Genomic DNA, 115343 nt, shown 5'->3' on the forward strand with positions numbered 1-115343 from the left:
CGTATCATGGGCCTTCGTTGTCCTGGTGTCGGTCAGTCCAGATCCCCCCCGCCCCTCCCCGGCGGGGCGTCCGGCCTGCTCCCGGGCGCCCCGCCCCGCGCTCACCGGACCACGAGCACGCGCGGCCAGCCGATCGACGCGGTGTAGGAGGCGTCGCCGCGGTAGACGACCGTGACGAGCGCTGTCCGGGTCGACGACGGGAGCGTGACCTGCGCGCGCCCGTCGCCGTCGAGCGTCCCGGTCGCCGCACGGCGGCCGTTGACCTGCACCTCGACCGACCCGGTCGGGGCGAGCCCGCCGCCACCGGCGACCGTGACGTGCACGACCTTGGCGTCGGCGCGCCGCACGTCCCAGTCGGTCCCGGCCGTGCTGACCGTCGGGGTCGCGCGCAGCACCCGGTAGCGCACGGCGTCGGACACCGAGCCCGCGACCGCCGCGTCCCCGAGGTAGGCCGCGGTGACCTCGTGCGTGCCGGCGGCGACGTCGGCGGGCAGCGCGACCCGGACGCGGACGTCGCGTGAGGCGGCCCCGGCGGGGAGCTCGGCGGTCGCGACGGCGACGCCGTCGACGCGCACCTCGACGGTCCCCGACGCGCGCCCCTCGGACGCCCCGACCGTCACCGTGGCGGTGCCGGGCCGGCCGTGGACCACGGTCGACGGCGCGACGCGCACCGCCGTCGTGGACGTCGCGCGCTCGGTGAGCCCGACGCCGAGGACGTCCGCGAGCAGTGCCACGGAGTCTCCCGCACGCCCCGTCATGAGCGCGTGCTCGGCGTCGGCGGTCCGTGCCGAGGCGTCGGCCGGCAGCCCGGGCCCCCCGGCGACGACGGCCGACTGCGCGAGGTCGCGCACGAGCGAGACCACGAGTCCGGCGTCCGTGAACCGGTCGCCCCCGCCGTCGAGCGCGGACGCGGCCGTCGCGAGCAGCCGGACCGCCCGCACCACGTCGGCGTCGTCGGTCGAGAGCGAGTCCCCGGCCCAGACGTCCGCGTCGAGCACCGCCTGCACCGCGGTGCGCGCCGGGCTCGAGCTCAGCCCCGCCAGCACCTGCTCGAGCCGGGCGCGCGGTGCGTCCGTCCGCACGCCCCAGCCGTACGCGTAGAGCGGTGCGTACGTCGCGTCGCCGACGTTGACGGGGACCTGGTCGGCGCTCGCCGGCCAGGTCACGGGCAGCCGGCCGGTGAACGGGCGGGCGCCGAACAGCGTGTCGGCGACACCCGCACCCTCGGTCCCCGGCAGCCACGACGCGACGAGCCCGTCGATGGCGTCCAGGCGGTCCGTGACGAGCTGCGGGCGGCCCGCGACGACCAGCACGACGCACGGCATCGCGCCGCACACCGTGTCGATCGCGGCCCGGTCCGCGGCCGGCAGCTCGAGGCTGCGGCCGTTGTTCCCGATGTCCCCGATGCCCTCGGCGTACGGCGGCTCACCGACCACGACCACCCCGACGTCGGAGCTGTCGGTGGGGGCCGACGCGTCCGTGGACCACGTGACCTCCGCCGACGGCGCGACCTCGCGGATGCCCTCGAGGATCGTCGTGCCCGTCGTGGTGTCGCCCGATCCGCCCTGCCACGAGATCGACCAGCCGCCCATCTGGTGGCCGAGGTCGTCGGCGTTCGAGCCGGCGACGTAGACGCGCGCGTCGGGCGCGAGCGGCAGGATCCCGCCGGAGTTCTTCAGCAGCACCTGCGACGCCGCCGCGGCCTCGCGGGCGACGGCCCGGTTCTCCGCCGAGCCGAGGTCGCCCGTGTGCGTGCGGTCCGCGAGCGGCTGCTCGAACAGCCCGAGCGCGACCTTCTGCGCGAGGATCCGGCGTACCGCGTCGTCCACGCGGGACTGCGCGACGGTGCCGTCCGCGACCTTCTCGGTGAGCGCCGTGATGAACGCGCCGTAGTTGTAGGGCGCCATCGCCATGTCGAGGCCGGCGTTCACCGAGCGCGCCACCTTGTCGGCGTACGTGCCGCCGGGCAGCTTGTCGATGCCCTCCCAGTCGCTGATGAGGAACCCGTCGAAGCCGAGCTCGCCCTTGAGCAGGTCGGTGTTGAGCGCGGCGTGCTCGTGCATGCGCAGCGGGCCGTCTCCGGAGTCGACCGCGGAGTACGACGGCATGATCGAGCCGACGCCCGCCTCGAGCGCCGGGACGTACGGGTCGACGTGCTGGCGCCGCAGCTCGCCCGGCGAGCCGACGTGCGTGACGCCCTGGTCGATCGGGTAGCCGCTGCCCGCGAGCGCCGGCTCGTAGCGCGTACCGCCGTCGCCGACCCAGTGCTTCGCGGTGGCGAGCACCTCGGTCGGCCCCGACATGTCCGCCGCGTCCTCGCCCTGGAGCCCGACGACGGCCGCGCGGGCCATCGCCGTCACGAGCGCCGGGTCCTCGCCGAACGACTCGTAGCTGCGGCCCCACCGCTCGTCCCGCGTGACGCACAGGCACGGCGAGAACGTCCACGGGACACCGGTCCCCCGGACCTCGAGCGCCGTGACCTCGCCGGCCCGCCGCACGAGCTCGGGGTCGCGCGCGGCGCCGAGCCCGGAGTTGTGCGGCAGGATCGTCGCGCCGACCACGTTGCTGTGCCCGTGCACGGCGTCGACGCCGTAGACGAGCGGGATCTGCAGCCGGGTCGAGAGCGCCTCGCGCTGGAAGCCGTCGACCATGTCGGCCCAGCCGGACGGCGTGTTGTCGGCCGGCACGGAGCCGCCGCCGGAGAGCAGCGACCCGAGCCCGAGGCTCGCGATCTCGCCGTCGGAGCGCAGCCCGAGCCGCTCGGCCTGGGCCATCTGGCCGACCTTCTCGGCGAGGGTCATGCGCCCCAGGAGGTCCTCGACGCGCTCGGCGGCGGGCCGCGCCGCGTCGAGGTACGGCGCGCCGGTGGCGTTCAGCACGACCCGGGGCGACGACGCGACGTCGGCTCCCTCGGCGGTGAGCGTCACCTCGACCGACCGGGAGTCGTCCTGCCCGGAGGTCGCGAGGGTGCGGACCTCGATCGTCCGCTCGGCGCCCGAGGGCGTCCCGGCCTCGAAGGTCGACGTCCCCGAGAACGGCTCGTAGTGCGTGCCGGCCTCCGCGGTGTCGGCGGAGCCGGCGTTCGCGTGCGTGACGGTCACGGGCTCGGGCAGCGGCTCGCCGTCCGTGGTCGTGAGCCGCAGCGTGACCTGCGCGACCTCGCCGCGGTCGACGAGCACGACGTCCTGCGTCGCGGCGACCGTGGCGGTCGGCACGGGCGCGGGCGAGCCGTAGAGCTCGACGTCGTCGACCGCCCAGCCGACGGGCTGCGCGGTGCCGGGCACCATGGTCACCGCGTAGCCCCACGCCGACGTCAGGTCGAGCGTGCCGTTGCGGGTCGCCTCGTCGCCCGGCTGGTACCCGCCGAGCCGCAGGTCGGTGAAGGGGATCTCGACGAGCTTCCAGCGGCTGCCGTCGGGCGACCAGGTGTCCTTGAACGTCGCGGCCCACCGCTCGGCGTGCTCGCCGTCGGGCCCGCCGTCCTTGACCTCGACCTTGATGTCCGCGCCCGCGGTGGGCGACGCCGGACGGTTGTCCTGCGAGGCGTACCAGAGGAAGCGCAGGCCGCGGAAGCCGCTCCAGTCCTGTGCGGCGGCGAGGTTGTGGCTGTAGCCGCCCCACCCGCCGGACGGGACGAGGTACTCCCCGCCGAGCACGTGGTTGCCCGCGGGGGCGCCGTCGCGGTCCCGCTCGGTCACCGCGAGGCTCACGTCGGAGCCGTCCGAGCCCCAGGTGAAGTGCCCGACGGTGCCGCCGGGCTCCGCGACCGGGACGTCGCCCTCGAAGTCCTGGATGGTCGTGACGCGCTGGTAGAGCGCGACGTCGTCGAACAGCCAGGCGCCCTCGCCGAGGTCGGTCAGCGTGACCGCGAACCCGGTGGAGGCGGCGGGGTCGAAGCGCTCGTCCGACGCCGGGTCACCCTTGACCCGCAGCTGCGCGAACGGCACGGTCACGCGCCGCCAGCCCGCGGTGTCGTCGACGACGGACCGCTCGAACATGCGCCCGCCGCTCTTGAGCTCGTAGCGCAGCGTGCCGCCGTCCCCGGTGCCGCGGAACCAGAACGCGAATCCGTCGTACGCCGACCAGTCGGCGGCGGGGCTCAGGTCGTGCGTGAAGCCGAACCAGTCGCCGGGGGCCGGCGTGGCGCCGACCGTGGCGACGAGCACGTGGTTGCCCTCGCCCGCGCCCTCGCGCTCCTGCTCGACGGTCGTGAGCACGGGTGTGACCGGCGCGCTGCTGCCCCACGTCGTGTACCCGGCGGGCACGCCGTCCTCGACGTCGTCGAGCACCTCGCTCGGGCCGACGTCCGGCAGGTCGCCGTGCGGCGCGATCGTCACGGTGGTGGTCGTCCGGGCGCCGAGCGCGAGGCCGACGGGGTCGCTCAGCGTGAGGTCGACCGTGGTGACGGGGGCGAGCGGGCCGTGGTCGACCGTGGCGACGGTGACCTGCTGCGTCGTCTCCCCCGCGGCGAACGTGAGGACCTCGTCGACGGCGGTGAAGTCCGTCCCGGCGACCGCGGTCCCACCGCCCGAGGTCACGCGCACGCGGGTCTCGCTGCCGGCGGGCGCGTTCAGCACGACGGGGACCGTCGCGGTCGCGCCGGCGGCGACCGTGGCCGACGCGCGTGCGACGACGACGGCGGGCTGCTCGGGAGTGCCGTGCACCTCGACGGCGAAGAGCGAGTAGCCGTACCAGTGCGGCCCGGCGGGGTCCCACGTGAACGGCACGCGCTCGAGCATCTGCACGCGCAGGTGCCGTGCGTCGACGGGCTCGGCGAGCACGATCTCGTCGACGCCGCCGTCGCTCGCGGGCTCCGTGTGCACCGTCGACCAGCTCGCGGGGTCCGCGGGGTCGCCCGTCGCCGCCTGGATCTCGTAGGACGCCGCGTGCGCGGCCTCCCAGCGCAGCGTCAGGCCGTCGACCGCCGCCGGTCCGCCGAGGTCGACCGCGAGCCACGCGGTGAACGGCACGTCCTCGTCTGGGCCGTTGCCGCTCGCCCAGCGGGTCGCCGGGTCGCCGTCGACCGCGTGCGCGGCCGGGAACGAGCCGTCGGTGTCGTCCTGCGACTGCGAGGCCGTCGCGGTCCCGGCGATCGCGAGGTCGTCCCCCGCGGCGTGCGCGGGCCCGGCGGTCGCGAGCAGGACCAGGGGGGCCACGAGCGCGAGAGCCGCCGCCGCGGCGGTCGTGCGGCCGGCCGACCGCCCGCCCCCGGGGCGCAGGATCGGGCCCGGACGCTGGCGTCGGGGCGGGACGAGGGCAAGGGTCGGACGCGTCACCTGTCACTCCTTCGTGAGGTCGGCCTGCTCAGGGAACCATTTGCACTTACTGCCGGGTAAGTGACGGAGGTCACGATCGGGTCACGATGCCCTGGTCATCCGTCCAGCTCGCCGGCCCGCGCGCGGCGCCCTCGACATGCCGTGCGCGGCCGTCCGACCTAGCCTCGAAGGCACCGACCAGCCCCTCCCGGAGGTCATCCCATGGACGTCACACCCCTGCCCCTCGCCGTCGTGACCGGCGGGTCGAGCGGCATCGGCCTCGAGCTCGTGCGCGAGTTCGCGGAGAACGGCTTCGAGGTGCTCAGCTGCGCCGAGGACGACACCGACCTGCAGATCGCCACCCAGACCCTCGTCGCTGACGGTCACCCGGTGCGCTCGCTCACCGCCGACCTCGCGACCCCGGAGGGCGTCGAGCGCCTCGTCGCGGAGATCGGCGGCCGGCCCGTCGACGCGCTCGCGCTCAACGCCGGCGTCGCCAACGGCGGCCCCTTCCTCGAGACCCCGCTCGAGGACGACCTGCGGGTCATCTCGCTCGACGTCGTCTCGGTGGTCCACCTGGCCAAGCGGCTGCTCCCGCGCATGGTCGACCGCGGCGCGGGCCGGGTCCTCGTCACGTCGTCGGTCGCCGCCCGCATGCCCGGGCCGTACTACGCGACGTACGCCGCGTCGAAGGCGTTCGTGCAGAGCTTCACCGAGGCGGTCCGCTACGAGCTCAAGGACACCGGCGTCACGATCACCGCGCTGCTGCCCGGGCCGACGGACACCGACTTCTTCGAGGCCTCGCACATGGAGGACACCCGCGTCGCCGAGCAGAAGAAGGACGACCCGGCGAAGGTCGCGCGCGAGGGCTTCGAGGCCCTCATGGCGGGCAAGGACCAGGTCTCGACGCGCTCGCTCAAGACCAGGATGCAGACCGCGATGGGCGCGATCCTGCCCGACACCGCCAAGGCGGCGGTGCACGCGAAGATGACCGAGCCGCACCACAGCGACCAGGAGGCGTGAGCATGACGACCGACGAGACCACCCCCACGAACGAGACCAGCGCCGACGAGACCCCCACCGGCGTGACCCCGGGCGCCGGTGCGGCCGACGACGCGCCCGGCGTGGGCAGCCCGGAGAAGGACCCGCAGGACTGGGTCACGGGTGACGAGCCGATGACCGGCCCGCAGGGCAGCTACCTGTCGACCCTCGCGCGCGAGGCCGGCGAGGAGGTGCCCGACGACCTCACGAAGGCCGGCGCCTCCGAGCTCATCGACGAGCTGCAGTCGCGCACGGGGCGCAGATCGGGCCAGGGCGCCTGACCCGCAGCACCACCACCGCCGGCCGGCCGCCCCGGAGGGTCGACCACCGGCGAGCACGGACCTCGGGCTCGTGCGTCACGCGGAGTCGCGGCGCACGAGCCCGACCACGTCGGAGCCCGGCCGCCGCGGCGCCGCCCTGCCCTCGAGCCCGTGCACGATCGTCTGAGCGATGTGCTCGGCGATCGCCCGGTGGTCGGTCGTGACCGTCGTGAGCGGCGGGTCGGCGACCGCCGCACCGGGGATGTCGTCGAACCCGATGACGGCGAGGTCGCCCGGTACCGCGAGCCCCGAGCGCCGCACGCCCGTGAGCAGTGCGAGCGCGACGTCGTCGTTGTAGGCGCACACCGCGGTCACGCCCGCGCCCCGCCAGGTCGCGACGGCGTCCTTCGCGGCGTCGATGTCGAGCGGGACCGTCAGCACGACCGGGTCGTCGAGCCCGAGGTCGGCGCACGCCGCACGCACGCCCGCGAGCCGCGGCTCCGCGAAGCCCGCGACGCGCGGGTCGGCCGGGAAGGCGTACCCGAGCCGGCGGTGACCGGCCGCGGCGAGGTGCTCGGCCTGCAGCCGCCCGGCGCGCTGCTGCGGGATCTCGAGCGCGCCGCGCCGACCTCGCGCTCCCCCGCCGCCGCCCCCGGCGAGCAGCGCGACCGTGACCTGGATGCCCTCGGCCCGCATCGCCGCGAGGTCCTCCTCGTCGGCGTCCTCGAACAGGACGACGGCGGCCGGGCTCACCGCCCGCCACGCGTCGGCGAGCGTGCGTGACGACCCCGCGCTCGGGTGCGCGAGCAGCGTGAGGCCCTGCGCGGCGAGCGCCGCGGAGAGGTGCTCGAGCGACGCGCCGACGGCGGGCCCGATGGGCCAGTTCGGCAGCAGGCAGAGCACCGTGTCGGACCGTCCGCGCTGGAGGGTGCGGGCCGCCGCGGACGGCGCGTACTCGAGCCGCGCGACCGCGTCGAGCACGCGCCGGCGGGTCTCCTCGGGGATCTTCTGGTGCGGGGTGTCGTTCAGGACGTAGCTCACGGTCGTCCGCGAGACGCCCGCCTCGCGGGCGACGTCGGCGCTCGTGACGCGACGGGTCCGGACGGTGACCATGACGCCTCCCTTGTGCTGCCCGAGGGCCCTGCCACGGTCCGCGGGTGCTCGCAGGCCGGAGAACGAGCCGCTGAACTGGCCTGTTGCCAAAACGACATTCCGCACCCTACCGTACTGACACGCGCAAGTGACACGTGTCAGTGCCACGAATCAGCCCGTTTTTCCGCACCCGCCCGCCGGAGACGAACATGAGCAGCGGAACGCCAGTCCAGCCCTACAGCCCCCCGACACCGACACCCGGCGGCACCCAGCCGTCCACCGGCACGGAGGTGTCCGCGTCGATCGTCACGTCCGGGATCCCCGGCCACGAGAGACCCGTCCCCACCTCCGAGCACGCGCCGCCGACCGAGCCCGTCCGCGCGCCGTTCGTCCTCGGCTTCGCCTTCGCCCAGCTCGCGCTGTTCATCGCGCTGCTCGGCCCCGTCATGGTGAGCATGGCCATCAAGGTCATCCGCGTCGTCGGGCCCGAGAACGCCACCACCGCGCAGGGCCTCATCCTCGGCGTCGGCGCGTTCGCCGCGCTGCTCGCCAACCCGATCTTCGGGAGGCTGTCCGACCGCACCATGTCGCGCTTCGGCCGGCGTCGACCCTGGATGGTCGGCGGCAGCCTCGCGCTCGCCGCGTGCCTCCTGCTCATCTCGCTCGCCGACAACGTGCCCACGCTCGTCGTCGGCTGGTTCCTCGCGCAGCTCGCCGCCAACGCGTGCTTCGCGGCCTACCTCGCGACCATCGCCGACCAGGTCCCGACGTCGCAGACCGCGCGCATCAGCGCGCTCGCCGGCGTCATGCAGAACGTCGGCATCCTCGCGTCGATCTACGTCGCCGGCCTGTTCACGAACGCGATGGTCCCGCTGTTCATGGTCCCCGCCGCGATCGGCGTCCTCGGCATGGCGGTGTTCTCCCTCGTCCTGAAGGACAAGCCGCTGACGCGGCGCCCGCCTGCGATGAACCTCAAGGCCTGGGCGCACACGTTCTGGATCGACCCCCGCAAGCACCCCGACTTCGCGTGGGCCTGGTGGTCGCGTTTCCTGCTGACCCTCGGCAGCTTCCTGTTCTCGACGTTCCGGTTCTTCTGGATGAAGGACAACCTGGGACTCACCGACAAGCAGGCGACCGACACCATCTTCACCGGCGTGCTCATCTACACCGTCGTGCTCGTCGTCGTCGGGCAGCTCGCCGGGATCGTGTCCGACCGGATCGCCCGGCGCAAGGTCTTCGTGTTCGCCTCGACCGCGCTGTTCGCCGTGGGTCTGGGCATGCTCACGCAGGTCACGACCGTCGGCGGGTTCTACCTCGTCGAGGTGCTCCTCGGTGCCGCGTTCGGCATCTACATGGGCGTCGACCTCGCCCTCGTCATCGAGGTGCTCCCGAACCCGGACGACGCCGCGAAGGACCTCGGCGTCTTCAACATCGCCAACGCCGGCCCCCAGTCGGTCGCCCCGTTCCTCGGCGCCCTGCTCATCGGTGGGGCCGCACTCGACTACGACCGGCTCTACATCGTCGCCGCGTTGCTCGTCTTCGTCGGCGCGCTCGCCATCATCCCCGTCAAGAAGGTGAAGTGAGGACCATGTCCCCCGTCTCCACGCAGACCGACGTGCGCACGCTCGTCCAGTCCCTCGACCTGCCCACCAAGGTGCGCCTCCTCACGGGCGCCACGGCGTTCACGCTCGCTCCCGAGGAGTCGATCGGGCTCGGTGAGCTGCGCCTGTCCGACGGACCGACCGGCGTGCGCGGCCTGAAGTTCACCGGCGGCCGCAAGGTCGCCCTGTTCCCCAACGCGACGCTGCTCGCCTCCGCCTGGGACCCCGAGACGACCCGCGAGGTCGGCCGGATGCTCGCCGAGGAGGCCCTCGCTCAGGAGATCCATGTCGTGCTCGGCCCGACGATCAACCTGCACCGCTCGGTCCTCAACGGGCGCGTCTTCGAGGCATACTCCGAGGACCCCCTGCTGACCGGCCGCCTCGCGGCCTCCTACGTCGACGGCCTGCAGTCGCTGCACGTCGGGGCGTGCCTCAAGCACCTCGTGGCCAACGAGTCCGAGACGCAGCGCAACACGATGAACAGCGTGGTCGACGAGGCCACGCTGCGTGAGCTCTACCTGCTGCCGTTCGAGATCGCGACGCAGGAGGCGGACCCCTGGTCGATGATGGCCGCCTACAACGACGTCAACGGCGTCGCGGCGACCGAGCAGGACCACGTCATCAACGAGGTCGTCAAGGGCGAGTGGGGCTACACCGGGCTCGTGATGTCCGACTGGTTCGCCACGAAGACCGCCGGACCGGCGGCCAACGGCGGTCTCGACCTCGTGATGCCCGGCCCGGACGGACCCTGGGGCGACGCGCTCGTCGCCGCGGTCCGCTCGGGCGAGGTCGACGAGGCCGTGGTCGACGACCACCTCGCGCGGCTCCTCGTGCTCGCGGACCGCGTCGGGGCGCTCGGCGCGCTCCGCTCGTACCCGGACGACCTGCCCGCGCCCGACAGCGCCGTGCGCCGCGAGCAGCTCACGCGCCTCGCCGCGCAGGGCATGACGGTGCTGACGAACCGGGGCTCCGCCCTGCCGCTCGGACGCGGCACGTCCGTCGCGCTGATCGGGCGCCACGCGCTCGAGACGATCGACATGGGTGGCGGCTCGGCGCAGGTCAACCCGCCGTACCAGGTCAGCGTCGCCGAGGGCCTGACCGCCCTGCTCGGTGACGCGGTCACGGTCGTCGACGGCGTCGAGGTCCGCGAGCGCTCGGTCGGCGCGCGGCCGGAGTTCGTGACCGACCCCGTCACCGGCGAGCCGGGCGTGCACGTGACGCTCCTCGCGCAGGACGGCACCGTGCTCGACGAGCGCCACTCGGACACGGCGACGACGATGGTCGGCTTCGACGACGACCTGCCGCAGGCCGTGCACACCGTGCGGTTCCGGGCGCGGCTCTCCCAGGCCGGGGCGGCCGAGGTGGGGGTCATGGGTGTCGGCGACTGGGTGCTCACGGTCGGCGACCGGACCCTGCGGCACACGCTGCGCGCCGGCGGCGGGTTCGCCGAGGAGATGCTCGCGCCGCCCGCCGCGACCGAGGTGCTCGACGTGGACACCGGTGCGGTGATCGACGGGGAGGTCATGCTGCGCCCGCCCGCCGCGACGGACGTGCTCGACGTCGCCGCGGGCACGACGGTCGAGGCGGACGCGTCGCCGATGGCGGGGGTCGGTCTGTTCGGGCTCGTCGCACGTCCGGCTCCGCGCCCGTCGGCCGACGTGATCGCCGACGCCGTGGCCGCCGCCCGGGTCGCCCACGTCGCGGTCGTCGTCGTGGGCCTGACCGAGGAGCGCGAGACCGAGTCGGTCGACAAGTCGACGCTCGCGCTGCCCGGCGACCAGGACGCGCTCGTGAGCGCGGTCGCCGCCGCCGCCCGCCGCACGGTGGTCGTCGTCAACGCCGCGACGCCGGTGCTCATGCCGTGGCTCGACGAGGTCGACGCGGTGCTGTGGGCGGGGCTGCCCGGTCAGGAGGGCGGCCACGCGGTCGCCGCGGCGCTGCTCGGTGACATCGAGCCCGCGGGCCGGCTCGTGACGACGTTCCCGGCCGCGGACGGCGCCGCCCCGGCATGGTCGGTGACTCCGGCGGACGGCGACCTCGAGTACACCGAGGGCACGTTCGTCGGGTACCGCGGCCACCACGCGGGCCACGCGCCGGAGCCGGCGTTCTGGCTCGGGCACGGCCTCGGGTACGCGACGTGGGACTACACGGACGTGACGGTCGACGAGTCCGGGCCCGCGCCGCGCGTGCACGCGACCGCGACCAACACGGGGACGCGGCCGAGCCGCGAGGTCGTGCAGGTCTACCTCGACCCGCAGGTCGCCGACCAGCCCGTGCGGCTCGTCGGCTGGGCTGCCGCGAGCGCCGCGCCGGGCGAGTCGGTGCGCGTCGAGGTCGCGACCGACGCGCGGCTGTGGCGCCGCTGGGACGCGGCCACGGGCTCCTGGGGCCGGCTCCCCGAGGGCGGGCGGCTGCTCGTCGCGCGCGGCCTCGGCGACGTCCGCGCGGAGGTGGCTCTGACCGGGCGCTGAGCCCACCGCCGTTGCTCGTGCAGAAGGGCCACCACGCACCCCCGCGTGGTGGCCCTTCCGGCTCGGGTCTCCCGCGTCCGGGGTGGACGGCCCGCCGGGCCGCCGTCGTCAGCCGGCGACGCGGACGCGGCCGTCGGGGTCCACCGCGACGTCGAACGTCCGCAGGTCCTGCGGCTCCTTGCCCGCGGCGTCGAGGCACGCGCCCGTGCGCAGGTCCCACACCTGCTTGTACATGGGCGAGGTCAGCGTCGCCGCGTCGCCGGCAGAGCCGACGATCCCGCGCGAGAGCACGTTGGCGGCGGAGAACGGGTCGCGCTGCTGCACCGCGACGACCTCGTCGCCCTGGAGCCGGAACACCGCGACCTGCTGCTCGCCGACGAGCGCCGCGGCGCCGCGCTCGGGGAGCAGGTCCTCGACGCGGCAGACGGTGGTCCAGCCGCTCATGAGCGCACCTCCAGCGTGCGGGCGACGACGGGGTTGCGGTCGGCGACGCCGTCGCCGGGGCGTGCTGGGCGCACCTGCCCGCGCACCGGGGAGTACGCGAGGTCGGGGTCCGGGGTGTCCGGCGCGTTGACGAAGGACACGAACCGGCGGAGCTTCTCCGGGTCGTCGAGCGTCGCTCGCCACTCGTCGGTGTACTGCGCGACGTGCTCGGCCATGACGGCGTCGAGCTCGGCGCCGAGGCCGCGCGCGTCGTCGACGACGACGCGGCGCAGCTCGGCGAGCCCGCCCGGGTACTCGGCGACCCACGGGGCGGTGCGCTGCACGCGGTCCGCGGACCGGATGTAGTGCGCGAGGAACCGGTCGATGACCTGGATCAGCCGGTCGTCGTCGAGGTCCTCCGCGAGGAGCTCGGCGTGCCGCGGCGTGAAGCCGCCGTTGCCGCCGACGTACACGTTCCAGCCCTTCTCGGTCGCGATGACGCCGACGTCCTTGCCGCGTGCCTCGGCGCACTCGCGTGCGCACCCCGAGACGCCCACCTTGAACTTGTGCGGCGAGCGCAGCCCGCGGTACCGCAGCTCGAGGCGCACGGCCATGCTCGCGGAGTCCTGCACCCCGAACCGGCACCACGCCTGCCCGACGCACGACTTCACCGCGCGCAGCGACTTGCCGTACGCCTGGCCGGACTCGAAGCCGGCGTCGACGAGCCGGCGCCAGATCGCGGGCAGCTGGTCGATGCGCGCGCCGAACATGGCGATCCGCTGCGCGCCCGTGATGCGCGTCGCGAGCCCGAACTCGGCGGCGACCTGCCCGAGCACCACGAGCTTCTCCGGGGTGATCTCCCCGCCGGGCACGCGCGGCACGACCGAGTAGGTGCCGTCCTTCTGCATGTTCGCGAGCACGTGGTCGTTGGTGTCCTGCAGCGCCGCGTGCTCGCGCTCGAGCACGTGGCCGGCGTTCGTCGAGGACAGCATCGAGGCGACCGCGGGCTTGCACACCGCGCAGCCGCGGCCGGTGCCGTGCGCCTCGACGACCTGCGTGAACGTGCGCAGGCCGTCGCGGCGGACGAGCGCGAACAGCTCGGCGCGCGGCATCGCGAAGTGCTCGCACATCGCGTCCGACACGGTGACGCCTTCGCTCGCGAGCGTGGCGTTCACGAGCTTGGTCAGGAGCGGGACGCACGAGCCGCAGACCGTCCCGGCGCGCGTGCACGTCTTGACCTCGCCCACGCTCGTGCAGCCGTGCTCGGTGACCGCGGCCCGCACGGTGCCCGCCGAGACGTTGGAGCACGAGCAGACCACGACGTCGTCGGGCAGGTCCGTGCCCGGGGCCGGCGCGCCGCCCTCGGGCGCGAGGAACGCCGACGGGTCGGCGCCGAGCGGGCGGCCGAGCATCGGGCGCAGCGAGGAGTACAGCGACGTGTCGCCGACGAAGACCCCACCGAGCAGGGTGCGGGCGTCGTCCGACACGACGAGCTTGCGGTACGTCCGCGCGACCGGGTCGGCGAACATGACCTCCAGCGCGCCGGGGGTCAGCGCGAACACGTCCCCGAAGCTCGCCGCGTCGACCCCGACGCCCTTGAGCTTCGTGCCGTCCGCCGCGGGCCGGTAGGTCGCGGACCCGCCGAGCAGCCCGTCGACGACGACGTCGGCCATCGCGTTGCCGGGAGCCACGAGTCCGGTGCACTCGCCCTCGAACGACGCGCACTCCCCCACGGCCCAGATCGACGGGTCGGAGGTCCGGCAGGTCGGGCCGACGACGACGCCGCCGCGCTCGCCGATCGCGAGCCCGGACTCCCGGGCCAGCCGGTCGCGCGGGCGCACACCCGTCGAGAACACCACGACGTCGGCAGCGACCGACGAGCCGTCGGACAGGTCCATCGTCGCGACTGCGCCGTCGCCCGCGGCACCGAGCCGCGTCGCTCCGGTCGACGTGCGCACGTCCATGCCGAGCCCGGTGACCAGGACGCGCAGGGCCTCCCCGCCACCGTCGTCGAGCTGGACGTTCATCAGCCGGTCGGCGAACTCGACGACCGTCGCGCTCGTGCCGAGCGTCTGCAGCGCCGCCGCGGCCTCGAGCCCGAGCACCCCGCCGCCGACGACCGCACCGGCGAGCGGCCGGCCGAGCTCCCCGGTGCGCCGGGCGACCCAGTCGCGCAGCGCCTCGACGTCCGCGAGCGTGCGGTACGTGAACACCCCCGGCAGGTCGGTGCCCTCGGTGCGCGGGGTCCACGCCCACGAGCCGGTCGCGAGCACGAGCTGGTCGTACGCCTCGACGCGTCCCGAGCGGGTCGTCACGGTGCGCGCGTCCCGGTCGATGCTGCGCACCGGGTCGCCGGTGCGCAGCTGCACCCGCGGGTCCAGCCACGGCGACCCGGGCAGGGTCAGCGCGCCGGCGTCCCGGCCGGTAAAAAACTCCGAGAGGTGCACACGGTCGTACGGTGCGACGTCCTCCTCGCCGAGCACCGTCAGCTGCCACGCGCCCTCGGACGAGCGGGCGACGAGCTGCTCGGCGAGGTGGTGGGCGACCATGCCGGCGCCGACGACGAGGACGTGGCCAGGGGATGTCAGGCTCATGATGGGTCTTCCGCTCGGGTGGCGGGTGTGGTGGACCCGCACCGCCCATGCTCCCGGCCGGTCCCGGGGCGGGTCCGGGTCCTTCGGCCCAGGCCGCCTCACAGTGCACGGCGCTGACCTGTGAGAACGCGGTGCACGGCTCCGGCCGGCTCAGGCGGCCAGGAAGCGCCGCAGCGTCTCGGCGTTGCGGACGGCGTGCGCGTGGCCGTCGTTGTTGAAGTACGCGAACACCTCGGTGCCCGCCGACTCCCACTCCCGGATCCGGTCGGCCCACCAGCGCAGGTCGTCGTCGGAGTAGGAGCCCCCGTACAGGTGCTCGTGGTCGGGGCCGTGCAGGCGCACGTACGCGAACGGCGCGGTCACCCGCAGCCGGCACGGCAGGCCCGCGCCGCTCATGACGCAGTAGGCCGCGCCGTGCCGCTCGAGGATGCGCAGCACGTCGTCGTGGTCCCACGACGGGTGCCGGAGCTCGACGCAGACGCGAACCCAGTCCGGGAGCCGGGCCAGGAACCAGTCGAGCCGGGCGTCGTCGCGCGCGTGCAGCGGCGAGGTCTGCACGAGCAGCACCGCCCGCTTGTCCGCGAGCTCGTGCCACCCCGCCGCGATGCGCTCGATCCACACCTCGGGGGCGTAGAGCTTCTTCGCGTGCGTCAGCCCGCGCGGGGCCTTGGCCGTCATGAGGAAGCCGGGCGGCAGCCGCTCGCGCCACCCGGCGAACGTGGCGTCCCGCGGCCAGCGGTAGAAGCTCGCGTTGAGCTCGACGGTCGAGAACCGCCGCACGTAGTACCCGAGCCGGTCGCGGCTCGCGGTCCCCGGCGGGTAGACCTCGCCCTCCCAGTGGCCGTAGCTCCACCCCGAGGTGCCGACGTGCACGGTCATGCGGGCGTGCTCACGGCTCCCCCGGCACGCCGCGACCCGTCACGAACCGCGTCACGAGCCTTCGCGGGCCCGGCGGGACGCGCGGTCGTTGGCCTTCTGGATCGCGTCCACGAGCTCGGCCTTCGTCATCGACGAGCGCCCGGGCACGTCGAGCCGCTTCGCGAGGTCGTACAGGTGCTGCTTGCTCGCGTTCGCGTCGACGCCTCCCGCGGTCGGGCGGTCGGTGCCGGCGCCGCCCTCGGCCTGCGGGTCCGACGGCCCGTTCTCGTCCTTGGGCTCCCAGTGGTCGCCGACCTTCTCGTGCGTGTGCTTGAGCGCCGCGTACGCGGTGCGGTGCGCGCGCTCCTCGTCGCCGTCGTACTCCTCGGCCGCCGAGTCGTAGGTCTTCGTGAACGTGCGCTGCGCCTTCGCGTCGGAGCGCTTGAGCGTCTCGGGGAGCTCGCTCTGCTTCGGCTTGCCCGCGCGGGTCGTCTTCGGCATCGCGGTCTCCTCTCCTCGGGTCCCGGTGCGGGGCCACGTCGCGTGCGTCCGTCTGGTCCCAGCGTGCCGCGAGCGCCGCCGATCCGCGCGGCGGACCGGGCCGGCGCGCTCCCGGGGCCGGCGCGCTCCCGCGAGGCGCCGGGCCGCGTGGGTGGCGGGTGTGACGATGGGTCGATGACCGACGACGTGGGACCGGGCGGGCGGCACGGCGCGTCCGACGGCTCCGCGGACGCGGCCGCCGAGCCGTTCGACCCGCGCACGGTGCTCACCGCCCTGCGCGCCGAGCTCGCCGGCCGGCTCCGCGAGCTCACGGGCTCGTTCGACGAGCTCGTCGCTGCGTCGGCTGACTCGAACGCGGACGACGAGCACGACCCCGAGGGAGCGACCATCGCGTTCGAGCGGTCGCAGCTCGACACGATCGTCCGGCACGTGCGCCACCAGCTCGCCGAGACCGACGCGGCACTCGGACGCGTGGAGGCCGGGACGTACGGGGTGTGCGAGGTCTGCGGGCGGCCCGTCCCGGGGGCCCGGCTCGAGGCGCGACCGGTCGCCCGGACGTGCGTGGGGTGCGCGGCCTGACCGCCGTCAGCTGTCGTGCGGGCGCCGCGGCGGGAGCGGGACGCGGTCGAGGTCGTCGGCTGCCGTGACCTGCGACCCGGGAGCCGCCGCCCGGGCCTGCTCGAGCAGCGGCGCGACGTCGGCGTACCGCGACGAGAAGTGCGTGAGCACCGTGGTCCGGGCGCCGGACCGGGCCGCGAGACCGCCCGCCTGGGCGGCCGTCAGGTGCAGGTACGTCTCGGCGAGCGCCGCCGCCTCCGCCCCGAACGTGCTCTCGACGAGCAGCAGGTCGGCGCCGTCGGCGAGCCGCTCGGCGCCGTCGCACTCCGCGGTGTCCATGACCACGGCGACGCTCTGCCCGCGCCGCGGCACGCTCACGTCCGCGAGCCGCACGCCCCGCAGCTCACCCTCCCGCTGCAGCCGGCCGACGTCCGGCCCGGTGATCCCCGCGGCGGCGAGCCGCTCCGGGACGAGCGAGCGCCCGTCGGGCTCGACGAGCCGGTACCCGAAGGTCTCGATCCGGTGCCGGAGCGCGACCACCTCGAGCCCCTCGGCGACCTCGCCGGGCCCACCGTGCGGGCGCAGCCGCAGGTCGAGACCGGGCGTCGCGAGGCTCACGAGGGCGCGCACCACGTCCTCGCCCGACGCCGGGTAGTGCAGCTCGACGGGACGCTGCACCCCGTCGAGCACCATGCGCGAGAGCACGCCCGGCAGGCCGTAGCAGTGGTCACCGTGCACGTGCGTCAGGCAGATGCGGGTGATCGCCGTGGCCGGGACGCCCGCGTGCGTGAGCTGGCGCTGGGTCCCCTCGCCCGGGTCGAACAGGATGCCGTCCTGGTGCGGGGCGCCGTCCCAGCGCAGCAGGTAACCGTTGTGGTTGCGGGTCCGGGTCGGCACGTTCGAGGACGTGCCGAGGACGACGAGCTCGCGCACGCGTTCCTCCTGCGGTGGGTGTGGTGGGTGCGGCGGGACCGGCGCACGGGTGGGTCGAGGGGTCGGACGGGCGGCGGTCGGGTGCCCGGGCCGCCCGTCGGCGGACGAGGGACCCGGCGCACCTGCGCGCGCCGGGCCCCTCATGATGCTGCGCCGACTCAGCCCTTGACGCAGACGATCGTGCGCAGCCGCGCCACGACCTCGACGAGGTCCGTCTGCGCCGCGATGACGGACTCGAGGTCCTTGTAGGCCCCCGGGATCTCGTCGACCACCCCGGCGTCCTTGCGGCACTCGACGCCCGCGGTCTGGGCCGCGAGGTCCTCGACCGTGAACCGCTTCTTCGCCGCGGTCCGCGACATCCGCCGCCCGGCCCCGTGCGAGGCCGACTCGAACGACGCCGGGTTGCCGAGGCCGCGCACCACGTACGAGCCCGTCCCCATGGACCCGGGGATGAGCCCCATCTCGCCCGAGCCGGCGCGGATCGCGCCCTTGCGGGTCACGATCAGCTCGGCACCGTCGATCTGCTCGGTCTTGACGTAGTTGTGGTGGCAGTTCACACCCTCGTCGAACGTGATGTCCCGCTCCGGGAACGAGTCCCGCACGGCCTGCACGACGAGGGCCATCATCACCGCACGCGAGCGCGCGGCGTACTCCTGCGCCCACCACAGGTCGTTCAGGTACGCGTCCATCTCCGGGGTGCCGGCGAGGAACACCGCGAGCTCACGGTCGACGATCCCCTGGTTGTGCTCGAGCGTCTTGGCGATCGCGACGTGCCGCTCCGCGAGCTCCTTGCCGATGTTGCGCGAGCCGCTGTGCAGCTGGAGCCACACCTGGTCCGACTCGTCGAGGCAGAGCTCGATGAAGTGGTTGCCGCCGCCGAGCGTCCCGAGCTGCTTGCGCGCCCGGGCCTCGAGCTGCTGGACCCTGCGGTGCAGGCCACCGAAGCGGTCCCAGAACGCGTCGGCGCCCCGGAGCCGCTCGCGCCCCGCCGGACCGTTCACCGGGCGGAGCCGGCGCAGGTCGACGGGCTCGTCGTGCGCGTGGAAGCCCACCGGGACGGCCCGCTCGATGCGCGTGCGGATCGCGCGCAGGTCGTCGGGGAGGTCCGCCGCCGTGAGGCTCGTGCGGACGCCGATCATCCCGCAGCCGATGTCGACGCCGACAGCGTTGGGGCTCACGGCGTCGCGCATCGCGATGACGCTGCCGACCGTGGCCCCCTTGCCGAGGTGCACGTCGGGCATCACGCGCAGGCCCTCGACCCACGGCAGCGACGCGATGTTGCGCAGCTGCTGGAGAGCCTGCGGCTCGACCTCGTGCTCGTGGGCCCACATCAGGGTGGGTGCGGCGGTTCCGGCCAGGGCGACCGGGAACGGGCTGGACATCATGACCTCCTGGTGAGAGGCCGACAGTAGGGGCGGGCGCCCGCGGGGTCGACGTCAATATCGTCCGCCGGGGCCGTGCCCCTCGCGCGTCACCCGACCGGCCCCTGCGGAGCCGGGTCCACGGTCTGCCCGTCGTGCATCAGGCCGACGCCCGCCACACCACCTCGGTGTCGAGCAGCGCCCCGCCGGGCTCGACCTCGGCGCCCTCGATCTGCCCGAGCACGATCTCCGCGGCCCGGCGCCCCATGAGCCGCGCCGGCTGGCGCACCGTCGACAGCGCCGGCACGCAGCGCACCGCCCACGCGGAGTCGTCGAACCCGACGACGCCGACGTCGTCCGGGACCGAGCGCCCGGCCTGGCGCAGCGCCTCGAGCACCCCGGCGGCGACCGCGTCCGACGCTGCGAAGATGCCGTCGATCGCGGGCTCGCGGCGCAGCAGCTCGTGCGCCCCCTCGAGCCCGCTCGCGTAGGAGTACAGGGGGTGGTCGACGACGAGCCGGGGGTCGAAGCGCTCGCCCAGCGCGTCGCGGAAGCCGGCGAGCCGGTCGGAGCCCGAGTCGCGGTCGAGCGCGCTCGCGACCATCGCGACCCGCTGCCGCCCGGTCCGCAGCAGCTCCTCGGTGACCGAGCGCGCCGCCGAGCGGTTGTCGATGCCGACGTACGGGATCGCGGGGTGGCCCGGCGGGTGGCCGATGAACACCGCGGGGAGCCCGAGCCGTTCGACGGCACCCGCGATCGTGTCGTGCTGGCGGGCCGAGACGAGCACCGCACCGTCGACGAAGCCGCCCTGCAGGTAGTCCGCGACCCGCTGGCTGTCGCGCTCCGAGTCGAGGACGAGCACGACGAGCTGGAAGTCCGCCTCGGAGACGACCTCGTTGGCGCCGAGCAGGATCGCGCCGATGTTCGGGTCGTCGAGGAACAGCTCGTGCGGCTCGTGCACCACGAAGCCGACGGCCCGCGAGCGCCGCGTCACGAGGTTGCGCGCCGCGGTGTTCTGTACGTACCCGACCTTGGCGATGGCCTTCTCGATGGCCTCGCGTGCGTCCGACGAGACGTACGAGGTGCCGTTGAGCAGGCGCGAGACCGTGCCGCGCGAGACGCCCGCCTCGGCCGCGACGTCGTGGATCGTGGCGCGGCGCCGGCCCGGAGGAGGAGTCATGCGCCGAATGTAACGTCGCGGACCGCCCCGCCCGGCCCGTCCGACGCGTGCGCCGCGACGGCCTCGACCGCGAGCAGCACGGCGTTCTCGGGGGCGAGCAGCGGCGCCGCGACCCCGACCTCGACGAGCAGCCGACCGGGCAGCGTGACCTCGCCCCGCGCGAACCACGGCGGCGGCGCGGCCTGGACCTGGAGCGGCGCCGGGCCGACCGTGCGCACGCGGTACGTGCGGTCCGGGTCGAGGCCCACGAGCCGCACCGGGGCGGGCAGCGCGGCCTCGGCCGAGGCGAGCGCGACGACCGCGTACAGCGCCTCGCCGCCGTCGTGCGCGACGACGCCGTGCACGAGCACGCCCGGGTCCGCGGAGTCGGCGCGCACCACGCGCCCGGAGTGCAGCAGCCCGCGCCGGGCCACGTGCTCGGCGACCCACGCGCGCACGGTCTCGAGCTCCTCGGGGGTCGCCGCCGTGAGGTCCCACTCGATGCCGGCGCTGCCGAACATCGCGGTCGCGGACCGGAAGCCGGTGCTCGCGGTGCGCCCGGTGGTGTGGGCGCGCGGCGCCCCGAGGTGCCCGCCGAGGTACTCGGGCGGCAGGAGCACGCCGGTCCAGCGCTGGATGTGCTGACGCTCGAGCGGGTCGTTGGTGTCGGACGTCCACACCCGGTCGACGCGCTCGAGGATCCCGAGGTCGATGCGGGCCCCGCCCGAGGCGCACGACTCGATCTCGACGCCGGGGAAGCGGGCGCGCAGCTCGTCGAGGAGCCGGTACAGCGCGGTCGTCTGGCGGTGCGCCGAGGCGTGCAGCAGGTCGCGGTTGTGGTCCCACTTGAGGTAGGCGATCGGGTACTCGTCGAGCAGCGCCGCGAGCGCGTCCCGCACGTGCGCGTACGCGCCCGGGTCGCCGAGGTCCAGGGTGCGCTGGTCGCGCCAGGTCGGCAGCGCGTCCCCGCCGACGACCCACTCGGGGTGCGCGCGCGCGAGGTCGGAGTCGGGACTGACCATCTCGGGCTCGACCCAGAGCCCGAGCTCCATGCCACGCGCGTGCACGCGGGTGGCGAGCGGGTGCAGGCCGTCGGGCCACGCGACGGGGTCGACCGTCCAGTCGCCGAGCGCGCGGGTGGCGTCGGTGCGCCCCCGGAACCAGCCGTCGTCGAGCACGAACCGTTCGACGCCGACGTCGGCGGCGAGGTCGACGAGCCGGTCCAGCGTCGCCCGGTCGTGGTCGAAGTAGACGGCCTCCCAGGTGTTGAGCACGACGGGCCTCGCACGCCGGATCGTCGACCAGGACCGGATCCACGGGTGGAACCGGTCGGACAGCCCGTCGAGCCCGGCGTCCGACCAGGCAGCGACGAGCCACGGCGCGGTGTACCGCTCCCCCGGCGCGAGGCGCACCTCGCCGGGCGCGAGCAGCTCGCCGCCGCCGAGCACCGCCGCGCCGAGCGGCTGGCGCTCGGCCCACTGCCGCGTGTCGCCGCTCCACGCGACGTGCGTGGCCCAGACCTCGCCGGACCGGAACCCGAAGCCGGGCGTCCCCGCGACGACGAGGAAGGGGTCGTCGTGGCCGGGTCGGCCGTGCCGTGTCTCGCGCGTCCAGGCGCCGTGGCCGAGCGTCGTGCGCTGCGGGCGCCGCTCGTGCGCCCACAGGCCGGTGAAGTCGAGGACCTCGCGCGCGCGGTCCGGCACGGGCAGTGTCGCGTCGAGCGACCCGACGACGAACGTGCCCGCCCCGCGGTTCTCGAGCGTGTGGCGGACGCGGAGCACGCCGTGCTCGGACAGCTCGACGTCCGTCACGACCGCGAGCCGCCCGCCGGAGCCCGTGAGGTGCACCCGCACCGCACGGTCGCCCACGCGCTCGATCTCGGTCAGCCCGAGCCTCACGGCCGGCTCGCCCGAGCCCGTCCAGAAGCCCTCGACCCCGGGCCGCCCGGTCCAGCCCTGCTCGCGGGTCGGCAGCACCGACACCCGCAGCGGGACGTCGATCGCGCTCGGCGGGACGGCCGGTACGAGCGCTGCGGCCAGCCCCGCGAGCGCCTCGTCGTCGAGCGGCCCGAGGTCACGCCCCCAGTGCAGGACGGCGGGCAGTCCGCCGCCCTGCACCGGGGTGTCGAGCAGCAGGCTGGTGCCCGCCGCACGCAGGTGCACGATCACCCCGTCACTCGGCGACCGGGATCGACTGCGACTCGAGGGTCGAGATCGTCGACTCCTGCGCGGACTCGAGCGCCCCGAGGAGCGTCCCCGAGCCCGAGACGGCGCCCTTGAAGCCGTCCGAGACGTCGGCGTAGACCTGCGTCATCGTCGGGCCCCACGTGAAGCCCGCGGGGACCTGGGTCGAGGCCTCGGCGAAGACGTCGTAGATGGCCTGGCCGCCGTAGAACTCGACGCCCTCCGCGAGCGCGGGGAGCTCGGCGCCGGCCTTGGTCGCCGGGTAGAGGTTCGCGCCCTCGTTGAGCAGCGTGAGCGCCTCGTCGGACGTGTTGAGCCAGAGGGCGAACTTCGTGGCCTCGTAGACGTGCTCCGAGCCCCGGAAGACCGCGGTCGACGACCCGCCCCAGTTGCCGGCGACCTCGTCGCCCGCCTCCCACTGCGGCATCGGCGCGACGGCCCACTTCCCGGCGGTGTCGGGTGCGCCGCTCGCGATCGAGTTGGCGCCCCACACCGCGGAGACCCAGGTCCACGCGGCGCCGGTGTTGTAGGCGTTGTCCCACTCGCTCGTCCACGGCGGGACGCTCGAGACGAGGTCGCGGTCGATGAGGTCCTGCCAGTAGTCGGCGACCTCCGCCGACTCCTCGCCCGCGAGGTCGACCCCCCACGCATCCCCGTCGTTCGTGAACCAGGTCCCCCCGGCCTGCCACACGAGGCCCGCGAACTGATTGACGTCGGACTGCGAGAAGTTGGTGATGTACCCGCCGGCCGCCTTGACCTTCTCGGCTGCGGCGGCGTACTCGGCCCAGGTCGTGGGCACCGCGATGCCGTTCGCCTCGAACAGGTCCTTGCGGTAGAACAGCGCCATCGGTCCGGCGTCCTGCGGGATCGCGTAGGCGTGGCCGTCCTCGCCGAAGCTGACCTGGTCCCACGTCCAGTCGACGAAGTCGCCCTGCGCGGCCATCACGTCGGCGCACGCGCCGAGGTCCGTCAGGCCGTCCTGGACGCGGAAGTTCGGCAGCGCGTCGTACTCGATCTGCCCGAGGTCGGGCGCGTTGCCGGCCTTGAGCTGGTTGAAGAAGTTCTGGTACGTGCCGCCGTTGCCGTTGGGGCCGGTCTGCACGGTCACCTGGATGTCGGGGTTCGCCGCGTTCCAGACGTCGACGACCTCCTCGATCCCGGGGATCCACGTCGTGAACGTGAGCTCGACCGCGCCGTCGGACGGCTCGCACGCGCCGGCGGCGTCGCCACCGGCGGGGGCGTCGTCGGCCGACGACGAGCAGCCGGCGACGAGGAGGGCGACCGCCGTGAGGGTGCCGACGCTGGCAGCCTTCGAGGTGAGACGCATGGTTGTCCTTTTCTGTGGGGGGATGGCTCGGCAGAGGGCTGCCGAACGGGTGGGGGTCGGTCGACGCGTGCTCGTGCCGGGGGTCACTTGACCGAGCCGGCACCCAGCCCGCCGCGCCAGAAGCGCTGCAGCAGCAGGAAGACGAGGATCAGCGGGACGATCGACAGGAGGGCCCCGACGAGCACGTAGCCGCGCAGCTCGGGGATCTGGTTCACCTGGGTGTTCCAGGAGTAGAGGCCGAGCGTCACGGGGAAGACGGCCTCGTCGCGGAGCATGATGAGCGGGAGGAAGAAGTTGTTCCAGATCGCGACGAACTGGAACAAGAACACCGTCACGAGCGCCGGGAACATGAGCCGGACGGAGACCGTGAAGAACGTGCGGACCTCGCTCGACCCGTCGAGGCGCGCGGCCTCGAGCAGCTCGTCGGGCACCGACGCCGTGGCGTAGATCCGGGTCAGGTACACCCCGAACGGGCTCACGAGGCTCGGCAGGAAGACCGCCCAGAACGTGTTGGTGAGGTTGACCTGGCTGAAGATGAGGAACAGCGGGAGCGCGAGCGCGGTCGCGGGGACGAGGACGCCGCCGAGGACGACGTTGAAGAGCGCGTCGCGGCCGCGGAACCGGTACTTGCCGAGCGCGTACCCGCACATCGCCGCGAGCACGGTGCCGAGGAACGCGCCGCCCGCGGTGTAGGCGAGCGAGTTGCCGACCCACCGCACGAAGATCCCGCCGTCGTAGCTCAGCAGCGCGCTGACGTTCTCGACGAGGTTCATGTCGGCGAACCACAGCGGGTTCGTGCTCGTGAACTGCCCGCGGTCCTTGGTCGCCGAGACGAGCAACCACCAGATCGGGACGAGGAAGTAGAGCGTGAAGACGCCCATGACGAGCATCGCGCCGACGCGCGAGAGCACGTTCTCCTGGACGCCCCGCGGGGCAACGGACGCGGGGGTGGTGCGGACGGCGGCGCTCACTGGAGGCCCTTCTTCTGGGTCAGCTTGAGGAAGGCGAACGACAGCACGAACGTCGCGAGCGCCAGCACGACCGAGAACGCAGCGGCGAGGTTGAAGTTCGGGATGGACGACGTCGAGAGCACGGTGAGGTTCGGGGTGTAGGTGCTCGTGACCGCGGAGCTGAACGAGCGGAACACCTGGGGCTCCGCGAGCAGCTGGAGCGTGCCGATGATCGAGAACACCGTCGTGAGCACGATCGCGGGGATCACGAGCGGGATCTTGATCGACCACGCGATCCGCAGCTGGCCGGCGCCGTCGAGCCGCGCCGCCTCGTACACCTCGCTCGGGATCGCCAGGAGCGAGGAGTAGATGATGAGCATGTTGTAGCCGACGTAGACCCACGTGATGACGTTGGCCATGGCCCACAGCACGAGGTCGGCGGAGAGCAGGTCGACGCTGTCCGTCAGGGCGGTGAACGGCGACAGGTTCGGCGAGTACAGGAAGCCCCACATGATCGCCGCGACGACCCCGGGCACCGCGTAGGGCACGAAGAACGCCAGCCGGAAGAACCGCTTGCCGCGCAGCAGCGGGGAGTCGAGGAGCAGCGCGAAGACGAGCGCGAGCACGAGCATCACGGGCACCTGGACGATCCCGAGGACGAGGACCCGGGCGACCGAGGACCAGAACGGCTCGCTCTGGAAGACCTGGACGTACTGCGTGAGCCCGCCGAAGACCTCGCGCGCGGGCCCGAACGTGCCCTCGCGCTCCACCACGAGCAGCGACTGCCACACCGCGTAGCCGATCGGCAGCGCGTAGAACAGCGCGAAGAGCACACCGAACGGCAGCACGAAGAAGGCGATGGCCCGCTTGTGCGGGACGGGGAGCCTGCGCCGGGACGCCGCGCGCTGCTGCGGCGCCGGGGCGATCACCTGGGTGCTCGTCATGGTGTGTCCTCCCGGACGACCCGCACGCTTCCGGCGGGGACGTGGACGTGCCCGGCGACCGGCCGGTCGGTGACGAGCTCGTGCCCGGAGACGGGGTGCTCGACGTCGCGGTGCGAGTGGTTGATCACGAAGAGGTAGCTGCGGCCGTCGCCCGCGCGGCGCACGACCTCGACGGACCCGTCGCTCTCAGGACCCGACGGTGCGACCCCGGCGCCGTGCGCCGCGGCGCGGAGCACGTCACGCAGGTCGGGGGCGTCGAGCGCGGTCGCGACGTACCAGGCGGTGCCCGCCCCGCGCTCGGCGCGCGTGACGGCCGGCACGCCGGCGAGCGGCCCGTCGGCGTAGGAGGCGACGACCGTCGCGTCGGTGGCCCGGAGCCGCTCGGTCCACAACGAGGCGTGCGCGCCGCTGTCGAGCGTGACCCGGTGCCCCGGCAGCAGGGGCGCGATCTCCTCGGCCACGACGCCCAGCAGGTCCCGGAACGCACCCGGGTAGCCGCCGAGCCGGACGCGGTCGTCCTCGTCGACGATGCCCGAGTTGAACGTGACGACCGCGTGGCCGCCCGCCTCGACGCGGGCCGTGAGGCGCGCCGCCTGCGCGTCCGAGACCATGTGCAGCGCGGGGACGACGACGAGGCGGTAGCCGCTCAGGTCGCTGTCGGGGCCGACGACGTCGACCGTGACGCCGAGCTGGTGCAGCGCGCGGTACGCGGCGTGCACCTGGTCGAGGTAGCGCACGGCGTGCGACGGGCGTGCGTCGCCGTCGGCGGCCCACCACGACTCCCAGCTGAAGACGAGCGCGGCGTCGGCGACGACGCGCGTGCCCGCGACCTCGTCGAGCCGGTCGAGCGTCGCGCCGAGCTCGACGACCTCGCGCCACACGGCCGTGTCCGTGCCGGCGTGCGGGACGAGCGCCGAGTGGAACTTCTCCGCGCCCTGCACCGACGCGCGCCACTGGAAGAAGCACACGCCGTCGGCGCCGCGGGCGACGTGCGTCAGGGAGTTGCGGGTCATCTGCCCCGGCTCCTTGGCGACGTTGACCGGCTGCCAGTTCACGGCGCTCGTCGACTGCTCCATGAGCAGCCAGGGCGCTCCCCCGGCGAGCCCGCGCGTGAGGTCGGCTGCGAAGGCCAGCTCGGAGCGCGGGTCCTCGAGCCGGTGGTCGAGGTAGTGGTCGTTCGCGACGACGTCCATCTCCGGCGCCCACGACCAGTAGTCGAGGTTCCGGATGTGCGCGGTGACCATGAAGTTCGTGGTGACGGGGGCGCCCGAGTGCCGGCGCAGCACGTCGGCCTCGGCGCGGTAGTGGTCCAGGAGCGCGTCGGAGCTGAACCGGTGGAAGTCGACGGCCTGCGCGGGGTTGCCCAGCGAGATCGTGGCGCGGGGCGGGAGGATCTCGGCCCAGTCGGTGTAGCGCTGGCTCCAGAAGCTCGTGCCCCAGGCGGTGTTGAGGGCGTCGACCGTGGCGTACCGGCGCTCGAGCCACCCGCGGAAGGCGGCCGCGGACTCGTCGCAGTAGCACAGCGCGTTGTGGCAGCCGAGCTCGTTGGAGACGTGCCACAGCGCGACCGCCGGGTGCTCGCCGTAGCGCTGGGCGACCTGCTCGACGAGCGCGAGCGCCCGGCGGCGGAACTCGGCCGAGCTCGGGCACCAGGCCTGGCGCCCGCCCGGGAACCGGGTCGTGCCGTCCGCCGTCACGGGCAGGATCTCGGGGTGCAGGGTCGTGAGCCACGGGGGCGGCGACGACGTGCCGGTCCCGAGGTTGACCCGGATGCCGTTCTCGTGGAGCAGGTCGACGACCTCGTCGAGACCGGTCCAGTCGTGCTCCCCGGGCCGCGGCTCGACGTGCGACCAGCCGAAGATGTTGACGGCGACGAGGTCGATCCCGGCCTCGCGCATGAGGGCGACGTCCTCGCGCCAGACGTCGCGGTCCCACTGCTCGGGGTTGTAGTCGCAGCCGTACGCGATCGTGCGCGTCGTCGCGTCCCCGGTGCGGAGACCTGCTCCCGGCGAGTCCATGTGCTCCCTGCCCGTCGTGCGGCGGGAGCCGGCCCGACTGGTGTGTGCACGTGCACATACGTCGCCGTGGGGTCTCGCCGTCGAGATTGTGTGAACGTGCACACATTAAGCAGCGCGCGGAACGCCTGTCAACAGAACCGGACATGCGCAGGCCCGGGCAGAGCCTCCGCTCCGCTGCTCTCAGCGAGCGCGACCGGCGCTGACCAGGGCGGGTGCCCGAACGGGCGGTACGGGCACGGGCGTGCGCCCGGGGGCGTCGTCGTCGCGCCCGCGCCGCGTCAGCACGCGCTCGACCGCCCGGCGCAGCGGCTTCTGCAGCGGGCGCTCGACCCAGCGGTGCAGCACCCAGGCGAGGGCCAGGCACACGCTCACCACGACGACGAGCGTCGTGACGCGCCCGAGCGCGGGGTGCAGCGCCTGGATCAGCGCCCAGCCGTAGTACTCGTGCGTGAGGTAGAGCGGGTACGTGAGCGCGCCGGCCGTCGTCAGCACGGGCAGGTCGAGGTCGCGCACCACGGGAACGAACGCGACGACCGCGACGGCGCCCACCGCACCGACGACCGCGAGCGCGAGCAGCGGCGGCCACACGGGCGCACCGGTCGTCAGCGCGTCGATCGCCGGCGCCTTCTGGTCCACCGCGACGACGACGCCCTGGAGCGTGTTGAGCCCGACGAGCGCCCACGTCCCCCGCGTGTGGCCCTCGCGGTAGATCACGAACAGCACCATCCCGGCACCGAACATCGAGGCCCACGGCAGCCCGGTCAGCACACCGCGCGCCTCGGGCACCGTGAGCGTGAGCGCCGTGCAGACGAGCGGCCCGGCGCCCGCGAGCAGCAGCACCCGGCGCCGGGTGATCCCCACGAGGAGCAGCCCGAGCACCGCGGCGTAGAACTGGATCTCGACCCAGAGCGTCCAGTAGACCCCGTCGACCGCGGGCACCCCGAACGGCTCGGACAGCATCGTGAGGTTCGCGAGCACCTGGCCGGGGGTGCGGGTCTCGAACGTCGGCCACGCCCAGCGCAGCACCGCCGTGAGCACCACCGCCGCCCAGAACGCCGGGTACAGCCGGCTCACGCGCGACGCGACGAACTGGGGCACCGACCGACCCCACGCGGACATCAGGATGACGAACCCGCTGATCACGAAGAACAGGTGCACGCCCGTGTACCCGTACGGCGTGACCTCCGACAGGCGCGGGAACGCCTCGTCGGGCGTCATCCCCCAGCGGTGCTGCTCGCGCGCGGTGAAGTGGAAGAGGACGACCGACAGCGCCGCGAGCAGCCGCAGGGCATCCATCGCGCGCAGGCGCGACGAGGGCTGCCGAGCGGTGTCCGCAGAGCCCGGCACGGGCCGTGCCGCACCACGCGGACCGGGCTCCGGCGCGCCGGAGAGGGGTGTCGCGGGTGCAGGGGTCATCGTTCGACCATAAGCAAGCACCGCCGCCTCCGCGCGCGGAGCCGACCCGGCGATAGCCTGGCGTGGCCCGCGACGAGGCGGGTCGCGAGGAGGTCACGTGCGCACGACGCAGCAGCCCGCACCGCAGGTACCGGCCCACCCCCGCCGGGCTCACCCGCGTCCGGCGCGCCCGGCCAGCGGGAGCCCGGGAGCCCGACGCCGGCCGCGACGACGCGCGACGGCCACCGTGGGAACCCCGCGCCGGTCGTGGCGACGCGCCCGAGCCACCGTTCGCACGGCACCAGGAGCGCCCGCATGAGCGTGCGCCACGAGGTGCGTCCCCAGCCGAGCGACACGCCCCTCCCCCGCGAGCGCCAGCTCGCGTGGGCCCTCGCCGAGCTCGCGTGCGACCCCGTGCCGGTCGATGCGGACGTCACGGACATGGTCGTCAACCGGGTCCTCGACGACGCCGCCGTCGCCGCCGCGTCCCTCGTCCGGGCGCCCGTCGTCGCGGCGCGGGCGCAGGCGCTCGCGCACGCCCCCTCGTCGGGAGGCCGGGGATCGCTGGTGACGGGGGTCGAGGCGTCGCGCCGCACGAGCCCCGAGTGGGCCGCGTGGGCGAACGGGGTCGCGGTCCGCGAGCTCGACTTCCACGACACCTACCTCGCCGCCGACTACTCCCACCCCGGCGACACGATCCCGCCGCTGCTCGCGGTCGCGCAGCACGTCGGATCGAGCGGCGCGGACCTCGTCCGGGCGGTCGTCACCGCGTACGAGGTGCAGGTCTCGCTCGTGCGGGCGATCAGCCTCCACCGGCACAAGATCGACCACGTCGCGCACCTCGGCCCGGCCGTCGCCGCGGGCCTCGGCACGCTGCTGCACCTCGACGCCGACGTCGTGTTCCACGCGATCGGCCAGGCGCTGCACACCACCACCGCGACGCGGCAGTCGCGCAAGGGCGAGATCTCGACGTGGAAGGCGTACGCGCCGGCGTTCGCGGTGAAGGTCGCGATCGAGGCGGTCGACCGGGCGATGCGCGGTCAGACGTCGCCCACGCCGATCTACGAGGGTGCCGACGGCGTGATCGCCTGGCTGCTCGACGGGCCCGACGCGCGGTACGAGGTCGACCTCCCCGGCGCGGGCGAGCCACGGCGGGCGATCCTCGAGACGTACACCAAGGAGCACTCGGCGGAGTACCAGTCGCAGGCGCTCATCGACCTCGCGCGGCGGCTGCACCACGAGCACCCCGAGCTCGCGGACCCCGAGCGCGTGCGCCGGGTCGTCCTGCACACGTCGCACCACACGCACCACGTCATCGGCTCGGGCGCCGACGACCCGCAGAAGTACGACCCGCACGCGACGCGCGAGACGCTCGACCACTCGATCCCGTACATCCTCGCGGTCGCCCTCCAGGACGGGACGTGGCACCACGAGCGCTCCTACGCCCCCGAGCGGGCGGCGCGGCCGGACACCGTCGCGCTGTGGCAGCGGATCACCACGCAGGAGGACCCGGCGTGGACCCGCCGCTACCACGCGGACGACCCGGCCGAGAAGGCGTTCGGCGGGCGGCTCGAGGTCGAGCTCGCCGACGGCTCCCGCGTCGTCGAGGAGATCGCCGTCGCCGACGCGCACCCCCTCGGCGCCCGGCCGTTCTCGCGCACCCAGTACGTCGAGAAGCTCCGCACGCTCGCGACCGGCGCCGTCGGGGAGGCCGAGCTCGAGCGCTTCCTCGCGGCGGTCACCGCGCTCCCGGAGCTCGACGCGGGCGGCGCGCTCGACGCCGTGCACCTCACCGCGCTCCCCGGCCTGCTCGACACCGCCACCGCACCCGGAGGACTGTTCTGATGCTGTACTCGACGAGGTCGGTGCACGACAAGCGCGTCGCCCTGCGCGAGCGGCTCGCGAGCGGTGAGATCCTGCGCGTGCCCGGCGCGTTCAACCCGCTCTCCGCCCGGCTCATCGAGGCCAAGGGCTTCGACGCCGTCTACGTCTCGGGAGCCGTCGTCGCCGCCGACCTCGGGCTGCCGGACATCGGGCTGACGACCGCGACCGAGGTCGCGCAGCGCGCCGGCCAGATCGCGCGCGTGACCGACCTGCCGACGCTCGTCGACGCCGACACGGGCTTCGGCGAGCCCATGAACGTCGCCCGGACCGTCCAGGCCCTCGAGGACGCCGGCGTGTCCGGCTGCCACGTCGAGGACCAGGTCAACCCCAAGCGCTGCGGGCACCTCGACGGCAAGCAGGTGGTCGACGAGGCGACCGCGGTGCAGCGCATCCGTGCGGCCGTCGAGGCCCGGCGCGACCCCGACTTCCTGGTCATGGCTCGCACCGACGTGCGCGCCGTGCACGGGCTCGACGCCGCGATCGAGCGCGGGCGGGCGCTCGTCGAGGCCGGCGCGGACGCGCTGTTCCCCGAGGCGCTGCTGGGCGAGGACGAGCTCGCGGCGTTCCGTGCCGCGGTCGACGTGCCGCTGCTCGCCAACATGACCGAGTTCGGCAAGGGCGAGCTGCTCACCACCGCCCGGCTCGCGGAGCTCGGCTACACCATCGCGCTCTACCCGGTCACGCTGCTGCGCCTCGCGATGGGCGCCGCGGAGCGCGGGCTCGACGAGATCCTGCGGACCGGCACCCAGGCCGGCGTCGTCGACGCGATGCAGACGCGCGCCGAGCTCTACGACCTCGTCGACTACGCGGGCTACGGCCGTTTCGACGAGGGGGTGTACGACTTCACGCTGTAGGACCGCACGACGGCACGACCGCCCTGGCCACCTCGGCCGCACGGCCACCGTTCCACGCACGACCGCCACCCGCACCACCCCGGCAGGCCGGGCACCCCGGCGCCACGCACGACCCCGACCCCGTCAACGACGATGGAGGCACCCGGATGACGAGCGACCCGACCACCGACCACCAGGCACCCGACCCCTCTGCGGCCGAGCGGCCCGCAGCCGAGCACCCCGCGCCCGACCACCCGGCGCCCGACCACCCCGCCCCGCCCGAGCTGCACCGGGGCCTCGCCGGGGTGGTCGTCGACGAGACCGCGATCTCGTCGGTCGACGAGGCGAGCAGCTCGCTGCTGTACCGCGGCTACCCCGTCCAGGAGCTCGCCGCGTCGTGCTCGTTCGAGGAGGTCGCGTACCTGCTGTGGCACGGCGAGCTCCCCGACGCCGAGCAGCTCGCGGCGCTCGAGAGGCAGGAGCGTGCAGCCCGCGAGCTCCCCGGCGCCCTCGTGGACGTCGTGCGCTCGCTCCCGCTGACCGCGCACCCCATGGACGTCGTCCGGACCGCGGTGAGCGTGCTCGGCGCGCACGACCCCGAGCCCGACGACCGCTCCCCCGACGCCGACCTGCGTCGCTCCGTCCGCCTGCTCGCCCAGCTCCCGGGCGTCGTCGCGCTCGACCAGCGCCGCCGCCGCGGTCAGGAGCCGCTCGAGCCGCGCGACGACCTCGGCTGGTCCGCCGCGTTCCTCGCCCGGACGTTCGGCGACGTGCCCGAGGACGTCGTCGTCGACGCGTTCGAGACGTCGATGGTCCTGTACGCCGAGCACTCGTTCAACGCCTCGACCTTCGCCGCGCGTGTGATCGCCTCGACGCTCTCCGACCTGCACTCCGCCGTGACCGGCGCGGTGGGCGCGCTCAAGGGCCCGCTGCACGGCGGCGCGAACGAGGCCGTCATGGCGACCTTCGCGGAGATCGGGACCGCGGACCGCGTCGGTCCGTGGCTCGACGAGCTGCTCGGCGCCCACCACAAGGTCATGGGCTTCGGCCACCGGGTGTACCGCCACGGCGACTCCCGGGTGCCCACGATGAAGCAGGCGCTCGACCGGCTCGTCGCGCACGCGGGCCGGCCCGAGCTGCTCGCTCTCTACGACGCCCTCGCCGAGGGGATGCGGGCGCGCACCGGGATCCTGCCGAACCTCGACTACCCGACCGGTCCCGCGTTCCACCTCATGGGTTTCGACACCCCCACGTTCACCCCGCTGTTCGCCGCGAGCCGCGTCGTCGGGTGGACCGCCCACGTCCGCGAGCAGCTCGCGCACAACGCCCTCATCCGCCCGCTCAGCCACTACTCCGGTGCCGCGCTGCGCCACGTGCCGGCCCGCTGACCGGCACGACCGGCACCGGCAGCACCCGCGCCGACAAGCCTCGCACGCACCGCGCGGACGGCCCCGGACGCACCACGCGCCGACAGGCGCCGAACGCACGGCGCGGACGTGCCCCGGACGCACCACGCCGACGGGCCCCGGACGCACCGCGGGCCCCGGAGGTGATCCTCCGGGGCCCGCGGCGTGCGTGCGTGTGCGTCAGGCGATGCGGCCCGACGTCGACTCCTCGTCGCCGATCTTGTGCACGACGATCGAGTTCGTCGAGCCGACGACCCCGACCGGCGCACCCGCGACGACGACCACGTAGTCGCCGAGCTCGGCGAGCCCGTTGGCACGCAGCGTCGCGTCGACGAGCTTGACCATCGCGTCGGTGCTCTCGACCTGCGAGACCTCGTACGTCTGCACGCCCCAGCTCAGCGAGAGCACGTTGCGGACCTGCGTCTCCGGCGTGAACGCCAGCAGCGGGATGCCCGAGCGCAGGCGCGACATGCGCCGGGCCGAGTCGCCCGACTGCGTGAACGTCACGAGGTACTTCACGCCGAGCGTCTCGCCGATCTCCGCGGCGGCACGCGTGATGGCGCCACCGCGCGTGTGGGGCGTCGAGCCGAGGGGCGCGATGCGCTCACGGCCGAGCTCCTCGGTGTTCTCGATGATCCGCGCCATCGTGCGCACGGCCTCGATGGGGTAGTCGCCCACGCTGGTCTCGCCCGAGAGCATGACCGCGTCGGCGCCGTCGAGCACCGCGTTGGCGCAGTCGGACGCCTCGGCGCGCGTCGGGCGCGGGGCCGAGATCATCGACTCGAGCACCTGCGTCGCGACGATGACCGGCTTCGCGGCACGGCGGGCCAGCTCGACGGCACGCTTCTGGACGAGCGGAACCTGCTCGAGCGGGAGCTCGACGCCCAGGTCGCCGCGGGCGACCATGATGCCGTCGAACGCGTCGATGATCTCGACGAGGTTCTCGACGGCCTGCGGCTTCTCGATCTTGGCGATGACGGGGAGGACGCGGCCCTCCTCCTCCATGATGCGACGGACGTCGTCGTAGTCGGAGGCGCTGCGGACGAACGACAGGGCGATGATGTCGGCGCCGGTGCGCAGCGCCCACCGCAGGTCGGCCTCGTCCTTGTCGCTCATCGCGGGCACCGACACGGCGACACCCGGGAGGTTGAGGCCCTTGTTGTTGGAGACCGGGCCGGCCACCTCGACGCGCGTGACGACCCGGGGGCCGTCGACGTCGGTGATGCGGACGAGCACGCGACCGTCGTCGATCAGGATCGGGTCGCCGACGCGCGCGTCGTTCGGCAGGCCCTTGTGGGTCGTGGAGACGAGCTCCTTGGTGCCGGGGACGTCCTCGGTCGTGATGGTGAACGTGTCACCGACGGCGAGCTCGTGCTTGCCGTCGGCGAAACGGCCGAGACGGATCTTGGGGCCCTGGAGGTCGACGAGGACGGCGACCGACCGGCCGGAGGCCTGGGCGGCGGCACGCACGTTGTCGTACACACGCTGGTGCACCTCGGTGTCACCGTGGCTCCGGTTCAGCCGAGCCACGTCCATGCCGGCGTCGACCAACGCCTGGATCTGCTCGGGGGACTCGGTCGCGGGACCGATGGTGCAGACGATCTTCGCTCTACGCATGGGTGAAGCCTAGGCCTTTCCTTCGGGACAGGGTGTGGACCGAACGTCCCGCGGCCCCGGACGGAGCAGCGGTGGCGACGATCACGGAGGGGTCAGGGGCGCAGCGCCACCGTGCTGGCGGTGACGGGGGCGGGGAGGTCGGTGCTCCCCGAGAGGTAGGCGTCGACCGCGGCGGCCGCGGCGCGGCCCTCGGCGATCGCCCACACGATGAGGGACTGGCCGCGGCCCGCGTCGCCGGCGACGAAGACGCCAGGGACGTCGGTCGCGAAGTCGTCGGACCGGCCGACGACGCCGCGCGGGGTCAGCGTGACCCCGAGCTGGTCGAGCAACGGACCCTGCTCCGGGCCTGTGAAGCCCATCGCGAGGAGCACGAGCTGTGCGGGGACCTCGCGCTCGGTGCCCTCGACGGGCCCGAACCGCCCGTCGACGAGCTCGACGTCGACGAGCCGGATCGCCCGCACCTCGCCCGCCTCGTCGCCCACGAGCTCCTGGGTGCTGACCGCGTAGACGCGCTCGCCGCCCTCCTCGTGGGCGCTCGCGACCCGGTACAGCATCGGGTACGTCGGCCACGGCTGCGCCTCGGGGCGCTCCTGCGGGGGCCGCGGCATGATCTCGAGCTGGGTCACCGACCGGGCGCCCTGGCGCAGCGCGGTCCCGACGCAGTCGGCACCGGTGTCGCCGCCGCCGATCACGATGACGTCCTTGCCGGTCGCGAGGACCTGCCCCTCGACGGCGTCGCCGACGGCGGCCCGGTTGGCCGGCGGCAGGTACTCCATCGCCTGCAGCACCCCGCCGAGCGCGCGCCCGGGGACGGGCAGGTCCCGCGGCGTCGTCGAGCCGACCGCGAGCACGACGGCGTCGAAGCTCTCGCGCAGCTCGGTGCCCGTGACGTCGACGCCGACCTCGACGCCCGCACGGAACCGCGTGCCCTCGGCCTCCATCTGCGCCAGGCGGCGGTCGACGTGCTTCTTCTCCATCTTGAACTCCGGGATGCCGTACCGCAGCAGCCCGCCGATCCGGTCCGCGCGCTCGTACACCGCGACGGTGTGCCCGGCGCGGGTCAGCTGCTGCGCGGTGGCGAGCCCGGCGGGGCCGGAGCCGACGACCGCGACGGTCTTGCCCGTGAGCCACTGCGGCACCTGCGGCACCACGTAGCCGCGGTCGAACGCCTCGTCGGCGATCGCGACCTCGACGTTCTTGATCGTCACGGGCGGCTGGTTGATGCCGAGCACGCAGCTCGACTCGCACGGCGCCGGACACAGGCGACCGGTGAAGTCGGGGAAGTTGTTCGTCGCGTGGAGGCGCTCGGCGGCCTCCTCCCACCGCCCGCGCCAGACCAGGTCGTTCCAGTCCGGCACGAGGTTCCCGAGCGGGCAGCCGTTGTGGCAGAACGGGACGCCGCAGTCCATGCAGCGACCCGCCTGCCGGTGCAGCATCCCGAGGTCGTCGGGGTCCCCCGCGCGGTGCTCGTGCACCTCCGCCCAGTCGAGGATGCGCACGGGCACCGGCCGGTTCGCCGGCAGCTCGCGCTCGCGCGTCTTCATGAAGCCGCGGGGGTCAGCCACGGTGCACCTCCACTGGTCGGGTCCCCCACCCCGCACGGCTCCGTCGCCGCGCTCGGGCGGTGCGGCCGGGCACGGTGGCCCGGTCGCACGCTGGGGACGGTTCACGGGTCACGCAGGCGCGCGTCGCCGAGGGGTGAGCGCGCATCGGGAAACCTAGGCCCTTCATGGGGGACGGGAGGGGGACCGACGTCCCGGGCCCGCTCCGGGGGCACCGCGGCGACGTGGACGTGCGCGTCAGGGCCGCAGCGCCACCGTGCCCGCGGTGACGGGAGCGTGGAGCTCCGTGCCGCCCGAGAGGAACCGGTCGACGGCCGCGGCCGCGGCGCGCCCCTCCGCGATCGCCCACACGATGAGCGACTGCCCGCGCCCGGCGTCGCCGGCCACGAAGACCCCCGGCACGGACGTCGCGAAGTCGTCCGTGCGCTGCACGAGCCCGCGCGCGGTCAGCTCGGTGCCCGCCTGGGAGACCAGCGTGTCCGTCTCCGGACCCGTGAAGCCCATGGCGACGAGGACGAGGTCGGCCGGGATGTCCCGCTCCGTCCCGGGCGTCGGCACGCGCCGCCCGTCAGGCTGGTACTCGGTCGTCGCGAGGCGCAGCCCGCGCACGTGCCCGGCGTCGTCACCCTCGCCGCCCACGAACGCGACGGTCGAGGCGAGGTAGGCGCGCTCGCCGCCCTCCTCGTGCGAGCTCGAGACCTCGAACACCAGCGGGTCCGTGGGCCACGGCTGGTTCTCGGGGCGCTCGGTGGGCGGCTGCTTGCCGATCGCGAGCGTCGTGACCGACGCCGCCCCCTGACGCAGCGCGGTGCCCAGGCAGTCCGAGCCGGTGTCGCCGCCACCGATGATGACGACGTGCTTGCCGGTCGCCGTGATCTGGTCGACGACCTCCTTGCCCGCGACCACGGCGTTGGCCTGGTGCAGGTAGTCCATGGCGACGTGCACGCCCTCGAGCTCGCGCCCGGGCAGCGACAGCTCGCGCGGGACGGTCGCGCCCGTCGCGACGACGATCGCGTCGAACCGGCTGTGCAGCTGGTCCCACGTGATGTCGCGACCGATCTCGACGCCCGGGCGGAACCGCGTGCCCTCGGCCTTCATCTGCTTGAGGCGGCGGTCGATGTGGTGCTTCTCGAGCTTGAAGTCGGGGACGCCGTAGCGCAGCAGCCCGCCGATCTCGTCGTCACGCTCGTACACCGCGACCGTGTAGCCGGCGCGCGTGAGCTGCTGCGCGGCGGCGAGCCCGGCGGGGCCCGAGCCCACGACGGCGACCGTGAAGCCCGTGAGCCGCTGCGGCACCTGTGGGGTCACGAAGCCCCGTTCGAACGCCTCGTCGATGATCGAGACCTCGACGTTCTTGATCGTGACCGGCGGCTGGTTGATGCCGAGCACGCAGCTCGACTCGCACGGCGCCGGGCAGATGCGACCGGTGAACTCGGGGAAGTTGTTGGTCGCGTGCAGGCGCTCGGACGCGTCGGCCCACTGCCCCCGCCACACGAGGTCGTTCCACTCGGGGATGAGGTTCCCGAGCGGGCAGCCGTTGTGGCAGAAGGGGATGCCGCAGTCCATGCAGCGACCGGCCTGGCGGTGCAGCATCGCCTCGTCGACGGCGGTGCCGTCCGCGGTGCGGTGCTCGTGCACCTCACGCCAGTCCATGAGCCGGACCGGGACCGGGCGGCTCGGCGGGAGCTCACGGTCCCGGACCTTGAGGAAGCCTCGCTGGTCAGCCACGTGCCACCTCCAGGATCTGGTCCCAGACACCCGGCGCCGCGGGGTCGAGCCCGTCGGCCTCGGCCTGCGCGAGCGCACGGCGGACCCGCGCGTACTCGCTCGGCAGGACGCGCGTGAACCGGGTGCGCGTCGCGTCGAGGTCGGCGAGCAGCTCGGCCGCGACCGGCGAGTCCGTCTCGGCGTGGTGCCGGCGCAGCAGCGTCTCGACGACCGCGGCGTCCTCGTCGTCGAGCGGCGCGAGCGTGAGCTCGCGGCTCTTCACCGAGGCCGTGTTCACGAGCGCCGGCTCGAGGTCGAGCACGTACGCCGTACCACCGGACATGCCCGCGGCGAAGTTGCGCCCGGTCGTGCCGAGCACGAGCACCGTGCCACCCGTCATGTACTCGCAGCCGTGGTCGCCCACGCCCTCGACGACGAGCGACGCGCCCGAGTTGCGCACGCCGAAGCGCTCGCCGACGAGCCCGCGGAGGAAGATCTCCCCGCCCGTGGCCCCGTACCCGATGACGTTGCCCGCGACGACGTTGTTCTCGCCGATGAGCACCGCGTTGCGGTCGGGGCGCACGATGATCCGCCCGCCCGACAGGCCCTTGCCGACGTAGTCGTTCGCGTCGCCGAACAGGCGCAGCGTGATGCCGCGGGGCAGGAACGCGCCGAACGACTGACCGGCCGAGCCCGTGAGGGTCACGTCGATCGTGTCGTCGGGCAGCCCGGCGCCGTGGTAGCGCTTGGTCACCTCGTGCCCGAGCATCGTGCCGACCGTGCGGTTGACGTTGCGGACCGGCAGCGCGATGCGCACCGGCTCGCCGCGCTCGAGGGCGTCGCCGGCGAGCGCGATGAACTGGTTGTCGAGCGCCCGCTCGAGCCCGTGGTCCTGGCCCTGCGTGTTGTGCAGCGCCGAGCCCGGCTCGGGCGCCGGGACGGCCAGCACGGGCGACAGGTCGAGACCCGCGGCCTTCCAGTGGTCGATGACCGGCCGGGTGTCGAGCATCTCGACGTGCCCGACGGCCTCGAGGAGCGTGCGGAAGCCGAGGCGGGCGAGGAGCTCGCGGACCTCCTCGGCGATGAACTCGAAGAAGTTGACGACGAACTCGGGCCGGCCGTTGAACCGCGCCCGGAGCTCCGGGTTCTGCGTCGCGACGCCGACCGGGCACGTGTCGAGGTGGCAGACGCGCATCATGATGCAGCCCGAGACCACGAGCGGAGCCGTGGCGAAGCCGAACTCCTCGGCGCCGAGCAGCGCCCCGACGAGCACGTCGCGGCCCGTCTTGAGCTGGCCGTCGACCTGCACCACGACGCGGTCGCGCAGGTTGTTGAGCACGAGCGTCTGCTGGGTCTCGGCGAGGCCGATCTCCCAGGGCGTCCCGGCGTGCTTGAGCGACGTGAGCGGGCTCGCACCCGTCCCGCCGTCGTGCCCCGAGATGAGGACGACGTCCGAGTGCGCCTTCGCGACACCCGCCGCGACCGTGCCGACGCCGAACTCGCTCACGAGCTTGACGTGCACGCGCGCCGACGGGTTCGCGTTCTTCGCGTCGTGGATCAGCTGCGCGAGGTCCTCGATCGAGTAGATGTCGTGGTGCGGCGGCGGCGAGATGAGGCCGACGCCGGGCGTCGAGTGCCGGGTCTTGGCGACCCACGGGTACACCTTGTGACCGGGCAGCTGACCGCCCTCGCCGGGCTTGGCACCCTGCGCGAGCTTGATCTGGATGTCGTCCGCGTTGGTCAGGTACTCCGACGTCACGCCGAACCGGCCCGACGCGATCTGCTTGATCGCGCTGCGCCGCACCGGGTCGTGCAGCCGCTCGGCGTCCTCGCCGCCCTCGCCGGTGTTCGACTTGGCGCCGAGCTGGTTCATCGCGACCGCGAGGGTCTCGTGCGCCTCGGCCGAGATCGAGCCGTAGGACATGGCGCCGGTGCTGAACCGCTTGACGATCTCCGAGACCGGCTCGACCTCCTCGAGCGGGACCGGCGGACGTGCGCCCTCCTTGAACGTCAGGAGCCCGCGCATCGTCATGAGCCGCGACGACTGCTCGTTGACGCGGTCCGAGTACTGCCGGAACACGTCGAACTGCCGCGTGCGGGTCGAGTGCTGGAGCCGGAAGACCGTCTCCGGGTCGAACAGGTGGTCCTCGCCGTCACGGCGCCACTGGTACTCGCCGCCCACCGCGAGGCGCTGGTGCGGCAGACGGTTCCCGCTCGCCGGGTACGCGTCGGCGTGCCGCGCCGCGACCTCGGCCGCGATGACGTCCAGGCCGATGCCGCCGAGCCGGCTCGTCGTGCCCGCGAAGTAGCGGTCGACGAGCGGCGCGGACAGACCGATCGCCTCGAACACCTGGGCGCCGCGGTAGGACGCGATCGTCGAGATGCCCATCTTCGACATGACCTTCAGGACGCCCTTGCCGAGCGCCTTGATGAGGTTCTTGACCGCCTGCTCCGGCTCGACGCCGGGCACGTACGCGCTGCGCGCGAGGTCCTCGACGGTCTCCATCGCGAGGTACGGGTTGACCGCGGCCGCGCCGTAGCCGATGAGCAGCGCGACGTGGTGCACCTCGCGCACGTCGCCCGCCTCGACGACGAGCGAGACCTGCGTACGGGTGTGCCGGCGCAGGAGGTGGTGGTGCACGGCGCTCGACAGCAGCAGCGACGGGATCGGCGCGAGGTCGGCGTCGCCGTCGCGGTCCGAGAGCACGATGAAGCTCACGCCGTTCGCGACCGCGGCGTCGACCTCCTCGAAGATCTCCTCGAGGCGAGCCTCGAGCGCCGCTCCCCCGCCGTCGACCCGGTACAGGCCACGCACCGTGATCGCCCGGAAGATCCCCGCGAGACGCGGGTCCTTGTCGATGCGCACGATCTTCGCGAGCTCGTCGTTGTCGATCACCGGGAACGGCAGCATGAGCTTGCGGGCGTGCAGCGGGGAGTCGTCGAGCAGGTTCGGCTCGGGGCCGATCGCGCCGCCGATCGAGGTCACGAGCTCCTCGCGGATCGCGTCCAGCGGCGGGTTCGTCACCTGGGCGAACATCTGCGTGAAGTAGTCGAACAGCAGGCGCGGGCGGCTCGACAGCACCGCGACCGGCGTGTCGGAACCCATCGCGCCGAGCGGCTCGGCGCCCGTCGCCGCGATCGGCGACAGGATGATCTTGAGCTCCTCCTCGGTGTACCCGAAGGCGCGCTGGCGCCGGCGCACCGAGGCGGCCGAGTGCGCGACGTGCTCCCGCTCCGGCAGCTGGTCCAGCGACACGGAGTGCTCGCGCATCCACTCGTCGTACGGGCGCTGCGCCGCGAGCTGGGCCTTGATCTCCTTGTCCTCGATGATCCGGCCCTGGCCGGTGTCGACGAGGAACATCTTCCCGGGCTCGAGGCGGCCCTTGCGGACGACCGTCGCGGGGTCGATGTCGAGCACGCCTGCCTCGCTGGCCATCACGACGAGCCCGTCCTCGGTGACCCAGAACCGACCCGGGCGCAGCCCGTTGCGGTCCTGGACCGAGCCGACGAGGGTCCCGTCGGTGAACGTCATCGCCGCCGGCCCGTCCCACGGCTCCATGAGCGTCGAGTGGTACTCGTAGAACGCGCGCCGCGCGGGGTCCATCTGGGCGTGGTTCTCCCACGCCTCCGGGATCATCATCATGATCGCGTGCGGCAGCGAGCGCCCCGCGAGGTGCAGCAGCTCGAGGACCTCGTCGAAGCTGCCCGAGTCGCTCCCGCCCGGCGTGCAGATGGGCAGCAGCGGCGCGAGGTCGCCGAGCGCCTCGCTCGCCAGGGTGCCCTCGCGTGCGGCCATCCAGTTGCGGTTGCCCCGCACGGTGTTGATCTCGCCGTTGTGCGCGAGCAGCCGGAACGGCTGGGCGAGCGGCCACGACGGGAACGTGTTCGTCGAGAAGCGCGAGTGCACGAGCGCGAGCTCGGACGCGTAGCGCGGGTCGGACAGGTCCGCGAAGAACGGCTCGAGCTGGCCCGGCGTGAGCATGCCCTTGTACGCGAGCGTGCGCGCGGACAGCGACGCGAAGTACACGTCGACCTCGCGCTCGGCGCGCTTGCGCAGGCGGAACGCCCGGCGGTCGAGGTCGACCCCGGCGAGCTCACGTGACGGGTCGGCGACGACGAGCTGGCGGAACACCGGCATCGACCCGCGCGCCGTGGGGCCCACGAGCTCGGGCGTCACGGCGATGTCGCGCCACGCGAGGACGTCGAGCTTCTCCTCGACCGCGATCGCCTCGATGGCGCGCACGGCGGCGGACTGCTCCTCGGCGTCGACGGGGAGGAACGCCATGCCGATCGCGTAGCGACCCGCGGGCGGGAGCTCGGCGTCGACGACGTCGCGCAGGAACGCGTCGGGGATCTGCGTGAGGATCCCCGCACCGTCGCCGCTGTTCTCCTCGGCGCCGACCGCACCGCGGTGGTCCAGGTTCAGCAGGGCGGTCAGGCCGGCGTCGACGATGTCGCGCCCCGGCGTGCCGCGCAGGGTGGCGACGAACGCGAAACCGCAGGCGTCACGCTCGGCGGCAGCGTCGTACAGACCCTGCGACGACGGCGCACGAAGAGCGCCGTGGCTCACGGGCGACGTGGGCATCAGTACCGTCCTCACGAACCCCGTAACCGGGGTGTAGCACGAACATGGGGGAAACGTGGGACGTCGTTGGCCCAAACGCGTGGCGACGATACCCGCCGCTTCTCCGGGCGGACTCGTCGCGCAGTGTGAGGTGGCTCACACACCGGACCGCGGTCAGCGGTCGGTCGTCGGTGAGCTCTCCTCGTGCTCCTGCGGCGCCGGTGGATCCAGCAGGAGAGTCGTCTCGCGTCCGGGATGCCGGCGTCCGACCACGACGAACGCTACCAGCGCCCCGAGACCCACGATGATCGACGTCCAGACGTTGAGGCGGAACGGTCCGATCGTCTCGGCGGGGTCGATGCGCAGCAGCTCGATCCAGAGCCGCCCTGCGGTGTAGAGGACGACGTAGAGCCAGAATACGCGACCGTGACCTAGCCTCAGGCGCCGGTCCAGCACGACGAGCACCGCCGCGGCGGCGAGGTTCCAGAGCAGCTCGTAGAGGAACGTCGGGTGGAACAGGGTCCCGGGGTCGTATCCCGCGGGCAGGTGCGCGTCGTCGATCTGCAGGCCCCACGGCAGGGTGGTGGGGCCGCCGAACAGCTCCTGGTTGAACCAGTTGCCGAGCCGCCCGACCGCCTGGGCGACGAGCAGCCCGGGCGCGAGCGCGTCGGCGAAGGGCGGGAGGCGCACGCCCTGGCGACGGCAGCCGATCCAGGCGCCGACCGCACCGAGCGCGACCGCCCCCCAGATGCCGAGGCCGCCCTCCCAGATCGCCACGGCACGCCACGGGTCGCCGCCCGGGCCGAAGTACGCGTCCGGCGAGCTCAGCACGTGGTAGACGCGGCCGCCGATGATCCCGAACGGGACCGCCCAGAAGGCGATCTCGAGGACGTCGTCCGCGGCACCGCCGCGTTCGACCCACCGCCGCCGGGTCAGCAGCACGGCCGCGACGATGCCGGCGAGGATCGCGAGCGCGTACGCCCGCAGCGGGAACGGACCCAGGTACCAGACGGCCTGCGGCGGGCTCGGGATCGACGCGGGGAGGACCGACGCGGGGACCGCGGCGAGCACCGACGCGAGCGACGTCACGCGCGCGCCCCGCGCACCCCGGCCGCGATCGTCGAGGTGACCCGCGCGAGCGCGTCGAGGCCGGAGGTGAGGTCGGGCGACTCGACGAGCGGGCGGACGAACGCCGACCCGACGATCACCCCGTCGGCGTAGCGCGCGACCTCGGCGGCCTGCTCCGCGGTCGACACCCCGAGACCGACGCACACGCGCCGGGCGCCCGCGGCGCGCGTGTCCGCGACGAGCCGCTCGGCCTGCGAGCCGACGCTCGCCCGGACGCCGGTGACGCCCATGGTCGACGCCGCGTACACGAAGCCCCGCGACGCGGCGACGGTTGAGACGAGCCGCTCGGGAGTCGAGCTCGGCGCGACGAGGAACACCCGGTCGAGGTCGTGGGCCTGCGAGGCCGCCATCCAGTCGGCCGCCTCGTCGGGGATCAGGTCGGGCGTGATGAGACCCGCGCCCCCGGCGGACGCGAGGTCCCGCGCGAACGCCTCGACGCCGTAGCGCAGCACGAGGTTCCAGTACGTCATGACGAGCACCGGCGCGCCGCGGCCCGCGACCTGCTCGAGCGCGTGCAGCGTGTCCGTGACGCGGGTGCCGTGCGCGAGCGCGTGGCCGACCGCCTGCTGGATCAGCGGGCCGTCGAGCACCGGGTCCGTGTACGGCATGCCGAGCTCGATGACGTCGGCGCCCGCGTCGATCAGCGTGCGCACGGCCTCGACCGAACCAGGCACGTCCGGGTAGCCGACCGGGAGGTACCCGACCAGCGCGGCCCTGCCCGGGGAGTCGGCCGAGCCCGCGGCGAGCTCGTCGAGCAGCGGGCCCGTCGTCGCCCGCACGGTGGTCTCGCTCACGGCGCCAGCCCTCCCCTGCCCTCGTTCAGTGCCTGGTCCTTGCCCGAGTAGCCCGATGCCGTCGTGTCGTCGAGCAGCCCGAACCAGCGCGCCGCGGTCGCGACGTCCTTGTCCCCGCGGCCCGAGAGGTTCACCAGGATCACCGGGTCCGCGCCGTCGGGCACGTCCCACCCGCGCGCCTCCTGGCCGAGCTTGATCGCTCCCGCCAGGGCGTGCGCCGACTCGATCGCGGGGATGATCCCCTCGGTGCGGCACAGCAGCCGGAAGGCGTCCATCGCCTCGACGTCCGTCACCGGGCGGTACTCGGCACGCCCGATGTCGTGCAGCCACGAGTGCTCGGGGCCGACGCTCGGGTAGTCGAGGCCCGCCGAGATCGAGTGGCTCGGCAGCGTCTGGCCGTCCTCGTCCTGCAGGAGGTAGGACTTCGCGCCGTGCAGGACGCCGGGCGTCCCGCCGTTGAACCGCGACGCGTGCCGGCCGGAGTCGACCCCCTCGCCGCCCGCCTCGAAGCCGAACAGCCGCACGCCCGCGTCGTCGAGGAACGCGTTGAAGATGCCCATCGCGTTCGAGCCGCCGCCCACGCACGCGGCGACGGCGTCGGGCAGCCGGCCGATCTCGTCGGCGAGCTGGAGCTTGGCCTCCTCGCCGATGACCTTGTGGAAGTCGCGCACCATCTCCGGGAACGGGTGCGGGCCTGTCACGGTGCCGAGGAGGTAGTGCGTGGTGTCGACGTTCGCGACCCAGTCGCGCAGCGCCTCGTTGATCGCGTCCTTGAGCGTCCGCGCGCCGATCGTCACGGGGACGACCTCCGCGCCGAGCAGGCGCATGCGCGCGACGTTGAGGGCCTGGCGCTGCGTGTCCTCCTCGCCCATGTAGACCGTGCACTCGAGGTCCATGAGCGCCGCTGCCGTCGCCGTCGCGACGCCGTGCTGGCCGGCGCCCGTCTCGGCGATGACGCGCGTCTTGCCCATGCGCTTGACGAGCAGCGCCTGCCCGAGCACGTTGTTGATCTTGTGCGAGCCGGTGTGGTTCAGGTCCTCGCGCTTGAGGAACACCCGGACGCCCTCGCCGACGTGGCGGGCGAAGCGCGGGACCTCGGTCAGCGGGCTCGGGCGGCCCGTGTACGTCTTGTGCAGGCGCGCGAGCTCGGCGCCGAACGCCGGGTCCGCGAGCGCCTTGTGGTACGCCGTGTCGAGCTCGTCGAGGGCCGCGATGAGCGCCTCGGGGACGAACCGGCCCCCGAAGTCGCCGAAGTACGGCCCCTGGTGCGTGCTGAGCGGGCCGGCGATCGCCATCGCCTCGCGCAGCGCCTGCGCGGCGCCGCCCTCGGGCAGGTCGGGGCGGCCGGTCACTGGCGCACCGCCCGCAGCGACGGGTGGGAGCCCGCCGCGACGAGGTCGGCGACCGACTCGCGCGGCGCGTCGTCCGTCACGAGGGCCTCGCCCACGAGCACCGCGTCGGCGCCCGCGCGGGCGTAGTCCATGACGTCGTGCGGGCCGCGCACGCCCGACTCGGCGATCTTGACGATGCCGGCGGGGATCGAGGGCGCGACGCGCGCGAACGTGCCGCGGTCGACGTCGAGGGTCTTCAGGTCACGGGAGTTCACGCCGATGATCTTCGCCCCTGCGTCGACGGCCCGCGCGACCTCCTCGGCGTCGTGCACCTCCACGAGCGCCGTCATGCCGAGCGAGTGCACGCGCTCGACGAGCGACTCGAGCACCGTCTGCTCGAGCGCCGCCACGATGAGCAGCACCAGGTCGGCGCCGTGCGCGCGCGCCTCCCAGACCTGGTACGGGGTCACGACGAAGTCCTTGCGCAGCACCGGGATGTCGACCGCGGCGCGCACCGAGTCGAGGTCCGCGAGCGTGCCGTTGAACCGCCGCTGCTCGGTGAGCACCGAGATGACGGACGCGCCGCCCTTCTCGTACTCCGCCGCGAGCTTCGCGGGGTCCGCGATCGAGGCGAGCGCTCCCCGGCTGGGGCTCGAGCGCTTCACCTCGGCGATCACGGTCACCGCGTCGGCCACGCGCAGCCGGTTCACGCACGCCTTGGCCTCGGGCGCACGGGCCGCCCGCTCCTTGAGTGCGGCCAGGGGCGTCGCCGCCTCGCGCTGGGCGAGGTCCTCACGGACGCCGGCGACGATGTCGTCGAGCACGGTCATCGTCTCGTCACCTTCCCTCGAGCCTCGTCGCCGGGGCGACCGGTGGTCTTCAGGTCATCGTAGGGGCGCACACGGGACGAAAGGACCACGCGCCAGGTCGTGGGACCGTGCCCGGCGACCCGCGGGGTGCCGGGCAGGGACGACGACGCTGCCGGTGCGCGTCCTCGCCCGCCGGCCCCGGCCGCACCGTCACCCCGGCTCACGGGACGATCAGTAGCTGCTGCTCCCGGTCGACAGGAACGTCAGCCCGAGGACCCCCGCCATGCCGACGAGGTACAGGACGACGAAGCCGATGGCCACCACGCCGAGGGCTATCGAGATCCAGCCCAGCACGATGCCCGCCTGGGCCGTGCCGAGGTTGTTGGCCTCCCCTGCGGCGACAGCACGCTTGGCGTTGTTGCCGAGGATCACGGCCGGGATGCCGGTCACGAACACGCACCCCACGACGATGCCCACGATGCCGAGGACGAGCGACCAGACGCCGAGCTGGTTCTTCGGGTACACGTACGCCGGGGCGTAGGGCTGGCCGGGGTACGGCTGGCCCGGATACGGCTGCGCGGGGTACGGCTGTGCGGGATAGGGCTGTGCGGGGTACGGCTGGCCCGCGTAGGGCTGGGCGGGGTAGGGCTGCGCCGGGTGCTGCTGGCCGGGCTGCGGCTGACCTGCGGAGGGCTCGACGCCGGTGCGGGGCTGAGCCGGCGCGTACGGCTGACCGGGCGCCGGCTCTGCGGGGCCGGGCACCGACGACGGCGCGGACCCGGTGGGCTGCGCCGCCGCCTCGCGGGGCTTCGTGAGGTCGATGGTGGGCTGGCCGCCGTCGGACGTCGCGCCCGGGTCACCGGCCGGCGCGGGCCCGTCCTCGGGTGCCGTCGAGGGGTCCTGCGGCGTCGGGTCGCCGGGCGTCGTCATCTCGGGGTCCTCACGGTCGTCGGAGCAGTGGCGCGAGTGTATCGACGCCCCCTGACCGGTCCGCCCGAGCGCCCGTCAGGGGGCGAGTGCGGGTGCGAGGGCCGGGAGGTTGCGCGCCACCGAGTAGAGGAGCACGAGCGCCAGCACGGCCCACGGGAGCACCCGCCGAGCCACGGAGGCCGGACGCGCGGGGGCGGGCGCCGTGCCCGCGGGACCCACCGCGTGCGCCGGCACACGGTCCCCGGCGGCCGGGAGCGCCCAGCGCCGCGCCAGCCACGCGGCCCACAGGCCGAGGACCACGGGCACCAGGAGGACCCACAGCGGATTCATCCCCCACGCACCCGCCAGGTCGCCGTGCACCAGGTCGTACGTCGCGCGCAGCCCTCCGCAGCCCGCGCAGTAGAGCCCCGTGAGCGCGCGCAGCGGGCACGCCCCGTAGCTACCGGGCCGGTGGGGGTCGACGTTCCCCACGAGGACGACGGCGGCCGCGCCGAGGGCTCCCGCGGTCAGCGGCGCTCGTGCCGCCCGGACCCTCGCGCGGCCGGCGCCCACCCACGACGGCGCACGGCCCGACCCCCGGGCAGGGGTCGGGCCGTGCGTGCGTACCGAGCTCGGCACGGGGTCTCCTCGGACCGGTGGGTCAGTAGGAGGACGTGCCGCTCATGTTGTTCAGGTTGTCGCTGTACCAGGCCAGCCCGCCGAGCGCGAAGAGCCAGATGATCGTCAGCACGAAGAACGCGACCGAGACCCAGCCGAGGATGACGCCGGCGAGCGACAGCCCGCCGTTGTTCGCCTCGCCCGCCGCGGCGGCCTTGCGGCCCTTGTTGCCGACGATGATCGCGGGGATGCCCGTGAGGATCGAGCAGACGAAGAACGACACGAGGCCGAGGACCAGCGCCCACACCCCGAGGTTGTTCTTCGGGTAGGACCCGCCGTAGCCACCGCCGTAGGCCGGCGCGTTGCCGTACTGCGGCGCCTGCGGGTAGCCGCCGGCCTGCGGCGCGCCGTACTGCGGGGCGGACGGGTACTGGGGCGAACCGGGGGTCGTCGGCTGCTCGGGCTGGTTGCCGGCGGCGTACGGGTCCTGCGGCTCGTTCGGGGTCGACATCGCTCTCTCCAGTGGTCGTGCCGGGCGGGAGGTCCGCCGGGTCGGGGTCGTGCGGGGGCCCGTGGGGGTCAGTGACCGGAGCCGGACTGCTTCGCGAGGGTCGCCGCGCCGCCCTGCCCGTGGCCCATGGCCTGGAGCGCCTTGCCGGCGAGGACGCCGAGGAGGCACACGCCCAGGCCGGCCCAGAAGAGCCAGACGACGGCGAACGTCACGGCGAGCGCCGAGATCGTGAAGCCGACGAGGACGAGGACGACCAGCGTCCAGGCAGCGGTGGTGTGGCCGTGGTTGCTCGGGGGGCTGCTCAGCGGGAGGTACGCGACCTCCTGGGAGTGGCTCCCGGTGGGGGTCGAGCCGGTGTGCCGGCGTTCGACGGAGTGCTCGGCCATGTGGCAGCGCCTTTCGATCGTGTTTCTGCGGTCAACCCTAGCGGAACGCCGCTGCTGAGCAGGCGGGACGCGTTGCGGGGCGGGGCGGGGCGGCGCGTGGCGCCCGTCCGGGTGACGCACGGGAGAGGCTCCGGACCGACCCGCCGACGGCTCCGGTCAGCTCGGGTCGTCGCCCCGGCTGAGCGCGTCCCACGCCGAGCGGTCGTCGTCGGGAGGGGGCGCCGCGGCGACGGGACCCGGGCCGCGCGCGTCCCCTGCAGCCCCGTACCGGCTCGTCGGCGCCGCCCAGCGTCGCGACCACACCACGACGACGGCGGCGACCAGCACGTCGAGGACGCCGACGACGGCCGCGACGACGGGCCAGGGCGTCGGGGTCACGGGACCTGCCAGCGCACCGACGCCGGTCACCGCGGCGACGACCGTGCGCGCGGCGCCCTCGGGGTCCCCGAGCACCGCGAGCGCGGAGACGACCACCGTCGCCCCGGCTGCCGCGACGACCGCGGCGACGACCCACCGGCCGACCCGGCCGACGAGCCCGACCGCTGCCGCGGCCGCGAGCAGGGCGACGGCGGCGGCGAGCACCGCCGGCGCGGCCTGGGTGCCCGTGACGGGGACGTCGACCTCGCCCCGGACGGCGCTCGAGCCGGTCGCGCGGAGCCAGACCGGCACGCTCGACGCGGCTGTGGCGAGCGCCGCGAGGACCAGTAGGCCGGCGGTGCGGCCGCGCCGGCTCGCGCCCGGCTTCCCCGCGGGCGCCGGTGCACCCGGTCCGCGGGGGCCGGGGCCCGCGTCAGCCACGGGTCGCCGGCCGCAGCCGGGCCGCGACCTGCACGGCACGCACGGCAGCCGCGGCCTTGTTGCGCGACTCCTCGTACTCGAGCGCGGGCACGGAGTCGGCCACGATGCCGCCGCCCGCCTGGACCGAGGCGCGGCCGTCGCGGATCAGCGCGGTGCGGATCGCGATCGCCATGTCCATGTCGCCCGCGAGGTCGAAGTACCCGACCGTCCCGCCGTAGATCCCCCGGCGCGCGGGCTCGATCTCGTCGATGAGGGCGATCGCCCGGGGCTTCGGGGCCCCCGAGAGCGTGCCGGCGGGGAACGTCGCCGTGAGCGTCTGCAGCGCCGTGGCGCCCGCGCGCAGCTGCCCGACGACCGTCGAGCAGATGTGCATGATGTGGCTGAAGCGCTTGACCGCCATGAACTCGACGACCTCGACGCTCGACGGCTCGCACACCTTGACGAGGTCGTTGCGGGAGAGGTCGACGAGCATGATGTGCTCGGCGCGCTCCTTCGGGTCGGCGAGCAGCTCCTCGCCGAGCTCGCGGTCCGCCTCGGGCGTCGCCGCGCGGGGCCGGGACCCGGCGATGGGGAACGTCACGACGCGCCCCTCGGTCACCTTCACGAGGGTCTCCGGGCTCGAGCCGACCACCGCGAAGTCGCCCCCGTCGGCGTCCTGCAGCTGCAGGTAGTACATGTACGGGCTCGGGTTGATCGTCCGCAGGACCCGGTAGACGTCGATCGGCTCGGCGGGGCAGTCGAGGTCGAGGCGCTGCGACAGGACGATCTGGAAGACCTCGCCGTCGCGGATCGCCTCCTGCCCCACGCGCACCGCCTGCTCGAACTCCTCGCGGGTCGAGCGGAACTCGAGCTCGGGCTCCGGCACGTCGGCGAGCACCGCGGTCGCCGGCGGGGCCGGGGTCGCGAGCGCGGCCTGCATCGCGTCGAGGCGTGCGACCGCGTCGGCGTGGGCCTCGTCGACGCGCTCGTCGGTGTCGTCGAAGTTGATCGCGTTGGCGACGAGCCAGACCGACCCGTCGACGTGGTCGACGACCGCGAGGTCGCTCGCGAGGCACAGCGTGAGCTCGGGGACGCCGAGCTCGTCGGGCGCCTTCGCCGGCAGCGTCGGCTCCCACTGCCGGACGATGTCCCAGCCGAGCGCACCGACCAGCCCGCCGGTCAGCGGCGGCAGGCCCGGGACCGCGGGCGTGCGCAGGACCTCGAGCGTCCTCGCGAGGACGTCGAGGGGTGCACCGTCGAGCGGGACGCCCACGGGCACGTCCCCCGTCCACACGGCACGGCCGTCGCGCGACGTCAGCGTCGCGCGCGAGCGGACCCCGACGAACGAGTAGCGCGACCACGTGCCGTCCGACTCGGCCGACTCGAGCACGAACGTCCCCGGGCGGCCCTGCGCGAGCGTGCGGTAGAGGCCGACCGGGGTGACGTCGTCGGCGAGGAGGCGGCGCACGACGGGGACGACCCGCCGGTCCGCGGCGAGCGTGCGGAACTCCTCGAGCACCGGCCACGTCGTGCCCCACGGGACCTGGACCGCAGGTGCCGGGGGCGGGGTCGTGGCGGTGCTCATCGCGCTCCTTCGGTGCTCGGGATGGTGTCGGGGCGCACGCCGACGACGGCGGGCAGCGGGCCGCCGGCCTCGAAGCACGTGCGGGTCCCGGTGTGGCAGGCCGCGCCGACCTGGTCGACCTGCACGAGCAGGGCGTCGCCGTCGCAGTCGAGGCTGACCGCCTTCACGTACTGCGCGTGCCCGGACGTGTCGCCCTTGCGCCAGTACTCCTGGCGCGAGCGGCTCCAGAACGTCACGCGGCCCGACGTCAGCGTGCGGGCGAGCGCCTCGTCGTCCATCCAGCCGACCATCAGGACGTCGCCGGTGTCGTGCTGCTGCACGACCGCCGCGACGAGACCCGCGCCGTCACGGCTCAGGCGCGCGGCGACCTGCGGGTCCAGCGCGGACGGGGGGACGGGGGCGCCGACGGACGGCGCGGACGAGGCGACCACGCCGGAATCCTCCCACGACGCAACGCGCCGTCGCCGCCGGGACCGTGCCGCGGACGCGCGGTCCGGGTCAGCGCGTCTGGGCCACCCACGAGCCGTGCATGCCCGCGTAGACGCCGCCGCGCGCGAGCAGCTCGGTGTGCGACCCGGTCTCCACGACCCGGCCCGCGTCAACCACGACGACGAGGTCGGAGGCCTCGGCGGTCGAGAGCCGGTGCGCGATCGTGAGGGTGCTGCGCCCGTGCGTGAGGGAGTCGAGCGCGCGCGCGATGCGGACCTCGGTCGCCGGGTCGACCGCGGACGTCGCCTCGTCCAGCACGAGCAGGTCGGCGCCCGCGAGGTAGGCCCGGGCGAGCGCGACGAGCTGGCGCTCCCCCGCCGACAGCGACTCCCCGCGCTGGCCCACCGGCGTGGCCAGCCCCTGCGGGAGCTCCGCGAGCCACTCGCGCAGCCCGAGGTCGTCGAGCGCCGTGAGCAGGTGCACCTCGTCGACCCCGTCCGGCCCGGAGCCCCCGCGCCAGCCGTACGCGAGGTTCTCCCCGAGCGTCGCGTCGAAGAGGAAGCCCTCCTGCGGCACCATCACGACACGCTCGCGCAGGCTCGCGGACCGGATCCGGCGCAGGTCCACGCCGTCGAGCAGCACCTGCCCGGTCGTCGGGTCCATGAGCCGCGCGACGAGCTTCGCGACCGTCGTCTTGCCCGAGCCGGTCGCGCCCACGACCGCGACGGAGGTGCGCGCGGGGATCGTCAGGTCGATGCCGTGCAGCACCGGCGGACCCTCCGGATAGGCGAAGCCGACGCCGCGCAGCTCGACGGTCGCGGGGCCGCGCGGGGAGTCGACGCCGTCCTCGCCCGGGTCGGGGACCAGCACCGGCGTCTCGATGACCGCGAGCACCCGGCGCCAGCCCGCGACCGCGTTCTGCAGCTCGTTGAGGATCTCGGTCGCCATCTGCACCGGGCCCGTGAACAGCTGGACGAGGAACAGGAACGCGAGGAGCCGCCCCACGGTCAGCTCGCCCGCGACGCCGAGGTACGTGCCGGCCACCACGACGACGGCGAGCACGAGGTTCGCGACGAGCACCCCGCTCGAGAAGACGACCGCGACGACGTTCTGCGCGCGCACCATCGCCTGCCGGGTTGCCCGGACGGACTCGTCGATCCGCCGTCCCGTGCGCTCCTGGACCCCGTAGGCCCGCACCGTCTCGGCGCCGACGACGGCCTCCGACACCGCACCGAGCATCGCGCCGACCCGCGAGCGCACGAGCGTGTACGCGGCGTTGACGCGCTTCTGCAGCGGGCGCAGCACGAGCACGAGGGGCAGGAACGAGAGCCAGACCAGGATCGTGAGCTGCCAGGAGTAGACGGCCATGAGGACCGTCGCGACCGAGATCTGCAGCAGCGAGACGAGCAGCATGATGCCGCCCCACTGCACGAACATCGAGATGGTGTCGACGTCGGAGGTCACGCGGGAGACGAGCGACCCGCGCCGCTCTGCGTCCAGCGTGAGCGCCGACAGGTCGTGCACGTGCCGGAACGCGCGCACGCGCAGCGCCACGAGACCCCGCTCGCTCGCGCGGAAGAGCCGCACGTTGACGAGCGCCGAGCACGCGGCGCCGAGCATCAGGCCGGTCGCCGCGACCACCACGAGCGTCACGACGCGCTGCACGTCGGGGCCGCCGGCGGCGAGGATCCCGGTGTCCATCGTCTGCTGCACGGTCACGGGCACGAGCACGCGGCCCAGCGCCGCGAGGACGGCGAGCACCACGGTCAGCGCGAGGCCGTCGAGCAGCTGCGGCGAGACCTGGACGCCGCGGCGCAGGGTCGCGAGGACGCCGAGCTCGGCCGCCGAGATCCCGCGGGCCGACGACGGCCCGCCCTGCTCGGGGGCGACCGGCCGCCGGCTCATCGGGCCACCCCGGCGTCCGCCTCGTCGTCGAGCGCGTCGGCCGCCGCACGCGCACGGCGCAGCGACTCCTGCTCGTACGCCGTCGCCAGCGCCCGGTACCCCGGGTCGCGCGCGAGCAGCTGCTCGTGCGTGCCCTGGTCGACGACGCGGCCGTTCTCGAGGTGCACCACCTCGTCCGCGAGCAGCACCGACGACATGCGGTACGCCACCATGAGCACGCTCACAGACCCGGGCGGGCCGCCGTCCCGCGGGCGCAGCCCCGTCAGGATGGCCTGCTCGATGCCGGGGTCGACGGCGGACGTCGCGTCGTCGAGCACGAGCAGGCGCGGGGACCGCACGAGGGCGCGGGCGAGCGCGATCCGCTGGCGCTGACCGCCCGAGAGGTTCGACCCGCGCTCCCCGAGCCGGGCGTCGAGCCCGCCCGGCAGCGCGCGGACCACGTCGTCGACGTGCGCGGCGGCCAGCGCCTGCCACACCTGCGCGTCCGTCGGTGCCTCGGGGTCGTCGTCGTCGCACAGCGTCACGTTGGCGCGCACCGAGTCCTCGAACACGAACGTCGACTGGGAGACCAGGGCCACCTGCGCGGCGATGTCGGGGGGCCGCACGTCGCGCAGGTCCTGGCCGTCGAGCAGCACGGCCCCCGCCGTCGGGTCGGACAACCGGCTGAACAGCGACACGAGCGTCGTCTTGCCCGCACCCGTGGACCCGACGACAGCGACGGTCCGGCCGGGCGCGACGTCGAGGTCGACGTCCACGAGCAGGTCTGCGGCGGTGTCGCCCGAGCCCACCCGGACGCCGACGCCGCGCATCTGCGCGTGGGCACCCGCCGCACCCCGGGGCAGCGTCGCCCGGCCGTCGACGGGCACGGCGGAGGAGTCGAGCACCCGCGCGACGCGGTCGAAGCCGACGAGCGAGCGCGGGAGCTCCCCGAGCACCCACCCGAAGGCACGCACCGGGACCCCGAGCATCGTGAGCAGGTAGGCGGCGGCCACGACGTCACCCGTGCCCACCGCGCCGTCGGCCACGCGCACCGCACCGACGAGCAGCACGAGCAGCGTCCCGAGGCCGGGCAGCACGTCGATCACCGGGTCGAACAGAGCCCGCACCACGCCGACGCGGATGTTCGCGTCCCGCAGCTCGCCCGCGCGCCCGGCGAACCGCACGACCTCACGGTCCTCGGTGCCGAGGGACTTGACGAGGACCCCGGCCTCGAAGCTCTCGTGCGCGATGTCGGAGACCTCGGAGCGCAGCTGCTGCGCCCGCGTGATCGCCGGGGACATCCGGCGCTGGAAGACGACGTTCGCGACGACCGCGAGCGGGATGACGACGAGCGCGGCGAGCGCGAGCCACACGTCGGTGCGCAGCAGCCCGACCGCCGCGACGGCGATCATCACGACGACGCCGAGCGCGAACGGCAGCGGGTTGAACACCGAGGTCGAGGCCTCGACGTCCGAGCTCGCGTTCGCGAGGAGCTGCCCCGTGGGGTGGCGGCGGTGCCACGACATCGGCAGGCGCAGGTACTGCCGGGTCACCCGCACGCGCTGGTCGGCCTGCTGGTCGGCGACCCCCATCCCCGCGAAGATGCGCCGTCCTGCCACGGCGAGCGCGAGCGCGAGCGCCACGCCGGCGAGCGCGAGACCCGCCTGCCAGATCCGGTCCCGCGCGTCCCCCGAGCCGTCGATCGCCGGGACGACGACGCCGTCGGTGACCCAGCCGAGCACCCGGCTCACCATGACCGTGAGCGTGCCGAACGCCGCGGACAGCAGCACCGCCCACGTGTACGTCCAGGGCTGGGACGCCATGCCCCGGACGAGGAGCTGGACCGACCTGCGCGCGACGGAGCCGGTCAGGGCGACCCCGGCGGGGGGTCGGGCACGCGTGGGCACAGCAGGTCCTTCCGGGGCGGGCGGGGATCGCACCATCGTCTCACGCACGTGCGACGATGCCCGGATGACGTGGCACACCCTCGAACGGCGCGAGCTCGCGCAGGCCCTGACCGACGCGGGCCCCGAGGCCCCGACGCTGTGCGAGGGCTGGCAGGCACGGCACCTCGCCGCGCACGTCGTGCTGCGCGAGGGCTCGCTGGTCGTGCCCGCCGGGCTCGCCGTGCCGCCGCTCGCCGGCCGGGCCGAGCGCGCGATCGAGGACCTCGCGCGGGCGGGGCTGAGCGAGGGCGGCTTCCGGGACCTCGTCGCGCGGGTCGCCGCCGAGCCGCCCGCGTGGCACCCGGTGACGTGGGCCGGCGACGCGGCCAACCTCGTCGAGTTCTTCGTGCACACCGAGGACGTGCGGCGCGGCACCGGGACCGTCACGGACCGCGAGCTCGAGCCCGAGCGCGAGCAGGCGCTCTGGTCGCACCTCCTGCGCGCGGCACGGCTGACCTACCGCAAGGTCGCCGCCGGCGTCGTGCTGGTGCGTCCCGACGGCGTGCGGCGGGTCGTCAGGCGACCGGCACGCGGGTTCGGGACCGTCGTGGTGCGCGGGTCCGTCGCGGACCTGCTGCTGCACGGCTTCGGCCGGGGCACCGCGACGCAGGTCACCGTCGAGGGAGCCCCGCAGGACGTGGAGTCCGTGCGCGAGGCGCTGCCGTTCCGCTGACGCCGACCCAGCAGTTCCACTGACGGTCGCGTTCCAGCGGGTCGCCCGACGGACGCGCGGCGACGGGCCGCGCGCTCAGCGGACGGTCACGCCCGCCTCGCGCAGCGCCTGCTTGACCTGGCCGACCGTGAGGGCCCCGAAGTGGAAGACGCTCGCGGCCAGCACCGCGTCGGCGCCCGCGCGGGCCGCCTCGACGAAGTGCTCGGGCGTCCCCGCGCCGCCGCTCGCGACGAGCGGGACCCGGACCTCCCGGCGCACGTCCCCGAGCATCTCGAGGTCGAAGCCGGCGGTGGTCCCGTCGGCGTCCATGGAGTTGAGCAGGATCTCCCCCGCGCCGAGCTCCGCGGCCTGCGCGGCCCAGGCGACGGCGTCGATCCCGGTCCCCCGGCGGCCGCCGTGCGTCGTGACCTCGTACCCCGAGTCGGTGCGCGTGCCGCCCGTGACCCGGCGGGCGTCGACCGAGAGCACGAGGACCTGGCTGCCGAAGCGCTCCGCGATCTCCGCGATGAGCTGGGGGCGGGCGATCGCGGCGGTGTTGACGCCCACCTTGTCCGCGCCCGCGCGCAGCAGGCGGTCGACGTCGTCGGTCGACCGGACGCCCCCGCCCACCGTCAGGGGCACGAACACCTCGCCGGCGGTCCGGCGCACCACGTCGTACGTGGTCTCGCGGTTGCCCGACGACGCGGACACGTCGAGGAACGTCAGCTCGTCGGCGCCCTCCGCGTCGTACCGGTGCGCGAGCTCGACCGGGTCGCCGGCGTCGCGCAGGTTCTCAAAGTTGACCCCCTTGACGACGCGGCCCGCATCGACGTCGAGGCACGGGATCACGCGCAGCGCGAGCGTCACGGCTCAGCCCTCCGTCGTCGGTTCGGCGCCGCCGCCGGCGGGGGCGGTCGCGTCGGGCGTCGCGCCCTCGGGCGTCGTGGCCGCGCGGCTCGCGAGCAGGTCGATCACGAACACCACGGTCTGACCCTGGAGCTCCTCGCTCTGCGTGACGCCGAGCGGGTAGGAGGGCGGGACGACGAGCATGACCTGGCTGCCGACGGGCTGCTCGACGAGCGCCGACCACGCCGGCACGCTGTCGAGCGAGAACCACACCGGGCTCCCGCTCGTCCACGTCGACTCGAACGGCGCGCCCGTGGTCCACGAGAACCCCGTGTACTGCACCGTGATGACGTCGCCCTCCGCGACCTGCCGACCGGTGCCGCGGAGCAGCTGCTGGGTCACGAGCTCGGTGGGCGGCTCGGCGGCGGACGGCGTGATCGACGGGGACCCGTCGTCGGCGAGCGTGACGGTCGGCAGACCCTCGCGCGGCGGCACCGCCTCGCCCGCGGCGCGCGTCGGCAGGACGTCGAGGACCGTCACCGTGGGGAAGTCCGCGGCGCCGTTGCCCGGTGCGGGGCTGACCTGCAGCAGGCGGGCCCCGACCCGCTGGCCGCGCAGCGTCTCGTAGAGGTCCTCCCCGAGGTCCTCCGCGGACAGGATGCGCGCCGTCGGGTTGGTCGAGTAGCTCTCCTTGACGACCGTCGCGTCGGTCGCGTCCTCGAGCCAGAAGTCGACGAGCGCCGGACGTCCCTCGACGAGCTCGGGACCGGAGCCCGGCCAGATCACGCTCGAGACGGTCTCGTCGACGCTGAGCGGCGTCCGGTAGGTGATGGTCGGGCGCTCCCCCGCCTCACCCGACACGACCACGTCGAGCGTCTCCTCCTCGGGTGCCGTGCACCCGGTGACCAGCAGCGCGACCGCCACCGCCACCGCTCCCAGACGTCGCACGACGCTCCTCTCCGCTCGCATGTCGGCCCACACTGTACGGCGCCGCGCTGCGCGCCCGGGAACGCACTCGCGCCCCGGGACCGCTCGCCCCCGACGGCGTGCGAGCACGTCCGGGCGCCCGCGCAACCGACCGGCTCGGGCGGGCGCCGGCGCTCACATCGACTCGATGAGCCTCTCGACCCTGTCGTCGACGCTGCGGAACGGGTCCTTGCACAGCACGGTCCGCTGAGCCTGGTCGTTGAGCTTGAGGTGCACCCAGTCGACCGTGTAGTCGCGCCGGGCCTCCTGCGCGCGTCGCACGAAGTCACCGCGGAGCTTGGCGCGGGTCGTCTGCGGCGGGACCGCCGTCGCCTCGAACACCTCGAGGTCCGTCGTCACGCGCTCGACGAGACCCCGCGCCGCGAGCAGGTTGTACAGGCCCTCGGTCCGCGAGATGTCGTGGTACGCGAGGTCCATCCGCGCGACCCGGACGTCCGACATCTCGAGCCCGTGCTTCGCTCGGTACCGCTCGATGAGCCGGTACTTGATCACCCAGTCCAGCTCGCGCTCGACGAGCGACAGGTCGCCGGTGCGGATCGCCCGCAACCCGCGCTCCCACAGGTCGAGGACCTGCTTGACGACCGGCGTCGCGTCCACCTCGGCGTCCACGAACTCCTTGACACGCCCGAGGTACTCCTCCTGCAGGTCGACCGCGGTCATCGACCGGCCGTTGGCCATCGCGACCGGCTGCGTGCCCGTCATGTCGTGCGAGATCTCGCGGATCGCGCGGATCGGGTTCTCCAGCGCCATGTCGCGCATGGGGATCCCGGCCTCGATCATCCGCAGGATCAGGTCGGTCGAGCCGACCTTGAGCATCGTCGTCGTCTCCGACATCGACGAGTCCCCGACGATGACGTGCAGGCGCCGGTAGTGCTCGGCGTCGGCGTGCGGCTCGTCGCGCGTGTTGATGATCGGCCGGGACCGCGTCGTCGCGCTCGAGACGGCCTCCCAGATGTGGTCCGCCCGCTGGGACAGGCAGTACACGGCGCCGCGCGGCGTCGAGAGGACCTTCCCGGCACCCGTGAGCACCTGACGCGTGATGAGGAACGGCACGAGCACGTCGGACAGCCGCGAGAAGTCGCCCTGGCGGCGCACGAGGTAGTTCTCGTGGCAGCCGTAGGAGTTGCCGGCCGAGTCGGTGTTGTTCTTGAACAGGTGGATGCGGCCGGCGAGCCCCTCGTGCTCGAGCCGCTGCTGCGCGTCCGCGACGAGGCCCTCGAGGATGCGCTCCCCGCCGCGGTCGTGCGTCACGAGCTGGCGCACGTCGTCGCACTCGGCGGTCGCGTACTCCGGGTGCGAGCCGACGTCGAGGTACAGGCGGGAGCCGTTGCGCAGGAACACGTTCGACGAGCGCCCCCACGCCACGACCTTGCGGAACAGGTACCGGGCGACCTCGTCCGCGGACAGGCCGCGCCCGTCGTCCGACGCGCACGTGACGCCGTACTCGGTCTCGAGACCGAAGATCCGACGGTCCATGGCTGCCTCCTCGTCGTCAGTGTCCCTCAGGGTCCGCCGCAGCCGCTCGACGGCGGGAGCCGAGCGCCGAGCGGAGGGCGCCCGGCCGGCCCGGTCAGGGCTGCGTGACCGCTCCGAGCAGGTCCTCGAGCGCGACGCCGGACAGCCGGCGGAAGGCCCGGCGGGGGCGCGTCCGGTCGAGCACGGCCACCTCGAGCTGGCTTGCGGGGATGCGGCGGGGCTCGCCCTCGGCCGGGGTGCCCAGCACGCGCACCGCGAGGTCGAGCACCTCCGCGAGCGGCAGCCCGGGACGCCAGCCGTCGGAGAGCAGCGCACCGAGCCGCTCGGCCTCGCCGCCCATCACGACGTACCCGTGCTCGTCCGCGACCGACCCGTCGTACGACAGGCGGTACACCTGGTCGGCCTCGGCGCGGTCCCCGACCTCGGCGACCACGAGCTCGACCTCGAGCGGCTTGGACTCGGTGGTGAAGACCGTGCCGAGCGTCTGGGCGTACGCGTTCGCGAGACCGCGCGCGTTGACGTCGCGCCGGTCGTAGGAGTACCCGCGCAGGTCGGCGTACCGCACGCCCGCGACCCGCAGGTTCTCGAACTCGTTGTACTTCCCCACCGCGGCGAACGCGATGCGGTCGTAGATCTCGGAGATCTTGTGGAGCGCGCGCGAGGGGTTCTCGGTCGCGAACGCGATCCCGTCGTCGTACTGCAGCACGACGACGGACCGACCGCGCGCGATGCCCTTGCGGGCGTAGTCCGCGCGGTCCTTCATGAGCTGCTCGGGCGAGACGTAGAACGGCATGCTCATCGCTGCTCACCTCCTCGTGCGAGACGGGTCCGGTCGTGCTCGGCGCGGCGAGCGGTGGTCACGTCGCCCACGACGCGCGCCAGCTCGTCGTCGGGCACCCGCACGTAGCCGGCCTCGGTCACGGTCGCCACGACGGGCCAGATGCGCCGGCTCTCGTCGGGCCCGCCCGTCGCGGAGTCGTCGTCGGCGGCGTCGACGAGCGCCTCGACGGCGACCCGCACCCCGCCGGCCACGTCGAGCCCGGGCCGCCACAGCTTCTTGAGCGAGCCGCGCGCGAAGACCGAGCCCGAGCCGACGCTGTGGTGCTCGTGCTCCTCGTAGCGCCCGCCCGTGATGTCGTAGGAGAAGATCCGCCCGCGGTGGCGGTCGAGGTCGAAGCCGGAGAACAGCGGCACGACCGCGAGCCCCTGCATCGCGAGCCCCAGGTTGGCGCGGATCATCGTCGCGAGGCGGTTGGCCTTGCCGTCGAGCGAGAGCAGGGTGCCCTCGATCTTCTCGTAGTGCTCGAGCTCGAGCTGGAAGAGCCGGACGAGCTCGACGGCGAGCCCGGCGGTGCCGGCGATGCCGACCGCGGAGAACTCGTCGGCCGGGAAGACCTTCTCGATCTCGCGGCTGGCGATCGTCGGGCCCATCGTCGCCCGGCGGTCGCCGGCCATGACGACCCCGCCGTCGAACGTCAGCGCGACGATCGTCGTCGCGTGCGGGGCGGCGAGGGCGTCGACGGGCGGCAGGGTCCGGTTACCGGGGAGCAGCGACGGGGCGTGACCGGCGAGGAAGTCGACGAAGGACGGCGACCCGGGCGTGAGGAACGCGCTCGGGAGCCGCCCCGGGGAGGCTGCGTGATCCGGACCCATCGAGGCTCACTGACCGCCCTTCTGCACGAACCCGCGCACGAACTGCTCCGCGTTCGACTCGAGGACCTCGTCGATCTCCTCGAGCAGGGCGTCGACCTCGGCGTCGCGGGCCTGCGCGGCAGGCGTCGCGGGTGCCGGCTCCGGGGCGTCGACCGGCTCGTCGTCCTCGCGACGGGCCCGTCCGTGTTCCTGACCAGCCATCGTGGCCTCCCGTGTGTCTCGGTCGTGCTCGGACGGGTCGCGCGCGTCCAGGTGCCGAAGCGCCCCGCGTGCGGCCCGCTCGCTCCACCCTAGGCCCTGCCCCGGACGTGCGGCGGACCGACCGACCGTGGCACGGACGGGTGACGCACGTGCCCGCCCCTGTGCACAGCGGCGGGCGGCGACCCGGCATGGGCCAGGATGCCGCCATGCCTCCTGCGCAGGGCACCAGCCCCGACCCCTATGCCCTCGTCCGGCGGCTGCTGACCGACGCGGGCGCGTGCCCCTCGTGCGCCGCCGCGTTGACGTCCGCGCGCTGCACCGCCTGCGGGCTCGACCTCGCGGGGGCGGACGCGCGCGAGCTCTGGACCCTCTCGCAGCGCGCCGCGGGTGCGCTCGACGCCCGGCAGGCGCACCTCGCCGGGATGCGCGGCCGTCAGCGGCAGGCCACCACCGACGCGCACCGCCGGGCCGCCACGGAGCCGTCGACCGCGCGGGCGGTCGCGGCTCGCGGAGCTGCGGCGCAGGCTCTCCCGTCCGCGCGGACGGCCCCGGTCACCCCGGACGGGCCCCGGCTGGGGCACTCCCGACCCCCGGCTCCCCCGCGCGCCCCGGCAGCCCCGCCCCGCACACCCGCAGCCGCGCGCGCACCGCTCCCCGCCCCGGAAGCCGGACCGTCACCCCGGACGGTCCCGACGGCGAGCACGGCGCGCCCGCTCTGGCGGGTGCAGACCGTGCTGCAGGTGCTCGGCGCGAGCCTCCTCGCGGCGGCGAGCATCGTGTTCCTCCTCTTCAGCTGGGGCTGGATCCCGCTCGCGGGTCGCGCGGTCGCCGTCGCGGTCGGCACGGTCGTGGTCTTCGCCGTCGCGAGCCGGCTGCGCCGGTCGGGCCTGACGTCGAGCGCGGAGGCCGTCGGCGGTCTCGCGGCCGTGCTGCTGCTGCTCGACGCGTGGGCGGTCCCGGCGACCGGGCTCGTGCGGCCGGCGGAACCGGCGGTGTACGCGGGCGTCGCGGCGCTCGTCTGCGGTGCCGCGCTCGCGGTGTGGGGCGTGCGCGCCCGGCTGCGGGTCGGCACGCTCGCCGGCGCGGTCCTGGTCCCCGTCGCACCGCTCCTGCTCGCACCGCTCGTCCCCTCGGCGGGCGGGTTCGCCGGGCTCGCCTGCGTGGCGCTCGCGCTGACCACCGCCCGGTTCTCGGGTCGGACCGCCGCCCCGGACCGGCACGCCGTCGAGCGGGCCGTGCTCGGGGTGCTGGCGTGGGCCCTCGTCGCCGCCGTCGCATCGGTGGCGGCCGTCGCGGCGCTGCTGGACGGCGCGGGCTGGGACGCACCGACCGCCCCGGCGTGGGGCTCCGTCGCCGCGCTCGTGGCGGCCGCGGTGCTCGCCGCCGTCCAGTCCCGGCTCATGACGGCGCGGGTCGACCCGGAGCCCGACGGCGGCCCCGTGCCCGCCGCCGGCGCGGGCTCCGGGGCGACGGCCACGTTCGCCGGCTTCGGAGGCGCGGCCCGGGTCTGGGCGACGCTCGCGGGCGCGCTCGCGGCGGTCGCCGCCCTGGCCGTCGTCGTGCTGCTGACCCGGGCCGGCGCCGTCGAGGACGCGGCGCTGTGGGCGCTGGTGCCGCTCGCACCGACGCTGGTCACGCTCGGGCTGCGCCTCGCCCGCCGCGCTCGTGGCGGCGAGCCGTGGACCGCGCAGGGCGCGCACGCCGTCGCGCTGCTCGCGAGCGTCCCGACCGTCGTCGCGCTCCCCCTCGTCACCGCGGCGTCGCTCGTCGAGCCGGACGCCGCCCCGGGGCCGGCGGCGGTCGCGCTCGTGCTGGGCGCTGCCGCGACGGTCGCGCTCACCCGAGCCGCGGCCCGGCAGGCCCGGGTCGGGTCGTGGATCGCCGGCGCGGTGTTCGTCGCGACCCCCGTCGCGCTGGCGAGCGTGTGGCCCGGCCTCGTCGGCACCGGCCTCGTCCTCGGGCTGCTCGCGGTGGCGGCGCTCGTGTTCGCGGGGGATGCGGCCGGCGTACGGCCCGTGCTCGGCGGGAGCGCCCCGGCGCGCACCGTCGTGGTCCTGGCGGTGCTCGGCGCCCTCGCCGCGTCCCACGGGGCACCCGGACCGCTCGCCGCCGCACTCGCAGCGACGGCGGCGCTCGGCGTCGGGACCCGGCGGTGGCTCGCCCGCCCCGCGGCCCTGCGCGCTGCGGCGCTCGCTGCCGCTGCGCTGCTCGGGTGGTCGGCGACGGTCGTGGCCCTCGTCGCCGCCGGCATCGACCCGGCGGTGGCGCGCACCTCCTCGGCGTGCGTCGTCGTCACCGCGTGCCTCGTGCTCGCCGTGCGGCGCGGCGGTGCCCCGCCGGACCGCGTCGCCTGGCTCACCGCCGGGGCCGCGACGCTCGGCACCGCGTGGCCGTGGGCCGTCGCCGCGTCGTCGCCGGACGGCTCCGGCGTGCTCCGCGCACTGGTCGTGCTGCTCGCCGTGCTCGCGCTCGCCGGCTCGGCGCTGGTCGCCGTGCGCGGGCGCACGACCGTGCCCCGCTCGGCGCGTGTCGCCGCCGCCGTGGTCGCTCCGCTCGGCGCGCTCACCGTCGTGAGCCTCGAGCGCGCCCCGGGGAGCACGCTGCCGGGCAGCACGCTCGCGGTCGGGGTGGCGGCGGCCGGCGCCGTCGGGGTGCTCCTCGCCCCGGTGCTCGCCCGCGGGGCGGCGGTGGACGCGGTGGCGCGTCTCGGGTCCGCGGCCGAGGCGGCGACGCACGACGAGCACGCGCGGCGCGCCGCGGAGGCAGGAGGGTGGGCGGTGCTCGCGGCTGCCGTCGCGACCGCGTCCGGCGCGGCTCCCACCGGCTCCGCAGCGAACGCGGCCCTCGTGCTCCTGGTCGCCGCGATCACCTCCGGCGCCTGGTCGCTCGCGCCCGGCCGCCGCTGGGCGCGATGGGGCACGCTCGCGCTCGCCACGGTGGCGTCCTGGGTGCTGCTCGGCGCGGGCGACGTCGGGACCCCCGAGGCCTACCTCGCACCCGCAGGGCTCGTCCTCGCGGTGGTGGGAGCGCGGCGCTGGAGGGCCGCTGCGGAGGGGGACGTCGCGCTGCTCGGCGCGGGGCTCGCGCTCGCGACCGTGCCGAGCGCCCTCCTCGACGGCGAGCTCGCCGCCGGGCTCCCCCGGTTCGTCGTCGCCGGGATCGTCGGCACGGTCCTCGTCGCGCTCGTCGAGCTGCCGGTGGTGCGTCGGCGACCCGGTGCGGGGACGTCGAGGCTGCAGCCGCAGCACGTCCTGTCCCTGCTCGGTGGGCTGCTCGCCGTCCTGGGCCCGTGGTCCCACGCCCTCCTCGGCGCGCGGTCCGCTGCCGCGGGTGGTTCGGGCGACCCGCTGTTCCTCACCGTCGAGGCCGCGTCGCTGCCCGCCGCCGCCGTGGTCGCCACAGCCGCCTGGCGACTCGCGCGCGACCCGTCGGCGACACACCTGCGGGTCGCCGCGTGGAGCGCCTGGGCCGTCGCCGCTGCGGCCGCCGTCCCGACGGTCGTGGCGGTGCGTGACTCCGGAGGCGGCCTCGTGCGCACCGTCGCGGTGCTCGTGGTCGGCGCCGCGCTCGCGCTCGAGACCGCCCGTCGGACGTCGGCGGTGCGTGAGCACGCCGACCTCGCCGTCGTGGGTCTGGCGGTGGCCGGCCTCGCGACGCTCGCCGGGGCGGCCACGCTGACCGAGCCGCCCGGGGACGCGCTCGTGGCGCTGCTCGGACTGCTCGCGCTCGCCGTGGCGGTCCGGCGCACGGGCGGCGGGACCGCACCGTGGTGGGGCACCGCGGGCGCGCTCCTGGCCCTCCCCCTCGCCCTCGGGGACGGCGCCTGGCGCGCCGTCGCGGCCGGCGGGCTGGCTGCGGCGCTCGTCGGGGTCGCGGTGCGCGTCCGCACCGACGACGCCGCGCGGGAGCTCGGCGCACCGGCTCCGGCTCCCGATCGCGCTCCGACGGGGACGTCGTCCGCGGCACCCCGCGGCCCGGCGACCCGGGTCGCGCCGAGCACCCACACCCTCGTGCTCGCGACGGCCGCCGCCCTCGCCCTGCTCGGTCCGGCGCGGCACGCGACGGCCGCTGCTGGTGGACCGGGAGCCGGTCTCTCCGGTGTCGAGGCGTGGTCCCTGCCCGCCGCCGTGCTGCTCGCGGGAGTGCTGCGGGAGCTGACCCGCCAGGCGGCTCCCCGTGCCGCGACCGCTCCCGCCGGCCCCGCTCCTCGCGTCGTCGCCTGGGCCCGTCGCGTCGGCGTCTGGCTCGTGGCGGCGGTCGCGGTGGTGCCAACCGCCGTCGCCGTCGCCGTCGCCGCACCCGTCTCGTCGTCGCTGCCCCTCGGCCGGATGCTCGCCCTGCTCGCCGGCGGCGCCACGGTCGCGGTCGCCGGCGTCACGGGCGCCGCACCGCCGCGCCGGGTCCTCGGCACCTCGCTCGTCCCGGTCGGCCTCGCGGTCGCCGGGCTCGCGTGGTTCGCGTCCGCCGCCGCGCCGTCCGACCCGCCGCCGAGTGCGGTCCTCGCGGCGGTGGGGCTCCTCGTGACCGGGGTCGGGACCGTCGTCGTGACACGCAGCGACCGAGGCGCGAGCTGGCCGTTCCTCGGTGCGCTCCTCGTCCTGCCGCTCATGCTCGGCCCGGCTCCGTGGGGCGGCCCGGCGGTGGGCCTCCTCGTCGCGATGGTCGCGCTCGGTGCCGGCTGGGCCCTGGGGCGCGTCGGCCTCACCGCTCGTGCTCGCGCCGTACCGCTCGCCGTCGCGGCGGTGCTCACCGTCACGGTCGCCGGGCGGCACACCGTGGACGCCGCGAGCACCACGCCGGGTCCCCGGGTCGAGCTGATCGCGCTCGCCACCGCGCTGGTGCTGGGCGCGACCGTCGCGCTCCTGGGCCGGGCCTGGCCGTTCACCGGTCCGGGGCCGCGCTCGTGGGCCGCCTGGCCGGTAGCCCTCGCTGCCGCCGCCCCGACCCTCGTCGCGGCCGCCGACGACCCCGCCGACCTCGGCCGTCCGGGCGCCGTGCTCGTCGTCGGGTCCTGCCTCGCCGTGGTCGGCGCGGCGCGCACGGCGCGGGTTCGCGCCACCGTCCCGGCTGCTGTCGACCGTGCCCATGCAGATGCAGGCGCACGCGCAGGTGCAGGTGCAGGTGCAGGGCGCGGGGCGCTCGTGGGGCACTCGGACGTGGCCCCCGCCGACGCAACCGTCGGGGGTGTGCGGGCCGTCCAGCTCCGCGCTGTCGGTCTCGTGCTCGCGGCTGCAGCGGCTCTCCTGGCGGCCGTGCGGGGCGGGGAGGTCCCGGTCGACGCGCCGCTCGTGCTGCTCGGCGCGACCCTGCTGGCGGTCGGCGTCCTCGCGCTGCTCCGCGACGCGAGCGCGAGCTCGTGGGTGTGCCTCGCGCCGGGGCTGATCCTCGCGGTGGTCGTCCCGGTCACGACAGGGTGGTCCGAGCCGACGATGTGGCGGCTCGTGCTCGTTCTCGTGGGCGCCACCGCTGCCGTCGTCGTCGGCGCCGTGCGGCGCTGGCAGGCGCCGTTCGTGCTGGGCGCCGCAGCGCTCGCCGTCGTGGCCGTCGTCCAGGCGTCACCCGCCGCGGTCGCCGCGATGCAGGTCGTCGAGTGGTGGGTCGTGCTCGCGCTCGGCGGTGCGGTGCTGCTCGGGCTCGGCCTGACCTACGAGCGGCGGCTCCGGGAGGCGCGGGAGGCTGCGCGCTTCGTGGTCGCGATGCGCTGACCCGAGCGACCCGGCGCCGGACCGAGGCTCAGGCGCCGAGGGCGCGGAGCAGCGCGGCGGCGTCGGCGCTGCGGTCGAGCAGACCTCCGACGTGCTCGCGGGTCCCCCGCGTCGGGTCCTTCATCGGCACGCGCTGGAGCGTCGGTGCGCCGGGCACGTCGAAGATCACCGAGTCCCAGCTCGCCGCGGAGACCTGCGACGCGAACCGCGCGATGACCTCGCCCCGGAAGTAGGCGCGGGTGTCGGGCGGTGCGTGCCCGACGGCCTCCTCGACGGCGCCGGCGGTCACCAGGTGCTCGACGGCGCCCGCCGCCGCCAGCCGGTGGTACAGGCCGCGCTCGGGCCGGACGTCGGACCACTGGAGGTCGACCGCGGCGAGGCGCGGGTGGTCCCAGTCCAGCTGGTCGCGCCGGCGCATCCCCTCCAGCAGGCGCAGCTTCGCGAGCCACTCGACCTCCCGCGCACAGCTCGCCGGGTCGTCGGCGAGGCGTCCGAGGAGCGATCCCCAGCGGGCGACGACGTCCTGCGTCTCGTCATCGGGTGCGCCGCCGGCGGCATCGAGCACCGCCGAGACGGCCGCGAGGTACTCGGCCTGCACCTCGAGCGCCGTGAGCCGTCGACCGTCCGCGAGGTCGAGCGGCACCGTCAGCGTGAGGTCGTGGCTGACGGTGTGGACCGCCTCCACGGGGTCGCGCAGCGTGAGGCGGTCCCACGCGTGGACGGCCGCCCGGGCGGCCGACGCCGCCGGCCCGTCCCCGACGGAGCACTCGAGCACCCACAGCACCAGCGAGGTGGTCCCGAGCTTGAGGTAGGTCGCGACCTCGAGCAGGTTCGCGTCGCCGATGATGACGTGCAGCCGTCGCCACCGGGTGGGGTCGGCGTGCGGCTCGTCGCGCGTGTTGACGATGGGGCGCCGCAGGGTCGTCTCGAGCCCGACCTCCGCCTCGATGTAGTCCGCGCGCTGCGAGAGCTGGAACCCGGCGTCCTCGCCGCGCTGGCCGATCCCCACGCGCCCCGCGCCGGTGTACACCTGGCGGGTCACGAGGAACGGGATGAGCCGGGCCGCGAGCTCCGCGAACGGCACGGCGCGGTCGACGAGGTAGTTCTCGTGCGTGCCGTACGTCGCACCCTTGCCGTCGACGTTGTTCTTGTAGAGCGACACGTCCGGCATCGCGGAGGTCGACGCGAGGGCGCGCACGGAGGCGAGCATGACGAGCTCGCCCGCGCGGTCCCAGCGCACGGCGTCGAGCGGGCCGCGGACCTCCGGCGAGGAGTACTCGGGGTGGGCGTGGTCGACGTACAGGCGAGCGCCGTTGGTCAGGATGACGTTCGCGGCGCCCGGGTCCTCGTACTCCTCGACGAGCGGGCGGGCGAGCTCCTGGGGTCCGTCCGCGGACGGCGCGGCGTGCTCGGGGTCGTCGGTGAGCATCGAGGGGTGGGCCGAGACCCGCTGCAGCCGGAACCCGCGCGCGTCGTGCAGCGGGTCCTCGTCGTCGTAGTCCCAACGGGCCCGCGTGCGACCGCCCTCCCGCGCCGCCGCGTGGACGGCGACCACGTGGCTCGACAGCAGCATCGGGTTCGCGTTCGGTCGCCCGGGCTGGAGGATCCCGTACTCGGTCTCGATCCCCATGACCCGGCGCACGCTCACGGGCCCACCCTACGGTGCTCGCCGCGGTGGGCCCGTGCACGGTCCGCCACCCGCAGACGCCGGGGCGACCTGCGGTGACGCTGCGACGGAGCGTCTAGAGATACGGCCCGGTGCTCGTGACGGTCTCGATCGTGCGCGAGCCGTCCGTGCCCTTCTTGCCCTGCACGATCGTCCGGATGAAGACGATGCGCTCGCCCTTCTTCCCGGAGATGCGAGCCCAGTCGTCGGGGTTCGTCGTGTTCGGGAGGTCCTCGTTCTCCTTGAACTCGTCGACGCACGCCGTGAGCAGGTGGTCGACGCGGATGCCCCGCTGACCGGTCGCGAGGAAGTCCTTGATCGCCGACTTCTTGGCGCGGTCGACGACGTTCTGGATCATCGCGCCCGAGTTGAAGTCCTTGAAGTACAGGACCTCCTTGTCGCCGCTCGCGTAGGTCACCTCGAGGAAGCGGTTCTCCTCGCTCTCCGTGTACATGCGCTCGACGACCCGGGTGATCATCGCGTCGACCGCCGCACGCGCGCTGCCGCCGTGCTCGGCGAGGTCGTCGGCGTGGATCGGCAGGCCCTCGGTGAGGTACTTCGCGAAGATCTCGCGGGCACCTTCCGCGTCGGGCCGCTCGATCTTGATCTTCACGTCGAGGCGACCGGGCCGCAGGATCGCGGGGTCGATCATGTCCTCACGGTTCGAGGCGCCGATCACGATGACGTTCTCGAGGCGCTCGACGCCGTCGATCTCCGAGAGCAGCTGCGGGACGATCGTCGTCTCGACGTCGCTCGAGACGCCCGTGCCGCGGGTGCGGAACAGCGACTCCATCTCGTCGAAGAACACGACGACGGGGTGACCCTGGGACGCCTTCTCGCGGGCTCGGGCGAAGATCAGCCGGATGTGGCGCTCGGTCTCCCCCACGTACTTGTTGAGCAGCTCGGGGCCCTTGACGTTGAGGAAGTACGACTTCGTCTCGTCGGCGTCCTCCCCGCGGGCTGCGGCGGCGGTCGCGGCCAGCGAGTGCGCGACGGCCTTGGCGATGAGCGTCTTGCCGCAGCCGGGAGGGCCGTAGAGCAGGACGCCCTTCGGCGGCTTGAGCCCGTGCTCGCGGAACAGCTCGGGGTGCAGGAACGGCAGCTCGACCGCGTCGCGGATCGTCTCGATCTGGGGTCCGAGCCCCCCGATGTCGGTGTACTCGATGTCGGGGACCTCCTCGAGCACGAGCTCCTCGACCTCGGCGCGCGGGATCCGCTCGAACACGAACCCGCTGCGCGGCTCGATCGTCAGCGCGTCACCGACCCGCACGGACGCCTCGAGGAGCTGCCCGGCGAACCGCACCACGCGCTCCTCGTCGCCGCGTCCCACGACGAGCGCGCGTCCCGTCCCGAGGAGCTCCTTGACGGTGACGAGCTCCCCGACCTCCTCGTACCCGCCGGCCTCGACGACCGTGAGCGCCTCGTTGAGCATGACCTCCTGGCCGGGGCGGAGCCGGTGGACGTCCAGCGTCGGGCTGGCGCCGACGTGCATCTTGCGGCCCGCGGACACGATGTCGACCGTGCCGTCCTCGCGGGCGGTGAGGAACGTGGCGTAGGTGCCCGGTGGCTTGGCGAGCTCGTCGAGCTGGCGCTTGAGCTCGACGATCTGCTCGCGCGCGGCGACGAGGGCCTCCGCGATGCGTTCGTTCCGCGCGGACAGCAGCGCGAGCTCGCGCTGCAGGTCCCGGCCTGGTGCTCCCGAGTCGGTCATCGCGTCAGCCTCCGTCCCCTGACCCTGGCGGGCCCTGGCAGTCGTCCACGGTGCACGCCGGCGTGCGCTTGCAGCGACCCTAACCACACGTGTCAATCGCGCGCACGACGCGCCATCAGGTGGCGCGTCGTGCCGCCCGGAGCACCCCGAGGCGGACGATCGACCAGGTCAGTCGGCGGTGGGCGCCTGGCCGACGTCGCGTCGCACGCGCCGGATCTTCTTGTCGGAGATCGCCCGCTCGCCGAGCGCCTCGGGCGACCACGCCTCGTCGGGCACCGCCGCGGCGCTCGCGACGCCCTCGACCGCGTCGGCGTCCGGGTAGGCGCCCTTGGCGGGGCGACGGCGGCGCAGCGGGGCGTCGACGCCGTCCGCGAGCCGCCGGGTGGTGAGCAGGAAGCCCGTGTGGCCGATCATGCGGTGCTGCGGCCGGACGGCGAGGCCCTCGAGGTGCCAGCCGCGGACCATCGACTCCCACGCCTCGGGCTCGGTGTACCGGCCGTCGGCGCGGATGTCCTCGGCGAGGCGGGAGAGCTGCGTGGTGGTGGCGACGTAGGCGATGAGCACGCCGCCGGGCGCGAGGGCCGTCGCGACGGCGTCGAGGTTCTCCCACGGCGCGAGCATGTCGAGCACGACGCGGTCGACGGAGGCCGGCTCCGAGGCGACCGGGAGCACGTCCGAGAGGTCCCCGACGGAGAGCGTCCAGGCGGGGTGGGGCGCGCCGAAGAACGCCTCGACGTTCCCGCGCGCGATCGCGGCGAAGTCCTCGCGGCGCTCGATGGAGTGCAGCGCACCGCCGTCCCCGACAGCTCGCAGGAGCGACATCGTGAGCGCGCCGGACCCGACGCCGGCCTCGACGACGCGCGCGCCCGGGTAGATGTCGGCCATCGCGACGATCTGGCCCGCGTCCTTCGGGTAGACGACGGCGGCGCCCCGCGGCATCGACAGCGTGTAGTCGCTCAGGAGCGGGCGCAGGGCGAGGTACTCGATCCCGGCGGTGTTCCGGACGACCGTGCCCTCGGGTGCCCCGATGAGCGCGTCGTGCGTGAAGTAGCCCTTGTGGGTGTGGAACGACGCGCCGGGGGCGAGCGTGATGGTGTGCAGGCGGCCGCGCGGGTCGGTGAGCTGGACGCGGTCCCCCTCGCGCAGCGGGCCGCGGCGCATCGCGGCACCCGTGCTGCTCGTCGGCGCGGTCGGGGGGATCGTCTCGTGGGTCACGGGGGTCGAGTCTAGGAGCGTGCCGCGGTGCCCGGCCCCACGTGGCGCAGCGCCGCGACGACGTCGGTGGCGCGCACGAGCGCCGTGACGCGTCCGCCGGCGACGACCGCCAGCACGGGCGAGAGACGCGTCGCGTGCCCCACGGCCCCGACCAGCTCCGCCCCTCGCAGCGTCCCGTCGACGACGGCGCCGGGCGGCAGCACGACCGCGACGGCCGCGACGGGGGTCGACGCACGCTGCCCGGACGGCACACCGGCAGCGGCGGCCCGATCGACGTACGCCTCGGGAAGGCCCTCGGACGAGACGAGCACGACGTCGTCCACGCCGGCGGCGCTGCGGGCGCGATCGGCGTCCGCGAGGGTCGCACCCGCGGGGACCGCCGTCGCCGGGAGCCCGACGCTCTCGACCGTGACGAGGTCGAGCCGGCGCCCGGTGCGCCCCTCGCGGATCGCCGCGCTGGCCCCGCTCCACAGGAACGCCCCGACGAGCCCGGCCCAGCCGACGGTGAACAGCGACGGCCGCGTGCCGTCGAGCAGGGGCAGGGCGAGCGCCCACGCGAGCACGCCGACCGCGACGACGCGCCCGGCCCACCCGGCGGCGACGGTGCCGGCGTGCCGGTCGCCCCGGAGGCGCCAGACGAGCGCCTCGAGCACGCGCCCGCCGTCGAGCGGCAGTCCTGGGACGAGGTTGAAGAGCGCGACGAACCCGTTGGAGAACGCGCCGGCCCAGAGCAGCATCCCCAGCAGGCCCGACGACGGCACCGCCTGGGCGGCGACCCAGCACACCGCGGCGATCGCGACGTTCGCGAGCGGGCCGACGACGGCCACGAGCGCGCTCGTCGCCGGGGTCGGGGCGGCGCCACCGAACGCGGTGTGCCCGCCCCAGAGGGTCAGCGCGAACTCCCGGACGACCTGTCCGCGGGCCCGCGCGACGAAGCCGTGCGCGAGCTCGTGGACGAAGACCGAGACGAACAGCATGACGACGAACCCGCCGGCCACGACCCACGTGAGCCCCCCGAGCTCCGGCGCGCGGGTCCGGATCGTCGGGGCGAAGACGGCGGTGAGGACCACGGCCGCGAGCAGCCAGCTCGGGGTGACGACGACGGGCGCGCCGGCGGCCCGGCCCACGACCCAGCCCTGGGTGCCGTCCCGACGCTCCGCGCTGCTCACGCCCGCCAGCCTAGGTCGTCGTGTCGGTGGGGCCGCCTAGGCTCGTGCCGTGACGACCGACCTGACCGAGCTCGACGCGGCCGACCTCGCCGCGCCGTCCGCCGCGCCTGAGGGGGGCCCGGCCGCCGCACCCGAGGGGCGCCTGGACGACGTGACGGGCGGCGTCGGTGGACCCGCGTCCGACGGGGACGTGCCGGCCGCGCGGGGCGTCGAGGCGGCCGGTGGCACCGAGACCGTCGGCGAGGCCGAGACGGCCGGGATCGTCCCGACGGACACCGAGGTCCCGGCCCCCGCCGAGCGTCGCTCCGTCCCGGGGCTGTCGCCGTCGCGGGCCAACGACTTCCTGCAGTGCCCGCTGCTCTTCCGCCTGCGCGTCGTGGACCGGCTGCCCGAGCCGGCCAGCCCGGCCGCCGCACGCGGCACGCTGGTCCACGCGGTGCTCGAGCGGCTCTACGACCTGCCCGCCGGCGAGCGCACGCCCGCGGCGGCGCGCGCGATGGTCGACGGCCAGTGGGCGGCGCTCCTGGAGGAGTCGCCCGCGTACCGGGAGCTCTTCACCTCCGATGAGGAGCGCACCGAGTGGCTCGCGAGCGCGGGCACGCTGCTCGACACCTACTTCACGCTCGAGGACCCGAACCGGCTCGAGCCCCGCGAGCGCGAGCTCATGGTCCGCACGCAGCTCGAGGACGGCCCGCAGCTGCGGGGCATCGTCGACCGCATCGACGTGGCCCCGAACGGCATGGTCCGGGTCGTCGACTACAAGACCGGTCGTTCCCCGCGGCCGGGGTTCGAGAGCTCCGCGCTCTTCCAGATGCGGTTCTACGCGTACGTGATCCAGCGCGAGCGGGGCGTGCTCCCCGCGCTCCTGCAGCTCGTCTACCTCGGCGACCAGCAGATCGTGCGGCATGCGCCCAGCGAGGCGGAGATGGTCACGTTCGAGCAGCGGGTCCGCTCGATCTGGGCCGGCATCGAGGAGACCGCGCGGTCCGGCGACTGGCGCCCGCGCCCGTCGAAGCTGTGCGGGTGGTGCTCGTTCAAGGACCGCTGCCCGGCGTTCGGCGGCACGGCACCCGAGGTGCCGGAGGGCGCGGTCGAGCTGGCTTTCGGCGTCGTCCCCTCGGGCGCGCCCACAACCGGGGCGCCCGGCTTGTGACCGCTCCCTGCGTCACTGTGATGTCCGGGGACGTGGGGCCGTCGCGTGACCGGTGGCGGGCCGCCGAGGGCGAGCTGGCGCGGCGGTGATCGCCGAGGTGCAGCCGGCCGGGCAGAGCGCCTAGCCCTCGGCGGTCCCTGCTGTCGCTGCTCCTCGCAGGTCCACGACCTGGCCGCCGCCGATCGCCGCGAGCACGTCCAGGGTCACCTCGCTCAGCGACCCGGTGATGCTCACGCCGTCGAGCGGCTCGACCGGGGCGAGGACCTGGACGGCCAGCACCCGCGCGCCCGAGGCGTGCGCGGAGGCGACGCCCGACCGCGAGTCCTCGACCGCGACGCAGTCCCGGACGTCGACGCCGAGCCTCGCGGCCGCCGTCAGGTACGGCTCGGGGTGGGGCTTGGGGTGCGTGACCTCGTCGCCGCTGACGACGACGTCGAACACGCCGGTCGCGCGCGCGAACGGCTCGGCGAGCACCGCGAACGACGACGTGACGAGCGCGAGCGGCACGCCCGCGGCGACGAGCCCGTCGAGCAGCTCCCGCGCGCCGGGCTGCCACGGGATCCCCGCGGCGACGCCGGCCGCGACACGCGCGTTGAGGAACCCGCTGATCTCGTCGTCGGGCAGCGCCACCCCGCGCTCGCGCAGGGTCCGGGCGCAGACGGCGATGGAGCTGCCCACCATCGCGAGCGCGTCCTCCCGGGTCCACACACCGCCGTGCGCCTCGACGAGCTCCGTCTCCGCGCTCATCCAGTACGGCTCGGTGTCGATGAGCGTGCCGTCCATGTCCCAGAGCACAGCCGCGGGCAGCGGGGGCGCTGCTGAGGGGGTTCGACTCGCCGTCGTGCTGCTGGTCTGGAAGGTCAAGACGGGGCTCCGATCGACGCCGCGCACCGCGGTGGTGCACCGATCGAGGCTAACCGCCGCGCGGGGCGACGACCGGCCGGTGTGGTCGAGCGCACACGAGCCGGTCGTCGGACGGACGGGAGCAGCGGCGCGGCCGACGCCGGGGTCGCGGTGCCGCACCGGACGGGCCGGGCGGCGCGACGGGCGGGAGCACGGGCGCGGCGTCCCGTCAGGCGGGGGCACGGGTGCGGCGTCCCGTCAGGCGGGGGCACGGGTGCGGCGTCCCGTCAGGCGGCGACGAGGTCGAACGCGTTGCCCTCCGGGTCGACCAGCGTCACGGAGCGCCGCCCACCCGCGGTCAGTCCGCCGAGCCGGCGCGCGCCGAGCCCCTGGAGCCGGCGGACCTCGCCGTCCAGGTCTCCGGTCGTGAGCTGCAGGTGCACGGGGGTTCGCAGCTCGCGGCCGTCGGTCACCTGGCGGAACACGAGCCGGGGCAGCCCGGCCGCGGAGCCGTCGACCAGCTCCGCGTGGAACGCGCTCGCCCCCGGGGCGACCTCGGCGCGGAGCACCGCGGCCCAGAACTCGGCGGTGGCCTGCGCGTCGAACGCGTCGTAGGCGATCCCGTGGAAGGCCGGGGCCGGGGCTCGGGTCGGGGAGTCCGTGGCCGCGGCGGCAGGCGTCGTGCGGGCGAGGCCCGACGCGTCTGCTGCGGTGGCTGTGCGCCCGACGGTGCTCGGGAGGGGAACGGTCGCCGCGGCACGCGCGGACATCGTCGGGCGGGTCGTCGGACGGGTGGTGGTGGTCATCGTGCCTCCGTCGTCGCGGCACCGTGGGCGAGCCGGGCCACGTGGTCCCACTCCCGCCAGGTCGCGAGCCGCTGCTCGTAGTCGTGCGTGGCGATGGCGAGGGGTGCCTCGCCGAAGAACACCCGCAGGGGCGGGCGGGGGGCGTCCACGACGGCGAGGAGCGCCGCGGCGCTCGCGTCGGGGTCGCCGATGCTCGCGGTGCGCCGGGTCCGCGCGAGGGACGAGGCCTCCCGGACGCCGTCGTACGCCGGGTGGGGAGCCGCGTGCCGCGCGGACGGGCCGGCCCAGTCCGTCGCGAAGCCGCCGGGCTCGACGAGCGTGACGTGGATGCCGAACCCGGCGACCTCCTGCGCGAGCGACTGCGTGAGGCCTTCGAGCGCCCACTTGGACGCGTGGTAGGCACCGATGTTCGGGAAGGCGCTGATCCCGCCGATCGACGACACCTGGATCACGTGCCCGCTCCCCTGCGCTCGCAGGTGGGGAAGCGCGGCCTGGGTGACCCAGACGGCGCCGAACAGGTTGGTCTCGAGCTGGTCGCGCAGCTCGCGCTCGGTGAGCTCCTCGACCATGCCGAACTGCCCGTACCCCGCGTTGTTGACGACGACGTCGAGCCGGCCGAAGTGGGCGTGCGCGCCGTCGACCGCGGTGAGCACCGCGTCGCGGTGGGTCACGTCGAGCTCGACGGGCAGCACCGCGTCGCCGTACCGCTCGACGAGCTCGTCGAGCGTCGTGACGTCCCGTGCTGTCGCCGCGACGCGGTCGCCGCGGTCGAGCGCGGCCTGCGTCCAGGTGCGGCCGAAGCCGCGCGACGCGCCGGTGATGAACCAGGTCTTCACGAGTGCTCCTCGGTTGCGGGGGGCGGGTGCGCGGTCGCCTGCCGTGTGGACGTGCGGCGACGGGCTGCGTACCCTGGAACGGAGGAACCTCCGTTTCCATCCACGACACTAACCGGAGGACCCTCCACTTAGCAAGAGGAGAGCTGTGCCGACGACCCCCGCGGCGGACCGACCGCTGCGCGCCGACGCCCGACGCAACCGCGAGCGCCTGCTCTCGGTCGCCGCCGAGGTGCTGACCAAGGACATCGACGTCCCGCTCGAGGCGATCGCCGAGCGTGCCGGAGTCGGCATCGGCACGCTCTACCGCCACTTCCCCAACCGCGACGCGCTCATCGAGGCGGTCTACCGGCACGAGGTCGAGGAGCTGTGCGACGCCGCTCCGCTGCTCGTCGGCGGGGACGGCCCCGCACTGGACGGCTTCCGCGAGTGGGTCGCCCGCTTCGTGGGCTACGCGGCGACGAAGCGGGGCCTGGGCGGCGCGCTGCGCAACGCGGTCGGCTCCGACTCGCCGCTCTTCGACCAGACGCGCACCCGCCTGATCGGGGCCCTCACCGTGCTCCTCGACGCGTGCCGCGCCGAGGGGTCGGTCCGCTCGGACGTCGACGCGCGGGACGTCATGCTCGCGATGAGCGGGGTGTGGCTCGTGCCGGACGGGCCCGAGTGGGACGCGCAGGTCCGGCGCCTGCTCGACCTCGTGGTCGACGGGCTGCGCTACGGCACCTGAACGTCCCGCCCGCCGTCACCCTCGGGTGAACAGGCTCGGCCCGCGGAGCGGCGGGGCCGGCTCCGCTGACGCGGTGGGCGTGGCCGGTCCCGCGGGCCGGGCGACCTCGACGCCCCCCGGCCCTCAGGACCGGCCACGAGTCACCGCCCCGTAGGCGAACCTGCGTCCGGGGGCACGGGCACGGCGACGACCTCCGGCGGCGGCGCGAGCGGCGCCTCGTAGTCGTGGATGCTGTCGAGGATCGGTCGCACGACAGCCGCGGTGCAGTCGAGGCGCTCGCCCGTTGTCTGCACGAACACGAGCAGACTCGTGCCGTCGGACCGCACGTGCGGCACCAGCAGGCGCCGTACGACCCGGCCCTCCCACTCCTGCGGGCAGTCGAAGACGAGCCGCGGCGCTCCGAAGGCCGTGGCACCGTCGAGGCGGTGGCAGGCGCTGCCGCCGGTGTCGAGACCTGCGACCATCCAGAGGCCCTGCCACTCTGCCCCGTCGGCACCCTCGTGACGCGTGACGAACAGCTGGTCGGCCTCGTCGGCACCCTGCGCGGACGCGAGGACCTCGACGTCCGCTCCGACGTCCAGCTCGTGCCACTTCTCCGGGACGTCGATTGTGAACGACTCGTCGGAGGCGATGAGACGGAGAGAGCCGCCGGCCGGCCGGGCGGGCGACGAGGCGCACCCGCCGAACGCAGGGACCGCGATCGCGGTGGCGAGCAGGAGCCGGACGGCGACGGAACGTGAGGAGGTCATGCACCCACCTCAGCAGCGCGTCAACGTCCCCGGCCGTTGTCCACAGGCGCAGCCTGGCGCCGCGGTGCGCCGCGAGCCCCCGCCGCGCACGCACCCTACGCTGGGCAGATGACCGAGCAGGAGCAGCAGCGTCCCCACGACCTCCCGCCCCGCGAGACCATCCTGCTCGCGGCCTTCGAGGGCTGGAACGACGCCGGCTCGGCCGCGACCCAGGCGCTCGAGCACGTGCACGAGTCGTGGGGCGCCGTGCAGGTCGACGAGCTCGACCCCGAGGAGTACCACGACTTCCAGGTGAACCGGCCCGTCGTCGGGACCGGCGCGGACGGGCGTCGCGAGATCACGTGGCCGACGACCGCGGTGGCGGTGGCGACCGCGCCGCGCACGGGCCGGCAGGTCGTGCTGGTGCACGGCATCGAGCCGTCGATGCGCTGGCGGCGCTACTGCACGGAGCTGCTCGACATCGCGGCCGGCCTCGGCGTGCGGACGGTCGTGACGGTCGGCGCGCTGCTCGCGGACGTCCCCCACACGCGCCCCATCCCGGTGACGACGACGAGCGACGACGCGGACGTGCGTGAGCTGCTCGGCATCGAGCCCAACACCTACGAGGGCCCGACGGGGATCGTCGGCGTGCTCCAGCAGGAGGCCGCGGCACGGGGCATGCGCGCGCTGTCGCTCTGGGCCGCCGTCCCGCACTACGTCGCCCACCCGCCGAGCCCGAAGGCCAGCCTCGCGCTGCTCACGCGCCTCGAGCAGCTGCTCGGCGAGCCCGTCCCGCTCGGCGAGCTGCCCGACGACGCCGCGGCGTGGCAGCACGGCGTCGACGAGCTCGCGCACGAGGACACGGAGATCGCCGAGTACGTGCGCCAGCTCGAGGAGGCCAAGGACACCGCGGAGCTGCCCGAGGCGAGCGGCGAGGCGATCGCGCAGGAGTTCGAGCGCTACCTGCGACGCCGCGACCGGGGCACGGGCGGGTAGCGCCGCAGCGTCGGGGGCGAGGCGCTAGATGTACTCGGCCATGAGGTTGGTGACGGGGGCTTGATGTGAGCGAGGACCTCCGGCGTAGTGGAGATGTCTCGTCTTCACGATCCGGAGGTCCTCGTGTCTCACGCTAACGCGCGGCTGACGCCGCATGGCAGGTGGTTGCTGGTCCAACGTGTCCGGGTGCAGGGCCGCCCGGTCGCGCACGTCGCTCGCGAGCTGGGCGTCTCGCGCCAGTGCGCCCACCGGTGGGTTGCCCGCTTCGATGCCCAAGGGCGCGCCGGTCTGCTGGACCACTCGTCGCGTCCGCACCGCTCGCCCCGAGCGACCCGGCCGGACCTGGTCGCGTTGGTCCTGCGCGAGCGCACCGTGCTGCGGCGAGGTCCCGACGAGCTGGCGCGCCGCACCAGAGTCCCGGCTCGCACGGTCTCGCGGATCCTGCGCCGGGCAGCGGTGCCCTACCTGTGGCAGTGCGATCCGGTTACCGGTGAACGCATCCGCGCCTCCAAGACCACCGTTGTCCGCTACGAACACGCCCACGCCGGCGACCTGCTCCACGTCGACGTCAAGAAGATCGGCCGCATCCCCGCTGGCGGCGGATGGAAGGCGCACGGGCGCTCGATGGGCCGCTCGGCGGCCGCCAAACGCGCCCGCATCGGCTACGACTTCGTGCACGCCGCCGTCGACGACCACTCCCGGGTCGCCTACGCCGAGATCCTGGCCGACGAGACCGGACCCAGTTGCGGGGCGTTCCTCGAGCGGGCGCTGACCTACTTCGCCGACCTGGGTATCGCCGTGCGGGCCGTGATCACCGACAACCACTGGTCCTACTCGCGCAGCAACGACGTCGCCACCGCGCTGGCGAACCCACGGCACCGAGCACTGGTTCATCAAGGCGCACTGCCCCTGGCAGAACGGCAAGGTCGAACGCTTCAACCGCACCCTGGCCACCGAGTGGGCCTACCGCCAGCCGTGGCTGACCAACGACGAGCGCACCGCCGCCTTCACGACCTGGCTGATCGAGTACAACACTGAGCGTCACCACCACGCCGTCGGCGCCGCCCCCATCACCCGACTGTCACCAACGTGATGGCCGCGTACACCTAGAGCCGGATGCCCAGCAGCGCGTTGACGGCGCGGGCGATCACGCCCGGGGCGCCCTCGACGGCGTCGTCGGTGCTGCCCCGCGCGATGGAGAGGTCGGCCCACGCGTCGACGTGCCGCAGGGCCGTCGGGGCGTCGAGGTCGGCGGCGAGTGCTGCCCGCACGGCGGCGAGGGTCGCCTCCGCGGCGGGACCGCCGTTGCCCGAGACCGCGGAGCGCCAGCGCTCGAGCCGGGCCTGTGCCCGCTCGAGCTCGGCGTCGGTCCACTCCCAGTCCTCCGCGTAGTGGTGCGCGAGGATCGCGAGCCGCACCGCCATGGGGTCGACGCCGCGCGCGAGCAGCCGGGAGACGAGCACGAGGTTGCCGCGAGACTTGCTCATCTTCTCGCCGTCGAGCCCGACCATCCCGGCGTGCACGTGGGCGCGCGCGCCGTGGCCGGAGTCCAGCAGGCGCGCGTGCGAGGTGCTCATCTCGTGGTGCGGGAACCGCAGGTCGGAGCCGCCGCCCTGGACGTCGAAGGGCAGCCCGAGGCTGTCGCGGGCGATCACCGCGCACTCGATGTGCCAGCCGGGCCGCCCGGGGCCGAGCCCGCCCTCGTCCCACGCAGGCTCCCCGGGACGGGCTGCGCGCCACAGCAGGGGGTCGAGCGGGTCCCGCTTGCCGGGGCGGTCGGGGTCTCCCCCGCGCTCGGCGAACAGGGCGAGCATCTCGGTCCGCGGGAGTCCCGCGACGCCACCGAGCGACGGGTCGGCGGCCAGGTCGGCGTAGACGTCGCCCACGCCCTCGCCCGACGCGTCCGGGACGCCGACCCGGTAGGCGGCGCCGGCCGCGAGCATCGCCTCGACGGCTCCCGCGACGGCCGGGATCGACTCGACGGCGCCCGTGTACGCGTCGGGCGGGACGACGCCGAGCGCGGTCATGTCGTCCGCGAAGAGGGTCGTCTGCTCGACGGCGAGGTCGCGCCAGTCGACGCCGGTCGCCGCAGCGCGCTCGAGCAGGGGGTCGTCGACGTCCGTGACGTTCGACGCGTACCGCACACGCTGCCCGGCGTCGCGCCACGCCCGGACGAGCAGGTCGAACGCCACATAGGTGGCGGCGTGGCCGAGATGGGTCGCGTCGTACGGGGTGATGCCGCACACGTACAGCGTCGCCGACTCCCCCGGCGCCGCGACGACGAGCTCGCCGCTCGACGTGTCCCGCACGCGGACGGGGCCGCCTCGGCCGGGGAGCTGCGGGATCTGCGGGGCCGGCCAGGTGAGCACGACGGAAGCCTAACCGGCACCGCGCGGGCCCACGCCCGCCGTCCACGCCCCGCGGACCGGGACCGGGACCGGGACCGGGACCGCACGAGAGTCCCGGGGCGCCACCGTCCGAGCGCGTATCGTCCGCCCCGCGCGCGTCGTCCGCCCCGCGCGCGTCGTCCGCCCGCGCGCGTCGTCCGCCGTACGCGTCGCCCGCCGTACGCGTCGCCCGCCGTACGCGTCGCCCGCCGTACGCGTCGCCCGCCGTACGCGTCACCCGCCCGGGCGCGTCGCCCGCCCGTAGGTGTCATCCGCCCGTGGGTGTCGTCCACACGTCGGAGGCGCCGCTCGCCCGTCGGAGGCGCCGCTCGCCCGTGCGAGGCGGTGCGCCCGTCGCCCGTGCGAGGCGGTGCGCCCCGGGCGAGCGACCCGTCCCCGCGCGGCGAGGGACGTGGCGTGCCGCCCAGGACGAGAATGCCCGTCGTGGACACACTGTGGGTGCGGACGGCGGAGGGCTGGGCACGGTCGGACCGACCGGCGACCGGGGACCCGGCGCTCGGGCACGGGCGCGCGGTCGACGACGTCGAGCCGGACCCGGGCGCGGGAGAGCTCTGGGTCCGCACCGACCGGCTCGACGACCTGGCCGGGGCCGCCCGACGCCGGGGCGCGCCGCCCGAGGTCGTCCGTGCCGTCGAGTCGACCCAGGAGCTGTGGACGAGACGGGCGCACGTCGAGCACCTGCCCGGGGGCGGGCTGCTGCTCGCCGCGCCGACGCTCGCGTACGACCCCGCGACGCTGGCGGTGACCTCGGGTCGGGTCGTGTGCCTGGTCACGGGATCGCTCGCGGTCACGGCAGAGACCGCGGGCGGGCGCGAGCTCGACGCCGCGGCGGACCGGCTCTGCGGTGGGCTCCCGGCACCCGCGTCCGGCGCCTGGCAGGTGCTCGCGGCGATCCTCGGGTCGCTCGCGGCGGGGGCGGCCGCGGTCGAGACCGCGCTCGGCGAGGCCGTCGCCGAGACGGAGTCGGTCGTGTTCGCGCGGACGCGGTCGAACCCGCTCGAGCGCGTCTACGGGCTCAAGCGCGAGATCGCCGAGGCGCGGCGCGCGCTCGTCCCGTTCTCCACGGAGCTCGCCGAGCTCGCGCCGGACGCAGGCGACGGGGCCGCCGGTGCGGGTTGGGCGTGGCTGCGCCGGATCGAGGCCGGCGTCGAGCGCGTCGACCGCCGCCTGGACGCGCACGACGCGCTGCTCGGCGACCTCCTCTCGGTCCACCTCGCGCAGGTCACGCTCCGCCAGAACGAGGACCAGCGCCGCATCTCGGCGTGGGCCGCGATCGGTGCCCTCCCGACCCTCGTCGCGTCGGTGTACGGCATGAACTTCCGGCACATGCCCGAGCTCGCGTGGACCTACGGGTACGGGCTCGTGCTCGTGGTGCTCGCGACGACCTGCTCGGTGCTGTACTGGCGCTTCCGGCGGTCCGGCTGGCTCTGAGCCGGACCGGCGGGCCCACGTCGGCGGCCGGTGCCCGCCGGGCGCGTGCGCGCCGAGCCCGTGCCGAACGGGCGGCGGGTCACTCGACCGGCGCGCCCGCGGTCGGCTCGAGCACCCCGGTGAGCAGGAGGACCACGACGAGCGCCGCGAGCGCGAGGCGGTAGATCACGAAGGGCCGGTAGCTGTACGTCGAGACGATCTTCAGGAACGCGATGATCACGACGTAGCCGACCGCGAACGCGACGATCGTCGCGAGCACCGTGGGCCACAGCCCGGGGGTTCCCGCGGTGCCGAACTCGCCGGCGCTCTTGGCGACCTGGAACACCCCCGACCCGAACACCGCCGGGATCGCCAGGAGGAACGAGTACCGCGCGGCCGCCTCACGCGTGTAGCCCATGAGCAGGCCGCCCGTGATCGTCCCACCCGAGCGCGAGACGCCCGGGACCAGCGCGAGCGCCTGCGCGAAGCCGAACAGGACGGCGTGCTTGGGCGTCAGGTCCTCGAGCCGGCTGCGCTTCGCCCCCCGCGCGTCCGCCCAGCCGAGCACGAGCGCGAAGCCCGCGAGCGTCAGCGCGATGAGCCACAGGTTGCGGAACGGCGTCTCGATGGCGTCCTGGAAAGCGAGTCCGAGGACGACGATCGGGACGCTGCCGAGCGCGATGAACCACGCCATGCGCGCGTCGCTGTCCACCGGACCGCCGGCTGGGCTCCCCAGGCGCGACCGCAGGTCCGTGCCGAGGTCACCGCGCACCGCACGCCACCAGGCGAGCAGGATCCGCTTGATGTCGCGCCGGAAGTACAGCAGCACCGCGGTCTCGGTGCCGATCTGCGTGATCGCGGTGAACGCCGCGCCGGGGTCCCCGGCGCCGATGAGCTCGCCGACGATGCGCAGGTGCGCGCTCGACGAGACCGGCAGGAACTCGGTGAGCCCCTGCACCAGGCCGAGGACGATCGCTTCCCATGTACTCATGCCTGATGCCACGAGGCGCAACCTTAACGGTGCCGGAGCCCTGTCCGATTACCCTTGCGCCTCATGGAACAGCGGCAGCTCGGACGGACCGGACTTCGCGTCTCGCACCTGGGTCTGGGCACGCTGACCTGGAGCCGCGACACGGACGAGCACGAGGCGAGCGAGCAGCTGCGTGACTTCGTCGACGCGGGCGGCACGCTCGTGGACACCTCGGCCTCCTACGCGGAGGGCGGGGCCGAGGAGCTCCTCGGCTCGCTGCTCGACCGCGTGGTGCCCCGGGACGACGTCGTGCTGTGCACCAAGGCCGGCGTGCGACGCACACCGTCGGGCGGCGTCGTCGACGCCTCGCGCGGCGGGCTGCTGCGCACGCTCGACGCGTCACTGCGCCGGCTCGGCACCGACCACGTCGACCTGTGGCTCGTCCAGACGCCCGACCCGCGCACGCCGCTCACCGAGACGGTCTCCGCGCTGCGGATCGCGGTGACGAGCGGGCGCGCGCAGTACGTGGGGCTGTCGAACCACGCCGGCTGGCAGGTGGCGCGTGCCGCGACGCTGCTCGGCGAGGACGTCGGCCTGGCCGCGGTCGAGGCGGAGTACTCGCTGCTGCAGCGCGGGATCGAGCGCGAGGTGCTCCCGGCGGCGGCGGAGATGGGCGTCGGTGTCCTCGCGTGGTCCCCGTTGGGGCGCGGCGTGCTGACCGGGAAGTACCGGCGCACCATCCCCGCCGACTCACGTGCCGCCTCGCCGCACCTCGCGGGCTTCGTCGAGCCCTACCTCGGGGCGGAGTCGCTCTCGGTCGTCGAGGCCGTCGCGACCGCGGCCGCCGGGCTCGACCGCACGCCCCTCGACGTCGCCCTCGCGTGGCTGCGCGTGCGCACGCAGGTCACGTCGGCGATCGTCGGTGCCCGGACGGCCGCCCAGCTGCGCGGGTCCCTCGCCGCCGAGGACGTCGTCCTGCCGCCGGAGATCCTGCACGCGCTCGACGAGGTCAGCGCCCCCGAGCTCGGGTACCCCGAGCGGCGCTGACCCGCGTCCCGGACGGCGGTCGCCGGCCGGCCTGCCTCACCGGCTGCCGGGCGTCACCGCTCGTCGGCGGGCACGCTCCCGGCGAGGGGCTCGAGGTCGTCGAAGTCGTCGTCGTGCTCGTCGTCGTCGTGCTCGTCGTCGTCGTGCTCGTCGTCGTCGTCCTCGTCGTCGTCGTGCTCGTCGTCCTCCTCGGCGAGGTAGAACGGCGTGGCCTCCCCGTGCACGGTCCCGAGCGCGTCGTCGTAGACCTCGAAGGCGTCGGCCAGGATGTCGTACGCGTCGTCGACGGCGGGGTCGTCCTCGCCCCGCCGGGCTGCGACTGCGTGGTAGTGGGCCTCGAGGGCGGCGATCAGGCGATCGAGTGCGGCACGCGGGTCGACGGTCATGCCATGACGGTAGCGCCGTGCCGTGCACAATGGCACGGGAATGGTCCGGGCGCCCCGGGCGTTGGACCGGTCTCTCGCGAGAACGGCGGTGACGATGGCAGGGACGACAGGACGGTCCGTGCGCGGCGACTGGGTCGCGCAGGGCGGCCAGTACGAGTACCGGGTGCTGACGATCCCGCGGACGACGAGCCGCGGCGACGCCCGGCGCCTGCTCACCGACGAGGCGGAGTACGGGCGCTGGGAGCTGGCGCGCACGCTGCTGTTCGCCGGCGGGGAGCGCAAGGTGTGGCTGCGGCGCAAGATCATCCGGGTGCGCAGCACGCTGGACTACACGCTGGAGTGAGCCGTCACACGGTGCGCAGGAGGCGGTCGAGCACCCGGACACCGAACCGCAGCGCGTCCGTCGTGACGCGCTCGTCGACACCGTGGAACATGCCGGCGAAGTCCAGGTCGGCGGGCAGGCGCAGCGGCGCGAAGCCGTAGCCGGTGATGCCCAGCCGGGCGAGCGACTTGTTGTCCGTGCCGCCCGAGAGCGTGTACGGCAGGACGCGCGCGCCCGGGTCCTCCGCGAGCAGCGCGCTCACCATCGCGTCGACGAGGTCCCCCTCGAACGGCACCTCGAGCGCGATGTCGCGGTGGAGGTGCTCGACGCGCACGTGCGGCCCGGCGAGCTCGCGGACCGTGGCGAGGAAGTCCTCCTCGGTGCCGGGCACGAAGCGGCCGTCGACCACGCCCTCCGCCCGCCCGGGCACGACGTTCGCCTTGTAGCCGGCGATCAGCTGCGTCGGGTTCGTCGTGTTGCGGACGGTCGCGCCGACGAACCGCGAGGCCGGGCCGAGCGCGCGGACCAGCCGGTCGACCGTTTCCTCGTCCTCCGGGTCGAACGGCAGGCCCGTGAGGTCGGCGACGCCCGCGAGCAGCGCGCGGACCGTGGGCGTGAGCGCGAGCGGCCACGGGTGGGCCCCGATGCGCGCGATCGCGCCGGCGAGGTGGGTCACGGCGTTGTCCGGGGTGACCTGGCTGCCGTGCCCGGCGCGACCGTCCGCGATCAGCCGCAGCCACCCGATCCCCTTCTCGGCGGTCTGCAGGAGGTACGCGCGGCGGCCGTCGACGTCGACCGAGAAGCCGCCGACCTCGCTGATGGCGTCGGCCGCGCCCTCGAAGAGCTCGGGCCGGTTGTCGACGGACCAGCGTGCGCCCCAGACGCCGCCGGCCTCCTCGTCGGCGAAGAACGCGACGACGACGTCGCGCGCCGGGCGCCGGCCCTCGCGCGCCATCTGGCGCACGACCGCGAGGATCATCGCGTCCATGTCCTTCATGTCGACCGCGCCGCGGCCCCACACGAGCCCGTCGTGGACCTCGCCCGCGAAGGGGTCGATCTTCCAGTCCTTGGCCTGCGCCGGGACGACGTCGAGGTGCCCGTGCAGGACGAGCGCGGGACGCGTGCGGTCCTCGCCCTCGAGGCGCACGACGACGTTCGCGCGGCCCGGGGCCGACTCGTAGTACTCCGGGGCGAGGCCGACCTCGGTCAGCAGCGCCATCACGTGCTCCGCGGCGGCGCGCTCGCCCGGGCCGGAGCCGTCGCCGTAGTTCGACGTGTCGAACCGGATGAGCTCCTGGCAGATCCGGACGACCTCGTCCTCCGCGGTCGGGTGACCGCCGCCGGCGTGCTCGCCGCCGCCCGGCGCGACCCCCGTCACGGGGCGGTCGGAGGGCTCGGAGGACGCGGCGGAGGCAACCGTGGGCATGCGCACCACGGTACCCGCGCGCCCGGGCGCGCCGGGCCCGGACGGTCAGGCGCCGGCGGCGGGCGGGACCGCGTCGAGCAGGCCCCGCCGGGCGAGCAGCGGCTCGATCTGCGGGTCACGGCCCCGCAGGTCGCGGAACGCGTCGAGCGGGTCGCACGAGCCGCCGCGCGAGAGCAGCGCCTCCCGGAACCGGTCGCCGTTCGCGCGCGAGAGCCCGCCGTTCTCCCGGAACCACTCGACGGTGTCCGCGTCGAGCACCTCCGACCAGATGTAGGCGTAGTACCCGGCCGAGTAGCCCCCGCCGAACACGTGGTTGAAGTACGTCGTGCGGTAGCGCGGCGGCACCGGCGCGAACGCCACGCCGGCCCGCTCGAGCGCGGCCTCCTCGAACGGCACGACGTCCTCGACGTCGGTCGGGACCTCGTCGGGCGCGAGGCGGTACCAGGCCTGGTCGAGCAGCGCCGCCGCCAGGTACTCCGTCGTCGCGAAGCCCTCGCCGTCCTGCTGCGAGGCGAGCAGGGTGTCGACCCACTCCTGCGGCATCGGCTCGCCGGTCACGTGGTGCACGGCGTACCCCCGCAGGACCGCCGGGTCGAAGATCCACATCTCGTTGACCTGCGACGGGTACTCGACGAAGTCGCGCGGCACCGCCGTGCCCGACTGCGACGGCCAGCGCACCGCCGAGAACAGGCCGTGCAGCGCGTGCCCGAACTCGTGGAACAGTGTCACGACCTCGTCGGACGTCAGCAGCGTCGGCTGGCCGTCCGGGGGCTTGGGGATGTTGAGGTTGTTGACGACGACGGGCTGCTCGCCGAGCAGCGTGGACTGGTCGACGAGGTTGTTCATCCACGCGCCGCCACGCTTGGACTCGCGCGTCCAGAAGTCGCCGAGGAACAGCCCGAGCCCGGTGCCGTCCGCCTCGAGGACCTCGAACACGCGCACGTCGGGGTGGTAGCCGACGAGGTCGGTGCGCTCGGCGAACGTCAGGCCGTAGAGCTCGCCGGCGGCGCGGAAGACGCCGTCGTGCAGCACGCGCTCCAGCTCGAGGTACGGGCGCAGCAGCGCGTCGTCGAGCGCGCGGCGCTCCTTGCGGACCTGCTCGGCGTAGTACGCCCAGTCCCACGGCTCGAGGGTCGCTCCGGGGACGTCACGCTCGAGCGCGGCCTGCAGGTCGGCGGCCTCCGCACGCGCGTTCGCGACCGCGGCCGGCGCCAGGCGCGCGAGCATCGCCTCGACGGCCTCGGCCGTCTTCGCGGTCGCGTCCTGCGCGACGTACGCCGCGTGGTGCGCGTACCCCAGCAGCCGGGCGCGCTCGGCGCGCAGCCGCGCGAGCGCCAGCAGGGTCGTGCGCGTGTCGTGCTCGTCGCCCGTCGCACCGCGGCCGACCGACGCGCGGTGCAGGCGCTCGCGCAGCCCGCGGTCGCGGAGCATCGCGAGCGGCGCCTGCTGCGTCGGCAGCTGGAGCTCGAGGAGCCAGCCGGCGTCGTGGCCGCGGCCGCGAGCCGCCTGGGCCGCCGCGGCGCGGGCGTCCTCGGGCAACCCGTCGAGCTCGGCCTCGTCGGTCACCAGCACCGCCGCCGCGTTCGTCCCCGCGAGCAGGATCCGGCCGAACGCCGTCTCGAGCGAGGTGATCTCGCCGTTGAGCGCGCGCAGCCGCTCCTGCGCCGCGTCGTCGAGCTCGATGCCCGAGCGCACGAACGCGACCGCCGTGCGGTGCAGGAGCCACACCGTGTCGGGGTCCAGCGTGAGCTCGCCCGCGTCGACCTGGTCCTGGAGCGCGCGCACGCGCGAGTACAGGCGGCGGTCGAGGTAGATCGCGTCGTGGTGCTGCGCGAGGAGCGGGGCGACCTGCTCCTCGACCGCCTCGAGACCGGGCGTCGAGTCGGAGCTCGACTGGTTGAAGAACACCGTCGCCGAGACGTGCAGCAGGCGGCCCGCGCGCTCGAGCGCCTCGAGCGTGTTCTCGACCGCCGGGGCGGCGGGGTCGGTCGCGATGCGCTCGACCTCGGCCCGGTGCTCCGCCATGCCGGCGAGCATCGCGGGCAGGAGGTGCTCCTCCCGGATCGCGCGGAAGTCGGGCAGCCCGTACGGCAGGGTCGACGCCGACGCGAAGGGGTTGGTCGGGTCGAGGGTGGTGTCGCTCATGCGGTCCATCATCGCCGACCGGGGCGCCGCGGCGCGGGCGGGACGTCCCCGGTCACGGCCGCGGGTCGCTCGCGAGGAGGGTCGCGACCCACCCGTCCCGGCGGCGGCCCCGCTGCAGGACGAAGCCGCGGACCGTGCCCTCGAGCCGGAAGCCCGCACGCGCGGCCACGCGCAGCGACGCCGTGTTCCCGACGACCGCGCTCCACGTGAGGCGCTCGAGAGCCAGGCCGTCCGGGCGCAGCGCGTGGTCGACGACGAGCCGCACGGCGCGCGACATCGCACCGCGGCCGCGTGCGTCCGGCGCGAGCCAGTAGCCGATCTCGGCGGACGCGGCGGGGGCGCGGGTCAGGCCGATCATCCCGTCGAGGCGGTCCGTGGCCGCGTCGCGGACCGCCCAGGTCAGCGCCGAGCCGCTCGCCCACCCGGCGTCGACGACGTGCTCGACGAAGCCCTCGGCGTCCGCGCGCGTGTAGGGCGACGGGACGACCGTCCACTCCTGCACGTCCGGGTCCTGGCACAGCGCGGTGATGCGGTCGACGTCCGCGGCCCCCGGTGCGCGGAGCACCACCACGTCGTCGGTCAGCTCGACCCGGTCCATGCGGAACCCTGGCACGCACGCGGCGTGACGTGCACGGTCATTCCGTGCGGGGGCGCTCCGGCCGTCCGGACGGCACCGGTAGCGCAGCTCGAGGAACCCGTCGGGGAACGGCGTGACGCCGAGGAGCTCGAGCCGGCCCGTGAGCCGCCGCGGGAGCACCGGGGTGCCGCCGCCGAGCACGACCGGGGCGACGCCCAGCCAGATCTCGTCCAGCAGGTCGCGCGCGGCGAACTGGCCCACGAGGTCCCCGCCGCCGACGAGCCACACGTGACGGCCCGCCGCCTCCTCGACCATGCGCGCGTGGACCTCCTCGACGGGGTCGTGCGTCAGCTCGACGCCGGTGCCGGGCGTCACGGGCAGGTCGCGGTGCGTGAACACCCACGTGCGCTGCTCCGGGTACGGCCACGGCCCACCCTGGCCGAGCATGAACTCGTACGTCGCAGCGCCCATCGCGATCGCGCCGGTGCCCGCGACGAACGCGTCGACGTGGGGCATGAGCCCCTCGGTGTCGTTGAACTGAAACAGCCAGTCGAGCGAGCCCTCGGTGTCGGCGATGTAGCCGTCGATGCTTGCGGCGACGAGGTACCGGGTCAGCGTCATCCGGCCAGCGTGCACCTGGGCGCCCACACGAGGCCAGGGCGGGTGTCGCGCCTGCTCCGCCCGGTCCGCGGCCGGGTCGCAGGGCGGCCGGTCAGCCCGCCGGCGCCGCGTCGACCGGCTGCACCGGGTACCCGTGCGCGGCGCCGACCGCCGCGTTGTGCAGCGCCCCGCCGTGCGTCGTCAGGCCGCGCGCGAGTGCCGGGTCGGCCGCGAGGGCGTCGCGCCAGCCCCGGTCCGCGAGCGCCGTGAGGTACGGCAGCGTCGCGTTCGTCAGGGCGCGCGTCGACGTCACGGGGACCGCGCCGGGCATGTTGGCCACGCAGTAGAAGACGCTGCGGTGCACGGGGAACGTCGGGTCGGCGTGCGTCGTCGGGCGCGTGGACTCGAAGCACCCGCCCTGGTCGACCGCGATGTCGACGAGGACCGACCCCGGGCGCATCGTCGCGACCATGTCGTCGGTCACGAGCTTCGGGGCGCGCGCACCGGGCACCAGCACGGCGCCGACGACGAGGTCCGCGCGGGCCACCTCGCGCGCGATCGCGTAGGTGCTCGACGCCAGCGTCCGGACGCGCCCGCCGAGCTCGGCGTCGAGCTCGCGCAGGCGCGGCAGGGAGACGTCGAGGACCGTCACCTCGGCGTGCATGCCGAGCGCGATCTCGGCGGCGTGCCGGCCTGCGACCCCGCCCCCGATCACGACGACGCTCGCGGGCGCGACCCCGGGGACCCCGCCGAGCAGCGTGCCCGAGCCGCCCTCGTTCTTCATGAGGTGGTAGGCGCCCACCTGCGTGGCGAGCCGTCCGGCGACCTCGCTCATCGGCGCCAGCAGCGGGAGCGTGCCGTCGGCGAGCTGGACGGTCTCGTAGGCGATCGAGGTCGTCCCGGCGGCGAGGAGGGCGTCCGTCGCGGGCCGGTCCGCGGCCAGGTGCAGGTAGGTGAACAGCACGAGCCCGTCCCGCAGGAGCGGGTACTCGGAGGCGACGGGCTCCTTGACCTTGCACACGAGGTCCGCCGTCCCCCACACCTCCTCGGCGCTCGCGGCCGTCCGCGCGCCGGCGGCGCGGAACTCGTCGTCCTCGATCGCGGAGCCGGTCCCGGCTCCCGCCTGCACGACGACCTCGTGCCCGGCCCGGACGAGCTGGTCGACGCCCGCGGGCGTCACCGCCACCCGGTACTCGTGGTTCTTGACCTCGGTCGGGACACCAATTCTCATCGACGGCTCCTTGTGGGTGCGCTCGACGTGCGGGGTTCGGTGCTCCGGACGTTACGGGACGGGGTCCGTCCGCGCGCGGGTCGCGCGCAGACGGCCCCGAACCCCGGCTGAGCCGCAGGTCCGGGGCCGTCGCCGCCGGTCAGCATCTGTACGTCACCGTCCGTCGCGCCCGCTTGTCCTCTTCACGCGCGACCTGAACCGCCCCGGGCCTGCTTGGGGGCCGTCGGTGACGAGCCACCCGGACCACGTCCGTCCACCCCTCACGAGGGGAGCGTTCTCCGTGTCCGGGCCGATCCTTCGCGGCGGGATGCTGACACCGCCGCGCAGACCGGGAGATCCGATCATGACATCCTCAGCGCCCCGGCTCCACGCTTTATTCCTGGCGCCCGCCGGGAGCGTCGGCCACGCCCGGCGCCGAGCCCGGGCCGGGCGCGCGGGGATCCTGTGCGGGACCCCGGCGCGGCGGTGCGCCCCGGTCCCCCACGGTCCGTGCTCGTCCGCCCGGGTGTGCCGCGGGCGGTTGGTCCGCCGCGGACCGGGCCCGTTCCCGGTCCGTCGACGGAGCGTGCGTCAGTCGCGCGAGGTGCCGGCGGTGGCCGGGTCACCCAGCTCGCCCACGAGCGCGTCGTAGATCGGCGATGCGCTCGATCCGGTCGACGTGCTCACGGCCGCGGGCTGCTGCTGGCGGTCGGTTCGTGACATGAGAGCTCCTGGTGCCGATGACATGTGCCGCAACATCTTCGCGGCAAACGGGTGACGGTGCCACACGGGCACCGCCACAGCTCCCTCACCGGGCCTGCGCAGGTCCTGCACACGCCCCGGACCGGTCGTGCCGCGCCGACGACGGGCGTGACCTCGTGGTGCGTGGCCGGGCGGCCGGCGGCGAGGCGACGGGCCGGCACGGGCGGACGCGTCAGGCGCCGGTCCGGGTCGCGGCGATGAGCGAGGTGAGCGAGTCGCGCAGGTGCTCGAGCTCGTCGAGCCCCATGCCGAGCCGCTCGACGACGGCCGGCGGGATGCGCTCGGCCGCGGTGCGCAGCGCGGCGCCCTGGGGGGTCAGCGTGACCGCGAGCGCCCGCTCGTCGCGCGGGTCGCGCGCCCGCGTGACGAGGCCCCGCGCCTCGAGCCGCTTGAGCAGCGGGGACAGCGTCGCGGGCTCGAGGCTGAGCCGGCGCGCGAGGTCGCCCGCGCGGACGGGGCTCGCCTCCCACAGCGCGAGCATGACGAGGTACTGGGGGTGCGTGAGCCCGAGCGGCTCGAGCAGGGGCTTGTAGGCCGCGGTGACCTCGCGGGCGGCGACGGCGAGCGCGAAGCAGACCTGCCGGTCGAGCGCGAGGAGGTCGGGATGCGCCGGGGTGGAGGTCGTCACACTGCCGGAGTCTAGCCGCGGACCCGGCTATGCTGAGTGCACTGATCGTTCGTGCACTCAGCGAATTCCCGCCGCACGGTCCGCCCGCCCCGCCCGACCGCCCCGCTCGACCGAGGAGACCGCCGTGACCGAGGCCAGCCCGCGCCGCTCCTGGGGCATGCGGTTCACCGAGCGCTACCTGCTGCGCTTCTTCGGGCCGCCCGAGCTCGGCGCGGACCGGCCGGGCCGCCGGGCCAACGCCGACGAGGCCGCACGCGAGGCCCGGCTCAACGCCGAGCTGACCCGCGTCGTCGGGCCGGACGGCCGTGTGTACCTCGTGCAGCGCGACGAGCAGGGCTGACCTTCGGCCTGCAGGGGACGGTCGGGGACGCGGCGCCGACGGGCGCCCGCCTCGCGGCCGCGCGGGCGTCACGGTCCCCGTCCGTCGCGTGCCACGAGGGTGCACGCTGGTCCCCGTGACCCCCGCGCCCGTGCCCCCGCTGCCCGTCTCGGTCGACGCTCCCGGTCTCCGCGGACGCGCGATCCTGTCGCAGCGCTGGGAGGCCCTGACGTTCCTGCACTGGCGGGTCGACCCGGCGCTCGTCGCCCCGCTGCTGCCGCCCGGCACGATCCCCGACGTGCACGACGGCGGGACCTGGGTCGGCCTCGTGCCCTTCCGGCTCGCCGGAGCCGCGCTCGGCCAGGGACCCGGTGTGCCGTGGGTGGGGACGTTCGCCGAGACGAACGTGCGGCTCTACTCGGTCGACGCCGAGGGTCGTCGGGGCGTCGTGTTCCGGTCGCTCGACGCGGCTCGGCTCGCCGTCGTGGTCGGCGCCCGCCTCGCGTTCGGGCTGCCGTACGTGTGGGCACGCATGCGGATCCGGTCCGACGGCGACCGGCTCACCTACACGACGTCGCGGCTGGCCCCCGGGCCGCGCGGCGCGGGCGGTCGCGTGGTCGTGACCCCCGGGCCGCGGATCGCCGAGCCCGACGCGCTCGCACAGTTCCTCACCGCCCGCTGGGGACTGCACACCCGGCACCTCGGTCGGCTGCTGTACGTGCCGAACGAGCACGGCCCCTGGCCGCTGCACACCGCGACCCTGCACGAGCTCGACGACTCGCTCGTCGCCGCCGCGGGCCTCGCGGACGTCGCGGGCCGGGCGCCCGACTCGGTGCTGTGGTCGCCCGGCGTGCGGACCGTGTTCGGCCGCCCGTTCGCGGTGCCCGGGGGCGCCAGGGCAGCGGCGCGGTAGCCCGCCCGGCCCGAGTCACGACCTCCTGCCCACGAGACCTTGTCCGCGCCCGCGGGGACGCAGGACGATACGACCGTGGACGCCGCCGCAGTCATGGAGTGGGTCGGGCACTACGAGCGCGCGTGGCGGGAGGACGACCTGACCGCCGTCGAGCGCCTGTTCACGCCCGAGGCGCACTACCTGCGCTCGCCGTACGAGCCGCCGCTCGTCGGCTGGCAGGCGATCCGGGACTTCTGGTCCGACGACACGCCGTTCACGATGCGGGCCGCGCCCGTCGCCGTCACGTGGCCCGTCGCCGTCGTGCGGGCCGAGGTCCGGTACGGCGGGGACGAGCCGCAGGAGTACCGGGACCTCTGGGTCCTGCGCTTCGCCGACGACGGGCGCGTCGAGCACTTCGAGGAGTGGGCGTACTGGCCCGGCCGGGCGTACACGCCGTCGCCCGCCGGTGTGCCGGACCCGGCGGCGGACGAGCGGTAGACCACCCCCGCAGCGCCCACCGGCCACCGCCGGGACCGGCAGGCTCGTCGCGCTCGGCGCCCTCGACGAGGTGCGGCGCGCGCCCACGTCTGGCCGCGACGCTCGCGCGGTGACAGGCTCGCCCGATGACACCCCTCGCCCGTCGGGTGCAGCGGACCTACCTCACGCTCGTCGTCGGCAACACGCTCGCGGCAGCGTTCATCTGGGGCATCAACACGCTGTTCCTGCTCGACGCGGGCCTGAGCAACGTCGAGGCGTTCGCTGCCAACGCGTTCTTCACCGCGGGCATGGTGCTGTTCGAGATCCCGACGGGCGTCGTCGCGGACTCCCGCGGTCGACGCGCGTCCTACCTGCTCGGGACGGTGACGCTGGCCGCGTCGACCCTCCTGTACTGGGGGCTCTGGCAGGTCGAGGGACCGTTCTGGGCCTGGGCCGTCGTGTCGGTGCTCCTCGGGCTCGGGTTCACGTTCTTCTCGGGCGCGGTCGAGGCGTGGCTCGTCGACGCGCTGCGCGCCAGCGGGTACGTGGGCGCTCTCGAGCCGGTCTTCGCGCGCGGGCAGGTCGCGGGCGGCGCCGCGATGCTGGTCGGCTCCGTCGCCGGCGGGGTGGTCGCGCAGGCCACCGACCTCGGCGTGCCGTTCCTGCTGCGGGCCGGCGTCCTGCTGGTCATGCTCGCCGTCGCAGCCGTCTTCATGCGCGACCTCGGCTTCACCCCGGCCGCGCGTGCCCGGCCCGGGGAGGCGGCGCGGGCGATCCTCACGCAGTCGCTGCACCACGGCCTCGGCAACCCGCCCGTGCGCTGGCTCATGCTCGCGGCGCCGTTCGTCTCGGGCGTGGGCGTGTTCGCGTTCTACGCGATGCAGCCGTTCCTGCTCGAGCTCTACGGCGACCCCGACGCGTACGCGGTCGCCGGTCTCGCGGCGGCCGTCGTCGCGGGCTCGCAGATCCTCGGCGGCGCGCTCGCGACCCGGGTGCGCCGCCTCGTGCAGCGGCGCACCACCATCCTGATCGGCGGGACCGCGGCGGGCGCGGCCACCCTGGCGCTCCTCGGGCTGGTCGACGGCTTCGCCCTCGCCCTCGGGCTGCTCGTGCTGTGGGGCGTCGCCGGGGCGGCCGTCACGCCCGTGCGCCAGGCCTACCTCAACGACCTCGTCCCGTCGGAGCAGCGCGCGACGGTGCTGTCCTTCGACTCGCTCGTCGGCAGCCTCGGCGGGGTCGTGGTGCAGCCCGTGCTCGGGCGCGCGGCCGACGTGTGGGGCTACGGCACGAGCTACCTGATCGGGGCGGGGATCAACCTGCTCGCGCTGCCGTTCCTCGTGGCGTCACGGCGTCGGCGCAGCCCCGCGGACGAGCGCGGCGCATCCTGACGGGACGGCGGACGGGGCTCGACGACCCGGCAGTCACGCGTCCCGCCGCGCGCCCGTCCCGTCCGGCACGCCCGCGACGAGCTTGGTCCGCGACCGGCCCGTGGCGTCCTTGAGCACCACGTACTTGAGGTCGACGTGCGGTTCGAGCGCACCGAACTTGTCGTTCGGGGCGCCGATCATGAGCTGGAAGCCGAGGCCGCGCCACGCGCCGATCGCCCGCCCGGTGAACCGCGCGTCGGCCTTGATGAGCGCCTCGTCGAGGAAGACCGGGGCGTAGCGGGGGCGGTCGGCACCGGCGTCGCCGAGCTGGTAGCGCAGGGCGGCGCCGACGATGAACGCGACGAGCTCCTGCGACTCACCGCCGGACTTCTCCCCGATGTGGTCGTAGAGAGCGACGTGCCGCCCCTCGAGGTCGACCTTCTCGGCGCTCAGCCGCACGTGGCGGCGCACGTCGACGAGGTCGGCGAAGTCGGGTGAGGTGCGGCGGACCCGGTCGATGACCTTGGCCATCCGGGCGTACCGCCGCTCCCGCTCGGCGTCGGTCGCCTCGGTCTGCAGCACCTCGCGCAGCTCGCGGAGCTCCTTGCGGAACCGCGCGACGACCGTGGACTGCGTGTCGCGCGCGTCGATGCGCAGGCGGTGCTCGTCGTCCGCGAAGGGCAGGTCGGCGAGGATGTCGTTGACGGGGCGGATGCGCTCCTTGATCTCCCGGACCGACCGGCTCAGGGCGTTGTGCAGGTCGGTCAGGTCGTTGCCGGAGAGCCGCAGGAGGCTGGTGCGCCACTCCCCCTCGAGCTCGTGCAGGCCGTGCGTCTCGAGCTCCGCGAGCAGGCGCGCGAAGTCGCCGTACGACGCGTCGGGGTCCGTGCCCAGGTCGGGGTCGGGCCAGCGCTCGACGAACGTCTCGAAGGTCCGCCGCAGCGCGTCACGGGCCGCCCCGAGCACCTGCTGCGCCGCCTGCCGGTCCGAGCGGAGCAGGTCGCTCGCGCGCGCCACGACCGCGTCGAACGCGGCCAGCGCACCGGCCGGCGTCGCCATCTCGGCGGTCGTGCCCGCGCCGTCCTCTCCGCCGAGCAGCGCGTCGAGGTACGCGCGCGCGTCCGCCGCGACCGTGGTGCCGCGGGTCCGGGCCTCGTCGAGCGCCCGCTGCGCGGCGTCGACCTCGTCGGTCGTCGCCGACCAGCGCATCCCGAGCTCGTGCGCGGCGCCCTTGGTCCGGCCGAGCTCCTCGGTGAGCGTGCGGATCGCCGCCTCGAGCTCGGTCGCGCGCCGCTGGAGGCGGGTCACGTCGGGGTTGCCCGAGGTGACGTCGTCGATGACGTGCGACCACCGGCCGACCTCGGCCTCCGCGGAGGCGACATCGACCCCGTCCCAGGTCACCTCGCGGAGCGCCTCGAACGCGCGGCGCTCGACCTCGTGCCGGTCGAGGCGCCCCTCGGCGGCGACGACCTGCGCCTCGGCGAGCTCGACGCGCTGCTGCGCGCGCGTGATCTGCTGGTCGAGGGCGCTCAGCAGGCGGGTGTTGGTGAAGCCGAGCACGTGGGCGCGCCCCTGCCCGCCGTGCGCGCCCTGGCGGCCGTCGGAGACCTGGCCGGCGCGCGTGAGCGCCCTGGCGTGCTGGGAGAGCTCGCCCGGGGTGTCGACGCACACGTAGGCGAACCGGCTCGCGAGCTCGCTGCGGAGCCACCCGGTGAACGGCGTGGCGCGCAGGTCGAGGCGGCCGGGCATCGTCCGCGGGTCGAGCGCGACGTCGGTCGCCAGCCCCGTCGGGACGCCCTCGAACCGGATCCGGCGCGCGGTGGGCACCGCGTCGATCGCGGCACGGAAGGCGCGCAGGTGCGCGACGTCGAGCAGCAGGAGCGTCGCGAAGCCGCCGAGCGCCAGGGTGAAGGCGTCGCGCCACGGCTCGTGCTCCGTGCGGACCTCGAGGAGCTCGCCGACGAACGGCAGGTCGTCGACGCCGAGACCGGCTGCCTCGGCGAGCGCCGCGCGAGCCTGGTGCAGGTCACCGGGGATGTTGCCCTGCCGCCGGGCGACCCGCGCACGCTCGGCGACGAGGCCCGCGAGCTCGTCCTGGGCGTCCTTCTTCTCGGCCATCGCGTCGCCGAACGCGCTCCGGGCGGTGGCCTTGGAGTCGCCGTCCGCGAGCGCCTCCCCCGCACGCCGCACGAGCACGTCGAGCTCCGCCTGCGTGGCCGGCGCGCCGCCGAGCGCGGGGACCACCACGTCCTCGAGCCGGGCCCGGGCGCGTGCGACCCCGTCGAGTCGCTGCCGCGCGCTCGTGAGCTCGCGCTGCGCGGTCGCGAGCCGGTCGCCGCCCGACGACCACAGCGTCTCCTTGACGCCGTCGAGCTCGGACCGCGACGCCTCGACGCGCTCCGACGTCGCGGTCGCGAGGCGCTGGGCGTCCTGGTGGCGGCGCTGCAGGTCCTGCTCGACCGCGCGCAGCAGCCCGAGCCGGCGCTCGTGGCGCCACAGCGCCGCGGGCGAGGTGCCGTCGTCGAACGAGCCGGCCTGCTCGATGACCCGGAGCCGCTCGCCGGCGGCCTCGATGTCGGCGCGGTGCGCGCGGACCGGCTCGAGCGCCTTGACCTGCTGGCGCGCGGTGATCATCTGGTCGCGCGTGCCCGAGAGCTTGTCGAACTGCTCGACGACGGCGTCGGCGGTCGCGAACGTGTCGGGCTCCTCGAGCACCATGGCCTTGTACAGCGCGTCGACCGTGGTGATCTGCTGTCCCGCCTGGATGCGCCCGAGGAGCGCGACCGCCTTGTTCCCGTCGCCGGTCGCGCCGATCCCGAGGGTCGAGTGCAGCCGGGCGGTGAGCTCGCGGTCGGTGTCGAACGGCGTGAGGCCCGCGGCGGTCACGGCAGCCCGGCCGAGGCGGTCGGCGGCGGCGGGCTCGAGGTCCCGCAGGTCGAACGGCCCGTCGCACGTGGCGCGCACCGCGACGACGTCGTCGAGCACGCGCGCGGCCGCCGGGACGTACCAGGCGCGCACGGCGGTGAGCTCGCGGCCCGCCTGGTCGGCCCACGTCATCGCGATCGCGGACCACGTGTCGCGCCCGTCGCCGCGCAGCACGCTCTCGCGCGTGCCGTCCTCGGTGCGCGACTCGTCGACCTTGCCGCGCGCGTAGGACAGCACGTTGCGCTGGTCCTTGCCGCGCGGGCGCCCGACGACCCCGCCGTTCGACGCGCCGTTGAACGGCGTCGTGTGCGGCATGAGCAGGGCGATGTAGGCGTCCATGAGGGTCGACTTGCCGGACCCCGAGCCGCCCGAGAGCAGCGTCGCGGTCGACGCGAGCCGCACGCGGTGGTGCCCGTCGTACCCGCCCCAGTTGACGAGCTGGAGGTCGCGCGCGACCCACTGCTGGCCCGTCGAGGTCACCGGGACGAGCCCGAAGAGCGTGTCGACCATCGTCATGCCGCGTCGTCCTCACCCGTGTGCGCCGCCTGCGTGCGCAGCCAGTCGCGCAGCTCGGCGAGCCGCTCGTTGCTCAGCACCACCTCGACCAGCGGGGTCACCCGGTAGCGCCCCTCCGACTCCTCGTCGATCAGCCCGTCCTTCGCGAGGCGGGCGACCGCGGCGCGGATCTCGCGCTGGCGGGTCGCGACGTTCGTGTCGTCGGGGTCGAAGTACGTCAGGGCCGTCTGCTCGAGCTCCTCGACGTCGACGCGCACCGAGGTCTCCCCCGCGCCGCGCTCGCGCTGGAACACCGTGCGCAGGTGCACCAGGACGAGAGTCTCGGCGCGGCTGTACGCGTCGTCGCGCAGCAGCACCGGCACGTCGAGCTCGGCGGAGCGGACCTGCTTCTTGTAGGCGACGCCGCGCTCGTGGTCGACGACGAGGTGCACGAACAGGTCGTGCAGCCGCGACTCGACGACCTGCTGGTTGTCGAGCAGCGTCCGCCACTGGGCACGGTTCTTCTCCGCGGTCAGGAAGCGGCGCTGCAGGAGCCGGACGAGCACCGTGCGGACGTCGGCGTCGAGCGTGCCCGAGTCCCCCGCGAACAGCTCGGCCGGGTCCTCCTCCATGGGGACCGGCGCGATGAAGCCGCTGTCCGCACCGGCGTCGCCCCCGGGCTGCGCGTCGGCACCGGCGACCGGCGCCCCGCGCGTCTCGTCGGTCGTCTCACCCATGGGTCTCCTCCTTCGTGGGACCGGTGCCGGCCGCCGTCGTCACGCCCTCGAACGCGAACCGCCGACGGCTCCCGTCGGGGCGGACCGCGTCGACGAACGCGACCTCGCCGGTCTCCGTCATGCCGTACCGGTGTGCGATCTCCAGCAGCCCGAGCAGGTCGACGGGTCGGCGCATCGCGGCCGGCGCAGCGGAGAACGCCGCCGCGACGTCGACCGTGCCCGCGCCGTCCGCGAGCGCCGCGAGGTGCGCGTCGAGCTCGGCGTAGTGCGGGCCACCCCACGCGCGCACCTCGGCCTGGGGGACGTCCGTGTCGTCGTCGTCCCGGACGTCCAGCGGCGCGGGCGCCTGGGGCGGACGGAGGTCGCCGGCGGTCTGGCGCAGGTGGTCGACCTCGGCGACGGGCAGCCGGCGCAGCGGTTCCACGGACTGCCCGCGTCGCGCGTCGGGCACCCACGCCTGCAGGCCCGTCATGACGTCGCGCAGCAGCTCGTCGACCTGCCGGTCGCGCAGCGGGTCGTGGTTGCGGACCTGCGTCGTGATGACGTACGACGCCTCGCGCTGCGCGGTGAAGACCTGGTCGAGGCCCTGCTCGATGCGCCGGCCGATCTCGCGCAGCTCCGTGCGCTGCGGCGCGGGCAGCCGCCGGGCGAACCGGTGCCGCAGGACGACGTCGAGGTGCGTCGCGAGCGCGTCGAGGCGCTGCGGGTCGCCGATGAGGCGCAGCGCCCCCGCGAACGCGCGGCCCTCGGACGTCGACTCCATGACGTGCTCGCCGCGCGCGAGGTACTCGCGCAGCACCTCGCCGGTGGGCCGCTCGTCCTGGCGCAGCGCGGTCACGACGTCGCGCTGCATCGCCTTGATCGACTCCGCGACGCGCGCGAAGTCCGCGGGGAGCTCGCGGACGAGGTGCAGGACGTTCTCGGCCTCCTCGAGCAGCTGCTCGTCGTCGACCTGGTCGACCGTGCCGGTCCGCTCGATGCGGGCGACCTCGGCGCGCAGCCGACCGATCTCGGAGTCGAGCCGCGCGAGGCGCACGAGCACGTCCGGGTCGGCGTCCTGCGCGAGGCGCTCGACCGCGTCGAGCAGGGTCCGCACGCGCGACTGCGAGACGCGGGCGCGGGTGCCGCCCGCGCGCCCGGCGACCTCGAGCGCCCCGACGGCGTGCGCGGACAGCCGGTAGACCTCGACGTCGTCCTCGAGCACGTGACGGACGAGCCAGCCCGCGTCGGACCACTGGCGGCAGAGCTCGCGCGCGGTGCCGGCGGGCAGCTCGTCGCCGTGGCCCGCGGCGCGCAGCTGGTCGAGCGCGTCGCCGATCTCGGTGTGGGCGTCGGCCACGGGGACGCTCGGGCGCTCCGCGGTGAAGACGACCGAGAGCAGGGACACGACGAGGGGTGCGTGCCGCTTGTGCAGCAGGTCGAGCATCGGGTTCTGGAACGCCCGGACGGCTCCGAGGTAGGCCGCTTCGGCACGAGTGCTCATCGCCGGACAGCGTAGGTGGTCGCCGCGGGACCGGGCGTCGACGCGGCCGCCGTGGACCCCGGCACGGTCTCCGTCCGCGCCGGGACGAGGCCGGTGCGTGCGGTGGCGCCCGAAGGTGCGGCCGACGTGGCGGGCGGTGCCCGCACGGGTCCCGGGGCGCCACGATCGGGTGTGCGACGACGACCCCGGTGGTCCCGGGTACCCGTCCGCGCGGGGGCGGGTGCCCGCCCGGACGCGCGTCGGCGCAGGCTGCGCGCGGCGGCGGCGGCCCGGGTACGGCGGCACGGCGCGCGAGGTGATCCGGTACGGCGACCCGTGACGAACAGCAGGCGGACGACCCGACGGCTCCGGGGGGACGGGGTGGACGAGGCGACGACTGACCCGGCGGACGACGAGCTCCGCCGACGCCTGATCGACGGCGACGAGACCGCGCTCGGACGCGTGTACGACCTGCACGGGCCGTACCTGCACCGGATCGCGGTCCGGCTCACCGGGAACCGGACGGCGGCCGACGACGTGCTCCAGGAGGTGCTGTGCTCGCTGTGGCAGCACCCCGAGGCGTTCGACCCCGAGCGGGGGACCCTGCGTCGCTGGCTGTCGACCCTCGCCCACCGCCGGTCGGTGGACCTCGTCCGCCGCGAGGCGTCGGGCCTGCGTCGGCTGCGGCTCGCGGGCGCGGACCCGTCCGTGCCGACGCTCTCGTCGACCGTCGCGCCCGAGGAGACCGCCGTCGCGTCCGTGCTCGGGGCCCAGGTGCGTCGCGCCGTGGCGTCCCTGCCCGGCCCGCAGCGGCGCGCCGTCTACCTCGCGTACTTCGAGGGTCTGAGCTACCGGCAGGTCGCCGAGGCGCTCGGCATCCCCGAGGGCACCGCCAAGTCGCGCCTGCGGCTCGGCCTGCACCGCCTCTCCTCGCTCCTCGCCGCGAAAGGGATCACGTCATGCCCCTGACCGGTTCGTCCGACCACCTCCGTCGTGTGCCCGCACGGTCGGCGCCCGCCCCCGGCACGCGCGACGCCGTGCTGTCCGCGGCTCTCGCCCGCCGCCCGGCGACCATCCCGGCCGTCGTCGCCCCGTACGCGCTGCAGGCCCGGCGCCTCGACGACGTCCTCACCGACCTCGACGCGGCGGGGTGGGCGCGTCCCGTCGTCCACGGCTGGTCCGCTCGCCGAGTCGTCGCGCACCTGCACGCGCTCGACCGCGCCGTCGCCGGCCAGGTCGGCGCCCTCGTGCCGGCGTCCCCGGAGGACGACGCGGGGCGGGGCGCGGCGCCCGAGCGGGTCGTGCACGCGTGGCGCGAGCAGGCGCACGCGCTCGTACGCCGCGTCGGTGCGAGCTCGGTCGCGCTCGACGACGACATCCAGCTGCTGGGCGAGGTCCTCCCCGTGCGGACCGCACTGCTCCAGCGCGCGTTCGAGACCTGGATCCACTCGGACGACATCCGCCGCGCGCTCGACCGCGCCCCGAGCCCACCGCCGTCCGAGCACCTGGCGCCGATGGCCGACGCGGGGGTGCGCCAGCTCGTCGCGGCGCTCGGGCTCGTGCGGCCGCAGCACGCCGGACGCGTCGTGCGCGTCGACCTCGCGGGCCCGGGTGGGGGCCGGTGGACGCTTCCCGTGCCGGGGGCCCGTGCGGGCACCGCGCCGGACGCCGCCCTGCACCTCGACGTCCTCGAGTTCTGCTACCTGCTGGGCGGCCGGCGGGACCCCCGTCGCGTCGCGCACCGCTCGGCAGGCGACCCGCGCCTGGTCGCGGACCTCCTGGAGGTCGCGGCCGGCTTCGACCGCGACGAGACGGACGACGCGTGACGCACGCCCGGCGGCTCAGGCCGCCGGGCCCGCTCCTCCGGTGCGCTCCCCGTCCCGGGTGGCGTCCCGGCCTGCCCGCCGGACCCCGAGCGCGACCAGCCACACGACGACGAACGTCACCACGACCGCGTACCCGACGGCCCCGAGGTCGACGCCCTCGACCCAGGCCCACAGGCGGCCCTGCGAGCGTTCCCCGACGATCTGGGCCACCTCGACGCCGCCGATGCCGAGCGCCACGACGACCGAGAGCGCCGTGACCACGATGCTGTACCGGACCGTGCGCACCGGCCGGTCGAGCGCCCACCCGTACGCCACGCTCATGAAGCACCCGTCGGCCGTGTCGAGCAGCGACATCCCGGCGGCGAACAGCACCGGGAGCGTCAGCAGCGCGTACCAGGGCAGGTCGAAGACGGCCGCGCCGCCCGCGAGCGCGAGCAGCGACACCTCGGTCGCCGTGTCGAACCCGAGCCCGAAGAGCAGCCCCACGACGTACATGCGGCGCGGGCGGACCACCCGGCGCGTCACCGGCGCGAGGACGCGCGCGAGGAGACCGCCGGGCGCGAGCTGCCCGGCGAGCACCGAGCCGTCGGCCTCGCCGCGACGCAGGCGCCGCGCGACCCCCACGACCTGGCGCAGCAGCACCAGGTTGACGAGGCCGACGAGCAGCAGGAAGCCGGCCGAGACGGACGTCCCGATCGTGCCGGTCACCTGGTGCAGCACCGAGCCCTCGTCCTGCACCGGTCCCACGAGCGCCCGGGCACCGAGCGCGAGCAGCAGGCACAGCCCGAGGACGATCGACGAGTGCCCGAGCGAGAACCAGAAGCCGACCGAGAGCGGACGCCGGCCGGCCGCCATCATCGAGCGCGTCGTGCTGTCGATCGCCGCGATGTGGTCCGCGTCGAACGCGTGCCGCATGCCGAGCACGTACGCCGTGACGCCGAGGCCGAGGCCGAAGAGCTGCCCGTCGCCGAGCCGGTACCGCTCGGGCGCGACGACGCCGAGGAGGACGCCCCACCCGACGACGTGCAGTGCGGCGACGACCGCGACCATGGCGGCGACGGACCTGCGCTCGTCACGGGTGAGCGGACGGCGGCCCTGACGGAGGGGCGGGAGTGCGGTGGTCATGGTGGTCACCTGTCGCTTCGGTCGGTCCAGCATGGCGGGTCGGGTGGAGCGGGGTCGCGGAGCGGCGTGCTCGGCGTGCCGTCGGGCGGGAGCCGTCGGGCGGGTGGGGTCGGGCGGGTGGGGTCGGGGCGTCGGTGCCCGGCCGCCTCACGTCAGCCGACGACCTGCCCGAGGCCGCGCAGCGTGAGGACGCCACCCGCCACCACGACGGCCGCGGCGGCGAACCGGGGCGCGAGGGAGGCGAGGCGGTGCGTGGTGCCCTGCCGCGCTGCGCGGCGCAGGAGCCCGTCGCCGGTGCGCACGACCAGCACGCCGACGAGCGTGAGGGTGAGTGCCATGCCGGCGGAGAACGCGACGACGGCGGCGACTCCGACGCCGGCGTGCCCCGCGGCATGGGCGCCGAGCAGGACGAGGAGCGCGGTCGGGCTCGGTGTCAGTCCGCTCGCGACCCCGATGCCGGCGGTGCGGCCGGAATGCCGGCGGGCGGGTTCCGCGTCGGCGGCGGGTGCGTGCACGTGCGTCGGGCGCGCGGGGGCGGCGAGCGCGAGCGCGGCTCGGTCGTGCTCGTGCCCGACGCCGTGCGTGTGCGCGTCCGGGACGTGCGTGTGGCTGACCGCGCCGTGCCCGGTGTGCACGTGCCCGTCGCCGTTGTGCGCGTGCCCGTGCCGCGCGGCCCCGCGCAGCAGCGCGACCCCGAGAGCGAGCACCAGCGCGCCGGCCGCGACCTCGAACGCACCGAGCACACGACCGCTGAGCGTCGCCGCGGCAGCCGTGAGCAGCGCAGCGACGACGAGCACGCTCGACGTGTGCGCGAGGGTGACCGCGGCGCCGACCGCGAGAGCCTCCCGCAGCCGCCGGCCCCGGTCCCGGTCCCGCCCCGGTCCCGAGGCGACGAGGGCCGCCGCGATCACCGTCTTGCCGTGCCCGGGTGCGACCGCGTGCGCCGCACCGAGCGCGGCCGAGACCGCCAGCACACCGGCGAGCAGCCCGATGCCCAGCGGTCCGTCGCGTCCGATCGCGTCGTCGAGCCTCGCCTGGAGCGGCGCCAGCACGCCGCCGCCGGCTCGCGTGGCCGTGTCCGTGGACGCCCGCAGCGGCGTGCCGCCCGGGGCGACGACCGCCTCGGCGGCGGTGTCGTCGCGCGTCTGCCCGGCCGGGTAGTCCGTCAGCCGCGCGCTGACCGTGCGCCCGGGCGCGGTGCTGCCGCGCACGACGGTGCCGTCCCCGGCGAGCGTGATCTCGTGCCAGCCGACGTCGGTGACGGGCTCGGTCACGAGGCTGAGCCGGGTCGCGCCGTCGACCGCGCGTCGGCTCTCGAGGCGGCACTCGACGCGCAGCAGCGGGAGCCCCGCCGTGCCGGGTCGTTGCGTCGCGCTCGCGCTGCGCAGCCGCCACGGCTGTGCGACGCCGTCGCGGGCGAGCACGACGCGCCGCGCAGCCTGCGCGCACCGCTCGGAGGCCCACACCCGAGCCTCCGCAGCCGCGAGCCGTCCGTCGCCGTCCCGGTCCGCCGACCGGACCGCGGCGAGCGCGGGGATCTCCGCGAGGTCCTCGACGTGGTCCACGGTCGTGACGTCGGTCCCGACCACCACACCGTCGTACGTGCTCACGGACAGCTCGCCCTGGGGGTGGGCGGCCGCCGCGGACGCTCCCCCGACGAGCCCGAGCACGGCGGCGGCGCCGACGAGCCACCCGCGCCGCCTCACGACTCCACCGTCCCCAGCTGGGCGCGCACCTGCGCGGCCAGCGACGGCGGGAGCAGCCACTCCCCGTGCAGTGCCGCACGCAGGTCGGCGCTCGCGTCCAGTCCGAGCGCCGCGCGCACGATCCCGCGGTGCGCGAGCGCGGTCGGGTGCCGCCAGCCCAGGGCGAGCGCCTGGTCGGCGAGGACGAGGGCCTCGGCATCCCGGCCCGCTCGGTGCAGGGCCCACGCGCAGGCGTCCGCCGCCGTCACCGACGGCGCCCGGGCGTGGAGGTCGCGACCCGCACGCGCCGCGGACGCCGGGTCGCCGTGCTCGGCCTCGAACAGCACGTCGTCGGCGTCGGCCGCGACGCCGGAGCCCGCCGCGAGCTGCCGCGCGGCACGCGCGAGCTCGAGCACCCGCTCGGCCTCGTCCTCCGACCCGGTGGCGGCCAGCGCCTCCGCGTGCCCGGCCAGGTGCGCGGCGGTCGGCCTGAGCTCGACGGCCTCGGCCCACCGGCGCACCGCGAGCGCCCGGTCCCCCTGCGCCCAGGCGACCTGCGCGCCGAGCGCGACGAGGTCCGGGTCGCGCGGTGCGACCGCGGTGCCGGCGCGCCACGCAACGTCCGCGCCGGCGACGTCGTCGTCCCCGAGCGCGAGCAGACCCTCGTGCGTGCGGGCGAACGCCGCCTGCGCCGGCGTCCCCGCCCCGGCCGCGGCGTCCGCCATGAGCGCCCGGGCACGGGCGACGTCCCCGCGCAGCTCCGCCTGGTACGAGAGCCGCGTGAACGACGCCACCCCGGGCCGTGCGGCGTCGAGCTGCCGCGCGACGGCCAGCGCCTCGTCGTAGCGGCCGAGCTCGGTCAGGGCGTCCGTGAGGGCGGCGAGCGCGTCGGGCGAACCGGGACCCGCGTGCAGCGCGAGCCGGGCCTCGCGCTCGGCGCCCGCGAAGTCGTGGCGCGCCGCCGCGAGCGCGGCGCGACCCGCGAGGGCGCCCGCGTTGTCCCCCGGTTGCAGGTCGAGCGACCGGGCGAAGGCGCGCTCGGCGGCCGCGTACGCGCCCGGGTCGTGCGTGGCGCGTGCGCGTTCGAGCTGGAGCGCGCCCAGCGCGGTCCACGCCGGCCAGTCACCGGGGACCTCGCGCAGGTGCGCGTCGAGCGCAGCGGTCTCGGGGGTGCCGCGGCCGGCCGTGACGGCGGCGTCCCGGGCGGGGGGCGGCTCGCCGGGCGGCTCGACGAGCACGAGGGTGGCGGCGGTCAGGACCGCCAGGACCAGGACGACGGTCGCGGACCAGCGGACGGGACGAGACGACATGAGGGCCTCCGGACGGAGCAGGGCCGAGCCACGGGTGAGGGAGGGGCCGGGACCGCCGGCGTCGTGACGACGGTCCCGGCCCGTGGTGTCAGGCGGACGGGCTCGTCACCGGACGGGTGACGCGTCGTCGCTGACGTGTGAGCACCGCAGCGGCCGCGGCGAGGAGCGCGAGGAGCGCCGCCGTGGTCGCCGGTGCGGGGATGGACGGCACCGCGTCGGTGGCGCCGGCTGCGGTCGCGGAGCCGTCCGCGCCGCCGGTGAGCACCGTTGCGGCGCTCGCGGACGCGGCGTCGGCTCCGCCGTCGGTGCCGGGGTACGGCGTGCCGCCGCCGCTGTTGACGGACGTGGAGCCGCTCGTCGGCAGCCCGACGTACGGGAACACGTCCTCGAACGGCACGTCGTTCGCGTCGACGGCGTCGCCGAGGTCGTTCGGCGAGCCGACGAGCTCGCCCTCGACGACCTGCAGCGAGATGTCGAGCGTGTCGTCGGCGAGCCGGCGCCCGTTCGGGTACCCGTTCTTGTCGCCGCCGATCACCCCGAGCCGGCTGAACGTCTGGCCCGGGAACGGCGTGAGGTTGAGCCGGATCATCTCCGAGGGCCGCACGTTCGCGGGCTGGTTCAGGCCCGGGACGCCCGTGAGGAACACCTGCACGAGGTCGTTGCGCGGCGTGGCCGGCGCCTTGATGCCGTACACCGCCTCGACGACGGGCGGGAGCACCGGGTTCGTCACGTACTGCAGGAACTGCGCGTCGTTCGACGGGCTCGACGCGTTGAACCGGTCCTTGTCCTTGAGCGGGACGACGACCTCGTTCACGAGCGGGGAGCCGAGCCGGCTGACCTGCCGGTAGACGCCGTTCGAGTCCTTCTTGTACGTGCGCGACCAGATCCCGGCGATGTTGCCCGGGCCGCCCAGCTCGGCGACCGGCACCTGGATGGCCGTGGTGTTCACGTCGTACCCGCGCAGGGTGTCGTTGCCGACCTCGGACAGGTCGCCGTTGTACAGCAGGTTGAACACCCGCAGGTCGAGGAAGAACGGGTCGTCGGCCTGCCCGGCGAACGTGGTGCGGCCTCCGGCGGTGTAGACCGACTGCCGCCGCAGCGACGCGTAGTCGGGCATCGACGCCCGGCCCACGTTCGAGGGCGCCGCGACCATCCCGTCCCGGATCGTGCTCCACGCACCCGCGCGGAGCACCTGCAGCTTGTAGGTCTGGCGGATGTTCAGGTCGGGGTCGTCGAGCGACGTCACCGGGCCGGTGTTGTAGAGGAACGTGGCCGGGTTGCGCACGTGCGTCGTGAACGTCCACCGGTAGACGATGTCGGGTCGCGCGTCACCGTTCGTGTCGACCGCGATGTCGTAGAGCGCCTTGTCGTCGAACAGGTAGAAGTTCGGGCCGCCGGCAGGTTCGGAGAACGGCAGCCAGTTGGCGAGCAGCGTCACCGTCCCGGGCTTGTCGGGGCTGTGGAACGCGTACACGTCGGTCGTGTCGAGCTGCGGCGTCGCCGCGACGCCCGGCGCCTCCCGGTGGCTCGACGCCGAGGCACCCGTCGCACCGAGGGTTCCGGCGGACAGGGCGCCGGCGACCGCCAGCGCGAGGGCCGCCGCCGTGCGGCGACGGGGCGTGCGCCTGCGGGCGTGCGCCCGAGGGGGATGGTCGCGTGTGCTCATGGTGTCCTCCTGAGGTGGGGGTGCCGTGCGGCACCACCTCCCATTCGCAGCAGGACGGGCCGGTGGATCTCTCGGGTCCTCGCTGCCGGGGCACGGGACGCGTCGGGTGCGCGTCGCTCACGGGCGCACGCGCAGGCGCACGGCGAGCGACGGGGCGTCGGGGTCGTCCGCGTCGACGGTCGCGAGCAGCCGCAGGTCGTCCCCGGCGTGCTCGACCACGGCGAGGCCCTCGACCTTGACGACCGCCCCGTCGAGACGCGGCAGCGCGACGCCGTCCCGCACGCGGGAGCCGTCGAGGACGGCGAGGGCGGAGCCGACCACCGGACCGTCGTCCCGCGGGTCGGGCGTGTCCTCGGCGGCGGCGCTGACGAGCACCGTGCCGTCGCGCAGCGCCGCCGCGTCCGTCACCGCGAGGCCGACCCCGCCGACGTCACCCAGCGCGTACCGGCGCAACCCGCGCACCGGCACGTCGTCCGGGCGCACGCCACCGTCGAGGGCGCGCAGCAACCCGTCCAGATCCACGTCGACGCTCGCCGTCGGCACCCCGGCGTGCGGGAGCCCGCGCTGGAACCAGCGGAGCGCGTCACCGACGACGCACGCACCCTCGAGGTTGAGCAGGTCCGCCTCGATCTCGAGGCGCCGGGTGACGGCGGCGTACAGGGGCGCGAGGTCCGCGACGACTGGCTCCGGCCCGCCCGTGGGTCCCGGCGGCCGCAGCAGGCACCCGCGCACGCGGGCGGGCGAGGACCCCGAGCCGAGCAGCACCACCGCGCCCGCACCCCCGCGACGGCCGTCGGGCACGACGAACGCCGCCTCCAGGTCCGGCTTGAGCGCCTTGGTGCCGCGCGCCTCCTCGAACGTCTCGAGCCCGCGGACCGGCGGCAGCGCGCGGACCGGCGTCACGCCGCCCGGCCGCACCCACGCGGCGTGGGTCGCGTCGTCCTGCGCGACGAGCCAGCCTCCCGCGAACGCCACGACCGCCGACGCCGCCCGCACCGGCGTGCCGTCGTCGAACCGCAGCGCGGTGACGTGCTCGACCTCGACCTGCAACCGGCACCTCCGCGGGCGGCCCGGCGCGGGAGGCCGGGCTCACGACCACGCTAGGACCGGGCCGGGCCGGGCACCCGTCGACGGGCGCCGCCGTGCCGCACCGCGGGGTCAGGGTGCGCCGAGCTGGCGCCGGCCGGCGCGTGCCGCGAATGCGTCGAGCGCGGCGAGCACCTGCGCGGACTGCCAGAGGATCGAGCGGCGACGACCACCCACCTGTGCCAGCGCCCCCACCTCGACGAGCCGCCCGATCGCCTTCATCGCGTTGGTGTGGGTGATGCCCAGCTCGCGCTGCACCAGCCCGGTGTGCAGCACCGGCTGACGAAGGACCAGGTCGACGAGCGGCCACACCGAGGAGTCGGACCGTGCTCGGATGCTCGACACCCAGCCGGCCCGGACCTCGCGCAGCTCGTGCACCAGGACACCACCGTTGGCGACCGCGTCGAACGACGCCTGGGCCATCGTGTCGACGATCGGGGCCGGATCGCCGAGCCGGTAGGCGGTCAACGCGTCGAAGTACGCCCGGGTGTCCACGAGCAGACCGGCCGAGACGGGCACCGTGACGGACCGGGTGAGCGCACGCTTGCGCAGCAGAGCGTGGACCAGCGCCCGACCGGTGCGGCCGTTGCCGTCGGGGAACGGGTGGATGGTCTCGAACTGGGCGTGCGCGAGCGCGGCGTGCGGCAGCGGGGGGACATCCTCCCGGGCCATGAACGCGACGAGGTCGTGGATCGCCGGGACGACGCGATCGGCGTGGGGAGGCACGAAAGCCGCCCGGTGCGGCGAGTAGCCACCGCCCCCGATCCACACCTGCTGGGTACGCCACCTCCCGGCGATGTCGGGCTCCGCATCCTGCATCAGGGCCCGGTGCATCTCGAGGACGGACCCGGCGTCGAGCCGCTCCGACAGCCGGATCGCCGCCTGCATCGCGTGGACGTTGCCGACGATCTGCGTCGCGTTCCGCTTGGCGTCCTCCCCCAGCTCCGCGAGGGCGATCTGCTTCGCCCCGGACGTCAGCCTCTCGATCTCCGAGGACGACGCCGACTCGGAGCGCAGGAGGATCGAGGCGAACGGCGCGGTGTCGTGGCCGACCTCGACGTCGAACTCACGGATCAGGACCGAGGCCTCCTCGGCCGCAGCCGCGGTCTCCCGCGGCAGGCGGACCTCGACGTCGGCGATCTCCGGCGTGACGGCAGCCCGGTACAGCTCCGACATCTGCTCCCGGGCGGAGCGGGACAGGAGCTCGGGAGGTAACGACGAGCGCCAGAGGTGCTCCTGGAACAGCGCCGGCGGCCAGCCATCCGTTGTCACGGGCCGACGTTATCACCGGATGTTTCACTAAAGATGGACATCGCCGAGCGTCGCGCATCCCGGAGAGGTCGGGTTCAGCCCCCGATCCCCGCCAGAGCCGCGTACAGGTTCCGATCTCCGGCGAACCCGACGTTCTCGAAGGAGCACTGCTCGAACGTCACGTCCTGCACCACCAGCACCCCGGAGTGCGGGCCGGGCGTGAGCTCGTAGAAGATCGCGTCCGCGCCCGGGCCACCGAGGTCGCAGCCGCTCACGACCATGTCGCCCTGAGGCACGATCACCACAGGACCTCGCACGACGCAGCGACGGAAGGTCAGCCCTCGCAACGGAGCCGGTGGCCCCGTCCGGTCGATCAGATCGACGAGGTACACCACCTGATCCATGAAAGTCGTGTCGTCGTCCCACACCTCGGCCATGCCGGCCCCCCACCTCACCACCGAGACGGCACGGTCGCCGCCTACGCCCGTGAACCTACCGGGCGCGCCGCGAGAACCAACAGGATGAAGCGGCAGTCTGACGTGCGTGCTGGACCAGCACTCCGGACCGCCCCGCCTTCCGAAATCGCACCGATCACGACGGTCTCGACTCGCGCAACCGTCGACGCAGGACCGTTCAGCCGAAGGGCCACCTCTACCGCGTTCTCACGATCACGCTGCACAAACGAGCAACGGCCCGACCACGCGTCTCCGCAGGTCAGGCCGTGTTCGTCGCTGTCTCAACGAGTGTCCGGAGGGGGACTTGAACCCCCACGCCCGTTAGGGCACTAGCACCTCAAGCTAGCGCGTCTGCCATTCCGCCACCCGGACAGGTGGACCGTGAGAGGACGTCGGGCACTCCCGGCGCTCCCTCAGGTGCGGCAGAAAACATAGCACGGTGCGGCGGCCGAGCATGCATCGCCCCCGAGGGGCACACTGGCCCCGGGGAGCGTTCCAGCAGCGTACGGACGCATCGGGTGAGATCGACGGGCGCCCCCGGACCAGGAGGTCGGCATGGCCGAGGAGAGCACGTCGAGCGACCGCTCGGTGGTCCCGAGCCGTCTCCTCGCGGGGGCGAGCCCGGCGGCGCGCAAGGTTGCCGGTGCGCGGCGCAACCCGTCGGTGATCGGCCTCGAGCAGACGGCCCCGCACTGGCTGCGCGTCCTGGCCGGTGTCGGGTGGCGGCTGCTCGTCGTCGTCGCGGCGGTCGCCCTGATCTTCTACGCGACCTCGCGCGTGCAGCTGCTGTTCGTCGCGGTGTTCATCGCGCTGGTCATGACGGCGGTCCTGCGTCCCGCGGTCGACGGGCTCTCGCGGTTCCTCCCCCGCGGGCTCGCGACGGCGCTGTCCCTGCTCGGCGGCATCCTCGTGCTGCTCGGGCTGCTCACGTACGTCGGGGTCTCGGTCGCCGGGCAGTGGGAGAGCCTGTCGACCCAGTTCGCCGAGGGCATCGACGACATCATCAACTTCCTGGAGAACGGCCCGCTGCCGTTCTCCGTCACGACCGAGCAGCTCAACGAGTGGATCGACAACGGCCGGGCGTGGGTCGTCGAGCACGGCGGGGAGCTGGCCGGGCAGGCTGCCGCCGGTGCGGGCGGCGTGGTCGAGGTGTTCGGTGCGCTGGCGCTCGCCACGTTCTGCTCGGTGTTCTTCCTGGCCCGCGGGCGCGAGATGTGGGTGTGGTTCCTCAACCAGCTCCCCTCGCGGGTGCGCGAGACGTGGAAGGTCGCCGCAGGGGCCGGCTGGTACACGTTCTCCGGCTACACGCGCGGCACGATGATCATCGCGGTGTCCGACGGGCTGCTGGCGTTCCTCCTGCTGTCGATCGTCGGCGTCCCGCTCGCTGCGCCGCTCGCGGTCCTCGTGCTCATCGGCGCGTTCATCCCGCTCATCGGGGCCCCCGCGGCGATGATCATCGCGATGATCGTGGCGCTCGCCGCGAACGGGCCGATCCAGGCGGCGGTCGTCGGCATCGGCATCGCCCTCATCGGGCAGTTCGAGGGACACATCCTGCAGCCCCTCGTCATGGGCAAGCAGGTCTCGCTGCACCCCGTCGTCGTCGCGCTCTCCGTGACCGCGGGGACGCTGACCGCGGGGATCCTGGGCGCGGTCATCTCCGTGCCGCTCGTGGCGGTGTGCTGGGCGATCTTCTCGCGGCTGCGGCGCGTCGACCCGCCGATGGAGGAGCCGGTGACGGACGAGGACGACGCACTGCCCGACGACGCGGAACGCATCGCCGGGCAGTGATCGCCCGCCGGGCGGACGGCGAGCACCCTGCGCCGCCCGCCCGCACCCGCCCCTCCGGCTCAGGGCCGGATCTCGTACACCGCGTTGAACGGCGTGCGCGCCGCGACGCGGAACCGCGTGAACCCGGCCCGCCGAGCGACGTCCTCGACCGCGCGCGGCCCGGCCTGGGCGCCGAGAGCGTGGCCGCCGTGCTGCGCGAGCGCGTTCGGGACGCACAGGAACGTCGAGCCGGCGTAGTAGAGGCGGCCGACCGTCGTGAACGTCTCCTCGACGTCGTCGCTCGCGAGCGGCTCGACGACCATCCAGGTGCCGTCCGGCGACAGGGACCGGAGCACCTGCCGGGCCGCACCGACCGGGTCACCCATGTCGTGCAGGCAGTCGAACATCGTCACCAGGTCGTAGCCGGCGCCACCGAGATCCTGCGCGCTCGCCACCTCGACGCCCACCCGGTCGGCGACACCGGCCTCGGCGACACGCGCGCGGGCGAGGTCGACGGACGCCGCGTGGGGATCGGACGCGGTGAAGGTCGACGCGGGGAACGCCTGCGCCATGAGCACGGTCGACGTCGCGAGCCCGCAGCCGACGTCGGCGACCCGGCCGCCCGCCGAGAGCCGCTCGACGACGCCGTCGAGCGCGGGGAGCCAGCTCGGGACGAGCTCGGCGACGTAGCCGGCGCGGTAGAACGCGTCCGTGCCGACGTGCACGTCCGCGTCGTGCTCGCCCCACGCGATGCCCTCCCCGGTGCGGAACGCCTCGGCGAGGCGCGGCTCGGCCCGCAGGTAGCCGAGCACCGCCACCGACGCGGCCGGCAGGTTCGGGCCGTCGGGGTCGGCGAGGCAGAACGCCTGCTCCGGCGTCAGCGAGAAGGTCGCGTCGGCCCGGTGGTGCTCGACGTACCCGCCGGCGGCCTGCCCGCGCAGCCACTCGGTGAGGTAGCGCGGGTCGCAGCCCGTGCGGTCGGCGAGGTCGTCGGGCGTCGCGGGGGCCTCCGCGAGCGCCCGGTAGAGGCCGAGCCGGTGGCCGAGCGCGACCTGGCCCGCGGCGCCCGTGGCGGCGAGGTCGGCGGTGAACCGGCCGAGGAAGGCGAGGACGGCGTCCTGGTCCATGAGGTGTCTCCTGTGCTGTGTCGTGCTGCGGTGGTCCGGCCCGCCCCGACGTCGGCGTGATCGCCGGCGTGGTCCCACCGTCGCGGGGTGCGCTGTCACGGGCCTCGCACGCGCTCGCACGCCGCTGTCACGAGGGCCCCGCCTGCTCCGGACCGGGCCCCTGCCCGGCGTCGCGCCGGTCCACGCGCGCCACCCCCGGGCTGGGTCGACCCTGCCCGCGGCGAGCCGTTCCCCAGCAGCCCGCACGGCGGCATGCTGGGCACGGGAGGTGCGGCATGGACGCGGTCGACGCGGCGCCGGAGGTGCGGGTCGACGTGCTGGGGCCGCTGCGGCTCACCGTCGGCGGCACCGAGGTCGCCGTCGTGGGGATGCGGCGGCGCGCGGTCCTCGCGCTGCTCGCGCTCTCGGCAGGACGCACGGTGACCGTCGCGACGCTGGTGGACGCACTGTGGCCCGACCGTGTCCCTGCCTCCGGCCGCCAGGCCCTCCAGTCGCACGTGTCGCGGCTG

At 74.9% G+C, this 115343-nt stretch carries 90 protein-coding genes, 1 tRNA gene and 1 pseudogene (1 of these 92 cut by a window edge); 25 read left to right on the forward strand and 67 right to left on the reverse strand.

The window, feature by feature from the left end:
* Positions 1–101: 101 nt before the first annotated feature.
* Positions 102–5276 (reverse strand): glycoside hydrolase family 3 N-terminal domain-containing protein, encoded by a 5175-nt coding sequence (locus ACWFNE_RS16425; protein WP_452123495.1) that lies wholly within the window; start codon positions 5274–5276, stop codon positions 102–104.
* 201 nt (positions 5277–5477) lie between these two features.
* Between ACWFNE_RS16425 and ACWFNE_RS16430 the strand changes: the two genes are divergently transcribed.
* Entirely contained in the window at positions 5478–6278 is an 801-nt protein-coding gene (locus ACWFNE_RS16430; protein WP_452123496.1) for an SDR family NAD(P)-dependent oxidoreductase, read from the forward strand.
* Positions 6279–6280: 2 nt separating this feature from the next.
* Positions 6281–6577: a DUF3072 domain-containing protein gene (locus ACWFNE_RS16435; RefSeq protein WP_452123497.1), complete on the forward strand. Its 297-nt coding sequence runs from the start codon at positions 6281–6283 to the stop codon at positions 6575–6577.
* Positions 6578–6652: 75 nt separating this feature from the next.
* On the opposite strand, the gene ACWFNE_RS16440 is transcribed toward ACWFNE_RS16435, so the two are convergent.
* A complete protein-coding gene (locus tag ACWFNE_RS16440; protein ID WP_452123498.1) occupies positions 6653–7669 on the reverse strand; it encodes a LacI family DNA-binding transcriptional regulator in 1017 nt (338 codons plus the stop codon).
* A gap of 188 nt (positions 7670–7857) precedes the next feature.
* Here ACWFNE_RS16440 and ACWFNE_RS16445 point away from each other — a divergent pair, with 188 nt between their 5' ends.
* Positions 7858–9231 (forward strand): MFS transporter, encoded by a 1374-nt coding sequence (locus tag ACWFNE_RS16445; RefSeq protein ID WP_452123499.1) that lies wholly within the window; start codon positions 7858–7860, stop codon positions 9229–9231.
* 5 nt (positions 9232–9236) lie between these two features.
* Positions 9237–11720, forward strand: a complete 2484-nt coding sequence (locus ACWFNE_RS16450) for a glycoside hydrolase family 3 C-terminal domain-containing protein (RefSeq protein ID WP_452123638.1) — start codon at positions 9237–9239, stop codon at positions 11718–11720.
* Positions 11721–11828: 108 nt separating this feature from the next.
* On the opposite strand, the gene nirD is transcribed toward ACWFNE_RS16450, so the two are convergent.
* The 4 genes from nirD to ACWFNE_RS16470 all read right to left on the reverse strand — a co-directional run bounded on the left by nirD (position 11829) and on the right by ACWFNE_RS16470 (position 16096).
* Entirely contained in the window at positions 11829–12164 is a 336-nt protein-coding gene (gene nirD, locus ACWFNE_RS16455; protein ID WP_452123500.1) for a nitrite reductase small subunit NirD, read from the reverse strand.
* On the reverse strand, positions 12161–14737 hold the full coding sequence (nirB, locus tag ACWFNE_RS16460) for a nitrite reductase large subunit NirB (protein WP_452123501.1): 2577 nt from the start codon (positions 14735–14737) through the stop codon (positions 12161–12163). The genes nirD and nirB overlap by 4 nt, the downstream gene beginning before the upstream one ends.
* Positions 14738–14887: 150 nt before the next feature.
* Positions 14888–15616 carry a DUF72 domain-containing protein gene (locus tag ACWFNE_RS16465; protein ID WP_452123502.1) on the reverse strand — a complete coding sequence of 243 codons (729 nt, stop codon included), beginning with the start codon at positions 15614–15616 and terminating at the stop codon, positions 14888–14890.
* A gap of 51 nt (positions 15617–15667) precedes the next feature.
* Positions 15668–16096, reverse strand: a complete 429-nt coding sequence (locus ACWFNE_RS16470; RefSeq protein WP_452123503.1) for a ChaB family protein — start codon at positions 16094–16096, stop codon at positions 15668–15670.
* A 174-nt stretch (positions 16097–16270) separates the two neighbouring features.
* Between ACWFNE_RS16470 and ACWFNE_RS16475 the strand changes: the two genes are divergently transcribed.
* Positions 16271–16675: a TraR/DksA family transcriptional regulator gene (locus ACWFNE_RS16475; protein ID WP_452123504.1), complete on the forward strand. Its 405-nt coding sequence runs from the start codon at positions 16271–16273 to the stop codon at positions 16673–16675.
* Positions 16676–16681: 6 nt separating this feature from the next.
* Here ACWFNE_RS16475 and ACWFNE_RS16480 read toward each other — a convergent pair whose 3' ends face one another.
* The 9 genes from ACWFNE_RS16480 to ACWFNE_RS16520 all read right to left on the reverse strand — a co-directional run bounded on the left by ACWFNE_RS16480 (position 16682) and on the right by ACWFNE_RS16520 (position 28945).
* Positions 16682–17587, reverse strand: a complete 906-nt coding sequence (locus tag ACWFNE_RS16480) for a ribonuclease Z (RefSeq protein WP_452123505.1) — start codon at positions 17585–17587, stop codon at positions 16682–16684.
* Positions 17588–17745: 158 nt separating this feature from the next.
* The gene (locus ACWFNE_RS16485) at positions 17746–18969 is read right to left on the reverse strand and encodes an RtcB family protein (protein WP_452123506.1); all 1224 of its coding nucleotides are present in this window, start codon (positions 18967–18969) and stop codon (positions 17746–17748) included.
* A gap of 139 nt (positions 18970–19108) precedes the next feature.
* Positions 19109–20128, reverse strand: coding sequence for a LacI family DNA-binding transcriptional regulator (locus ACWFNE_RS16490; RefSeq protein ID WP_452123507.1), 1020 nt, complete (start codon positions 20126–20128; stop codon positions 19109–19111).
* Positions 20125–22275, reverse strand: a complete 2151-nt coding sequence (locus ACWFNE_RS16495; RefSeq protein ID WP_452123508.1) for an alpha-galactosidase — start codon at positions 22273–22275, stop codon at positions 20125–20127. The genes ACWFNE_RS16490 and ACWFNE_RS16495 overlap by 4 nt, the downstream gene beginning before the upstream one ends.
* A 4-nt stretch (positions 22276–22279) precedes the next feature.
* Positions 22280–23617 carry an ABC transporter substrate-binding protein gene (locus tag ACWFNE_RS16500; protein WP_452123509.1) on the reverse strand — a complete coding sequence of 446 codons (1338 nt, stop codon included), beginning with the start codon at positions 23615–23617 and terminating at the stop codon, positions 22280–22282.
* An 83-nt stretch (positions 23618–23700) separates the two neighbouring features.
* Entirely contained in the window at positions 23701–24507 is an 807-nt protein-coding gene (locus ACWFNE_RS16505) for a carbohydrate ABC transporter permease (protein WP_452123639.1), read from the reverse strand.
* A gap of 77 nt (positions 24508–24584) precedes the next feature.
* Positions 24585–25511 carry a carbohydrate ABC transporter permease gene (locus ACWFNE_RS16510; RefSeq protein ID WP_452123510.1) on the reverse strand — a complete coding sequence of 309 codons (927 nt, stop codon included), beginning with the start codon at positions 25509–25511 and terminating at the stop codon, positions 24585–24587.
* Positions 25508–27529, reverse strand: coding sequence for a beta-galactosidase (locus ACWFNE_RS16515; protein WP_452123511.1), 2022 nt, complete (start codon positions 27527–27529; stop codon positions 25508–25510). Before ACWFNE_RS16515 ends, ACWFNE_RS16510 begins: the two co-directional genes overlap by 4 nt.
* Positions 27530–27709: 180 nt before the next feature.
* Positions 27710–28945: an acyltransferase family protein gene (locus ACWFNE_RS16520; RefSeq protein ID WP_452123512.1), complete on the reverse strand. Its 1236-nt coding sequence runs from the start codon at positions 28943–28945 to the stop codon at positions 27710–27712.
* A gap of 294 nt (positions 28946–29239) precedes the next feature.
* Between ACWFNE_RS16520 and ACWFNE_RS16525 the strand changes: the two genes are divergently transcribed.
* The 3 genes from ACWFNE_RS16525 to ACWFNE_RS16535 all read left to right on the forward strand — a co-directional run bounded on the left by ACWFNE_RS16525 (position 29240) and on the right by ACWFNE_RS16535 (position 33029).
* The gene (locus ACWFNE_RS16525) at positions 29240–30769 is read left to right on the forward strand and encodes an MmgE/PrpD family protein (RefSeq protein WP_452123513.1); all 1530 of its coding nucleotides are present in this window, start codon (positions 29240–29242) and stop codon (positions 30767–30769) included.
* Complete coding sequence (gene prpB, locus ACWFNE_RS16530; RefSeq protein WP_452123514.1) at positions 30769–31662, forward strand: methylisocitrate lyase; 894 nt, start codon at positions 30769–30771, stop codon at positions 31660–31662. The genes ACWFNE_RS16525 and prpB overlap by 1 nt, the downstream gene beginning before the upstream one ends.
* A gap of 146 nt (positions 31663–31808) precedes the next feature.
* Positions 31809–33029, forward strand: coding sequence for a bifunctional 2-methylcitrate synthase/citrate synthase (locus ACWFNE_RS16535; RefSeq protein ID WP_452123515.1), 1221 nt, complete (start codon positions 31809–31811; stop codon positions 33027–33029).
* Between the two features lie 198 nt (positions 33030–33227).
* Here ACWFNE_RS16535 and pyk read toward each other — a convergent pair whose 3' ends face one another.
* From pyk to ACWFNE_RS16620, 17 genes are all read right to left on the reverse strand, one after another.
* Positions 33228–34664, reverse strand: coding sequence for a pyruvate kinase (gene pyk, locus ACWFNE_RS16540; protein ID WP_452123516.1), 1437 nt, complete (start codon positions 34662–34664; stop codon positions 33228–33230).
* Positions 34665–34756: 92 nt separating this feature from the next.
* Positions 34757–36229, reverse strand: a complete 1473-nt coding sequence (locus ACWFNE_RS16545) for a glutamate synthase subunit beta (protein WP_452123517.1) — start codon at positions 36227–36229, stop codon at positions 34757–34759.
* A 234-nt stretch (positions 36230–36463) separates the two neighbouring features.
* On the reverse strand, positions 36464–37954 hold the full coding sequence (locus ACWFNE_RS16550) for a glutamate synthase subunit beta (RefSeq protein ID WP_452123518.1): 1491 nt from the start codon (positions 37952–37954) through the stop codon (positions 36464–36466).
* Entirely contained in the window at positions 37947–42518 is a 4572-nt protein-coding gene (gene gltB, locus ACWFNE_RS16555) for a glutamate synthase large subunit (RefSeq protein ID WP_452123519.1), read from the reverse strand. The genes ACWFNE_RS16550 and gltB overlap by 8 nt, the downstream gene beginning before the upstream one ends.
* A 153-nt stretch (positions 42519–42671) precedes the next feature.
* On the reverse strand, positions 42672–43586 hold the full coding sequence (gene lgt, locus ACWFNE_RS16560) for a prolipoprotein diacylglyceryl transferase (protein WP_452123520.1): 915 nt from the start codon (positions 43584–43586) through the stop codon (positions 42672–42674).
* Positions 43583–44419, reverse strand: coding sequence for a tryptophan synthase subunit alpha (gene trpA / locus ACWFNE_RS16565; protein ID WP_452123521.1), 837 nt, complete (start codon positions 44417–44419; stop codon positions 43583–43585). The genes lgt and trpA overlap by 4 nt, the downstream gene beginning before the upstream one ends.
* Entirely contained in the window at positions 44416–45714 is a 1299-nt protein-coding gene (trpB, locus tag ACWFNE_RS16570; RefSeq protein WP_452123640.1) for a tryptophan synthase subunit beta, read from the reverse strand. The genes trpA and trpB overlap by 4 nt, the downstream gene beginning before the upstream one ends.
* Positions 45715–45767: 53 nt before the next feature.
* Positions 45768–46580, reverse strand: coding sequence for an indole-3-glycerol phosphate synthase TrpC (gene trpC, locus ACWFNE_RS16575; protein ID WP_452123522.1), 813 nt, complete (start codon positions 46578–46580; stop codon positions 45768–45770).
* Positions 46581–46790: 210 nt separating this feature from the next.
* Positions 46791–47489 (reverse strand): DUF4190 domain-containing protein, encoded by a 699-nt coding sequence (locus tag ACWFNE_RS16580; protein ID WP_452123523.1) that lies wholly within the window; start codon positions 47487–47489, stop codon positions 46791–46793.
* 75 nt (positions 47490–47564) lie between these two features.
* The gene (locus ACWFNE_RS16585; RefSeq protein ID WP_452123524.1) at positions 47565–48107 is read right to left on the reverse strand and encodes a DUF2752 domain-containing protein; all 543 of its coding nucleotides are present in this window, start codon (positions 48105–48107) and stop codon (positions 47565–47567) included.
* A gap of 22 nt (positions 48108–48129) precedes the next feature.
* Positions 48130–48597 (reverse strand): DUF4190 domain-containing protein, encoded by a 468-nt coding sequence (locus ACWFNE_RS16590; RefSeq protein WP_452123525.1) that lies wholly within the window; start codon positions 48595–48597, stop codon positions 48130–48132.
* 68 nt (positions 48598–48665) lie between these two features.
* Positions 48666–48983: an HGxxPAAW family protein gene (locus tag ACWFNE_RS16595; protein ID WP_452123526.1), complete on the reverse strand. Its 318-nt coding sequence runs from the start codon at positions 48981–48983 to the stop codon at positions 48666–48668.
* 156 nt (positions 48984–49139) lie between these two features.
* The gene (locus ACWFNE_RS16600; protein ID WP_452123527.1) at positions 49140–49781 is read right to left on the reverse strand and encodes a Trp biosynthesis-associated membrane protein; all 642 of its coding nucleotides are present in this window, start codon (positions 49779–49781) and stop codon (positions 49140–49142) included.
* Positions 49774–51345, reverse strand: a complete 1572-nt coding sequence (locus tag ACWFNE_RS16605) for an anthranilate synthase component I (protein ID WP_452123528.1) — start codon at positions 51343–51345, stop codon at positions 49774–49776. The genes ACWFNE_RS16600 and ACWFNE_RS16605 overlap by 8 nt, the downstream gene beginning before the upstream one ends.
* Positions 51342–51776 carry a phosphoribosyl-AMP cyclohydrolase gene (hisI, locus tag ACWFNE_RS16610; protein ID WP_452123529.1) on the reverse strand — a complete coding sequence of 145 codons (435 nt, stop codon included), beginning with the start codon at positions 51774–51776 and terminating at the stop codon, positions 51342–51344. Before hisI ends, ACWFNE_RS16605 begins: the two co-directional genes overlap by 4 nt.
* A 67-nt stretch (positions 51777–51843) precedes the next feature.
* Positions 51844–53679: an ABC transporter ATP-binding protein gene (locus ACWFNE_RS16615; protein ID WP_452123530.1), complete on the reverse strand. Its 1836-nt coding sequence runs from the start codon at positions 53677–53679 to the stop codon at positions 51844–51846.
* Positions 53676–55565, reverse strand: coding sequence for an ABC transporter ATP-binding protein (locus ACWFNE_RS16620; protein WP_452123531.1), 1890 nt, complete (start codon positions 55563–55565; stop codon positions 53676–53678). The genes ACWFNE_RS16615 and ACWFNE_RS16620 overlap by 4 nt, the downstream gene beginning before the upstream one ends.
* A gap of 64 nt (positions 55566–55629) precedes the next feature.
* Here ACWFNE_RS16620 and ACWFNE_RS16625 point away from each other — a divergent pair, with 64 nt between their 5' ends.
* The gene (locus tag ACWFNE_RS16625; RefSeq protein WP_452123532.1) at positions 55630–56277 is read left to right on the forward strand and encodes a TIGR03085 family metal-binding protein; all 648 of its coding nucleotides are present in this window, start codon (positions 55630–55632) and stop codon (positions 56275–56277) included.
* 75 nt (positions 56278–56352) lie between these two features.
* Here the strand turns inward: ACWFNE_RS16625 and hisF are convergent, their stop codons facing one another.
* The 6 genes from hisF to ACWFNE_RS16655 form a co-directional block, all read right to left on the reverse strand.
* On the reverse strand, positions 56353–57123 hold the full coding sequence (hisF, locus tag ACWFNE_RS16630; protein ID WP_452123533.1) for an imidazole glycerol phosphate synthase subunit HisF: 771 nt from the start codon (positions 57121–57123) through the stop codon (positions 56353–56355).
* A 3-nt stretch (positions 57124–57126) separates the two neighbouring features.
* Positions 57127–58050 (reverse strand): FKBP-type peptidyl-prolyl cis-trans isomerase, encoded by a 924-nt coding sequence (locus ACWFNE_RS16635; RefSeq protein WP_452123534.1) that lies wholly within the window; start codon positions 58048–58050, stop codon positions 57127–57129.
* A 153-nt stretch (positions 58051–58203) separates the two neighbouring features.
* Positions 58204–59565, reverse strand: coding sequence for a Pup--protein ligase (gene pafA, locus ACWFNE_RS16640; protein ID WP_452123535.1), 1362 nt, complete (start codon positions 59563–59565; stop codon positions 58204–58206).
* A gap of 94 nt (positions 59566–59659) precedes the next feature.
* Positions 59660–60364, reverse strand: a complete 705-nt coding sequence (gene prcA / locus ACWFNE_RS16645; protein ID WP_452123536.1) for a proteasome subunit alpha — start codon at positions 60362–60364, stop codon at positions 59660–59662.
* The gene (prcB, locus tag ACWFNE_RS16650; protein ID WP_452123537.1) at positions 60361–61218 is read right to left on the reverse strand and encodes a proteasome subunit beta; all 858 of its coding nucleotides are present in this window, start codon (positions 61216–61218) and stop codon (positions 60361–60363) included. Before prcB ends, prcA begins: the two co-directional genes overlap by 4 nt.
* 6 nt (positions 61219–61224) lie before the next feature.
* On the reverse strand, positions 61225–61419 hold the full coding sequence (locus tag ACWFNE_RS16655) for a ubiquitin-like protein Pup (protein ID WP_034634353.1): 195 nt from the start codon (positions 61417–61419) through the stop codon (positions 61225–61227).
* 206 nt (positions 61420–61625) lie between these two features.
* Here ACWFNE_RS16655 and ACWFNE_RS16660 point away from each other — a divergent pair, with 206 nt between their 5' ends.
* Positions 61626–67124, forward strand: a complete 5499-nt coding sequence (locus tag ACWFNE_RS16660) for an SCO7613 C-terminal domain-containing membrane protein (protein WP_452123538.1) — start codon at positions 61626–61628, stop codon at positions 67122–67124.
* Between the two features lie 28 nt (positions 67125–67152).
* On the opposite strand, the gene dop is transcribed toward ACWFNE_RS16660, so the two are convergent.
* The 4 genes from dop to ACWFNE_RS16680 all read right to left on the reverse strand — a co-directional run bounded on the left by dop (position 67153) and on the right by ACWFNE_RS16680 (position 72885).
* Positions 67153–68772: a depupylase/deamidase Dop gene (gene dop / locus ACWFNE_RS16665; protein ID WP_452123539.1), complete on the reverse strand. Its 1620-nt coding sequence runs from the start codon at positions 68770–68772 to the stop codon at positions 67153–67155.
* A 94-nt stretch (positions 68773–68866) separates the two neighbouring features.
* Positions 68867–70501 carry a proteasome ATPase gene (gene arc / locus ACWFNE_RS16670; RefSeq protein ID WP_452123540.1) on the reverse strand — a complete coding sequence of 545 codons (1635 nt, stop codon included), beginning with the start codon at positions 70499–70501 and terminating at the stop codon, positions 68867–68869.
* Between the two features lie 168 nt (positions 70502–70669).
* Positions 70670–71662 (reverse strand): tRNA (adenine-N1)-methyltransferase, encoded by a 993-nt coding sequence (locus tag ACWFNE_RS16675; protein ID WP_258727171.1) that lies wholly within the window; start codon positions 71660–71662, stop codon positions 70670–70672.
* A 65-nt stretch (positions 71663–71727) separates the two neighbouring features.
* Positions 71728–72885: a site-2 protease family protein gene (locus tag ACWFNE_RS16680; RefSeq protein WP_452123541.1), complete on the reverse strand. Its 1158-nt coding sequence runs from the start codon at positions 72883–72885 to the stop codon at positions 71728–71730.
* 259 nt (positions 72886–73144) lie between these two features.
* Here ACWFNE_RS16680 and ACWFNE_RS16685 point away from each other — a divergent pair, with 259 nt between their 5' ends.
* The gene (locus ACWFNE_RS16685) at positions 73145–74038 is read left to right on the forward strand and encodes a RecB family exonuclease (protein ID WP_452123641.1); all 894 of its coding nucleotides are present in this window, start codon (positions 73145–73147) and stop codon (positions 74036–74038) included.
* Positions 74039–74158: 120 nt separating this feature from the next.
* Here the strand turns inward: ACWFNE_RS16685 and ACWFNE_RS16690 are convergent, their stop codons facing one another.
* The 3 genes from ACWFNE_RS16690 to ACWFNE_RS16700 form a co-directional block, all read right to left on the reverse strand.
* Complete coding sequence (locus ACWFNE_RS16690) at positions 74159–74929, reverse strand: HAD family hydrolase (RefSeq protein WP_452123542.1); 771 nt, start codon at positions 74927–74929, stop codon at positions 74159–74161.
* 239 nt (positions 74930–75168) lie between these two features.
* A complete protein-coding gene (locus ACWFNE_RS16695) occupies positions 75169–75687 on the reverse strand; it encodes a VOC family protein (protein ID WP_452123543.1) in 519 nt (172 codons plus the stop codon).
* The gene (locus ACWFNE_RS16700) at positions 75684–76523 is read right to left on the reverse strand and encodes an SDR family oxidoreductase (protein ID WP_452123544.1); all 840 of its coding nucleotides are present in this window, start codon (positions 76521–76523) and stop codon (positions 75684–75686) included. The genes ACWFNE_RS16695 and ACWFNE_RS16700 overlap by 4 nt, the downstream gene beginning before the upstream one ends.
* Positions 76524–76668: 145 nt before the next feature.
* Here ACWFNE_RS16700 and ACWFNE_RS16705 point away from each other — a divergent pair, with 145 nt between their 5' ends.
* The gene (locus tag ACWFNE_RS16705; protein ID WP_452123545.1) at positions 76669–77247 is read left to right on the forward strand and encodes a TetR/AcrR family transcriptional regulator; all 579 of its coding nucleotides are present in this window, start codon (positions 76669–76671) and stop codon (positions 77245–77247) included.
* A gap of 140 nt (positions 77248–77387) precedes the next feature.
* Here ACWFNE_RS16705 and ACWFNE_RS16710 read toward each other — a convergent pair whose 3' ends face one another.
* Positions 77388–77996 carry a hypothetical protein gene (locus ACWFNE_RS16710; protein ID WP_452123546.1) on the reverse strand — a complete coding sequence of 203 codons (609 nt, stop codon included), beginning with the start codon at positions 77994–77996 and terminating at the stop codon, positions 77388–77390.
* Between the two features lie 108 nt (positions 77997–78104).
* On the opposite strand from ACWFNE_RS16710, the gene ACWFNE_RS16715 reads away from it, so the two are divergent.
* Together ACWFNE_RS16715 and ACWFNE_RS16720 are read left to right on the forward strand one after the other, a co-directional pair.
* On the forward strand, positions 78105–78971 hold the full coding sequence (locus ACWFNE_RS16715) for a PAC2 family protein (RefSeq protein WP_452123547.1): 867 nt from the start codon (positions 78105–78107) through the stop codon (positions 78969–78971).
* A 123-nt stretch (positions 78972–79094) separates the two neighbouring features.
* Positions 79095–80064: pseudogene (locus ACWFNE_RS16720) on the forward strand (IS481 family transposase).
* Between the two features lie 13 nt (positions 80065–80077).
* Here ACWFNE_RS16720 and mshC read toward each other — a convergent pair.
* A complete protein-coding gene (gene mshC, locus ACWFNE_RS16725; protein WP_452123548.1) occupies positions 80078–81340 on the reverse strand; it encodes a cysteine--1-D-myo-inosityl 2-amino-2-deoxy-alpha-D-glucopyranoside ligase in 1263 nt (420 codons plus the stop codon).
* 462 nt (positions 81341–81802) lie between these two features.
* Here mshC and ACWFNE_RS16730 point away from each other — a divergent pair, with 462 nt between their 5' ends.
* The gene (locus ACWFNE_RS16730; RefSeq protein WP_452123549.1) at positions 81803–82810 is read left to right on the forward strand and encodes a CorA family divalent cation transporter; all 1008 of its coding nucleotides are present in this window, start codon (positions 81803–81805) and stop codon (positions 82808–82810) included.
* Between the two features lie 79 nt (positions 82811–82889).
* Here ACWFNE_RS16730 and ACWFNE_RS16735 read toward each other — a convergent pair whose 3' ends face one another.
* Positions 82890–83780, reverse strand: a complete 891-nt coding sequence (locus tag ACWFNE_RS16735) for an undecaprenyl-diphosphate phosphatase (RefSeq protein WP_452123550.1) — start codon at positions 83778–83780, stop codon at positions 82890–82892.
* A 63-nt stretch (positions 83781–83843) separates the two neighbouring features.
* Between ACWFNE_RS16735 and ACWFNE_RS16740 the strand changes: the two genes are divergently transcribed.
* Positions 83844–84806, forward strand: a complete 963-nt coding sequence (locus tag ACWFNE_RS16740) for an aldo/keto reductase (protein ID WP_452123551.1) — start codon at positions 83844–83846, stop codon at positions 84804–84806.
* Positions 84807–84859: 53 nt separating this feature from the next.
* Here the strand turns inward: ACWFNE_RS16740 and ACWFNE_RS16745 are convergent, their stop codons facing one another.
* Positions 84860–85192, reverse strand: a complete 333-nt coding sequence (locus ACWFNE_RS16745) for a primosomal protein (protein WP_452123552.1) — start codon at positions 85190–85192, stop codon at positions 84860–84862.
* A 94-nt stretch (positions 85193–85286) separates the two neighbouring features.
* Here ACWFNE_RS16745 and ACWFNE_RS16750 point away from each other — a divergent pair, with 94 nt between their 5' ends.
* Positions 85287–85535, forward strand: a complete 249-nt coding sequence (locus ACWFNE_RS16750; RefSeq protein ID WP_258726905.1) for a DUF5703 family protein — start codon at positions 85287–85289, stop codon at positions 85533–85535.
* 4 nt (positions 85536–85539) lie between these two features.
* Here the strand turns inward: ACWFNE_RS16750 and ACWFNE_RS16755 are convergent, their stop codons facing one another.
* The 6 genes from ACWFNE_RS16755 to ACWFNE_RS16780 all read right to left on the reverse strand — a co-directional run bounded on the left by ACWFNE_RS16755 (position 85540) and on the right by ACWFNE_RS16780 (position 92862).
* Positions 85540–86940 (reverse strand): M20/M25/M40 family metallo-hydrolase, encoded by a 1401-nt coding sequence (locus ACWFNE_RS16755; protein ID WP_452123553.1) that lies wholly within the window; start codon positions 86938–86940, stop codon positions 85540–85542.
* A 45-nt stretch (positions 86941–86985) separates the two neighbouring features.
* Complete coding sequence (locus tag ACWFNE_RS16760; RefSeq protein ID WP_452123554.1) at positions 86986–89085, reverse strand: M3 family metallopeptidase; 2100 nt, start codon at positions 89083–89085, stop codon at positions 86986–86988.
* Positions 89086–89137: 52 nt separating this feature from the next.
* Entirely contained in the window at positions 89138–90283 is a 1146-nt protein-coding gene (locus tag ACWFNE_RS16765) for a GNAT family N-acetyltransferase (protein WP_452123555.1), read from the reverse strand.
* Positions 90284–90374: 91 nt separating this feature from the next.
* Positions 90375–91493, reverse strand: coding sequence for an alanine dehydrogenase (gene ald, locus ACWFNE_RS16770; RefSeq protein WP_452123556.1), 1119 nt, complete (start codon positions 91491–91493; stop codon positions 90375–90377).
* Positions 91494–92063: 570 nt separating this feature from the next.
* Positions 92064–92195 carry a hypothetical protein gene (locus ACWFNE_RS16775; protein ID WP_258726899.1) on the reverse strand — a complete coding sequence of 44 codons (132 nt, stop codon included), beginning with the start codon at positions 92193–92195 and terminating at the stop codon, positions 92064–92066.
* A 211-nt stretch (positions 92196–92406) separates the two neighbouring features.
* Positions 92407–92862: a MarR family winged helix-turn-helix transcriptional regulator gene (locus ACWFNE_RS16780; RefSeq protein WP_452123557.1), complete on the reverse strand. Its 456-nt coding sequence runs from the start codon at positions 92860–92862 to the stop codon at positions 92407–92409.
* Positions 92863–92986: 124 nt separating this feature from the next.
* Here ACWFNE_RS16780 and ACWFNE_RS16785 point away from each other — a divergent pair, with 124 nt between their 5' ends.
* The 4 genes from ACWFNE_RS16785 to ACWFNE_RS16800 all read left to right on the forward strand — a co-directional run bounded on the left by ACWFNE_RS16785 (position 92987) and on the right by ACWFNE_RS16800 (position 95938).
* Positions 92987–93202, forward strand: coding sequence for a hypothetical protein (locus tag ACWFNE_RS16785; protein ID WP_452123558.1), 216 nt, complete (start codon positions 92987–92989; stop codon positions 93200–93202).
* 115 nt (positions 93203–93317) lie between these two features.
* Positions 93318–94094 carry a YqjF family protein gene (locus ACWFNE_RS16790; protein WP_452123559.1) on the forward strand — a complete coding sequence of 259 codons (777 nt, stop codon included), beginning with the start codon at positions 93318–93320 and terminating at the stop codon, positions 94092–94094.
* Between the two features lie 75 nt (positions 94095–94169).
* A complete protein-coding gene (locus ACWFNE_RS16795) occupies positions 94170–94571 on the forward strand; it encodes a nuclear transport factor 2 family protein (RefSeq protein WP_452123560.1) in 402 nt (133 codons plus the stop codon).
* Between the two features lie 125 nt (positions 94572–94696).
* Positions 94697–95938, forward strand: coding sequence for an MFS transporter (locus ACWFNE_RS16800; RefSeq protein WP_452123561.1), 1242 nt, complete (start codon positions 94697–94699; stop codon positions 95936–95938).
* Positions 95939–95971: 33 nt separating this feature from the next.
* Here the strand turns inward: ACWFNE_RS16800 and ACWFNE_RS16805 are convergent, their stop codons facing one another.
* The 3 genes from ACWFNE_RS16805 to ACWFNE_RS16815 are packed head-to-tail and all read right to left on the reverse strand — an operon-like array spanning position 95972 to position 101557.
* On the reverse strand, positions 95972–99358 hold the full coding sequence (locus ACWFNE_RS16805) for an ATP-binding protein (protein WP_452123562.1): 3387 nt from the start codon (positions 99356–99358) through the stop codon (positions 95972–95974).
* Positions 99355–100074, reverse strand: coding sequence for a DUF4194 domain-containing protein (locus tag ACWFNE_RS16810; protein ID WP_452123563.1), 720 nt, complete (start codon positions 100072–100074; stop codon positions 99355–99357). The genes ACWFNE_RS16805 and ACWFNE_RS16810 overlap by 4 nt, the downstream gene beginning before the upstream one ends.
* Entirely contained in the window at positions 100067–101557 is a 1491-nt protein-coding gene (locus ACWFNE_RS16815; protein ID WP_452123564.1) for a DUF3375 domain-containing protein, read from the reverse strand. The genes ACWFNE_RS16810 and ACWFNE_RS16815 overlap by 8 nt, the downstream gene beginning before the upstream one ends.
* Positions 101558–101917: 360 nt before the next feature.
* On the opposite strand from ACWFNE_RS16815, the gene ACWFNE_RS16820 reads away from it, so the two are divergent.
* Entirely contained in the window at positions 101918–102505 is a 588-nt protein-coding gene (locus tag ACWFNE_RS16820) for an RNA polymerase sigma factor (RefSeq protein ID WP_452123565.1), read from the forward strand.
* Complete coding sequence (locus ACWFNE_RS16825; RefSeq protein WP_452123566.1) at positions 102496–103362, forward strand: maleylpyruvate isomerase family mycothiol-dependent enzyme; 867 nt, start codon at positions 102496–102498, stop codon at positions 103360–103362. The genes ACWFNE_RS16820 and ACWFNE_RS16825 overlap by 10 nt, the downstream gene beginning before the upstream one ends.
* 15 nt (positions 103363–103377) lie before the next feature.
* Here the strand turns inward: ACWFNE_RS16825 and ACWFNE_RS16830 are convergent, their stop codons facing one another.
* The 8 genes from ACWFNE_RS16830 to ACWFNE_RS16865 form a co-directional block, all read right to left on the reverse strand.
* The gene (locus ACWFNE_RS16830; RefSeq protein ID WP_452123567.1) at positions 103378–104487 is read right to left on the reverse strand and encodes a HoxN/HupN/NixA family nickel/cobalt transporter; all 1110 of its coding nucleotides are present in this window, start codon (positions 104485–104487) and stop codon (positions 103378–103380) included.
* Positions 104488–104639: 152 nt separating this feature from the next.
* Positions 104640–106193, reverse strand: coding sequence for a hypothetical protein (locus ACWFNE_RS16835; RefSeq protein WP_452123568.1), 1554 nt, complete (start codon positions 106191–106193; stop codon positions 104640–104642).
* Positions 106190–107482, reverse strand: coding sequence for a hypothetical protein (locus ACWFNE_RS16840; RefSeq protein ID WP_452123569.1), 1293 nt, complete (start codon positions 107480–107482; stop codon positions 106190–106192). Before ACWFNE_RS16840 ends, ACWFNE_RS16835 begins: the two co-directional genes overlap by 4 nt.
* Before the next feature lie 88 nt (positions 107483–107570).
* The gene (locus ACWFNE_RS16845; RefSeq protein WP_452123570.1) at positions 107571–109148 is read right to left on the reverse strand and encodes a DUF4331 domain-containing protein; all 1578 of its coding nucleotides are present in this window, start codon (positions 109146–109148) and stop codon (positions 107571–107573) included.
* Between the two features lie 117 nt (positions 109149–109265).
* Positions 109266–110198 (reverse strand): DUF6910 family protein, encoded by a 933-nt coding sequence (locus tag ACWFNE_RS16850; RefSeq protein ID WP_452123571.1) that lies wholly within the window; start codon positions 110196–110198, stop codon positions 109266–109268.
* Between the two features lie 108 nt (positions 110199–110306).
* Positions 110307–111506, reverse strand: coding sequence for a Fic family protein (locus tag ACWFNE_RS16855; RefSeq protein ID WP_452123572.1), 1200 nt, complete (start codon positions 111504–111506; stop codon positions 110307–110309).
* 74 nt (positions 111507–111580) lie between these two features.
* A complete protein-coding gene (locus ACWFNE_RS16860) occupies positions 111581–111922 on the reverse strand; it encodes a hypothetical protein (protein WP_452123573.1) in 342 nt (113 codons plus the stop codon).
* Between the two features lie 307 nt (positions 111923–112229).
* Positions 112230–112312, reverse strand: a tRNA-Leu gene (locus tag ACWFNE_RS16865).
* 183 nt (positions 112313–112495) lie between these two features.
* Here ACWFNE_RS16865 and ACWFNE_RS16870 point away from each other — a divergent pair.
* Positions 112496–113728, forward strand: coding sequence for an AI-2E family transporter (locus ACWFNE_RS16870; protein ID WP_452123574.1), 1233 nt, complete (start codon positions 112496–112498; stop codon positions 113726–113728).
* 59 nt (positions 113729–113787) lie between these two features.
* Here the strand turns inward: ACWFNE_RS16870 and ACWFNE_RS16875 are convergent, their stop codons facing one another.
* A complete protein-coding gene (locus ACWFNE_RS16875) occupies positions 113788–114834 on the reverse strand; it encodes a class I SAM-dependent methyltransferase (RefSeq protein WP_452123575.1) in 1047 nt (348 codons plus the stop codon).
* Positions 114835–115109: 275 nt separating this feature from the next.
* Here ACWFNE_RS16875 and ACWFNE_RS16880 point away from each other — a divergent pair, with 275 nt between their 5' ends.
* Positions 115110–115343, forward strand: the start of a protein-coding gene (locus ACWFNE_RS16880; RefSeq protein ID WP_452123576.1) for an ATP-binding protein. It continues 2730 nt past the right edge of the window; the window shows 234 of its 2964 coding nt (coding positions 1–234); it begins with the start codon at positions 115110–115112; its stop codon lies beyond the right edge, outside the window.

This window comes from Cellulomonas sp. NPDC055163 (assembly GCF_053607065.1).

Excerpts from the sequence above, each read along its gene's own strand:
- ACWFNE_RS16430 (WP_452123496.1), top strand. The coding sequence starts at position 5,478 with ATGGACGTCACACCCCTGCCCCTCGCCGTCGTGACCGGCGGGTCGAGC.
- ACWFNE_RS16435 (WP_452123497.1), top strand. The coding sequence starts at position 6,281 with ATGACGACCGACGAGACCACCCCCACGAACGAGACCAGCGCCGACGAG.
- ACWFNE_RS16440 (WP_452123498.1), bottom strand. The coding sequence starts at position 7,669 with ATGGTCACCGTCCGGACCCGTCGCGTCACGAGCGCCGACGTCGCCCGC.
- ACWFNE_RS16445 (WP_452123499.1), top strand. The coding sequence starts at position 7,858 with ATGAGCAGCGGAACGCCAGTCCAGCCCTACAGCCCCCCGACACCGACA.
- ACWFNE_RS16450 (WP_452123638.1), top strand. The coding sequence starts at position 9,237 with ATGTCCCCCGTCTCCACGCAGACCGACGTGCGCACGCTCGTCCAGTCC.
- nirD (WP_452123500.1), bottom strand. The coding sequence starts at position 12,164 with ATGAGCGGCTGGACCACCGTCTGCCGCGTCGAGGACCTGCTCCCCGAG.
- nirB (WP_452123501.1), bottom strand. The coding sequence starts at position 14,737 with ATGAGCCTGACATCCCCTGGCCACGTCCTCGTCGTCGGCGCCGGCATG.
- ACWFNE_RS16465 (WP_452123502.1), bottom strand. The coding sequence starts at position 15,616 with ATGACCGTGCACGTCGGCACCTCGGGGTGGAGCTACGGCCACTGGGAG.
- ACWFNE_RS16470 (WP_452123503.1), bottom strand. The coding sequence starts at position 16,096 with ATGCCGAAGACGACCCGCGCGGGCAAGCCGAAGCAGAGCGAGCTCCCC.
- ACWFNE_RS16475 (WP_452123504.1), top strand. The coding sequence starts at position 16,271 with ATGACCGACGACGTGGGACCGGGCGGGCGGCACGGCGCGTCCGACGGC.
- ACWFNE_RS16485 (WP_452123506.1), bottom strand. The coding sequence starts at position 18,969 with ATGTCCAGCCCGTTCCCGGTCGCCCTGGCCGGAACCGCCGCACCCACC.
- ACWFNE_RS16490 (WP_452123507.1), bottom strand. The coding sequence starts at position 20,128 with ATGACTCCTCCTCCGGGCCGGCGCCGCGCCACGATCCACGACGTCGCG.
- ACWFNE_RS16500 (WP_452123509.1), bottom strand. The coding sequence starts at position 23,617 with ATGCGTCTCACCTCGAAGGCTGCCAGCGTCGGCACCCTCACGGCGGTC.
- ACWFNE_RS16505 (WP_452123639.1), bottom strand. The coding sequence starts at position 24,507 with ATGCTCGTCATGGGCGTCTTCACGCTCTACTTCCTCGTCCCGATCTGG.
- ACWFNE_RS16510 (WP_452123510.1), bottom strand. The coding sequence starts at position 25,511 with ATGACGAGCACCCAGGTGATCGCCCCGGCGCCGCAGCAGCGCGCGGCG.
- ACWFNE_RS16515 (WP_452123511.1), bottom strand. The coding sequence starts at position 27,529 with ATGGACTCGCCGGGAGCAGGTCTCCGCACCGGGGACGCGACGACGCGC.
- ACWFNE_RS16520 (WP_452123512.1), bottom strand. The coding sequence starts at position 28,945 with ATGACCCCTGCACCCGCGACACCCCTCTCCGGCGCGCCGGAGCCCGGT.
- ACWFNE_RS16525 (WP_452123513.1), top strand. The coding sequence starts at position 29,240 with ATGAGCGTGCGCCACGAGGTGCGTCCCCAGCCGAGCGACACGCCCCTC.
- prpB (WP_452123514.1), top strand. The coding sequence starts at position 30,769 with ATGCTGTACTCGACGAGGTCGGTGCACGACAAGCGCGTCGCCCTGCGC.
- ACWFNE_RS16535 (WP_452123515.1), top strand. The coding sequence starts at position 31,809 with ATGACGAGCGACCCGACCACCGACCACCAGGCACCCGACCCCTCTGCG.
- pyk (WP_452123516.1), bottom strand. The coding sequence starts at position 34,664 with ATGCGTAGAGCGAAGATCGTCTGCACCATCGGTCCCGCGACCGAGTCC.
- gltB (WP_452123519.1), bottom strand. The coding sequence starts at position 42,518 with ATGCCCACGTCGCCCGTGAGCCACGGCGCTCTTCGTGCGCCGTCGTCG.
- trpB (WP_452123640.1), bottom strand. The coding sequence starts at position 45,714 with ATGGCGATCGCCGGCCCGCTCAGCACGCACCAGGGGCCGTACTTCGGC.
- trpC (WP_452123522.1), bottom strand. The coding sequence starts at position 46,580 with ATGACCGTGCTCGACGACATCGTCGCCGGCGTCCGTGAGGACCTCGCC.
- ACWFNE_RS16580 (WP_452123523.1), bottom strand. The coding sequence starts at position 47,489 with ATGACGACGCCCGGCGACCCGACGCCGCAGGACCCCTCGACGGCACCC.
- ACWFNE_RS16590 (WP_452123525.1), bottom strand. The coding sequence starts at position 48,597 with ATGTCGACCCCGAACGAGCCGCAGGACCCGTACGCCGCCGGCAACCAG.
- ACWFNE_RS16595 (WP_452123526.1), bottom strand. The coding sequence starts at position 48,983 with ATGGCCGAGCACTCCGTCGAACGCCGGCACACCGGCTCGACCCCCACC.
- ACWFNE_RS16605 (WP_452123528.1), bottom strand. The coding sequence starts at position 51,345 with ATGAGCACCGCCACGACCCCGCCCCCGGCACCTGCGGTCCAGGTCCCG.
- ACWFNE_RS16615 (WP_452123530.1), bottom strand. The coding sequence starts at position 53,679 with ATGAGCCGGCGGCCGGTCGCCCCCGAGCAGGGCGGGCCGTCGTCGGCC.
- ACWFNE_RS16625 (WP_452123532.1), top strand. The coding sequence starts at position 55,630 with ATGACGTGGCACACCCTCGAACGGCGCGAGCTCGCGCAGGCCCTGACC.
- pafA (WP_452123535.1), bottom strand. The coding sequence starts at position 59,565 with ATGGACCGTCGGATCTTCGGTCTCGAGACCGAGTACGGCGTCACGTGC.
- prcA (WP_452123536.1), bottom strand. The coding sequence starts at position 60,364 with ATGAGCATGCCGTTCTACGTCTCGCCCGAGCAGCTCATGAAGGACCGC.
- prcB (WP_452123537.1), bottom strand. The coding sequence starts at position 61,218 with ATGGGTCCGGATCACGCAGCCTCCCCGGGGCGGCTCCCGAGCGCGTTC.
- ACWFNE_RS16655 (WP_034634353.1), bottom strand. The coding sequence starts at position 61,419 with ATGGCTGGTCAGGAACACGGACGGGCCCGTCGCGAGGACGACGAGCCG.
- ACWFNE_RS16660 (WP_452123538.1), top strand. The coding sequence starts at position 61,626 with ATGCCTCCTGCGCAGGGCACCAGCCCCGACCCCTATGCCCTCGTCCGG.
- arc (WP_452123540.1), bottom strand. The coding sequence starts at position 70,501 with ATGACCGACTCGGGAGCACCAGGCCGGGACCTGCAGCGCGAGCTCGCG.
- ACWFNE_RS16675 (WP_258727171.1), bottom strand. The coding sequence starts at position 71,662 with ATGCGCCGCGGCCCGCTGCGCGAGGGGGACCGCGTCCAGCTCACCGAC.
- ACWFNE_RS16695 (WP_452123543.1), bottom strand. The coding sequence starts at position 75,687 with ATGACCACCACCACCCGTCCGACGACCCGCCCGACGATGTCCGCGCGT.
- ACWFNE_RS16710 (WP_452123546.1), bottom strand. The coding sequence starts at position 77,996 with ATGACCTCCTCACGTTCCGTCGCCGTCCGGCTCCTGCTCGCCACCGCG.
- ACWFNE_RS16715 (WP_452123547.1), top strand. The coding sequence starts at position 78,105 with ATGACCGAGCAGGAGCAGCAGCGTCCCCACGACCTCCCGCCCCGCGAG.
- ACWFNE_RS16735 (WP_452123550.1), bottom strand. The coding sequence starts at position 83,780 with ATGAGTACATGGGAAGCGATCGTCCTCGGCCTGGTGCAGGGGCTCACC.
- ACWFNE_RS16740 (WP_452123551.1), top strand. The coding sequence starts at position 83,844 with ATGGAACAGCGGCAGCTCGGACGGACCGGACTTCGCGTCTCGCACCTG.
- ACWFNE_RS16745 (WP_452123552.1), bottom strand. The coding sequence starts at position 85,192 with ATGACCGTCGACCCGCGTGCCGCACTCGATCGCCTGATCGCCGCCCTC.
- ACWFNE_RS16750 (WP_258726905.1), top strand. The coding sequence starts at position 85,287 with ATGGCAGGGACGACAGGACGGTCCGTGCGCGGCGACTGGGTCGCGCAG.
- ACWFNE_RS16755 (WP_452123553.1), bottom strand. The coding sequence starts at position 86,940 with ATGCCCACGGTTGCCTCCGCCGCGTCCTCCGAGCCCTCCGACCGCCCC.
- ACWFNE_RS16760 (WP_452123554.1), bottom strand. The coding sequence starts at position 89,085 with ATGAGCGACACCACCCTCGACCCGACCAACCCCTTCGCGTCGGCGTCG.
- ACWFNE_RS16765 (WP_452123555.1), bottom strand. The coding sequence starts at position 90,283 with ATGACGCTGACCCGGTACCTCGTCGCCGCAAGCATCGACGGCTACATC.
- ald (WP_452123556.1), bottom strand. The coding sequence starts at position 91,493 with ATGAGAATTGGTGTCCCGACCGAGGTCAAGAACCACGAGTACCGGGTG.
- ACWFNE_RS16775 (WP_258726899.1), bottom strand. The coding sequence starts at position 92,195 with ATGTCACGAACCGACCGCCAGCAGCAGCCCGCGGCCGTGAGCACGTCG.
- ACWFNE_RS16800 (WP_452123561.1), top strand. The coding sequence starts at position 94,697 with ATGACACCCCTCGCCCGTCGGGTGCAGCGGACCTACCTCACGCTCGTC.
- ACWFNE_RS16805 (WP_452123562.1), bottom strand. The coding sequence starts at position 99,358 with ATGACGATGGTCGACACGCTCTTCGGGCTCGTCCCGGTGACCTCGACG.
- ACWFNE_RS16810 (WP_452123563.1), bottom strand. The coding sequence starts at position 100,074 with ATGGGTGAGACGACCGACGAGACGCGCGGGGCGCCGGTCGCCGGTGCC.
- ACWFNE_RS16815 (WP_452123564.1), bottom strand. The coding sequence starts at position 101,557 with ATGAGCACTCGTGCCGAAGCGGCCTACCTCGGAGCCGTCCGGGCGTTC.
- ACWFNE_RS16825 (WP_452123566.1), top strand. The coding sequence starts at position 102,496 with ATGCCCCTGACCGGTTCGTCCGACCACCTCCGTCGTGTGCCCGCACGG.
- ACWFNE_RS16830 (WP_452123567.1), bottom strand. The coding sequence starts at position 104,487 with ATGACCACCGCACTCCCGCCCCTCCGTCAGGGCCGCCGTCCGCTCACC.
- ACWFNE_RS16840 (WP_452123569.1), bottom strand. The coding sequence starts at position 107,482 with ATGTCGTCTCGTCCCGTCCGCTGGTCCGCGACCGTCGTCCTGGTCCTG.
- ACWFNE_RS16845 (WP_452123570.1), bottom strand. The coding sequence starts at position 109,148 with ATGAGCACACGCGACCATCCCCCTCGGGCGCACGCCCGCAGGCGCACG.
- ACWFNE_RS16860 (WP_452123573.1), bottom strand. The coding sequence starts at position 111,922 with ATGGCCGAGGTGTGGGACGACGACACGACTTTCATGGATCAGGTGGTG.
- ACWFNE_RS16870 (WP_452123574.1), top strand. The coding sequence starts at position 112,496 with ATGGCCGAGGAGAGCACGTCGAGCGACCGCTCGGTGGTCCCGAGCCGT.
- ACWFNE_RS16875 (WP_452123575.1), bottom strand. The coding sequence starts at position 114,834 with ATGGACCAGGACGCCGTCCTCGCCTTCCTCGGCCGGTTCACCGCCGAC.